The 115343-nt window shown below is 67.8% G+C and carries 93 protein-coding genes and 1 tRNA gene (2 of these 94 only partly in view); 48 read left to right on the top strand and 46 right to left on the bottom strand.

Going from position 1 to position 115343, the window contains the following annotated elements; genetic code table 11:
• The 6 genes from V2S85_RS07295 to V2S85_RS07270 all read right to left on the bottom strand — a co-directional run.
• Positions 1-1196, bottom strand: the beginning of a protein-coding gene (locus tag V2S85_RS07295) for a M16 family metallopeptidase (RefSeq protein ID WP_330702194.1). The gene continues 1645 nt to the left of window position 1, outside the view; only the first 1196 of its 2841 coding nucleotides appear in the window; its start codon is at positions 1194-1196; the stop codon falls past the left edge of the window.
• Positions 1197-1277: 81 nt separating this feature from the next.
• The gene (locus V2S85_RS07290; RefSeq protein WP_330702274.1) at positions 1278-2039 is read right to left on the bottom strand and encodes an energy transducer TonB; all 762 of its coding nucleotides are present in this window, start codon (positions 2037-2039) and stop codon (positions 1278-1280) included.
• Positions 2040-2047: 8 nt separating this feature from the next.
• Positions 2048-3163, bottom strand: coding sequence for a cytochrome-c peroxidase (locus V2S85_RS07285; RefSeq protein ID WP_330702193.1), 1116 nt, complete (start codon positions 3161-3163; stop codon positions 2048-2050).
• Positions 3163-5997 (bottom strand): TonB-dependent receptor, encoded by a 2835-nt coding sequence (locus V2S85_RS07280; protein WP_330702192.1) that lies wholly within the window; start codon positions 5995-5997, stop codon positions 3163-3165. The genes V2S85_RS07285 and V2S85_RS07280 overlap by 1 nt, the downstream gene beginning before the upstream one ends.
• Positions 5998-6151: 154 nt before the next feature.
• Positions 6152-7129, bottom strand: coding sequence for a FecR family protein (locus V2S85_RS07275; protein ID WP_330702191.1), 978 nt, complete (start codon positions 7127-7129; stop codon positions 6152-6154).
• 139 nt (positions 7130-7268) lie between these two features.
• Entirely contained in the window at positions 7269-7838 is a 570-nt protein-coding gene (locus V2S85_RS07270) for an RNA polymerase sigma factor (RefSeq protein ID WP_330702190.1), read from the bottom strand.
• Positions 7839-8320: 482 nt separating this feature from the next.
• Between V2S85_RS07270 and V2S85_RS07265 the strand changes: the two genes are divergently transcribed.
• Positions 8321-9268, top strand: coding sequence for a hypothetical protein (locus V2S85_RS07265; RefSeq protein ID WP_330702189.1), 948 nt, complete (start codon positions 8321-8323; stop codon positions 9266-9268).
• Positions 9269-9295: 27 nt separating this feature from the next.
• On the opposite strand, the gene V2S85_RS07260 is transcribed toward V2S85_RS07265, so the two are convergent.
• The gene (locus V2S85_RS07260) at positions 9296-10282 is read right to left on the bottom strand and encodes an MDR family oxidoreductase (protein ID WP_330702188.1); all 987 of its coding nucleotides are present in this window, start codon (positions 10280-10282) and stop codon (positions 9296-9298) included.
• Between the two features lie 161 nt (positions 10283-10443).
• Here V2S85_RS07260 and V2S85_RS07255 point away from each other — a divergent pair, with 161 nt between their 5' ends.
• The 12 genes from V2S85_RS07255 to V2S85_RS07200 all read left to right on the top strand — a co-directional run bounded on the left by V2S85_RS07255 (position 10444) and on the right by V2S85_RS07200 (position 24178).
• Positions 10444-11328, top strand: a complete 885-nt coding sequence (locus tag V2S85_RS07255) for a LysR substrate-binding domain-containing protein (RefSeq protein WP_330702187.1) — start codon at positions 10444-10446, stop codon at positions 11326-11328.
• 250 nt (positions 11329-11578) lie between these two features.
• The gene (locus tag V2S85_RS07250) at positions 11579-12697 is read left to right on the top strand and encodes an amidohydrolase family protein (RefSeq protein ID WP_330702186.1); all 1119 of its coding nucleotides are present in this window, start codon (positions 11579-11581) and stop codon (positions 12695-12697) included.
• 8 nt (positions 12698-12705) lie between these two features.
• Entirely contained in the window at positions 12706-14403 is a 1698-nt protein-coding gene (locus tag V2S85_RS07245; RefSeq protein WP_330702185.1) for a class I adenylate-forming enzyme family protein, read from the top strand.
• 39 nt (positions 14404-14442) lie between these two features.
• Positions 14443-16806, top strand: a complete 2364-nt coding sequence (locus V2S85_RS07240; protein ID WP_330702184.1) for a TonB-dependent receptor — start codon at positions 14443-14445, stop codon at positions 16804-16806.
• Between the two features lie 2 nt (positions 16807-16808).
• Positions 16809-18074: an MFS transporter gene (locus V2S85_RS07235; protein ID WP_330702183.1), complete on the top strand. Its 1266-nt coding sequence runs from the start codon at positions 16809-16811 to the stop codon at positions 18072-18074.
• Between the two features lies 1 nt (position 18075).
• Complete coding sequence (locus V2S85_RS07230; RefSeq protein WP_330702182.1) at positions 18076-19242, top strand: thiolase C-terminal domain-containing protein; 1167 nt, start codon at positions 18076-18078, stop codon at positions 19240-19242.
• Positions 19239-19673: a Zn-ribbon domain-containing OB-fold protein gene (locus V2S85_RS07225; protein ID WP_330702181.1), complete on the top strand. Its 435-nt coding sequence runs from the start codon at positions 19239-19241 to the stop codon at positions 19671-19673. The genes V2S85_RS07230 and V2S85_RS07225 overlap by 4 nt, the downstream gene beginning before the upstream one ends.
• Positions 19670-20113 carry a Zn-ribbon domain-containing OB-fold protein gene (locus tag V2S85_RS07220; protein ID WP_330702180.1) on the top strand — a complete coding sequence of 148 codons (444 nt, stop codon included), beginning with the start codon at positions 19670-19672 and terminating at the stop codon, positions 20111-20113. Before V2S85_RS07225 ends, V2S85_RS07220 begins: the two co-directional genes overlap by 4 nt.
• A 4-nt stretch (positions 20114-20117) precedes the next feature.
• A complete protein-coding gene (locus V2S85_RS07215) occupies positions 20118-21317 on the top strand; it encodes a thiolase family protein (protein WP_330702179.1) in 1200 nt (399 codons plus the stop codon).
• Between the two features lie 26 nt (positions 21318-21343).
• A complete protein-coding gene (locus V2S85_RS07210; protein WP_330702178.1) occupies positions 21344-22678 on the top strand; it encodes an LLM class flavin-dependent oxidoreductase in 1335 nt (444 codons plus the stop codon).
• Positions 22650-23651, top strand: a complete 1002-nt coding sequence (locus V2S85_RS07205; RefSeq protein ID WP_330702177.1) for a fumarylacetoacetate hydrolase family protein — start codon at positions 22650-22652, stop codon at positions 23649-23651. The genes V2S85_RS07210 and V2S85_RS07205 overlap by 29 nt, the downstream gene beginning before the upstream one ends.
• Before the next feature lie 74 nt (positions 23652-23725).
• Positions 23726-24178: a tRNA (cytidine(34)-2'-O)-methyltransferase gene (locus V2S85_RS07200; RefSeq protein WP_330702176.1), complete on the top strand. Its 453-nt coding sequence runs from the start codon at positions 23726-23728 to the stop codon at positions 24176-24178.
• A gap of 7 nt (positions 24179-24185) precedes the next feature.
• On the opposite strand, the gene V2S85_RS07195 is transcribed toward V2S85_RS07200, so the two are convergent.
• Both V2S85_RS07195 and V2S85_RS07190 read right to left on the bottom strand, forming a co-directional pair.
• On the bottom strand, positions 24186-25505 hold the full coding sequence (locus tag V2S85_RS07195) for a M20/M25/M40 family metallo-hydrolase (RefSeq protein ID WP_330702175.1): 1320 nt from the start codon (positions 25503-25505) through the stop codon (positions 24186-24188).
• Between the two features lie 266 nt (positions 25506-25771).
• Entirely contained in the window at positions 25772-28114 is a 2343-nt protein-coding gene (locus tag V2S85_RS07190; protein WP_330702174.1) for a TonB-dependent receptor, read from the bottom strand.
• A 219-nt stretch (positions 28115-28333) separates the two neighbouring features.
• On the opposite strand from V2S85_RS07190, the gene V2S85_RS07185 reads away from it, so the two are divergent.
• From V2S85_RS07185 to V2S85_RS07170, 4 genes are read left to right on the top strand one after another with little or no spacing between them, the layout of a single operon-like run.
• Positions 28334-29512 (top strand): glycosyltransferase, encoded by a 1179-nt coding sequence (locus tag V2S85_RS07185; protein WP_330702173.1) that lies wholly within the window; start codon positions 28334-28336, stop codon positions 29510-29512.
• Between the two features lie 22 nt (positions 29513-29534).
• Complete coding sequence (locus V2S85_RS07180; protein WP_330702172.1) at positions 29535-30473, top strand: hypothetical protein; 939 nt, start codon at positions 29535-29537, stop codon at positions 30471-30473.
• Positions 30470-31009 (top strand): DUF2141 domain-containing protein, encoded by a 540-nt coding sequence (locus tag V2S85_RS07175; protein ID WP_419198168.1) that lies wholly within the window; start codon positions 30470-30472, stop codon positions 31007-31009. Before V2S85_RS07180 ends, V2S85_RS07175 begins: the two co-directional genes overlap by 4 nt.
• Positions 31010-31019: 10 nt before the next feature.
• Positions 31020-32171, top strand: a complete 1152-nt coding sequence (locus tag V2S85_RS07170; protein WP_330702171.1) for a glycosyltransferase — start codon at positions 31020-31022, stop codon at positions 32169-32171.
• A 27-nt stretch (positions 32172-32198) separates the two neighbouring features.
• Here V2S85_RS07170 and V2S85_RS07165 read toward each other — a convergent pair whose 3' ends face one another.
• A complete protein-coding gene (locus V2S85_RS07165; RefSeq protein WP_330702170.1) occupies positions 32199-34691 on the bottom strand; it encodes a glycoside hydrolase family 3 protein in 2493 nt (830 codons plus the stop codon).
• Between the two features lie 297 nt (positions 34692-34988).
• Positions 34989-37457, bottom strand: a complete 2469-nt coding sequence (locus V2S85_RS07160) for a TonB-dependent receptor (protein ID WP_330702169.1) — start codon at positions 37455-37457, stop codon at positions 34989-34991.
• A 159-nt stretch (positions 37458-37616) separates the two neighbouring features.
• On the opposite strand from V2S85_RS07160, the gene V2S85_RS07155 reads away from it, so the two are divergent.
• Both V2S85_RS07155 and V2S85_RS07150 read left to right on the top strand, forming a co-directional pair.
• Entirely contained in the window at positions 37617-38855 is a 1239-nt protein-coding gene (locus V2S85_RS07155) for an MFS transporter (RefSeq protein WP_330702168.1), read from the top strand.
• Entirely contained in the window at positions 38852-39892 is a 1041-nt protein-coding gene (locus V2S85_RS07150; protein ID WP_330702167.1) for a LacI family DNA-binding transcriptional regulator, read from the top strand. The genes V2S85_RS07155 and V2S85_RS07150 overlap by 4 nt, the downstream gene beginning before the upstream one ends.
• A gap of 45 nt (positions 39893-39937) precedes the next feature.
• Here the strand turns inward: V2S85_RS07150 and V2S85_RS07145 are convergent, their stop codons facing one another.
• Positions 39938-40201, bottom strand: a complete 264-nt coding sequence (locus V2S85_RS07145) for a hypothetical protein (RefSeq protein WP_330702166.1) — start codon at positions 40199-40201, stop codon at positions 39938-39940.
• Positions 40202-40353: 152 nt separating this feature from the next.
• Complete coding sequence (locus tag V2S85_RS07140; RefSeq protein ID WP_330702272.1) at positions 40354-40965, bottom strand: helix-turn-helix domain-containing protein; 612 nt, start codon at positions 40963-40965, stop codon at positions 40354-40356.
• A gap of 101 nt (positions 40966-41066) precedes the next feature.
• Here V2S85_RS07140 and V2S85_RS07135 point away from each other — a divergent pair, with 101 nt between their 5' ends.
• The 4 genes from V2S85_RS07135 to V2S85_RS07120 all read left to right on the top strand — a co-directional run bounded on the left by V2S85_RS07135 (position 41067) and on the right by V2S85_RS07120 (position 49344).
• Complete coding sequence (locus V2S85_RS07135) at positions 41067-42257, top strand: efflux RND transporter periplasmic adaptor subunit (RefSeq protein ID WP_330702165.1); 1191 nt, start codon at positions 41067-41069, stop codon at positions 42255-42257.
• Positions 42258-42263: 6 nt separating this feature from the next.
• Positions 42264-45440: an efflux RND transporter permease subunit gene (locus V2S85_RS07130; RefSeq protein ID WP_330702164.1), complete on the top strand. Its 3177-nt coding sequence runs from the start codon at positions 42264-42266 to the stop codon at positions 45438-45440.
• Positions 45441-45442: 2 nt separating this feature from the next.
• Entirely contained in the window at positions 45443-46873 is a 1431-nt protein-coding gene (locus tag V2S85_RS07125) for an efflux transporter outer membrane subunit (RefSeq protein ID WP_330702163.1), read from the top strand.
• A 206-nt stretch (positions 46874-47079) separates the two neighbouring features.
• Entirely contained in the window at positions 47080-49344 is a 2265-nt protein-coding gene (locus tag V2S85_RS07120; protein WP_330702162.1) for an NADP-dependent malic enzyme, read from the top strand.
• A 319-nt stretch (positions 49345-49663) separates the two neighbouring features.
• On the opposite strand, the gene V2S85_RS07115 is transcribed toward V2S85_RS07120, so the two are convergent.
• From V2S85_RS07115 to V2S85_RS07100, 4 genes are all read right to left on the bottom strand, one after another.
• Positions 49664-50740, bottom strand: a complete 1077-nt coding sequence (locus V2S85_RS07115) for an LLM class flavin-dependent oxidoreductase (RefSeq protein ID WP_330702161.1) — start codon at positions 50738-50740, stop codon at positions 49664-49666.
• Entirely contained in the window at positions 50737-51642 is a 906-nt protein-coding gene (locus V2S85_RS07110; RefSeq protein ID WP_330702160.1) for an aldo/keto reductase, read from the bottom strand. Before V2S85_RS07110 ends, V2S85_RS07115 begins: the two co-directional genes overlap by 4 nt.
• 11 nt (positions 51643-51653) lie before the next feature.
• Positions 51654-52670, bottom strand: a complete 1017-nt coding sequence (locus V2S85_RS07105) for a LacI family DNA-binding transcriptional regulator (RefSeq protein WP_069708994.1) — start codon at positions 52668-52670, stop codon at positions 51654-51656.
• A gap of 277 nt (positions 52671-52947) precedes the next feature.
• A complete protein-coding gene (locus tag V2S85_RS07100; RefSeq protein WP_330702271.1) occupies positions 52948-54960 on the bottom strand; it encodes an alpha-glucosidase in 2013 nt (670 codons plus the stop codon).
• Positions 54961-55113: 153 nt separating this feature from the next.
• Here V2S85_RS07100 and V2S85_RS07095 point away from each other — a divergent pair, with 153 nt between their 5' ends.
• A complete protein-coding gene (locus tag V2S85_RS07095) occupies positions 55114-57429 on the top strand; it encodes a TonB-dependent receptor (RefSeq protein ID WP_330702159.1) in 2316 nt (771 codons plus the stop codon).
• A gap of 732 nt (positions 57430-58161) precedes the next feature.
• Here the strand turns inward: V2S85_RS07095 and V2S85_RS07090 are convergent.
• Positions 58162-59421 carry an MFS transporter gene (locus V2S85_RS07090; protein WP_330702158.1) on the bottom strand — a complete coding sequence of 420 codons (1260 nt, stop codon included), beginning with the start codon at positions 59419-59421 and terminating at the stop codon, positions 58162-58164.
• Between the two features lie 163 nt (positions 59422-59584).
• On the opposite strand from V2S85_RS07090, the gene V2S85_RS07085 reads away from it, so the two are divergent.
• Genes V2S85_RS07085 through V2S85_RS07075 form a run of 3 tightly spaced genes read left to right on the top strand, consistent with a single transcriptional unit; the run spans position 59585 to position 63604 of the window.
• The gene (locus V2S85_RS07085; protein WP_330702157.1) at positions 59585-60652 is read left to right on the top strand and encodes a YeiH family protein; all 1068 of its coding nucleotides are present in this window, start codon (positions 59585-59587) and stop codon (positions 60650-60652) included.
• Between the two features lie 8 nt (positions 60653-60660).
• Entirely contained in the window at positions 60661-62121 is a 1461-nt protein-coding gene (locus V2S85_RS07080) for a glycerol-3-phosphate dehydrogenase (RefSeq protein ID WP_330702156.1), read from the top strand.
• 4 nt (positions 62122-62125) lie between these two features.
• Entirely contained in the window at positions 62126-63604 is a 1479-nt protein-coding gene (locus V2S85_RS07075) for a glycerol kinase (protein WP_330702155.1), read from the top strand.
• A gap of 166 nt (positions 63605-63770) precedes the next feature.
• Here the strand turns inward: V2S85_RS07075 and ahpF are convergent, their stop codons facing one another.
• The 4 genes from ahpF to aroC all read right to left on the bottom strand — a co-directional run bounded on the left by ahpF (position 63771) and on the right by aroC (position 68058).
• Entirely contained in the window at positions 63771-65372 is a 1602-nt protein-coding gene (ahpF, locus tag V2S85_RS07070; RefSeq protein WP_330702154.1) for an alkyl hydroperoxide reductase subunit F, read from the bottom strand.
• 194 nt (positions 65373-65566) lie between these two features.
• Positions 65567-66133 (bottom strand): alkyl hydroperoxide reductase subunit C, encoded by a 567-nt coding sequence (ahpC, locus tag V2S85_RS07065; RefSeq protein WP_008831739.1) that lies wholly within the window; start codon positions 66131-66133, stop codon positions 65567-65569.
• Between the two features lie 256 nt (positions 66134-66389).
• Positions 66390-66845 carry a YaiI/YqxD family protein gene (locus V2S85_RS07060; RefSeq protein WP_330702153.1) on the bottom strand — a complete coding sequence of 152 codons (456 nt, stop codon included), beginning with the start codon at positions 66843-66845 and terminating at the stop codon, positions 66390-66392.
• Positions 66846-66978: 133 nt separating this feature from the next.
• Entirely contained in the window at positions 66979-68058 is a 1080-nt protein-coding gene (gene aroC, locus V2S85_RS07055; RefSeq protein WP_330702152.1) for a chorismate synthase, read from the bottom strand.
• Between the two features lie 188 nt (positions 68059-68246).
• Here aroC and V2S85_RS07050 point away from each other — a divergent pair, with 188 nt between their 5' ends.
• The 4 genes from V2S85_RS07050 to V2S85_RS07035 all read left to right on the top strand — a co-directional run bounded on the left by V2S85_RS07050 (position 68247) and on the right by V2S85_RS07035 (position 70345).
• On the top strand, positions 68247-68570 hold the full coding sequence (locus V2S85_RS07050; RefSeq protein ID WP_330702151.1) for an antibiotic biosynthesis monooxygenase: 324 nt from the start codon (positions 68247-68249) through the stop codon (positions 68568-68570).
• A gap of 314 nt (positions 68571-68884) precedes the next feature.
• Positions 68885-69229, top strand: coding sequence for an arsenate reductase (locus tag V2S85_RS07045; RefSeq protein WP_330702150.1), 345 nt, complete (start codon positions 68885-68887; stop codon positions 69227-69229).
• Positions 69230-69233: 4 nt separating this feature from the next.
• Positions 69234-69821, top strand: coding sequence for a nicotinamide riboside transporter PnuC (gene pnuC, locus V2S85_RS07040; protein ID WP_330702149.1), 588 nt, complete (start codon positions 69234-69236; stop codon positions 69819-69821).
• The gene (locus V2S85_RS07035) at positions 69818-70345 is read left to right on the top strand and encodes an ATP-binding protein (RefSeq protein WP_330702148.1); all 528 of its coding nucleotides are present in this window, start codon (positions 69818-69820) and stop codon (positions 70343-70345) included. The genes pnuC and V2S85_RS07035 overlap by 4 nt, the downstream gene beginning before the upstream one ends.
• A gap of 6 nt (positions 70346-70351) precedes the next feature.
• Here V2S85_RS07035 and V2S85_RS07030 read toward each other — a convergent pair whose 3' ends face one another.
• Complete coding sequence (locus V2S85_RS07030) at positions 70352-71032, bottom strand: response regulator transcription factor (protein ID WP_330702147.1); 681 nt, start codon at positions 71030-71032, stop codon at positions 70352-70354.
• A 59-nt stretch (positions 71033-71091) separates the two neighbouring features.
• Positions 71092-72837 (bottom strand): methanol/ethanol family PQQ-dependent dehydrogenase, encoded by a 1746-nt coding sequence (locus tag V2S85_RS07025; RefSeq protein WP_330702146.1) that lies wholly within the window; start codon positions 72835-72837, stop codon positions 71092-71094.
• A gap of 325 nt (positions 72838-73162) precedes the next feature.
• Between V2S85_RS07025 and V2S85_RS07020 the strand changes: the two genes are divergently transcribed.
• Positions 73163-73462 (top strand): GIY-YIG nuclease family protein, encoded by a 300-nt coding sequence (locus V2S85_RS07020; protein WP_285019509.1) that lies wholly within the window; start codon positions 73163-73165, stop codon positions 73460-73462.
• A gap of 205 nt (positions 73463-73667) precedes the next feature.
• Here the strand turns inward: V2S85_RS07020 and V2S85_RS07015 are convergent, their stop codons facing one another.
• A complete protein-coding gene (locus tag V2S85_RS07015) occupies positions 73668-74543 on the bottom strand; it encodes a substrate-binding periplasmic protein (protein ID WP_330702145.1) in 876 nt (291 codons plus the stop codon).
• 3 nt (positions 74544-74546) lie between these two features.
• Complete coding sequence (gene pedF, locus V2S85_RS07010; RefSeq protein WP_069708898.1) at positions 74547-74990, bottom strand: cytochrome c-550 PedF; 444 nt, start codon at positions 74988-74990, stop codon at positions 74547-74549.
• Between the two features lie 155 nt (positions 74991-75145).
• Here pedF and V2S85_RS07005 point away from each other — a divergent pair, with 155 nt between their 5' ends.
• The 4 genes from V2S85_RS07005 (at position 75146) to V2S85_RS06990 (ending at position 80912) form a co-directional block, all read left to right on the top strand.
• Complete coding sequence (locus tag V2S85_RS07005) at positions 75146-76135, top strand: PQQ-dependent catabolism-associated beta-propeller protein (RefSeq protein ID WP_330702144.1); 990 nt, start codon at positions 75146-75148, stop codon at positions 76133-76135.
• A gap of 254 nt (positions 76136-76389) precedes the next feature.
• Positions 76390-77790 (top strand): porin, encoded by a 1401-nt coding sequence (locus tag V2S85_RS07000; protein ID WP_330702143.1) that lies wholly within the window; start codon positions 76390-76392, stop codon positions 77788-77790.
• A 217-nt stretch (positions 77791-78007) separates the two neighbouring features.
• Entirely contained in the window at positions 78008-78505 is a 498-nt protein-coding gene (locus tag V2S85_RS06995) for a cytochrome b (RefSeq protein WP_330702142.1), read from the top strand.
• 142 nt (positions 78506-78647) lie between these two features.
• A complete protein-coding gene (locus tag V2S85_RS06990) occupies positions 78648-80912 on the top strand; it encodes a TonB-dependent receptor (RefSeq protein ID WP_330702141.1) in 2265 nt (754 codons plus the stop codon).
• Between the two features lie 130 nt (positions 80913-81042).
• Here the strand turns inward: V2S85_RS06990 and V2S85_RS06985 are convergent, their stop codons facing one another.
• Positions 81043-81981: a quinoprotein relay system zinc metallohydrolase 1 gene (locus tag V2S85_RS06985; RefSeq protein WP_330702140.1), complete on the bottom strand. Its 939-nt coding sequence runs from the start codon at positions 81979-81981 to the stop codon at positions 81043-81045.
• On the bottom strand, positions 81978-82766 hold the full coding sequence (locus V2S85_RS06980) for a quinoprotein dehydrogenase-associated SoxYZ-like carrier (RefSeq protein ID WP_330702139.1): 789 nt from the start codon (positions 82764-82766) through the stop codon (positions 81978-81980). Before V2S85_RS06980 ends, V2S85_RS06985 begins: the two co-directional genes overlap by 4 nt.
• Before the next feature lie 58 nt (positions 82767-82824).
• On the opposite strand from V2S85_RS06980, the gene V2S85_RS06975 reads away from it, so the two are divergent.
• On the top strand, positions 82825-83379 hold the full coding sequence (locus V2S85_RS06975) for a rhodanese (RefSeq protein ID WP_330702138.1): 555 nt from the start codon (positions 82825-82827) through the stop codon (positions 83377-83379).
• Between the two features lie 163 nt (positions 83380-83542).
• Here the strand turns inward: V2S85_RS06975 and V2S85_RS06970 are convergent, their stop codons facing one another.
• On the bottom strand, positions 83543-83953 hold the full coding sequence (locus tag V2S85_RS06970) for a cytochrome c, class I (protein WP_330702137.1): 411 nt from the start codon (positions 83951-83953) through the stop codon (positions 83543-83545).
• A 191-nt stretch (positions 83954-84144) separates the two neighbouring features.
• Here V2S85_RS06970 and V2S85_RS06965 point away from each other — a divergent pair, with 191 nt between their 5' ends.
• Positions 84145-85437: a DUF3422 domain-containing protein gene (locus tag V2S85_RS06965; protein ID WP_330702136.1), complete on the top strand. Its 1293-nt coding sequence runs from the start codon at positions 84145-84147 to the stop codon at positions 85435-85437.
• A 104-nt stretch (positions 85438-85541) separates the two neighbouring features.
• Positions 85542-85628, top strand: a tRNA-Leu gene (locus tag V2S85_RS06960).
• Positions 85629-85729: 101 nt separating this feature from the next.
• Here the strand turns inward: V2S85_RS06960 and V2S85_RS06955 are convergent.
• Both V2S85_RS06955 and V2S85_RS06950 read right to left on the bottom strand, forming a co-directional pair.
• Complete coding sequence (locus tag V2S85_RS06955) at positions 85730-87106, bottom strand: HAMP domain-containing sensor histidine kinase (RefSeq protein ID WP_330702135.1); 1377 nt, start codon at positions 87104-87106, stop codon at positions 85730-85732.
• A 10-nt stretch (positions 87107-87116) separates the two neighbouring features.
• The gene (locus V2S85_RS06950) at positions 87117-87794 is read right to left on the bottom strand and encodes a response regulator transcription factor (RefSeq protein ID WP_330702134.1); all 678 of its coding nucleotides are present in this window, start codon (positions 87792-87794) and stop codon (positions 87117-87119) included.
• A 186-nt stretch (positions 87795-87980) separates the two neighbouring features.
• On the opposite strand from V2S85_RS06950, the gene V2S85_RS06945 reads away from it, so the two are divergent.
• The 4 genes from V2S85_RS06945 to V2S85_RS06930 all read left to right on the top strand — a co-directional run bounded on the left by V2S85_RS06945 (position 87981) and on the right by V2S85_RS06930 (position 94701).
• Positions 87981-89192 (top strand): glycosyl transferase, encoded by a 1212-nt coding sequence (locus V2S85_RS06945; protein WP_330702133.1) that lies wholly within the window; start codon positions 87981-87983, stop codon positions 89190-89192.
• A gap of 112 nt (positions 89193-89304) precedes the next feature.
• Entirely contained in the window at positions 89305-90045 is a 741-nt protein-coding gene (locus tag V2S85_RS06940; protein WP_330702132.1) for a hypothetical protein, read from the top strand.
• Positions 89963-91483 (top strand): DNA polymerase Y family protein, encoded by a 1521-nt coding sequence (locus V2S85_RS06935; protein ID WP_330702131.1) that lies wholly within the window; start codon positions 89963-89965, stop codon positions 91481-91483. Before V2S85_RS06940 ends, V2S85_RS06935 begins: the two co-directional genes overlap by 83 nt.
• Positions 91480-94701 carry an error-prone DNA polymerase gene (locus V2S85_RS06930; RefSeq protein WP_330702130.1) on the top strand — a complete coding sequence of 1074 codons (3222 nt, stop codon included), beginning with the start codon at positions 91480-91482 and terminating at the stop codon, positions 94699-94701. Before V2S85_RS06935 ends, V2S85_RS06930 begins: the two co-directional genes overlap by 4 nt.
• Before the next feature lie 34 nt (positions 94702-94735).
• On the opposite strand, the gene V2S85_RS06925 is transcribed toward V2S85_RS06930, so the two are convergent.
• From V2S85_RS06925 to V2S85_RS06875, 11 genes are all read right to left on the bottom strand, one after another.
• Positions 94736-95362: a hypothetical protein gene (locus V2S85_RS06925; RefSeq protein ID WP_330702129.1), complete on the bottom strand. Its 627-nt coding sequence runs from the start codon at positions 95360-95362 to the stop codon at positions 94736-94738.
• 134 nt (positions 95363-95496) lie between these two features.
• Positions 95497-98061, bottom strand: a complete 2565-nt coding sequence (locus V2S85_RS06920) for a sulfite reductase flavoprotein subunit alpha (protein ID WP_330702128.1) — start codon at positions 98059-98061, stop codon at positions 95497-95499.
• Between the two features lie 127 nt (positions 98062-98188).
• Positions 98189-98674, bottom strand: a complete 486-nt coding sequence (locus V2S85_RS06915; protein ID WP_330702127.1) for a hypothetical protein — start codon at positions 98672-98674, stop codon at positions 98189-98191.
• 37 nt (positions 98675-98711) lie between these two features.
• A complete protein-coding gene (locus tag V2S85_RS06910) occupies positions 98712-99881 on the bottom strand; it encodes a nucleotidyltransferase family protein (protein WP_330702126.1) in 1170 nt (389 codons plus the stop codon).
• Complete coding sequence (locus V2S85_RS06905; RefSeq protein ID WP_330702125.1) at positions 99878-100372, bottom strand: lasso peptide biosynthesis B2 protein; 495 nt, start codon at positions 100370-100372, stop codon at positions 99878-99880. The genes V2S85_RS06910 and V2S85_RS06905 overlap by 4 nt, the downstream gene beginning before the upstream one ends.
• Entirely contained in the window at positions 100369-101436 is a 1068-nt protein-coding gene (locus tag V2S85_RS06900) for a 50S ribosomal protein L11 methyltransferase (RefSeq protein WP_330702124.1), read from the bottom strand. The genes V2S85_RS06905 and V2S85_RS06900 overlap by 4 nt, the downstream gene beginning before the upstream one ends.
• Positions 101433-103394, bottom strand: a complete 1962-nt coding sequence (locus V2S85_RS06895) for an asparagine synthetase B family protein (RefSeq protein WP_330702123.1) — start codon at positions 103392-103394, stop codon at positions 101433-101435. The genes V2S85_RS06900 and V2S85_RS06895 overlap by 4 nt, the downstream gene beginning before the upstream one ends.
• Before the next feature lie 31 nt (positions 103395-103425).
• Positions 103426-103704: a PqqD family protein gene (locus V2S85_RS06890; RefSeq protein WP_330702122.1), complete on the bottom strand. Its 279-nt coding sequence runs from the start codon at positions 103702-103704 to the stop codon at positions 103426-103428.
• Positions 103705-103797: 93 nt separating this feature from the next.
• On the bottom strand, positions 103798-103941 hold the full coding sequence (locus tag V2S85_RS06885) for a hypothetical protein (RefSeq protein WP_330702121.1): 144 nt from the start codon (positions 103939-103941) through the stop codon (positions 103798-103800).
• 157 nt (positions 103942-104098) lie between these two features.
• Positions 104099-105028 (bottom strand): hypothetical protein, encoded by a 930-nt coding sequence (locus tag V2S85_RS06880; RefSeq protein WP_330702120.1) that lies wholly within the window; start codon positions 105026-105028, stop codon positions 104099-104101.
• Entirely contained in the window at positions 105025-105864 is an 840-nt protein-coding gene (locus tag V2S85_RS06875; protein WP_330702119.1) for a hypothetical protein, read from the bottom strand. Before V2S85_RS06875 ends, V2S85_RS06880 begins: the two co-directional genes overlap by 4 nt.
• A gap of 109 nt (positions 105865-105973) precedes the next feature.
• On the opposite strand from V2S85_RS06875, the gene V2S85_RS06870 reads away from it, so the two are divergent.
• Positions 105974-106138, top strand: coding sequence for a hypothetical protein (locus V2S85_RS06870; RefSeq protein WP_330702118.1), 165 nt, complete (start codon positions 105974-105976; stop codon positions 106136-106138).
• Positions 106139-106153: 15 nt separating this feature from the next.
• On the opposite strand, the gene V2S85_RS06865 is transcribed toward V2S85_RS06870, so the two are convergent.
• Positions 106154-107389, bottom strand: coding sequence for a glycosyltransferase family 4 protein (locus tag V2S85_RS06865; RefSeq protein WP_330702117.1), 1236 nt, complete (start codon positions 107387-107389; stop codon positions 106154-106156).
• On the bottom strand, positions 107386-108726 hold the full coding sequence (locus tag V2S85_RS06860) for a polysaccharide pyruvyl transferase family protein (RefSeq protein ID WP_330702116.1): 1341 nt from the start codon (positions 108724-108726) through the stop codon (positions 107386-107388). The genes V2S85_RS06865 and V2S85_RS06860 overlap by 4 nt, the downstream gene beginning before the upstream one ends.
• Before the next feature lie 152 nt (positions 108727-108878).
• Between V2S85_RS06860 and V2S85_RS06855 the strand changes: the two genes are divergently transcribed.
• From V2S85_RS06855 to V2S85_RS06840, 4 genes are all read left to right on the top strand, one after another.
• Positions 108879-109745 (top strand): glycosyltransferase family 2 protein, encoded by an 867-nt coding sequence (locus V2S85_RS06855; RefSeq protein WP_330702115.1) that lies wholly within the window; start codon positions 108879-108881, stop codon positions 109743-109745.
• A gap of 8 nt (positions 109746-109753) precedes the next feature.
• Entirely contained in the window at positions 109754-110824 is a 1071-nt protein-coding gene (locus tag V2S85_RS06850; RefSeq protein WP_330702114.1) for a polysaccharide pyruvyl transferase family protein, read from the top strand.
• Between the two features lie 113 nt (positions 110825-110937).
• Entirely contained in the window at positions 110938-111204 is a 267-nt protein-coding gene (locus tag V2S85_RS06845) for a spike base protein, RCAP_Rcc01079 family (protein ID WP_330702113.1), read from the top strand.
• A 2-nt stretch (positions 111205-111206) separates the two neighbouring features.
• Positions 111207-113828, top strand: coding sequence for a putative Ig domain-containing protein (locus tag V2S85_RS06840; protein ID WP_330702112.1), 2622 nt, complete (start codon positions 111207-111209; stop codon positions 113826-113828).
• Here the strand turns inward: V2S85_RS06840 and V2S85_RS06835 are convergent.
• Together V2S85_RS06835 and V2S85_RS06830 are read right to left on the bottom strand one after the other, a co-directional pair.
• Positions 113768-114769 (bottom strand): glycosyltransferase family 2 protein, encoded by a 1002-nt coding sequence (locus V2S85_RS06835; protein WP_330702111.1) that lies wholly within the window; start codon positions 114767-114769, stop codon positions 113768-113770. The two genes, V2S85_RS06840 and V2S85_RS06835, sit on opposite strands and share 61 nt — an antisense overlap.
• Positions 114766-115343, bottom strand: the 3' end of a protein-coding gene (locus V2S85_RS06830) for a glycosyltransferase family 1 protein (RefSeq protein WP_330702110.1). Its footprint extends 631 nt past the window's final position; 578 of the gene's 1209 nt are visible here — the last part of the coding sequence; its start codon lies beyond the right edge, outside the window — the gene reads right to left on this strand; the stop codon is at positions 114766-114768. The genes V2S85_RS06835 and V2S85_RS06830 overlap by 4 nt, the downstream gene beginning before the upstream one ends.

Genomic DNA, 115343 nt, shown 5'->3' with positions numbered 1-115343 from the left:
GCGGTGCGCAGCTTCGCGACCTGCTCCGCCACTTCATCGGCGGTGAAGCCGTGCTGCAGGGCGCGCTGGTACTCGGCCCCGGCCGCGAGCACGCCATCACGCCATCCGCCATCGACGGTGCTGACCGACAGTGCCGTCGAGCGGGCCGTCTCGAACATGTCGCCGGTGCCGAAGCCGGCGCTGCGGAACGGCGGACTGGCGCTGCGGGCAAGACGGCCGAGGCGGCGGTTGACGATGGCGTAGCCTACCGCGCGCAGCATCGCCTGCTCACGGTTCGCCAGCGTATCGGGCTCGTCCAGGTAGGCGGCGTTGCGGCGGATGGTCACGCGCTCCGACAAGGCAGGGTCGGTGTGGATCCGGATACGGTCCGCGTCGAGCGGGTCGATGGGGCCGGCACCGGGCTGGGCTTCGGAAGGGTGCGCCCGCCAGTCTCCGAAGCGGCGGCGGATATCGGCCTCGACTGCGTCGACGTCGATGTCGCCCATCACCACCAGCGTCACATGGGCGGGCACGTATTCACGCTCGTAGAAGGCGCGCAGCGAGGCGGCAGTGGCCCCGTTCAGCGTCTCGGTCGTGCCGATCGGCAGGCGCTGCGTATAGAGCGATCCGGGATAGAAGAAGTCCATCCCGTCGGTCGTGTTGCGCAGTCCGAAGGAGTTGCGGTCACGCATCTCGGCCAGCACCACGCCGCGTTCGCGCGCCACGGCATCGGGGGCGATGGTGAGGTTGCTGGCGGTCTCGCGCATCAGCATCAGGGCGGTGTCCACCAGCCCGGCGTCGGCGCGCGGCAGGTCCAGCTTGTAGAGCGTGCGCGTGAACGTGGTGGAGGCATTGGTATCGGCCCCGAACGCGAGCCCTTCGCGTTCGAGCAGCGGCACCATCTCGCCCTCCGGCACATTGCGCGATCCGTTGAAGGCCATGTGCTCGAGGAAATGCGCGAAGCCGCGTTCGGCGGGGCTTTCGTCGAGCGAGCCGGCCTTGACGTCCATGCGCACGATCGCGGTGCCGGCCGGGGTGGCATTATGGCGGATCACATAGCGCATGCCGTTGGGCAGGCGCCCGAAGCGGAAATCCTCGTCCAGCGGGACGTCGCTGCTTTCGAATGCCCAGGAGAGGTCTTCAGGGCGAGGCTGGTCCCCGGCCGACAGCGGGCCGGCGGCGAGGATGAGGGCGAGTGCGGTTACGGCGGTCTTCATGGCGTGGCGCGGTGCTCCGGCTCTGTGGGTGGCGGCGACGGGCAGCATCGTGCGCATCGCTGGGGTGTGCTGTCGCTCCGCTCAGGAGGTGGGGCGATAGGTCATGGGCACGATGAAATGGAGATGCGCGGCCTGTAGCTGGCGCGGCGGGCGGGGGTAGGGCACGGCGGCGCGGATCTGTTCGAGCGCCAGCGCATCGAGCACCGCGACGCCGCTGCTGCGGGCAATGGCGACGCCCGTGGCCTCGCCGCCGGGGGTTATGTCGAAGCGTACCAGCACGCGGCCCTGCATGCCGGTTCGCGCCAGATGGGCGGGAAACTCCTTGGCGGCGCGGATGTGGCGGAACACGCGCAGGGCATATGTGTCCGCGCCCTTTCCGGCTCTTGCCGGTGCCGCCTCGGCGGAGGTCGAGGACGTGGAGGGCTGGGCGTCGCTGCGGGTCGCGCTGGCGGATTGACTGCCTGCGGCGTCGTCCGCGTGAGCGGACTTGGCGGGCACCTGGCCGGGAGCGGGGGGAACGATGGTCGCTGCCGCCGCCGCCGATTGCTGTTCCGACAGGACCAGGCGGACCGGTTGCGAGGAAGCCGGCGTTAGCGCGGCGCGGCTCTGCGGCGTCACCTCGGCGATACGAGGCCGTTCGGATGGGGCGGTCTCGGCCTTCGACTGGGCCTTCGACTGGGGCCGGGGCGTATCGGGTGCCGACGATGTGAGGGCGATCGTCGTGAGATGCTGTCCCCGCTCCGCCTCGACGAGACCGGCGGAGGTATCCTGCCATCCTGCCCAGGCGAGCAGCAGCGCGAGCCCATGGACGCCTGCTGCAAGGGCGGCGGATTTTACTTGCATCGTCACGGTCACAGCACCTTCAGGAAAGCGACGAGCGCGGCGTGCTCCTGCGGCGTCAGGCCGAGAGGGGCCAGCAAGGGATCGTGCGTGGGCGGGGGCGCGTCTCCGCTCCGCGCGGTGCGATCCTTGCCGCCGCCTGCATTGTATAGCGCGACCACTTCCTCTAGCGTCGGGAACAGCCCGTTATGCATGTACGGCGCGGTGCGGCCGATCCCGAGCAGCGGGGCGGTGCGGAAGCGGCCGACATCGGCGGCATCGCCGGTCACCTCGTAGCGGCCGAGGTCTTGCAGGTTGCGTCCGTAGTAGCTGATGCCGAGGTTGTGAAAGCGCCCGTCGGACAGCAGCGGGCCATTGTGGCACGACACGCAGCCGGCCTTGGTGCGGAACAGGTGCAGGCCCATGCGCTCCTCGTCGTCCAGAGCCCCGCCGCCCTTGACGAGCACCGTGTTCCAGCGCGAACGGGGCGGGGCCAGCGTCTGCTCGTACGCCGCAAGAGCCCGCGCGATGTCGGCGATGGCAAGGGCGCGGGGGCCGTCGATCGCCGCGAAGGCGGCACGATACCCGGCATCCTCGCCGATCCGCGCGACCACGGTGCGTGCATCGCCGGCCATTTCCTTGCGATCCATGATCGGATGCAGCGCCTGCTCCTGGAGGCTGTCACTGCGCCCGTCCCAGAACAACGGCGTCATCCACGCAGCCGTATAGAGCGAGATGGCGTTGCGGCGCCCGCGCTGGCGCTTGTCGCCATAGGCGGTGCGCAGGCCGTCGCCGAGCCCGAGTTCGGCGCTGTGGCACGACGAGCAGGCGATCTGGCCGCTGCCCGACAGCGCCGGATCATCGAACAGTCGCTTGCCGATCGCCGCCAGCGCGCGATCCTTCGCGTCGCTTGCCGGCAATGCCGGAAGCGGTGCGAATTCCGCGAAATGGGCGCCCTGCTTGAGCTGCGGGCGCGGCCAGCTTGCCGGCAGCCCGGCGTAGAGCCGGCGCAGCTCCGCCGCCGGTGGCATCGCCTTTTCGGCCGACGCCACCGGCTTCGCCATCTGGCCCGATGCCTGCGCCGCGATCACGCAGAGCGCCGCGCAGGCCAGCAGACGGCACCACACTTTTCCGACAGGCAAGCGCATCAGTAGCGGTACGTCATCCCGAACCAGATCGAGCGCCCATACTGATAGGGCTGCGAGGTCGCGGTGCTGTTCGGCGAGGGAATCCGGTCAAGCAGGTTGGCGACGCGCGCTTCCAGCGTAAGGCCGCCCAGCGCGCTGCGGATCACCTCGAACCGGGCGTTGAGATTGACGTCGATCGACTTGGGATAGACCACGTAGTCATAGAGGTCGTAAGTCGTGCCGTCGATCGTGGTGCTGGTGTCGGTGTCCTCGATGCGCTTGTAGCCGTTGCGGTAGCGCAGGTTGACGTTGGTGGTCAGGCGATCGTCCAGCCAGCGCCCGGTCCAGCTCGCGTTGATGATGAGCGGGGAGGCCATGCTGGCGCGCTGGTTCATCTGCTCGACGGCGGCGTAGGACAGCACCTGATCGCCCAGCGCCACCATGGTGCCCTCGGTGATATCGTCGATGTTGTCGAAGTAGTCCCAGTTTGTAGACTCGGTCTTCGAGTAGTTGGCGTTGAGCGCGACCGAGTGCTTGCCGAAGGTCCGGGTCCACTCGATCGAGCCGCCCTTGTACTTGCTGTAGCCGTCATTGGTCATGACGTAGTTGGTGTAGGTGGAAGTGTTGCCGTTATCGAGGGTCGTCGTGAGCTTCTCTCCCGACGACATCGTGAATTCATTGCTGCCCTCGCGGTAGATGCCCTTCACGCGCAGGGCACCGCCCAGGATGCGGCCGGACACGGCGGCGGAAAGTTCGTCGGAGTAGGGCGTCTTCAGGTTGCTACCGGAATAGCTGGTGGAGTGGCTGGTCGCGGACATGTACCAGTCGTCGTCCGAATAGACGTTGCTCCCGCCGCTCGCGGTGGCGGTCCGCTTGTAGGTGTAGTTGTCCGGATACTGCTCGCGCAGAGCGTAGGACAGCATCGAACGACCGTAATAGCGGTTGGCGCCCAGCGACACGCTCCAGTCATTCCACGGAAGGTCGTAGGTCGCGGAGAAACGCGGCGCGAACGTATGATTGCCGAGGAAGCTCTCGTAGTCGTAGCGGAGCCCGGCGCGGATCGAGAAGCGCCCGAACTTCACCGCGTATTCGGCCCAGCTGGCCACGCTGTCGAGATGGACCCGCGCGGTATAGGCGGCGTAGAGCTGCGCCGCCGTCAGCGCATAGTCCCCGGTCACGCAGGTCAGGCTGTCGCCATCGGCGCAGACGATCGTGCTGGCCAGCGATTGCGAGGTGCTGGTGTTGTAGAACCAGTTGTCCTCGGGCCGGCGCCGCATCGCATCGATGTGCTGGTAGTCGATGCCCGCCGCGAGCGTTCCCGGCCCCACGTCGCGCGACCACTTGCCTGACAGGCCATAAGTGTCCTGCGTCTGGTCGAGATCGCCATAGCCGCCGATGGTGCAGTTGGTGGAGGTGCAGATGCTGCCGGTGGTCGTCCACGAGGGCACCCGGTAGCGCGTCGATGCCGCCTCGCGCCCGGTATCGCTGTGTGCGAAGGTACCGGTGACGGTCCAGTCGCTTTCCCCGGAATGGGCGAGTTCCAGCTTGCCGGTCACGCCGCCGCCCTTCGAGGTGATGGTGTTCTCGACCGCTCCGTCGTCGGTATATTCGCTGCTGTAGGGCGAATAAGCGAACTGCCCGGTCAGCTTGAGATCGTCCGCCAGATCGGCATCGAACTTGGCGAGGAGATTGTCGCTCTTGCTGGTCTGGCCGAACTTGGCGTTGTCGTAGGCTTCGGAGCGCTGATAGGTCACGTTGGCGCGCGATCGGTTGTAGGCGATCAGCAGGCCGACGTCGGAAGAGACCGGGACATCGACGGTCACGCCGTAGCGCCATTTCTCGAACGCGGGCTTTTCTGGCATATCCTCGTCCGCAAGGGCCGCGCGCGACTTGTCGGAAATACGGTAATGCGTGAGGGCGTCGGAGCTGTAGGACACCGAACTCGTCAGCCCCCAGGCCCGCTTCGGGGCGCGGGTCTTGACGTCGAGCACACCGCCGGTGAAGCGGCCATACTCCGCCGAGACGTTGGAATCGCGCACCGTAATCTCGCCGATCAGGTTGGTATCCACCCAGATCGACTGCGGGCTGGCGCTCATCAGTTCGTAGACGTTTTCCGTGACGGACTGCGTGGTGTCCATGCGCGAATTGACGTCGATGCCGTCGAGCGTGACGAGGTTGTCGTAGTAGCGTCCGCCCGAGATCGAGATGTCGGCCGGGCGCAGGTCCATGATATCCTCGCGCGTGGCCAGCCCCTCGTCGTTGGAGAACTGGACCGTCGGCAGGATCTTGAGCAACTGGTTGGCATCGCCCGATCCGGCCGAACGAGCCTGGATGTCGGCCTCGCCGATCGTGCTCTCGCCGAACGCGGCGCCCGTGCCCATCACGTAGATGTCGCCCTGCTCGCCATCGGCGACCACTTCCGGCAGCACCTGGGCGGAACCACCGCCGGTGCTCGTGCTGTCCTGGGCCACGTAAGTGAGAAGGGGGGCAGCCCGCATCGCCTCCTCGGTCACATTCTCGAGCACGACGGTCCTGCCGTCGATCCAGCGCCAGCGCAGGCCGGTTCCGCTCAGCATGATGCCAAGCGCCTGCGCCGGAGTGAGGTCACCCTTGATCGCGGCCGTGCGCCGTCCCGATGCCAGGCCGCCCTCGGCGGTGATCTGGATGCCCGACTGGCGGTTGAACAGCACGATGGCATCGAGCAGCGGCTGCGCGGGGATGTCGAAGCTCGCCGCCGGTCTGCCTTGCGCGGCGGCCGGGGCGGCCAGCGTGGTAACGGCCATGGCCGTCGTTCCCAGGAGCACGGCGGCGATCATCACCTGCCTGTTGCTCCCATGGTTCATTGCCCCGCGCATCGATCATATCTCCTGTAAGGCAGATGGGATGCTATTGCGCATCACATGCATCTGGCGACTGTGCGGAGTGAGACGAGCGCGGCGGCCGGTTTTCCAAGGAAAATTTCCGGCCGTGTCGATCTTTCATATCAACATACTGATAATGCTTGAGATTCTACGATATCACGATCAGCCACGGAGTGATCCGGCGCATTTTGCCGCCCGCGTGCGAGACCAGCGCCGCCAGCGCTTCCTGCGGGTCGCGGGCGTTGTAGACGCCGTCCACCCGCTTGCGGCCGAGGTCGGCATCCAGCAGTACGATCCGTCCCGCGTACCAGGGACGCAGTTCCTCGATCATCTCGGCGATCGGCCTGTCCCGTGCGACGAGCGTGCCGGTCTGCCAGGCGCCCAGCAGTGCCGGATTGTCCCTGCCGCTCTCGATCGCATGATCCGCATCGACCCGGACCCACTGCCCGGGCGTGAGTTCGCGCGAGGTCGTGGACGCCGCGCCATGATCGACGACACGCACGCGCCCGCGCTTCAGCGATATGGCGGTGTCGCCCCCGATCCGCCGCACGTCGAAGCTGGTGCCAAGGACCGTCGTGCGCACCGTACCGGCATCGACGCTGAACGGAGCAGCCGGATCATGCACGACCTCGAACCAGGCCTGCCCCTCGATCAGGCGGACCACCCTTTCGCGCTTGCCGTAGTCGACCGCCATGGCGCTCGACGGTCCCATCCGAACGGTGCTGCCATCGGGCAGGCGCAGGGCCCGGACTTCGCCCGGCCCCGTCACGTAGTCGGACTGGACATGCAGAATGGCGACAGGTGCGAACCACAAGGCAAGGCAGGCTGCGACGGCCCAGGCCAGCAGAGGCACGCGGCGGCTCCCCCCGGCACGCGGGCTCCACCGGCTCGATCGCCGGTACTGCGGCACGCTCACCGGCTCCGTGCCCGCATGGCGCCAATGCGCTTCCAATTCCGGCCCGATCTCGCCGATCGCCTCGAAGGTATCGGTCGCGGCGACCCAGGCGATGGCATTTTCCGGCTCGGCGTCCAGCCATGCCTCGAAACGGTCGCGCGCGGACGGATCGTCCGGGATCTCTCGCAGAAGGACGAGCCAGTCGGACGCCTGCTCCGCAGTGCTGCGCATGCTATCGCTCACGACCGGGCCTCGCATGGGTTGCGGCGCAGGATCGCCATGCATCTGGCCGGGGTGCAAAGGAAGGGTGTCGAGACCTCATCCAAGCGGGACGTTCGAGCACGGCACTTTTCCAGAAAAAATTTCCGCCTCACCGCCCGATCCTCTCGATGCCGCAGCGAACGGTGCAGGCCGTGATGCCGTCCGATATGAGCAGATGGGCGAGAGACACCGATATGCCCAGTCGATCGGCTATTTCGCGCAGCTTGTAATCGCCGAACCGATGCATCTCGATGGCGAGGCGCTGACGTTCCGGCAGGCTGCGCAGTACCCTCAGGACGCAGGAGAGATCGCGTTTCGCGAACGTCTCGCGTTCCGGGGTGGCGCTGGCGTCGGCGACCGTGCGCGTGGCGCTCTGCATGTCGGCGCCCAGTAGGCGGCTTTCGCGCATCCGCTGGCGCAGCCTGTCGATGGCGAGATTGCGGACGATCGTGCGCAAGTATCCGACCGAGTCGCGCACATCGCCGCTACCACGCTGCGCGGACAGTGCCAGCCATGCTTCCTGGACGATGTCTTCGGCCTGTTCACGGCTGCCGGTTATCTTGGCGGCGTAGTCTGCAAGCGCTCGGCGTTGCGCCATGTACGTGCGCATCGTCGGCGTTTCGTCCTGGCTGGACGCCTGCGTTTTCCTGTCGATCAATGGGCAGCCTTTCGTGCCCACGGATTCCGGAAGGATCGAAATTCGGCACTCTTGCGATTCGTTCGCAAATGGCGATAGGCATTCCGTGCTGGCAGGGCAAGACCATATGGGTCGCTCCTGCCGGTGGCGCTCGGCGCGGATTTCGGCACCCGGTTCGCAGCAACCCGGGAGGATGTCCGCCGGTTGAAGGGCCGGTGGCCATGCCGCAACCCCATCGACCCGACCGATACCTCATATCGAGATTTCGCCTGCGGTCAGGTTTCGTGAGAACGACTAGGCTGCCTGCAACCAGGTTAGGGAGAGTTAGGCCGGTGCGAAGATCTTCCATCATTTTTTGCGGCGTGTTCGTCTTCTCGGGACCATCGGCATGGGCCGGTGAAGCCGCCCAGGAAACTTCCGCCGCCCCGGCGCAGCGAGAGGAATGCCGCGCACAAGGTGCTCTCGTGCCTATTTGCGGCGTACCTTTTCCCGAGGATATCGAGGCCGTTCCAGGTACGACGGGCGTGATCGCCAGCGACATGCATCTGAAGATGGGGGCCGCCGGTCTCGAACCGCAACCGGGGGTGCTCAAGTGGGTGGACCGCAGGACCGGCGTCGTCTCGCCGCTCTATCCATCGCGCGATGCGGCGGCAGGACGGCCCGACTGGGGCGACCCGTCGTGTCCGGGAGAGATCGGGGCCGTACTGCTGCCCCACGGTATCCACTTGTCGAAGCGCGGTGACGGCATCTGGCAACTTCTCGTCGTCAATCACGGCGGCCGGGAATCGGTGGAGTTCTTCGAACTGGGCGCCCGCAAGGGCAAATGGTCGGCACGCTGGCGCGGCTGCGTGGTGGCGCCTGCCTCCAGCCATCTCAACGACGTGGCTGCTTTGCCCGGCGGCGGGTTCCTGGTTTCCACCATGCACATGGGCGCGAACGAAGAGACGCGCAGCGCTGCGGTGAAAGCGGCCAAGGGCGAGAATACCGGCTTCCTGTGGCGCTGGACGCCGGGCAGCGGGATCAGCCGCCAGGCCGGAAGCGACGCGCCCATGCCCAACGGCGTGCAGGTCGATGCTGCGGGCCGCTACGCCTACGTCAACACCGCCAGCAAGGGCGGCGACGTGCGCAAGCTCGACCTGGCGAGCGGGCAGGTCGTGGGAACCGTAGCGGTACCGAACCCGGACAATGGATCGTGGACGGCAGATGGCCGTCTGCTCGTGGCGGGGGTGGCCGCCGGCCCGAAGCCCATGCATTGCTTCAAGGATCCGGGCGCGCCCTGCCCGGCGCCTTCCGAAGTCTATGCGATCGATGTCGAGACGATGCAGGCAGAGCGTATCTTCGCCCACTCGGGCGCGCCGATCAACGCCGCGACGGTGGCGGTGCAGGCCGGCGACGATCTGCTGGTCGGCAGCTGCTTCGGCGACACTATCGTCACCGTCCGCAATGCCTTCAAACGGCCAAAACCGTCGTGAGCGCAGGCTCGTCGTCCGCTGCGCCGGTCAATCGCCGCAGTTGACGACGAGCCGCCCCCTGACTTCGCCGTCGAGCAGCCTGCCGGCGTAGTGCGGTACATCGTCCAGCCCGATCGTGTCGATCATCGATGCCAGAACCTGCCGGTCGGTCAGGTCCGCCAGACGCTCCCAGATCGTCTGGCGCAAGGGCATCGAGCGGTTCACGCTGTTGACCCCCGCGATCGTTATGCCGCGCAGCACGAAAGGCGCGATGCTGCCGGGAAAATCGAGCCCCTGCGCCATGCCGCATGACATGACGATGCCGTCGTCGAGAAGCCCGGCGCACAGGTTGGCCAGGGTGTGGCTTCCGACATTGTCGATGCCGGCCGCCCACCTGGCCTTGGCCAGCGGACGGCCGGGCGTGGACAGGTCCGCGCGCTCGACGATCCCGGCCGCGCCCAGTCGCGTGAGGTAGGCCGCCTCGCTCGCCCGCCCGGTCGCCGCCAGGACGGTGTAGCCCAGCCTGGCGAGGAGATGGACCGACAGCCCGCCCACGCCGCCACCCGCGCCGGTCACGATCACCGGGCCGGACGCCGGCACGATACCGTGGTTCTCGATGCCGATGATGCTCAGCATGGCGGTCAGCCCCGCGGTGCCGAAGGACATGGCATCGAACGTCGAGAGGGCCGCGGGCAGCTTCACCAGCCACTCCGCCGGCACGCGCACCAACTGTGACAGACCGCCGTTATGATCGACGCCGAGGCCGAACCCGGTCGCGACGACGCGGTCGCCCACGGCAAAGCGGGCATCCGCGCTGTCCACCACGACGCCGGAGAAATCGATCCCGGGGATGAGCGGGAATGTCCGGATGATGGGGCCCCGGCCACTGACGGCAAGGGCATCCTTGTAGTTCAGGGTCGAGTATTCGATCCGCACGGTGACCCCGGAAGGGTGGTCGTCCAGTTCGGTCAGCGTGCCGAATGCGCTCGAATGGCTGTTATCGTCGTTGCGCACGACGATCGCGTTGTAGGTCATGATCTGCGAACCTCTCCATGCCGGACGCATCGCCCCGGCGCCGACGGAACGATGGTATCGGCAGGATGCTAGCTTGCCCGCTCCCATCAGGATATCGAGGAAAGCCATATGGGAGGTATCGATCGAATCGATCGGTTCGCGGCAGTTGAAGGCAGGCCGGGATGAAAGTGACAATTCGCCAGCTTCAGGTCTTCGACGCCGTGGCGGCGACGGGAAGCGTCACCGCCGCCGGCAATCGCCTGAACATGAGCCAGAGCGCGGCAAGCGCGGCGCTGACCGACCTGCAGGTCATCCTGGGCCGGCAGCTTTTCGCGCATGCCCGGGGCCGCCCCCTGCAGATCACCGACGAAGGCAAGCGCCTGCGCCCGATCATCCGCTCGGTGCTGGGAGAGATCGAGGACATCGAGGGCAGCCAGGACGGCCGGCCCCTCAACGGCCAGCTCGTGCTGGGAGCGACGCCGATGGTCGCCGAGACGATCCTGCCCCAGCTCTGCGTCAAGTTCATGCAGGAGCACCCCGAAGTCCAGATCCGGGTGGAGACGGAATCCACCATGGATCTGTTCGGGCGGCTCGGGCGCTTCGAACTGGAAACGGCGGTGATCGAGAACTTTCCCGACGTGCCCGGCATCGACCTCACCCCCTGGCGCACGGACGAGATGATCCTGATCGTGGCCCCGGATCACGACCTGGCGCAGCGTCGCCGCCTGACGGTGCGCGACCTTGCCGGAGAGCAATGGTGCCTGCGCGAAGCGGCGTCGTCGGAATCCGCCCGCCTGCGCTACATCCTGCACGAACAGATCGGGCAGATCCGTGTCGCGTTCGAGACGACGAGCAACTGGGGCATCCGCCAGGCGGTGATGGCCGGAGGCGGAATCGGCTGCCTGTCGCGCGAAATCGTGAAGGACGACCTGCAGTCGGGCGGTCTGATCCAGCTGGCGGTCTCCGGCTTCTCCTACACCCGCGCGCTCAGCCTTGCCCGCCCCAAGAGCATCACGCGCGGCCGCCTGGTGACGACTTTCGACCGGTTCCTGATCGAGAACGCCTAGTTTTCGACGCATTTCGCGCGGCACTCCGCGCACCCCGACCTATCGATAATTTCGATACGGGTGATCCGAAATTCGTGGGTATTCCGGTTACTCAACCTCGCATACCAATAACGCCATAGAGAGAAGCGTGACCGCGAACTCGCAGGTCGCACGGGGAGAGAAATTTCGTCCGAACAGGCGGACTGTTCCCGTGTCACCATGAAGAACCTGACGACAGAGATGGTTCGAGGTTTCATGTCGGAGAGGGATGATGACTTTCGTATTCAGTGCGGACGGCCATTTCGTCGAGCCCGCAGACTTGTTCAGTGAAGGTTTGCCGCCTTCGCTGCGCACTTTCGGTCTTCATGCCGTCAAGCAGGATGACTTCATACTGTCGATGGCCGGCGACAAGGTGCTCCAGAAGACCCCGATCGAGCGTGGCCCCCCGCGCCTCGGGCCCGACGGCGAACCCTTTGGCCGGCCGGACCGGCGCGGCAACCGCGAAGTGGAATTTCGTCTCCAGGACATGGCGCTCGACGGCGTGGACGCGGAGATCGTGTTCCCCAGCCTGGGCCTGACGGCCTACATGATCGAGAACGCCGAGGCGGAACTGGCCACCGCGCAAGTCTACAACGACTGGCTGCAGAGCCTGCTCAAGGACCACAGCGACACGTTCGTGCGCTGCGGCATCCTGCCGGTGCGCGATTTCGCGAATACCATCGCCGAGATGGAGCGCCTGGCCGCGCTGGGCTTCACATCGGCCATGCTGCCGAGCCTGATCGAGCGCGATTCAGGCATTCCGCAGTACACCAGCGATGCGTGGGATCCGGTGTTCGACGCGGCCCAGCGGCTCGGCATCGTCTTTTCGCTCCACACCGGGACCGGGCGTAGCGACGTGCGCAGCTTTCGCGGCGCGGGCGGCGCGGTGATGAACTACATGATCCAGGCCACCGACGGCATGGTGACGATCGGCGCGATGGTCGCGGGCGGTCTGCTCGACCGCTTCCCCGGCGCCAAGGTCTGCGTGATCGAGGGCGGCGCGAGCTGGCTGGCGGCGCTGGCCGAACGCATGGACGAGGTCTATGACGCGCACGAATCCTTCGTACGTCCCAAGCTCTCGCTGCTGCCGCGCGAGATCATCGCCCGGCAGGTCGCCTGTTCCTTCCAGACCGACCGCGCCTGCATCATGTCGCGATCGGTCACCGGCACGGCGGCGCTGATCTGGGGCGCGGACTATCCGCATCACGAGGGCACCTTCCCCCGCTCGCGCGAGGTCATCGCGCAGCTGTTCGAAGGCATCGACATTTCCGAACAGGACAAGGCCGATATCGTCGGCGGCAATGCCGCGCGGCTGTTCCGCCTGAACCGCCCCGAGTTCGCGGCCGGCTGATGGCGAGCATGTCGGTTCAGGAGCCCGGCCGCCTGGCGTGGCGGGCGGCAAGCGAGGAGGACCGTGCGGCGCTCGAAGCCGCCCGCTCGCGCACGATGTGGCAGGTGCTGGTCGATGCCGCCGCGCTCGATCCGGACCGCAAGGCGCTGGTCGCCGCCGACGATGACGGCGCGGTGACGCATCTGACCTACGCCCAGCTGCTGGAGCGTGTGCGCAACCTGTCGGCCGGTCTCGCCAGCATCGGCGTGGCGCGGGGCGACCGGATCGCGCTGTGGATGACCAACCGGCTGGAATGGGCGGTCTCGTTCTTCGCGGCGGGGCGGATCGGCGCTGCGGTGGTGCCGATCAACACGTTCCTGAAAGCCCCCGAGATCGCCTATTGCATCCAGCAGTCGGGCGCGCGGCACCTGATCATGCTCGACCGCTTCCGCAAGCTCGACATGCCGGAAATGCTGGCCGGGATATGCCCCGAGTGGGGTGACGCCCGGGGCCCCGGCGAACTGTGCTCGCGTGCGCTGCCGGACTTGCGCAATGTCGTGCTGTTCGCCCGCGAGGGGACGTCGCACCGGGCCGCGTTCGACTGGGCGGCGCTGGAAGCAGTCGGGGCTGCCGCGCAGGACGACTGGCTGGCGGCGGCCGACCGGATGGCCGCGGCAGTGACGCCGCAGGACGTGTTCGTGGTCAAGTACACCTCGGGCAGCACCGGCTTTCCCAAGGGCGTGATGCTGCAGCAGGGCGGGTTCGCCGCCAACGGCATCCTGCATGCCGCGCGCACCGGCATGGGGCGGGAGGACGTCTACTTCTCGATGATGCCGATGTTCCATGCCGGCGGCAGCATCTACGGATTGATGAGCATGCTGCCGCAGGGCGGAACGCTGGTCTTCACCGAAGCCTTCAGCGTCGAGCTTGCCATCCGGATGATCGGGGAGGAAGGCGCGACGATCTTCGTCGGCGTGCTCGGCAAGGAAGTGGTGATGGAAGCGCATCAGCGCGGCATCGCGTTCCCCCGCCTGCGCATGGCGCCCTTGCACAACGACGTCGCGCGGCAGGTGATGCCGAACGTCACCTTCGCGTTCTCGCCCTATGGACTGACCGAGACTTACGGCCCTTGTGCGATCACCGGGCCGGCGGACGACCCCGCGCGGATGCTGTCCACGGGCGGACGGCCGCTGCCGGGCAACGAAATCCGGGTGATCGACCCGCAGACCGGGAACGATCTCGGCCCCGGCGAAGTGGGCGAGGCGTGGGTCCGGGGCAACACCATGATCGGCTACTGGAACAAGCCGGAGGAGACGGCGCGGGCGATCGACGCCGAGGGCTGGGTGCATAGCGAAGACCTCGTGAGCATCGATGAGGACGGCTACGTCACTTATCGCGGCCGCCTCAAGTTGATGGCCAAGGTTGGCGGCGAGAACGTCAGCCTCGAGGAAGTGGAACGCTGCCTCGCCGGGCATGAGGGCGTCACGCATTGCGCGGCGGTGGGCGTATCCGATCCGCGCAAGGTCGAGGTCGTGCGCGTCTACGTGGTTCGCCGGCCGGATATCGCGATCAGCGCCGACGACCTGCATCTCTGGCTCAAGCCGCGCCTCGCCCATTTCAAGCTGCCGCGCGACATCGTCTTCGTGGACGACTTGCCGAGGCTGGGCAGCGGCAAGCTCGATCGTATCGCGCTGGCGGCATGGGCGACGGCGGCGGTGGCGATCTAGGCACCGAAAGAACGACAAAACGATAAACGGAGGGATGGGATGAAGCGGTTCAAGGAAATGGTGGCAACGGGGGCAAGCCTGTTCGTGTTGGGAATGCCGGCGTGCGCGGACAAGGCCATGGCGCAGGAGACCGGCCTGAACGCGGACTCCGCCGCCGACATCATCGTCACCGCGCGGCGCCGGGACGAATCGCTGCAGGACGTGCCGCTGACCATGCAGGCGGTCACCAGCCAGGAAATCGAGAAGCTCAACTTGCGCGAATTCCGCGAGATCCAGGCCCTCGTTCCGGGCCTGTCGCTGGGGCAGGAGCCCAACGGCGTCGCCACCCGCGCCACGCTGCGCGGCGTTGCCTTCGACGCGAACGCCAGCGGCAACAACGGCACCATCGAGTTCTACATGAACGAGGCGCCGATCACGGCCGCCATCCTGTTCCAGTCGATGTTCGACGTCGGCCAGATCGAAGTGCTGCGCGGACCGCAGGGGACGCTGCGCGGCCGGGCATCGCCATCGGGCTCGATCACCGTCACCACGCATAAGCCCGATCTTTCGGAAGTCGGCGCGACGATGATCGGCACCGTCAACAGTTGGGGCGATGCCAACGGGCAGGCCGCGCTCAACATTCCGCTGGTGCAGGATCGTCTCGGCATCCGGCTGGCAGGCGTCATCGACGAGACCGACGACAATCGCATCCGCAGCCTGAACGACGATGCCAGGCCCAGCCGTCGCACCCAGGGAGGCCGACTGTCGGTCCGTGCCGAGCCGATCGACGGCCTGACGCTCGACGCGAGCTATACCCAGACCATCCGCCATGCCGCCACGTTCCTCCAGTCGGAATCGCTGGACTATGCGGACCCGACTGCGGCACCTTCGCCGATCGCGCTGACTCCGAAGGACCGCGTGTCGGTGATGTATACGCCTTTCACCTTCCGCCAGAGCTTCACCGTTTGGAACTGGGCGGCGCAGTGGCAGGTGCTCGGCCAGTCGCTGAACTATGTCGGTTCGCACAACAAGCAGCGCTACACCTCGCTCCAGCCCAATGACCTCGGCGCGGCGCTGCCCTCCACCGCGCCGGAGGAATTTCTCGACGCGGGACAGGTTTCCGCCACCTCGCCCACGCAGACCAATCACGAAGTGCGCCTGTCCTCGGACCAGCGGATCGCCGGCATCTTCGACTATGTCGTCGGCGCCATGTGGAACAAGCTGAACAACCCGACGGTGCTGGATATCCAGACCCCGGTGTTCGTCGGCAGCACCGCCAACCCCCTGCTGGTCAACCACACCGAGGTCGAACGCTTCGGCGGTTCGCACGAGCGCTCCTTCTTCGGCAACGTCACCGCGCACCTCGGCGACGCGACGGAGATTTCGGGCGGTGTCCGCCGCATCCGCTACCATACGACGGGCGGGCTCATCAGCGGGGGCGTGTCCATCCCGGCAGCGGATGAGGACCGCACCTTGCGCGCGACGATCTATTCGGCGTCGATCAAGCACAATTTCACGCGCGACCTGATGGCCTATGCCAGCTTCGGCACGTCGTGGCGCCCCGGATCGGGCTCCAATCCGGTGCAGCTGCGCAACCAGTCCCAGCCTTACGGCCTGCTCGCCAGCCTCTATTATCCGGCGCCGGAGAAGTCGAAGTCCTACGAGCTGGGCGTGAAGTCGCAGTGGCTGGGCGGCCGCCTGCGGGTCAACGCCACGGTGTTCCACCAGACCTTCGACAACTTCGCCTATGCCGCGCCGAACATCTTCTACATCGCCGACGTCGGCGGCTCCGTCGGGGTGCGTTCGATCACGACGCTGACGGTGGGCGTCCCCGCCAAGGTGAACGGCGCCGAGCTGGAGATTTCCGGCACGCCCACACCCGGCTGGAACATCGGCGCGACGATGAGCTACGCCAAGGGCACCATCAACAACGCGACGATCCCCTGCAACCCCTACTCGGGCATTCCCACCGCCGGGCAGATCTTCGAGGCATCGGGCGGCGAGCAAGTCTCGGTCTGCGAAGTCGATAGCGTGCGCGCCGGCCCGAGCGCGCCGTTCACCGCAACCGTGCAATCCGAATACACCGCCCCGATCGGCGCGGGGATCGACGGCTACCTGCGCGGCCTGACCAGCATCTACGGCAAGTCGCAGAACGACCCGGTGAACCCGATCGACGACATATCGGCCTATGCGCTCGTCAACCTCTACGCGGGTGTCCGTGCGGACGATGGCGCCTGGGACATCGGTTTCTACGCCAAGAACCTGTTCGACACGGACAAGGTGCTCTCACGCGGGTCGACCGCTCCGGTGAGCGGGGCATCGGTGGCCGGCGGCGTGCCTCCTGTCAGCCGCTACCGGGTGATATCGATGACGCCCCAGCGCGAGATCGGCCTGACCGCCCGCTTCGCCATCGGCAGTCGCTGACCGTGACGGCAGGCACCAGCTACTTCGGCGAGATCAGGCGCAACGGCGGGTCGCTCGCGGCCGCCAGCCTGGGCTCGGGCGCGGGGCTCATGCTGATGAGCTACACCACCACGATCTTCGGACCCTATCTGGTCCGCACGTTCGGGTGGTCCCGCTCGCAGTTCGCGCTGATCGGACTGTCGATGTTCTCGACGTTGCTGGCGCTGCCGTTCATCGGCCGGCTGTCCGACCGCCTCGGCGTGCGGCGCACGGCCCTGGTCGGGGTGCTGGGCATCCCGGCGTGCCTGACCGCCTACAGCTTCATGGACGGCAGCTTCGCGGTCTACTTCCTGATCTCGTGCACGATCCTGGCGCTGGGCAGCTTCACCAGCCCGGTGGTCTATACCCGGCTGGTGGCGGCCGACTTCGACAAGGCGCGCGGCCTTGCACTGACCATCGTGACGATCGCCCCGGCCGTGCTGGGGGCGATCGCCGCCCCGCTGCTGACTGCGGTGATCGACGCATGGGGGTGGCGCGCGGGGTATCGCGCGCTGGCGCTGCTCGTGCTCCTTTGCGGGCTGGCGGCGATCGCGCTGGTGCCGCAGGGCAAGCGCGAGGACGCGGCCCATCCGCTCGCGCACGTCCCCACCGCGCGCGCCGACTACCGGGCGATCCTGCACAGCCCGCCGTTCTGGATGATCCTGGCGGCGATGGTGCTCTGCACGCTGCAGACCCCGCTGCACAGTTCGCAGATGGCGCTCATGCTGACCGACAACCATCTCGCCAGCGGCGCGGTGGCGGGGATGATCTCGATCTACGGCGTGGGCACGGTGATCGGCCGGATCGGCTGCGGGCTGGCGCTGGACAGGTTCTCGCCGCCGGTGGTCGCTGCGATCTCGATGATACCGCCCGCGCTGGGCTATGCCTGGCTGGCCGGCCCCCTGGACGGCGTCGCCGGGATCGGCGTCGCCATGTTCTTCGTGGGCTTTGCGGTCGGCGCGGAGGGCGATCTGCAGTCCTTCCTCGTCGCGCGCTACTTCCCGCTGCGGATATTCTCCACGACGCTGAGCCTCGTCTACTGCGGCGTCTTCGCGGCCTCGGCGCTGGGGGCCTTGCTGCTCAGCGTGTTGCTGCGCCACAACGACAGCTTCGCGCCGTTCCTCACCGTGGTCGCCTGCGCGATCGCGCTGGGCAGCCTGGTATTCCTGCTGCTTCCACGCGGGAAGACGCACGAGATCGAGGAACGCAGTGCTGTTCCGCCGAAGCTGCCCGCCCTGGAATTGCAATGACATGACCGGAAAATCCCGCTCAGCGATCGTCGGCAGCGGCGCGACGCCTTACTACTTCCGGGGCGAAAGCGCGCCGCAGACCGTGCTGGAGCTGATCGACAAGGCCGTGCTGGCCGCGGTCGCCGATGCCGGTCTGACCATCGACGAGGTCGACGGCCTCGCCTTCTTCGCCTTCGGCTTCGACACCGGCATGATCATCGAGCAGTTGGGGCTGAGGAACGTCACGTTCGCGCACTGCGTCTCGGCGTTCGGGGGCGGCATGGCCGGGATGCTCGATCTGGCCGACATGGCGGTCTCAACCGGGCGGGCGCGCAACGTGGTGTGCATCGGCGCGACGCAGCAGGTGGGCCGCCGGGTCGGCCAGGCGCTCGGCAACTTCGCGGCGAGCCCGGACAACATCTTCCACCGCATCGCCGGCCTCAATGGTCCCGGCCAGGCGCTGGCGCTGTCGGCCCGGCGCCACATGCATGAATTCGGCACCCGCCGCGAAGCCTTCGCCGAAGTCGTCATGGCCTCACGCGCGGCGGCGGCCACCCGCGAGACGGCGTTCCGGCGCAAGCCCCTGTCCATGGACGAGTACTTCGCGGCGCCGATGCTGGCCGATCCGATGTGCAAGTTCGACTTCTGCCTGGAGACCGACGGCGCCCTGGCCTTCGTCGTCACCGATGCCGAGCGCGCGCGCGACAGGCCCCACCCTCCGGTCTACATCGCCGGCGCCGCCCAGCACGGCAATGCCGACTGGGGCCGCGCCTTCTTCTGGCTGGGGCAGACGCCAGAGGCCTTCGTCTCGGCGGGCGGGGTGAAAGTAGCCCAGCGGCTCTATGCGCTGACCGGCATGACGGCGGCGGACATCGACGTCGCCTGCCTCTACGACCATTTCTCGCCGCTGGTCATCATGCAGCTCGAGGACTTCGGCTTCTGCGCGCGCGGCGAGGGCGGACCGTTCGTGGAAAGCGGCGCGATCCGCATGGGCGGGACGATCCCGGTCAATCCCCACGGCGGCCACCTGTCCGAAGCCTACGTCGTGGGCATGACGCATATCCGCGAGGCGGTGGAGCAGTTGCGCGGCGTCGCCGTCAACCAGGTGCCGGGTGCGCGCACCGCGCTGGTGACCGGCGGCCCGGCCCCTACCCCGATGACCGCCGCCATCCTGAGCAACGAACCATGACCCCGAACATCACCGGCAGCATCACCCCCGACTTCACCGCCCTGCAGATCGCCCGCGACGTATGGAGCGAGCCGTTCTGGGCGGGAGCGGAAGACAACGCCGTGCGCATGCCCGCATGCAGCAACTGCGGCACCTTCCGCTGGCCCGCCGGACCGTTCTGCCCAAGTTGCCATACGCAGGGCGTCGAATGGCGCCCGGCGGGCCAGGCGCGCATCTACAGCTTCACCGTGCTCCCAGTGCCGGGCGAAGGCCCGCCCCGCGTCCGCATTCCCGCGCTGGTGGAATTCGCGGACGCGCCCGGCGTGCGCCTCGTCTCGGTGCTGGTCGATGCCGATCCGGCGGCAGTCGCCATCGGCCTGCCGGTCTCTATCGACTGGATCGCCGCGAGCGACGGCAAAGTCCCGGTATTCCGCATGGAGCCGGCCGCATGACCCTCGCCGACGATGACGACGCGGTCTTCGCGCATTTCCACGACGTCCATATCGATCGCGACAACATCGCCCACTATCGCGGGCTGATGCGCAGCCGCCTGCTGATCAACCGCTGCAGCGACTGCGGGCACTGGATCTATCCCCACCGCCCGCTGTGCCCGGAATGCCTGAGCATGAACGCGGTGCCCACCGAAGTCAGCGGGCTCGGCCGGCTCTACATGTGGACCCTCATCCACCAGTCCCGCGACCCGGACAAGCCGCTCGCCGAGCCGATCCTGGCCGCCGCGATCGAACTCGTCGAGCAACCGGGGCTGCGCTATCTCTCGCGCGTCGTCGGATGCCCGCCCGAGGCGCTGCGGCACGACATGCCGGTCTCGCTCACCTGGATCGAGGAAGCGGGACGACGCTGGCCGGTCTTCGTGCCGCTGAAGGCGGAATAGCACGGTGGCGCGCAACCCGCTCAAGGACCAGGTGGCGATCGTCGGCATCGGCTCCACCCCGTACAGTCGCGATCTCGGCCGCAGCGAACTTTCGCTGGCGCTTGAGGCCGCGGTCGCGGCGATCCGCGACGCAGGGATAACCCCGCGCGAGATCGACGGCATCTGCGGCACCGGCATGACCCCGCTGGCGATGGGCGGCGCCGGCTTCCTGAGCCTGCAGGGCGCGCTCGGGATCGAGGCATGCACATGGGGCAAGAACGGCTGGCTGGGATCGGCGCTGGTGTTCACCGTGGAGGCGGTGTTCTCCGGCCTGTGCGACATGGCGCTGCTGGTACAGGCCAACGTGCGCGGAGCCAGCATGTCACGCGCCGCCGCGCGCGATCCGTTCCGCGCCAGAGCGGCCCGCTACGCCGACGTCGGCGGCGACGTGGGCCTTGGCGATTTCGCCAAGCGCTGGATTCACTCGGGCGAGCCCTATGCCGCGATCATGCGGCGCTACATGCACGATTTCGGCGTCGGCAAGGAGGCTTTCGCGATGATGGCGGTGAACTGCCGCAACCAGGGCGCCGCGAACCCCGACGCGGTCCTGCGCCACCCGCTGACGCTGGACGACTATCACGCCAGCCGGATGATCTGGGATCCGATGCAGATCGCCGACATGGACGTGCCCTGCGACTGCGCCGAGGCGCTCGTCATCACCACCGCAGAGCGCGCCCGCGACATGGACGTGAAGCCGGTCTACGTCCACGCCATGTCGCTGGGCGGCACCAGGATCGGCGAATACTACGAGAACTTCGGCGGCTGGCGGGACAATTCCTTCCAGGTCGCCCATCGCGGGCTGTGGGAGCGCAGCGAACTGGCGCTGCCCGACATCGACCTGTTTTACCCCTACGACGGCTACACCATGGACGCGGTCGCGGTCACCGAAGCGGCGGGATACTGCGGGATCGGCGAGGCGACGGACCTTTACCGCTCCTCGTGGGACGCCGGCAGGGGCCTGCTGATGCTGGACGGGCGCGTGCCCGTCATGACCGGCGGCGGCGGCCTTTCCCATGGCCGGGCGGGGGGAGCGAACCTCTATGCGGAAGCCGCCCGGCAATTGCGCGGGGACATGGGCGAACGGCAGGTCGCGGGCGCCGGGGCGGCGCTGGTCTCGATCGGCAGCTTCTTCCACGACCCTTCGGCGGTGGTGCTGCGGGCCTGACATTACAGAAAAGGGAGTATCTCGGCATGAACGGCGCAACGAGAAAGATGAAGCTGGGTGCCTTCTGCGGAGGCAGCTACCATCAGGCCGGCTGGCGGCATCCCGATGCCGACAACGCATTCGGGCAGGACTTCGCGCCCTGGGTGGAACTGGCGCATCGGCTGGAGGCGGCCAAGTTCGACATGATGTTCATCGCGGACACCGCATCGCCCGGCGATGCGGAGAATCCGGACGTCTTCCGCTACTCCGCCGGCGGCGACAACTTCGAGCCGATGACGCTGCTGGCGGCGCTATCCGCGCATACCACTCACCTCGGCCTCGCCGCCACGATCGCCACGTCGTACCGCCCGCCTTATGACGCCGCGCGCGAAATCCTGTCGCTCGACCGGATCAGCGGCGGGCGCGTGGGCTGGAACATCGTCACCGGCATTTCGCCCGACGACGCCGCGCAATATGCTGACCAGAACTTCGTGCCGCAGGAACAGCGCTATGCCCGCGGCGAGGAATTCGTCGATGTCGTGCTGAAGCTGTGGGACAGCGTCCAGCCCGGCGCCTTCCCCCGCGACAAGGAAGGCGGCGCCTACAAGGATCTCGACCGCATCCATCTCATCCGTCACGCGGGCGAGCATTACCGCGTGCGCGGCCCGCTCAAGGGCGCGCCATCGCCGCAGGGCCGCCCGGTGCTGATCCAGGCGGGCCAGTCCGAGGAAGGCCGCGCCATGGCCTCACGCGTGGCGGAGGCGATCTTCACCGCGCAGTCCACGTTCGAACAGGCCAGGGCCTTCCGCGACGACATCCGCGCCCGCGCCGTGGCCTGGGGCAGGAACCCGGATCACGTCAAGGTGATGCCCGGCGCCCTGGTCGTGCTGGGCGAAACGCGCGAGGAAGCGCAGGCCCGCTGGGCCGAACTCGATACCCGGATAGACCTGCGCGCGGCGCAGGCCCGGCTGCAACTGGCGCTCAAGGCCTACGACCTGAGCGGGCACGACCTCGATGCGCCGTTCCCCGACGTGCCTCCCGAATCCGTCGTCAGCCGGGGCAGGCATCACGTCGAGGCGGCCAAACGCGAAGGCCTGACCTTGCGTCAGGTGCTCATCCGCTCGTCCGCGTCCAACGCGCATTTCGCGGTGATCGGCACCGTCAAGGACGTAGCTGACGAACTCGCGCACTGGTTCGAGAACGGCGCGTGCGACGGTTTCAATATCATGCCGGCGGTGAACCCCACTTCGTTCGAGGAATTCATCGAAAAGGTGGTTCCGGAGCTGCAAAATCGCGGGCTGTTCAGGACAGAGTACGAAGGAACGACCCTGCGGGACAACCTTGAGGCACCCAATGCCCCCATCCCGCTGTCGAAAGCCTGAAATTCAGAACAGAAAATGCCATTCGAACTTCATGAGAATTCCTGGGGAGGAATCGAGCCCGCCGCGTCCGGTACGCGGCGGGCCTTTTGTTCCTGCCTGCCCTGAACCCAGCCCCACATCGCTTTTCGAGGATGGACGCACCATGCATATCTGCCGCTACACCCTGCCGGATCGCTCGGAACCCCGCGTCGGCCTGCTGGGCCCGGACGGGGTTCGTGATGTCACTGCCGCGACCCGGGATATTCCCGCGATGCACTGGCCGGTGCCGCCGGGCGACGCCTTCATCGCTCATCTGCCGATGCTGCGCGCGAAAATCGAACGGCTGGCAAGCGACGCCACCCCGATACCGCGCGATGCGGTACGCCTGCTTTCCCCGGTCGCCAATCCGGGCAAGATCATCTGCGGCGTCGGCAACTGGAAGCACATGGGGGCGCCGCTGGGGATGCTCGGCTTCCTGTTCAAGGCATCGAGCGCGGTTGCCGGTCCCGACGAAGGCGTACAGATTCGCTGGCCGCACCGCACGACGCTCCACGAGCCAGAACTGGCGATAGTGATCGGCAAGACCTGCACCAACGTCAGTGCTGCCGAGGCACTCGATCATGTCGCCGGCTATACCGCTGCACTGGACATGACGATGAAGGGCGAAAAGGAATTTCATTGCTTCTGCAAGTCGTTCGATACGTACGGTATTCTGGGGCCCGCGCTGGTGACTGCCGATGCCGTCGCCGACCCCTCGATATTGTCGTACCGCTTCAAGGTGAACGGCGAGATCCGGGGGGAACGCAGCTTTCGCGACTTGACTGGCAGCCCTGCGGAACTGGTCGCCTTCGCGTCCAGCGCGATGACATTGTATCCCGGCGATGTGATATTATCCGGCGCGGCCGATGTGGACGAGGTCGTTCCCGGCGATGTCATGACCTTGGAGATCGACGGCCTTGGCCATATGAACGTGCCGGTGCGGATTTCCCATTGATCGAGGAAATCCGGAAGATACGCCCCGCGCTCTTGAACCTTGCGCCTCTCGCGCGGCGGCGCCAATGAGCGATGATGCGGATTGCCTTGTTCGAACCTGAAATCGCCGGAAACGTCGGCGCCGTCCTGCGGCTGGGAGCCTGCATGGGCGCCGGTGTGGATCTCATCGAGCCGATGGGCTTTGCGTGGGACGATCGCCGCGTGCGCCGCACCGCGATGGACTATATCGATCACGTCGAGGTGACCCGCCACGCCGGTTTCGATGCGTTCCGCGAGACCATCGGCGGGGCGCGACTGGTGCTGTTCACCACCAAGAGCAGCGCATCGGCCTACGAATTCGCCTTCAGGGCCGACGACATTCTCCTGTTCGGCAAGGAAAGCGCAGGCGTGCCCGCCGCCGTGTCCGAAGCCTGCGATGCGCGGGTGCGGATACCCATGCGCCCGCAGGTACGCTCGATGAACCTAGCCACCTCGGCGGCGCTGGCGCTGGGGGAGGGCCTGCGGCAGACCGGCAGCCTGCCGGGCTGACTGCAGGTCAGCGCGCCACCGACTTGGCCGGTTCGCGGCTGAGGCGGGTCATCAGCAATGCCGCGCGCTTGATCTGGCGGGGGAAGCTGGAAAGATCCACGCGCTCCTCCGGGGTGTGATCGCCGGTGCTGCTGGGCCCCAGCCCGACGAGCCCATCGATTTCGCCCGCGACGAAGCTGATGTCGCCGGCGCCGCGCTTGAGCGGATCGAGCGCGGGCATCGCCGGCAGCCCGAGGTCGGCGTTGATCGCGTTGAGGCGGCCGAGCAGCGCGCGGTTGCCCGCCGTCGGCGCCATCGGCGGATACCCGTCCTTGAAGGTGATCCGGGCATCGGTGCGCGGCAGGTGGCGGGCGACGATCGCCTGCATCTTCGCCCTGACCCGCTCGACCTGTTCGGGGCTGAGGGCGCGATAGTCCCCCTTCGCGATGGCGACGGGAGGGATGATGTTGGTCTTGCCGGTCGCCGCGATCGATGCCTCGTCCGCGCTCAGCCGGGCGGTGGCGCCGCCGGCGACGAGGCCGATGTTGAAGGTCAGGTTCGGTTCGGGCAGTTCCTCGCGGAAACTGTCGATGATCCGCGCCAGTTCGTAGACCGCGCCGCTGCCGACTTCGGGGGAGAAGATGCCGCTCGAATGGGCGGTGCTGCCGCTGGCGGTGATCGTGAAGTCGCCGGCCGAGCGCCGGGCGATCGAGCCGTAGTCCTGCCCGTCGATGACCACCAGCCCCTCGAAGTCGAGCGCCACGTCGGCCCGCTTGCCGGCAGCGACGAGATCGGCGCGGGCGAGGCTGACCGGCTCGCCGGCGGCTTCCTCGTCGCCGGTCAGGACCACCTCGATATTGGCGTGTGCCAGCGTGCCCGCCGCCTTCATGGCGCGCAGCGCGGCGAGCATCACCACGACGCCGCCCTTGTCGTCGGCCGCGCCGGGGCCGTGGAGCCTGTCGCCTTCGCGGCTGGCGGTCTGAAACGGAGAGCCGGGTTCGAACACGGTGTCGAGATGGCCGATCAGCAGCATGCGCGTGGTGCCGGGCTTGCCCGGGTGTGTAGCGATCAGGTGGCCGGCGCGCCCGACCGCATCCATCGGCACCCAGCGGGTCGAGAAGCCGAGCGCTTCCAGTTCGGGGGCGACCATCCGGCCGACCTTGCGCACGCCTTCGAGATTGCGGGTGCCGCTGTTCTGGGCGACCAGCCTGTCCAGCAATGCGAAGTCGCGCTCCGGATCGCTGTCCGCGGCGGCGATGGTCCTGCGTTCGGCGGGGGAGACCTTCGCCAGCGCGGGAGCGGCCATGGTCGCGGTGAATGCCAGAACGGCGAGGGAGGTGCGCAGCATGCCCGGACGATACCGCGCAATCCGGGCGGAGCAAGGGGCGACCGGGCGTGCGGCGCCGAGAGACTGTTTGGAAATTCGCGAAAGCGAATTTCGCGGCACCGGCCCACTCCCCCACCCGACCACCCAACGATAGTACCCTATGGGAGGTCGACCGGGGGAGTGGGCCGGTGCCGTAACGAAAATGCCCTGACGGGCATTTTCCAAACAGGCTGGTTTTTCCGATCAGGCGGCATCACCTGATCGGAAAACGTGACAGATCGACAGCTTCAGAAGTCGGCGGTGACGCTGAAGATCATCGTGCGCGGCGTCCCGATCCAGGCATAGTTGCCCGAGATGCCGCCGAGGTAGTCCTCGTCGGTGAGGTTGGTCACGTTGAGCGCGAAAGTCAGATCCTTCAGCGTGTCGGTCAGCGCCTGCCCCTTCACCGCGACCGAAAGGTCGGTGAGGAAGTAGTTCTTCGCCGTCCAGTCGTTGGCGGCATCGACGAAGCGGTTGCCGGTGTACTTGCCGGTCAGGCCCAGCGTGACCGGGCCATACGTGTACGTGCCCGAGAGCACCCACATGTCCCTGGGGATGCCCGCGACGCGGTTGCCCGCCGTCACGCCCTGCTCCGCGTCGAGTTCGGCATTGCCGGTGCCGCGGTACTTGGCGTCGATGTGGGTATAGGAGCCGTAGAGGCTGAGCCCCGCGACCGGGCGCACGTTGGCGAGCAGTTCGAAGCCTTCGGAGTCGATGCCGCCGGCGTTGAAGAAGCTGCCGTCGCCCTCGCTCAGGTAGTCCGGGCCGGCCGCAGTCGAGCTGGGCACGAAGATCACCTGGTTGGAGAACTTGCTCTTGAACCAGGTGGCCGAGGCGTTGAACATCCCATTGGAGTAGCGCGCGCCCGCTTCCCAGTTCTTCGCGGTCTCGGGCTTGATGCTCTCGAAGGCGTCCTCGCTGTATTCGAGCAGGGTGTCCGAGAGCGCCTTGAAGTTCTCGGAGTAGCCGCCGAACAGGTCGAGGCCGGTCATCGGCTCCACCTGGATACCGCCAGAGAGCAGCACCTTCGACTTCGACTTGATGCTGGTATCGGCGCTCTCGCCGAACAGGTCGGTGCGGTCGAGGTGGTTGATGAACTGCTTGACGCCCAGGTTCGCGTTGACCGGGCCGAACACGACCTGGTCCTCGGCATACCACTTGAAGGTGGTCTGCGGATACTTGCGGTCGTACTGGGTCCAGTAGGGCGTCGCGTCGTAGGCCGGGCCGGTGGCGGTGTCGGTGACGTGGTGCCAGTCGCGCCATTCGCGGCGATGGGTGTCCTCGTACCAGACGCCGCCGCGCAGGGTGTTCTCGATCTGGCCGAACTGCATGGTCCAGGCGCCGTCGAGGGTGCCGCCGAGCCGGTCCTTGCGGTAGTGCGTGTGGCGGTAGGACTGCTGCTGGATGGCGCCAGCTGCGGTCGGGGCGACGATCTGGCCGGCGGCGTTGGTTGCGAAGTAGGTCGGCGTGCCGGAGCCTTCGGGCAGGCTGGCCCACCATGAGGGCGTGCCCTTTACGGTGCTGGTGCCGTCGATCTCGCTCTGGGCGCCGGTGTCCTGCGTCACGTCGACGATGTAGGGCGGGGCCCAGTCACCGCGCCCGGCCATGTCGTGGTAATAGACCGAGGCCTTGAGATCGAGCGCATCGGCGATCTTCGTCTCGGCCTTGAGATAGGCGAAGAAGTTCTTGCGCAAGGTGCCCCAGACGCCGCGATAGTTCTGGTCGGCGGCCGGAACGCCGGTCCAGGTGCCGTTGAGGCCGTCCTCGTGCGGGCTGGCGGCGTACTGCGCGGGCGAGTACATCTGGTCGTAGTTGTTCTCGTAGGCGTCGTCGTAGCTGGCGTAGCCGGTCAGCTTGACGGGGGTGTCGACGATGAACTTCATCGCGAAGTTGTCGCGGTGATTGTTCGCCGAGCCTTCCATCCAGTCGGTCGCCTGCTGGTGGCCGTAGGAGAACCACGCCTTGGTGGTGCCGCCCAGGATCAGGCCGGTGTCGAAGCGGCCGTAGTAGCGGCTGGCGTCGAAATCGCCGACCGAGCCCGACAGGCGCACGCGCATGTCGTCGATCGGGTCGGCGGTAACGAAGTTGATGGTGCCGCCCAGCGCCTCGTTGGAGCGCGAGGCGATGTCGGCGGTGCCCTGGAACACCTCGACGGTGCCGATGTTGGCGGTGTCGATGAAGCGGTTGGCCTTGGAACCGCCGCCGTAGCCCGAGCCGCCGTTGGGCAGTCCGTCGATGGTCAGGCCGACCTGCTGGGTGTCGAGGTTGGTCTGGTAGCCGCGGATCGAGTAGGTAGTGGACCAGTCGTCGAAGCCGAAGGCGTCGCCTTCGTTGACCTGCACGCCGGGCAGGGTGCCGATCAGGTCGATGGCCGAGGCGATCGGCGACTTGTCGTCGATCAGCGTCTCGTCGAGCGCGGCGTTGTTGTAGGTGGTGCGCTGGCCGGTGACGACGATGGCTTGCGCATCGCCTTCTGCGGCATCGGCGGCGGCGTCGGCCGCCGCTTCGTCGGCAAGGGCTGGCGTGCCCGCGACGATTGCCGCGAGGCTGGCGCCGAGTACGGCGAAATGGCGAATGGAACGGATGCGCATGGTCTGATTGCCCCCTGAGCCGCAAAGTGTGTCGCAAGCTTTGTGCGGCGCAGCATCTGGGCGCTTATTCTGACATGCTGCAGTCAGTTCGAAGACGGTTCGCGGACGTTTCGGCGACCATCCTATGACCACGCCGCCGACCGTCACAAACCCGAAACGCTAGGCCCATAGAGGCCGCCCGCGTAACGACTGGCGGGCGTTGGAAAGATGCAGAAACCCTTGCGTATTGCGATACCCATCCACGGGCTCGAGCCCGGCGGCGTCGAGCGCGTCGCCCTCGGCCTCGCGACGCAGTGGCGGGCGGCGGGGCATGAGGTCACCGTGGTGCTCGGCCGTTCGGCCGGCTCGGGGCTCTGCAGCGCACCCGCGCTCGATTACTGGACGGTGCCGACCCGGCTTTCCACGGCCGGCTGGCAGACGCCGTGGATGATCCATTGCCTCTACAGCTTCCTGGTGGAGCGCCGCGTCGACGTGCTGTTCTGCCCGGGCAATACGTATGCGGTGGTCGGCGCGGCGATGAAGCTGCTGCTGGGCAGCCACGCGCCGGCGCTGATGCTCAAGGTCAGCAATGCGCTGGAGCGGCCGGACATGCCCGCGGCGATGCGCCGGGGCTACGGCACCTGGCTGCGCGCGCAGGGACACGTCTTCGATTCGCTGGTCGCGCTGTCCGAACCGATGCGCCGCGAAGTGCGCGAGCGGATGCTGGCTCACGCGGGGCAGGTCGAAGTCATCGCCAATCCGATCATGGCGCGCGGACGGTTGCGGCAGCTTGCCCGGATCGAGCGGACCCCGGCTTCGGCCTGGGGCACGCGCTATCTGGCGGCGGGACGGCTGGCACCGCAGAAGAACTTCGCGATGCTGCTGCGCGCCTTCGCGCTTGCCGCGCGCGCCGGGGACAGCCTGACGATCGCCGGCGAAGGCCCTGAGCGCGGCGCGCTGGAGGCGCTGGTGGCGGAGTTGGGGCTGGCGGGAAGAGTCACTTTCGCGGGTCATGTCGCGACCATCGACCCGCTGCTGGAAACCGCCGACGCGCTGCTGCTGAGTTCGCACTACGAGGGCCTGCCCGGCGTGGTGGTGGAGGCGCTGGCGGCGGGCGTGCCGGTGCTCGCCACCGACTGCTGCGTCAGCATGGCGGGGCTGATCGACCATGGCCGCACCGGCCTGCTCGTTACGCCGGGCTGCATCGCAGGCTTCGCGCGCGGCATCGCGCAACTGCGCGAGATGTCCGGCGATCCGCCGCGCGCCCGTGCGGTGGCGGCGCGCTACGAACTTGAGGGCGCCGCCGGGCGCTATCTCGATCTCATGCACCAGGTGACGTCGCAGCGCGAAAGCGAGCGCCGGCGCGCCCTGGCGATCAGCACGCTGACGCCGTGCCGGTCGCTGCGCCGCTCGCAGTAGCGTCCTTTCCGGAGACCGCCTTTTGTTCGAACCCGCCCCCCAGCCTGTCGTTGCCGATGGCCCCCATCCGCCGGTCATCGAATTCATCCCTCAGGACCGCGCGGCCGGAGGCGGGCGCCGGGCGGTGTTCTCGATCCTGCTGTCGCTGGCGGTGATCCTGGCGGTCATTTTCGAAACGGGCAGCATGGAACTGCGCCGCCTGCCGGCGATGATCCCGACCTCGCCGCTGTTCTGGGCGATCTTCGCCGCCGCCTACCTCGCGGCGCCGGCGGGTGACTGGGTGATCTTCCGCAGGCTCTGGAACATTCCCGCCAGCGGCATGCTCGCGCTGGTGCGCAAGAAGATCTACAACGAACTGCTGCTGGGCTACCTGGGCGAGGCCTATTTCTACACCTGGGCCCGCCGCCGCGTGGCGCTGGATGCGGCGCCGTTCGGGGCGGTGAAGGACGTCGCGATCCTCTCCGCGATCACCGGCAACGCGGTGACGCTGGTGCTGCTGGTGGTGGCGGTGCCGTTCCTCGGCTTCGACAAGCTGGGTATCGACGGGCGGGTGCTGACCGCCTCGCTGGCGGTGCTGCTGGCGATCTCCCTGGGGGCGATGGTGCTGCGCCGCCGCGTGTTCAGCCTGCCGCCGCAGGACTTGTGGATGATCGGCCGGGTCCACCTGGCGCGCATCGTCGTCTCGACCGTGCTGCTGGCGCTGCTCTGGCACCTCGTGCTGCCCGAAGTCGCGCTCAGCTGGTGGCTCTATCTCTCGACCCTGCGCCTGCTCGTCTCGCGCCTGCCGCTGGTGCCGAACAAGGATCTGCTGTTCGCCGGGATCACCGTGGTGGTGCTCGGCGAGGAGCGGGACATCGGCGCGCTGATGGCGCTGATGGCCGGGCTGATCCTGGCGACGCACCTGGTGCTGGGCGCCGCGATCGCCCTCAACGACCTCGCCAATCCGGAGCGCCGCGCGTGATTGCCTCGCTGTTCCTGCTGGCCGCCGCGATCCCTGCCGCGATCCCTGCCTCGACCCCTGCCGCGATCCCCTCCACCCCGGACCTCGGCAAGGCGCAGGCGCGCTGCCGTCCCGACGAGCGCGGCCCCGCCTTCGAAGTCGAGGTGGCGGGCCTGAAGGACCGTGTCGGCAAGCTCAAGCTGGAGGTCTATCCGGCCAATGACCGCGACTTCCTGGCGGACGACAACCTGCTGGTCGGCGCGGGCAAGACCTTCCGCCGGATCGAGGTGCCGGTGCCCGCCAGCGGCCCGGTGCGCCTGTGCGTGCGGGTGCCGGCGGCGGGCGCCTACGCCGTCAGCCTGCTCCACGACCGCGACGGCAACCGCAAGTTCGGCTGGAAGGTCGACGGCATCGGCTTCGCGGGAAATCCCCGGCTGGGCTGGAGCAAGCCGAAGGCCGAGCGCGCCACCGCCGTCGCAGGAGGCACGCCGACGCCGATCGTGATCGTGCTCAATTACCGCCGGGGCCTCGGCGTCGCGCCGCTGGCGTCGAAATAGGGAGCACCGCATGAGGATCGTCGATGTCTGCGCCTTCTATTCCCCGCGCGGCGGGGGCGTACGCACGTATGTCGAGGAGAAGATGCGCACCGGCCCGCAGATGGGTCACGAGATCGTCATCCTCGCCCCCGGCGACGAGGACGCGGTGATCGAGCGGGGCCCCCGCGCGCGTATCGTCACGCTGAAGAGCCCGCGCTTTCCGCTCGACCGCAAGTACTGGTACTTTGCCTCGGGGCCGCAACTGCACGATGCGCTGGACGAACTGCGGCCGGACTTCGTGGAAGTCGGCTCGCCCTGGCGCAGCGCCGGGCAGGTCGCCGAGTGGAAGGGCGATGCGCCGCGCAGCCTGGTGATGCATGCCGATCCGCTCTCGGCCTTCGCCTATCGCTGGCTCGGCCCGGTCTTCGCGCGGCCGACGATCGACCGACAGTTCTCCGTCTACTGGGAGCATCTGCGTCGCCACAGCCGCCACTTCGACCATGTCGTCTGCGCCAATTCGGGCCTGACGCGGCGGCTGGCGCAAGGCGGCGTCAGCGCCACCGTGACGGTGCCGATGGGGGTGGAGCCGGGGCGCTTCTCGCCGCTCAAGCGCGATGCCGCCCTGCGCGGGCAATTGCTCGCCGCCTGCGACCTGCCCGAAAGCGCCGCGCTGCTGCTGGGGGTGGGGCGGCTGGCCCCGGAAAAGCGCTGGCCGACGGTGATCGACGCCGTCGCCGCCGCCTCGCGCGAGAGGCCGATCGGTCTCGTGCTGTTCGGCGAGGGGCGTGAGCGGCGGGCGATCCTCGGCCACATCGGCGGCAATCCGCACGTCCGCCTGTTCACCCCCGAGCGCGAGCGCGAGACGTTCGCGCGGATCCTCGCCAGCGGCGACGCGCTGGTCCACGGCGGCGATGCCGAGACTTTCTGCATGGTCGCCGCCGAGGCGCGCGCCAGCGGCATCCCGCTGATCGTGCCGGACGAAGGCGCGGTGGTCGACCACGCGGCGGGCGGGGGCGGGCTGGCCTACACCGCCTGCGATCCGGAAGCGGCGGCGCGGGCGATCCTGGCGGTGCTGTCGGCGGGCGGGCACCGGCCATGCGCCACGCGGACGATGACCGATCACTTCGCCGACCTCTTCGCGCTCTACGAGGCCAGCGTCATGGGAACCCGCCGCGCGGCGTGATCTTCGCTCGCAATGACGATGGGGCGCTTACTTCTCGTCCCCGCACTGGGTCATCGGCACCGAGACGTAGTCCAGCTTGACGTCCGACACGCTGAGGTCCGCCGCAGCGGTGGCTTTCAGCACCAGCGGCGCGGTGACGCTCGCCATGTCCGCGCCGCGCGCGGCGAAGCACTTGAGCGGGATGGCGAGGCGGCCCCACTGGCCCGGCGCGGTGGCCGAGAGGGCGCCGGTGACCGGCACGCTCGCCAGCTTGCCGCCGCTGAGGAACCCGGCCGTCAGCGCGCCCGAGGGCTTGCCCTCCAGCCGGTACTCGAAGACGAGGCTGATCTCGCCGTTGCTCTCGCGCGAGAGGTCGAAGGGGCGCGGGGCGGTGAAGGCTACGCTGCCGGGGCCGTTGAAGGTCAGGCGCCTGGCGTCCTCCTGCGCGCGGTGGTCGACGCCCGACTGGCGCACGCCCTCGGCGGCGATCTCCCAGCCCGGCGGGGTCTGGCCGCGTTCGAAGAAGACGGTGGGGGCGGCCTGCTCCAGCCCGGCGGGGCGCGTTTCGTCGAGCTGGCCCAGCTTTCCGGGCGCGGCATACGTCAGGCCGTAGCCGAAGGGGAACAGCGGATCGTAGTTCGGATCGCGGCGGTTGAGGACGTACTGGTCGGGGCGCTTGGGCCAGGAGAAGCTGAGCTTGCCATGGAAATCGTATTTCGGCTTGCCGTCCTTGCCCGCGAACAGCACGTCGGCGACGCCGCCGCCCTCGCTGCCGGGCAGGAACGCCGCGACGAAGGCGTCGGAGGCGTTCAATTCGGCATTCACCCATAGCGGGCGGCCCGAGAGGAACACCGCCACCACCGGAATGCCCGCCGCCTTGAACCCCCGCAGCATTTCGAGGTCGTGCTTGTCGCCGGGGCTGTATTCGAGGTTGGGGATGTCGCCCTTGAACTCGGCATAGGGCTTCTCGCCGAAGACCATGATGGCGACGTCGGGCTTCTTCGCGAACTGGCCGTCCGGCGCATATGTCGCGGTGCCGCCGCCTGCCTTCACGGTTTCCTCGATGCCCTTCCAGATCGACTGGGCATTGGGGAAGGCGGAGTTCGGCACGTCGATGCCCTGCCAGGTGATCGACCAGCCGCCCGCCTGCTGGCTGATGCTGTCCGCCGCCGCGCCCGCGACGAGGACATTGGCGGTGGGCTTGAGCGGCAGCACACCCTCGTTCTTGAGCAGCACCATGGACTCGCGCACGGCGCGGCGCGCCACGGCCCGGTTCTCGGGGGAGGCGATGTTGGCGAACTTCGCGGCATAGGCGCGGCTGGAGGGACGGCCCCGGTCGAAGGTGCCCGCGCGCAGCTTCACGCGCAGGATGCGGCGCACCGCATCGTCGAGGCGGGCGGCGGAGATGGTGCCGTCCTTCGCTTCGCGCAGGGTGTTGGCGTAGAGCGTCTTCCACGCCGGGCCGGAATACATGAACATGTCGAGGCCCGCATTGATCGCCTGCGGACAGTCCTCGTTCGAACAGCCCCGGACCTGCCCGTGGCTGTTCCAGTCGCCCACCACGAAGCCGTCGAAGCCCATGCGGTCCTTCAGCACGTCGGTCAGCAGCGACTTGTTGCCGCTCATCTTCTCGCCGTTCCAGCTGGAGAAGCTGGCCATGACCGACTGCGTGCCCGCCTCGATCGCGGCGGGGTAGCCGCCCAGATGCACGTCGCGCAGCACCTGTTCGGAGACGCGCGTGTCGCCCTGATCGCGCCCGCCGGTGCCGCCGTCGCCGAGGAAGTGCTTGGTCGTGGCGATCAGGTGCTCGGGGGCGAGGAAGCCCCTGGTGCCGACCTTGCCCTGCACGCCCTCGATCATCGCGCCGGCATAGTCGGCGGCGACTTCGGGCTCCTCGGAATAGCTTTCGTAGGTGCGGCCCCAGCGGTCGTCCTGCACCACCGCGAGGGTGGGGGCGAACGTCCAGTCGAGGCCCGCCGCCGCCGTCTCCAGCGCGGTGACCTTGCCGATCTCGCGGATCAGGTCGCGGTCGCGCGCGGCGCCGAGGCCGATGTTGTGGGGGAAGAGGGTGGCGCCGACGATGTTGTTGTTGCCGTGGACGGAATCGGTGCCCCAGATGATCGGGATCTTGGGTCCGGGTGCCGCCATCGAGGCGTCGTAGTATTCGTCCGCCAGCTTCAGCCACTTGGCGGGCGGGGCATATTCGTCGTCGTAAGGGCCGGAGTTGCCGCCGTTCAGCACGGAGCCGATCCGCGTCTCGCGCACTTGCGCGGGCGTGATCGAGCCGATGTCCACCTGGATCAGCTGGCCGACCTTGTCCTCGACCGACATGGTCCCCAGCAGTGCCTCGACGCGCTTCTCCACCGCCGGATCGCGCTGCGGCTGGGCCTTGACCTGCGGCCAGAGGTCCGGGTGCGCGATCGAGGCGGGGGGCTGCTGGTTCTGCTGCTGGCTTTGGGCCGCCAGCGGCGCGGCGAGCAGGCCCACGGCAAGGGCGGCGAGGGAGATACGTGCCAGAGAGACATGGGATACGGCGGTCATAGGGCGTCCTTACCTGATGATTGGGTCGCGATCATGGCCGAACGTGGCCGGGGAGGGGGCGGCGACGGGCATATTTGCCGCGCCGCCGCCCGGGGTGACCTGCGCACTCGCGGAGGAGGTGCGGCGCGCGCGGGTCACCGGGGGGGCTGGTGTCTTCCTTCCCACCTCTCCCCATTCCCCACCGCTCATCCTGAGCCTGTCGAAGGATGGGAGCACAGCGCCCAGCCTCGGGGGCTTCGACAAGCTCAGCCTGAGCGGTTGGAGAGGGGGGGGAGGGATGGGAGAGGGTAACAAGGATCAGAAGCTGGCCTTCGCCCGCACGCCCCATGTGCGCGGCGCCTGCAGGTTGGACAGGAACACCGGGTCATAGCGCGGCGTGCCGAAGGCGCTGGCGTTGGTGCGGATCTTCTTGTCCTCGATGTTCATGACGAAGGCCTCGACCGAATACTTCTGGTCCGCCGAGGTGAAGCGCAGCGAGGCGTCCGAGCGGAAGTACGCCTTCTGGCGATCCCAGTCGGTGCCGTTGGTGCCCCGGCTGGGCATGTTGTCGGCCGGATCGTTGGCGTTGACGAAGGGGTTGGCGTCGCCGTTGAAGTAGCTCAGCCAGCTGGCGGTTTCGTAATGCGTGGTCAGGCGCGGGGTGATCGTCGCGCCGCTGGCCATCACGAAGTCGTGCTCGTAGCTGGCAGTCGCCGAGAAGCGCGGCGCGTGGGCCAGTTCGTTGCCCTTGAGCTGCACGATCGAGGAGGCCTTGCCGCCATCGTAGAGCCGCCCGTCGACGCTTTCCAGATCGTCCATCTTGGTCTTCTGCAGGGTGCCGGAGAACTGCAGGCGATCATTGGGCGTGAAGTTGGCGGTCAGTTCCGCTTCCAGACCATACGCCTTCGCGCCCTTGGCGTTCTGGGTGATCATCTGGCTGCTGGTGACGTTGCCCTCGTCGTCGCGGAAGGTGACGGCCTGGTTGACCTGATAGCCCTTGAAGTCGCTGTAGTAGGCGGCAAGGTTCAGGGTGATCATGCGGTCGAGGAAGCGGCTCTTGAGGCCGACTTCGTAGTTGGTCAGCGTCTCGGGATCGGTCAGCCCCGCGTTGTCCTGGATGTTGCCCGACTTGAAGCCGGTGCTCACGCTGGCATAGCCCAGGACGTCCTCGGCCAGATCGGCGTCGACGCGGGCGAGGTAGGTCAGCTTGTCCCACTTGCCCTTGACGTCGTTGCTGGAGATCGAGAAGCCCGGCAGCAGGTTCACCAGTTCCTCGGCGGTGGCGCCCGGATAGGCGCCGAAGATGCCCGCCTGGCAGGCGCCGCCGGGTGCGAGGTCGGCCGGGGTGCAGCCGTCGCCCGAATAGGTCACGTTGCGGCCGCCGATGTCCTCCTTCTTGTCGGAGGTGTAGCGCAGGCCGCCGGTGACGCGGATCGCGTCGGTGGCGTGCCAGACGACTTGTCCGAACACCGCGCGCGAATCGATCTGGCGGTTGGCCTGGATGAAGCTGCCCGCCCAGCTGAACGTACCGTCGCGGTAGCCGTTGCGCTGGTCGATGTCGAAGCGGATGCGGTTCTTCTCGTGGCTGTAGTAGGCGCCGAGAATCCAGTCGAAGGTCTGCTCGCCCGAGGATTTCAGCTGCACTTCGTGGCTCTGGAAATCATAGCGCGAGGACAATGTGCGGTTCTCGCCGAAGGCGCCGAGCGGCAGGTCGTTGCCGCTGGCGTCGATTTCGCCGGTCGGGGGCAGGGCGCCCGCATCGGCGTCGGTCTGGGTCGAGCCGCCGATGCGCGACCAGCCGGCGATGTAGCTCAGCTGGATGCCGTCGGTGATGTCGTAGTTCATCGTGCTGCGCACCGCGGCCGAATAGCGGTCGGTGTCGGGCGCGGTGTCGGACAGGGTGGACCAGCGCTTGGTGCCCGCGCGCGGGGTTTGCAGCAGGCCGATGACCGGGGCGCCGGTGTCCCAGAAGCCCTCGGCCGACAGGTTCCAGCTGAACCTGTCGCTCGGCTGCCACAGCAGCGAGCCGCGCAGGGATTTCTGGTCGGCGGCGTAATACTTCTTGCCGCTGGTGACGAAGGCCGACTTGTTGATGCCCGCGATATCGGGCGCGGGCTGGTAGTCGGCGTAACCGTCGTGGCGGTCGGAGACGAAGGCGACGCGGGCGGCCAGCGTGTCGGTGATGGGGATGTTGATGGCGCCGCGAATGCCGAGGCGGTCGTAGTTGCCGCCGGTCACTTCCACGTTGCCTTCGAACACGCCCAGCTTCGGCTTGGCCGAGATCAGGCTGAGCGCGCCGACGGTGGCGTTGCGGCCGAACAGCGTGCCCTGCGGCCCGCGCAGCACTTCGACGCGCTCCATGTCGTACATCAGCACCGATGCGCCCTGCGAGCGCGGCGAATAGATGCCGTCGACGTAGATCGCCACTTCGGGGTCGGCGACTTCGGTATAGGCGCTGTCGTTGCCGATGCCGCGCAGGGTAAGGAGCACCGCCGACTGGTCGCCCTGCTGGTTGAACTGCAGCGAGGGGACGAAGCGGGCGAGGTCGGTCACGTCCTTGACCTGCTGCTTGTCGAGCTGCGCCTGGCCGAAGGCGGAAACCGCGATCGGGGTGGACTGCAGCGTCGTCTCGCGGCGGGTGGCGGTGACGATGATGTCACCGTCGGACGCCTGCGGAGCGGCTGACTGCGGGGCGCCTTGAGGCGCGGCGTCCTGGGCTTCGGCGGTGGTGGTCATGCAGAGTGCGGCCGCGAGCGCAGTGCTCGCGATAAGCGCGTTGCGTGTCATCTCTCTCTCCCTGAAGCAGACCTTCGCTGCTTTCCGGCGCCTCGTAGACCAAAGCTTGACAACGTTGTCAACATTGTTTCTGACATCGATGTCAAATCGTGATATGGACGGCTGCAGCTTTCCCGGCAGAGGCAAGCGCGTTAAGGATGCCCCGCATATATGACAGCCCTGATGGCGAAGGCCCCGACTTCCTTGGAAAAAACCGATGCGCCTACGCTGCTGTTCCGGCTGTCGGTGGGGGTGTTCTTCATCGGCGGGTTCCTGACCTCGTCGGTGAGCCTGCTGGTGCCGCAACTGAAGCTGATGCTGGCGCTCGACTACACGCAGGCGTTTCTCGTCCAGCTGGCCTTCCATGCTAGCTACCTGCTGTTCGCGCTGCCGATCACGGCCTTCATCGTCGCGGCAGGCTACATCCGCGCGATCGCGGCGGGGCTGGCGGTGATGGCGGCGGGCTGCGCCGCGCTGGCGGTTGCGCAGGGGAGCTTGTCCTTTGTGCTGGTGCTCGGCGCGCTGCTGCTGCTCTCGGGCGGGCAGACTTTCCTGCAGATCGCGTCGAACACCGTGGTCACCGTCATCGGTCCTTCGCGCGGCGCGGCGCGGCGGCTGACCTTGCTGCAGGGGTTCAACTCGCTCGGTACTGTCGCCGGACCGCTGGTGAGCGCCCCGTTGCTGCTGGCGCAAGTCGAGCGCGGGCACGAATGGCGACCGGCGGCGACGCTGCCGTTCGTCCTGACCGCACTGGTCACCGCCGTGCTGGCGCTCGCCTATGCCCGCCACCGCAAGGCGCTGGAGACGAAGCACACCGGCGAGGGCTTCGTGCCGACGCACCGGCTGTTCAGCGTGCTCTCCGAATCGCGGCGGCTGCGCTGGGGAACGGCGGCGATCTTCGTCTACGTCGGTGCCGAAGTGACCATCGGCGGGCTGCTTCCCAGCGTCCTGATGCGGCCTGACCGGCTCGGCGTGAGTGCGGTGACGGCGGGGCAGCTCGTGGCGCTCTACTGGGGCGGGGCGATGGTCGGCCGGTTCGCCGGTGCATGGGGCATGCGGCGCGTTTCGGAGGCGCGGATGCTGCTTTGTGTGTCGCTTGGTGCCGTTGTGTGCACGTTGGGTGCCGTTGGGTGCCCGGGCATCGCGGGGGCGGCGATGCTGGTTTCGGTGGGGCTGTGCAACGCGATCATGTACCCGACGATCTACACCATGGCGCTGCCGGAGGACGCCCGCGCGGCTCCCGTCGCCTCGATGTGGCTGTGCATGGCGGTGGTCGGCGGGGCGCTGGTGCCGGTGCTGACGGGGATCGTCGCTGACGGGGCGGGGCTGCTCGCATCGCTGGTCGTTCCCGCCGCCTGCTACCTTCTGATCGCCGGATTCGCGGCAGTTTTCCGGGAGAAACGGGCATGAAGACGGTCACCATCAAGGACGTCGCCGCCCGCGCCGGAGTCTCCCCCAAGACCGTTTCGCGCGTCATCAACGGCGAGGACCACGTCCGCCCCGAAATTCGCGAGGCGGTGCAGCGCGTCGTCGCCGAACTGAACTACCGCCCCAACGCCTTCGCCCGCAGCCTGTCGAGTTCGCGCTCCTACCTGCTCGGCCTGTTCATCGACGACCCGGTCTCCGGCTACGCGGCCGAAGTCCAGCACGGCGCGCTGCTGCAGTGCCGGGAACGCAGCTACCACCTCGTCGTAGAGCCGGTCGATCTCGGCCGCCCTGGCTGGCAGGAGCAGGTGCGGAGCAGCCTGTCCAGCCTGCGACTCGACGGCGCCATCGTCGCTCCGCCGATCTGCGATGATGCTGAATTGCTGGCGATCTTCACCGAGGCGGAGGTGCCGCACGTCCTGATCGGACCGTCGCAGCCGCCGGCCGATTCGGGCGCGGTGTGGATGGACGACCGCGCCGCCGCGCGCGAGATCGCGGCCTATCTCGTTACCCTCGGGCACCGGCGCATCGCCTTCATCCAGGGCCCGCAGAGCCACAGCGCCTCGGCCCGGCGCGAGGAGGGTTTCCGCGCTGCGCTGGCCGAGGCCGGCATCGCCGTCGACGAAGGCGCGGTGCGGCGCGGGGACTTCAGTTTCCGTTCGGGGCTGGAACTGGGCGAAGTGCTGCTGGACCTGCCCGACCCGCCCAGCGCGATCTTCGCCTGCAACGACGACATGGCCCTCGGCGCGCTCATCACCGCCATGAAGCGGGGCATCGCCGTGCCCGAGCAGTTGTCGATATGCGGATTCGACGATGTCGCCTCGTCGCGCGCGGCCTGGCCGCAGATCACCACGATTCGCCAGCCCAATGCGGAAATGGCGGCGGCGGCGGTCGATATCCTGGTCGATCCGGCTTTCCGCAGAAATGGCGGCGGCAGGAACGGAGATGCTCCCGCATTCCGCCTCATGCTGCCGCACGCGATGATCGTCAGGGGCAGTACCGGCCCACTGGGGACAGCCTGAGTGCCGCGCCGCCGCCTGCACTGGCAGCGGCGGCCGTCCTCGCGGTCAGTTCACCCGGCGACGGTGCTTGCCGCCGTAAGTCTTGCCGCAATAGTCGTCGAGTTCGCGCATCTCGGTCGCGGCGGCGGCGGCCATCGCGGCGGTGCAGGGCAGGTTCTTTTCGGCGGTGGCGATTCGGGCCTCCACGCGGTCGCGCAGTTCCTCGATATCGGCGCGCGACAGCACGTTCTTTTCACGCAGATAGCAGATCAGGCTCTGCAGCAGGATCATCGCCTTTTCACCGGAGTCGACTTCACTGTTCTCGATCATCATCCCGTCCTCTCGAGCGACCTTGGGACCGCCATTGGGGACAGGATGATACAACAAGGAAACAATGTCCAGCGGCAGTGCAGAACGCCGTTCCCGGCCCGGCCAGGGTTGTGCGGCGCAACATTCGCAAAGGCCGGGAGCGGGGTCTGGAATCACTCCTCCAGAGCGGCCACCTCCTGGCGCAGCAGGGCGGCAAGGCGCGTATGGAGCGTTTCGTGATCGCTGTCCGGCGAGAGCTGGCGCAGCGCCACCATGCCCCACGACATGGTGACGATGAAATCCATGACCGTGGCTCGCCGCTGCGACGACGCATGGGGTGCCAGCGAACCCAGCGCTGCGCCCAGGCTGGTGCGCAGCCGCTCGTCGACCCGGGCGTTCATCTGTCCGATCGCGGGATTCCGGCCGACTTCCGCCAGCAACTCGCACATCAGCCGCCGGTCCTCGCAATCCGGTTCGTCGAAGCCGATGCGCTCGACCCACTCGAGAATCGCGGTGCGGTCCTGCGCGGCGACGGCGGCGCTCAGTGCCTTCTCGTCGAGCCAGGCCGCGCACTCGGTTTCGCAGATGGCGGCGATGATCGCTTCCTTGTTGGCGAAGTCCCGGTAGATCTGCCCCACCGCAATGCCGGAAGCCGCCGCGATCTGCGCCATTCCCGTCTGATGGAACCCGCGTTCGACGAAAAGGTTACGGGCGGTATCGAGCAGGTGTTGGCGCCGTGCAGCCGACTTTGCCGCGCGGGGGCGATCCAGTGTACTATCTGTCATTCCCAGTCCCAGCTTGCATTCCTTGCTGCGACGCAATACCAGTCGCGCGAATCATGAGTGAACGATCACTCACGCTTTAACCCTCTTGGCGGAAATGCTCCATGAAAAAGATCGCCCCCCCGGCCTTCGCTGCTCCATCCATCGCACTGGCGGCGGCATTGTTCCTGTCGGCCTGCGGTGGCGGCGCGGAGCAGCCGCCCGCCGGACCACCCGAGGTCGGCGTCGTCACGGTGCGCGAGCAGTCGGTCTCGCTGGCCAACGAACTGCCCGGGCGCACCACCGCCTACGAGAGTTCCGACGTGCGGCCGCAGGTCAACGGGCTGATCGTGGCGCGGTTGTTCACCGAGGGTGACCAGGTGCGCGCCGGCCAGCCGCTCTATCGCATCGATCCCGCACCTTACGAGGCTGCGGCGGCGAACGCGCGTGCGGCGCTGACACGCTCGAACGCGGCGATCGCCTCGAGCGACGCGCTGGCGCGGCGCTATGGCGAACTCGTCAAGATCAATGCGATCTCGAAGCAGGACTACGAGAATGCCGTCACCAGCGCGCAGCAGGCCCGCGCCGACGTCGCCGCGCAGCAGGCGCTGCTGCGCTCGGCCCAGATCGACCTGGCGCGCACGACCATCCGCGCGCCGATCTCCGGCCGCATCGGCCGCTCGACCTTCACCACCGGCGCGCTGGTTTCCGCTTCGCAGGCCGATGCGCTGACGACGATCCAGCGGCTCGACCCTATCTACGTCGATATCCAGCAGTCGAGCGCCGACGTGCTGCGCCTGCGCCAGCAACTGCTCGCGGGCGACCTGACGAGCGCTGGCGGCAATGTCGCGGTCAAGCTCAAGCTGGAGGATGGCACGACCTATCCGCAGGAAGGCGTGCTCAAGTTCACCGACGTCACCGTCGATCCGACCACCGGCAGCCAGATCATCCGCGCGCAGTTTCCCAACCCGCGCGGTCTCCTGCTTCCCGGCATGTACGTGCGCGCCGAATTCGCGCAGGCGACCAAGGCCAATGGCCTGCTGGTGCCGCAAGTCGCCGTCTCGCGCGACGAGAAGGGCCAGCCCACGGTCCTCGTCGTCGGCGCGCAGAACAAGCTGGAGATGCGCAAGGTCACCGCGCCGCGCACGGTCGGCCAGGATTGGCTGGTGACCGGCGGCCTCAAGGCGGGCGACAAGGTCGTCGTCGACGGCGCGCAGATGCTGCGTCCCGGCGTGCCGGTGAAGCCGGTGGCACCGCAGGGCCAGAAGGCCGCCGGTGCTCCGGCCGGCGCTGCCGCAGCGAACAAGGGGCAGTAAGCCGCCATGTCACGCTATTTCATCGACAGGCCCATCTTCGCATGGGTCATCGCCATCGTCCTGATGATGGCCGGCATCATCGCCATCCGCAGCCTTCCGGTCGCCCAGTTCCCCGAAATCGCGCCGCCCACGGTGTCGATCGCGGCGACGTATCCGGGCGCCGACGCGGAAACGCTTGAGCGCACGACGACGCAGATCATCGAGCAGCAGCTCAAGGGCATCGACAACTTGCGCTACTTCTCGGCGCAGTCCTCCTCGGCGGGTACGGTGACGATCACCCTGACCTTCGAGCAGGGCACCGATCCCGACATCGCGCAAGTGCAGGTCCAGAACAAGCTGCAGGCCGCCACCCCGCTGCTGCCGCAGGAAGTGCAGCGCCAGGGCGTGCAGGTGCAGAAGTCGGCGGCGAGCTTCCTGCTCGTCACCGCGATCTATTCGGAGGATGGCAGCCACTCCGCCACCGACCTTGCCGACTATCTCGTCAGTCAGGTGCAGGACCCGGTGAGCCGCATCAACGGCGTGGGCGAACTGCAGATCTTCGGCACCCAGTACGCCATGCGCATCTGGGTCGATCCGCTCAAGCTGCGCAGCTACAACCTGACGATCGCCGACGTATCGACGGCGGTATCGGCACAGAACGCGCAGGTCTCGGCCGGCCAGATCGGTGCGCTGCCGGCCTCCAAGGAGCAGATGCTCAACGCCACCGTCTCGGTGCAATCGCGCCTGCAGACGCCCGAGGAGTTCGGCAACATCCGCCTGCGCTCCACCGAGGGCGGTGCCACCGTGCGCCTGCGCGACGTGGCGCGGGTGGAACTGGGCGCGGAGAACTACGGCTTCGACACCCAGTTCAACGGCAAGCCCGCCTCCGGCTTCGGCGTGCGCCTCGCCTCGGGCGCCAACGCGCTCGACACCGTGGATGCGGTGAAGGCCGAGGTCCAGAAGATCTCCAAGAACTTCCCGTCCGACGTCAAGGTGGCGTTCCCCTACGATTCGACGCCGTTCGTGCGCCTGTCGATCGAGCAGGTGGTGCACACCCTGGTCGAGGCGGTCGTGCTCGTCTTCCTCGTCATGTTCCTGTTCCTGCAGAACTGGCGCGCGACGCTGATCCCGACCATCGCCGTCCCGGTCGTGCTGCTGGGTACGTTCGGCGTGATGTCGGTGCTCGGCTACTCGATCAACACATTGACCCTGTTCGGCATGGTGCTGGCGATCGGCCTGCTGGTCGACGACGCGATCGTCGTCGTCGAGAACGTCGAGCGCCTGATCCAGGACGAACATCTTTCGCCCAAGCAGGCGGCGCGCAAGTCGATGGACGAGATCAGCGGCGCGCTGGTCGGCATCGGCATGGTGCTGTCCGCCGTGTTCCTGCCGATGGCGTTCTTCGGCGGCTCGACCGGCGTGATCTATCGCCAGTTCTCGATCACCATCGTCTCGTCGATGGCGCTCTCGGTGATGGTCGCGTTGATCCTGACCCCGGCGCTGTGCGCCACTATCCTCAAGCCGCACGATCCGAAGCAGGGCCAGGGCAACGGCCTGCTGGCGCGCTTCTTCCGCTGGTTCAATGACAAGTTCGACCGCGGCACCGAGAAGTACCGCGGCGGCGTGCGCCGTACCGCGACGGGCTGGAAGCGGGCGGGCCTGGTCTACCTGCTGATCGTGGGCTGCATGGTCTTCCTGTTCACGCGCCTGCCCGGCGGCTTCCTGCCGGACGAGGATCAGGGCGTGGTCATCGCGCTGGTGCAGGGGCCGTCCGGCGCCACCCTGCCGCGCACCCAGAAGGGTCTCGACCTAGTGCGCAAGCACTTCCTCGAGGACGAGAAGGCCAATGCCGTCTCGATCTTCACCATCAATGGCTTCTCGTTCTCCGGACAGGGCCAGAACGCGGGCATGGCCTTCGTCATGCTGCGGGACTGGAAGGATCGCAGCGGGGCGGAGAATCGCGCTCCGGCCATCGTCGGCCGCGCGATGGGGGCCTTCTCCCAGTACCGTGACGCGATGATCTTCGCGCTGACCCCGCCTGCGGTGCAGGAACTGGGCAATGCCACCGGTTTCGACATGTGGCTGGTGGACGAGACCGGCATGGGCCACGAAAAGCTGATGGCCGCGCGCAACCAGCTGCTCGGCATGGCCGCGCAGGACAAGCGGGTGGCGCAAGTCCGCCCGGTCAGCCTCGACGACGCGCCGCAGCTCGACGTGAAGATCGATCAGGACAAGGCCGGCGCGCTCGGCCTCGACCTCAGCTCGATCAACTCGGAGATCTCGACCGCGTGGGGCGGCTCCTACGTCAACGACTTCCTCGATCGCGGGCGTACCAAGCGGGTCTATATCCAGGCCGACCAGCAGTACCGCTCCTCGCCCGAGGCGCTGCAGAACCTCTACGTGCGCGGCACTGGCGGCGAGATGGCGCCGTTCGGTTCGTTCTCCAGCCTCGACTGGAAGCAGGCGCCGGTGATCCTCACCCGCTACAACGGCCGTCCCGCCATGCAGCTGCAGGGCGCTCCGGGCCAGGGCCTGAGCACCGGCGGCGCGATGCAGGCGATCGAGGAGATGCAGCAGAAACTGCCCCCGGGCACGGCCATCGAATGGACCGGCCTGTCCTATGAGGAACGCCTTTCGGGCGGCCAGGCGCCGATGCTCTACGCGCTGTCGCTGGCGGTGGTGTTCCTGTGCCTCGCGGCGCTGTACGAAAGCTGGTCGGTGCCGATCGCGGTCATGCTGGTGGTGCCGCTGGGCGTCGTCGGTGCACTGCTCGCGGGGTGGCTCACGGGCCTGGGCAACGACATCTACCTGCAAGTCGGCCTTATCACGACGATCGGCGTATCGGCCAAGAACGCGATCCTGATCGTCGAGTTCGCCGAAGAACGCGTGCTCGCGGGCATGAATGCCTTCGATGCGGCGATGGAGGCGGCCAGACTGCGTCTTCGCCCGATCCTGATGACCTCGCTGGCCTTCGTCTTCGGCGTGCTGCCGCTGGCGGTCTCGACCGGCGCGGGTGCGGGCGGCCAGAACGCCATCGGCCGCGCGGTGGTGGGCGGCATGCTCTCGGCGACCATCTTCGCGATCTTCTTCGTGCCGATGTTCTTCGTGGTCGTCGCCCGCCTGTTCAACCACGGGCAGACCGATCGCAAGAAGCCGAACACCGACGAGCCTCACGCCGACGGCCACGCGCCGCAGGAAAGCTGAACATGAAAAAGTCTATCCTCGTCCTGCTCGCCGGCACTTCGCTGCTGGCCGGCTGCAACCTCGCGCCGAAGTACGAGCGGCCCGCCGGCGCGGTGCCGGTGGCGCTGCCCGAGGGCGGCGTCTATCCCGCCGCCCCGACCGACGCGGTCGACGTATCGCGCATCGGCTGGCGCGATTTCTTCCTCGATGACCGGCTGCGGCAGGTCATCGAGACGGGCCTTGCCAACAACCGCGACTTGCGGATCGCGGCGGGCAACGTGCAGCAGGCGCGGGCGCAGTACCGCGTCCAGCGTGCCGACCGCCTGCCCACGGTCAATGCCGGCGGCACCGCGACGTACACCAACAACCTCGCCAGCATGGGCGGCGGCTCGACCAGCACCGACATCGAGATATACCAGGCCACCGTTGGCCTCTCGGCGTTCGAGCTGGACCTGTTCGGCCGCGTGCGCAATCTCAGCCGCGCGGCGCAGGAGCAGTACTTCGCCAGCGAGGAGGCCCAGCGTACCGCGCGCATCAGCCTCATCGCCGAGATCGCCAGCGCCTGGCTGACGATGGCCTCGGACAGCGAGCAGCTGCGCCTCTCGCGTGAAACGGCGAAGGCCTTCGAGCAGACGCTGGACCTCACCCGGGCGCAGTTCCGCATCGGCACCGGCTCCGAGCTGGAAGTGCGCCAGGCCGAGACCAGCTACCAGAGTGCGGTCAACGACATCGCCGCGCTGGAAACCAGCGTGGCGCGCGACCAGAACGCGCTCAACCTGCTGGCCGGCACCACCGTCCCGGCGGAGCAGCTGCCCACCGGGCTTGGCGACGCGCCGCTGACCCGCGATGCGTTGCCGGGCGGCATTTCCTCCGACGTGCTGCTGCGCCGTCCGGACGTGCTGCAGGCCGAACACCAGCTGATCGCCGAGAACGCCAACATCGGCGCCGCGCGCGCGGCGTTCTTCCCGACGATCTCGCTGACCGGCACGCTCGGCACGCTGAGCACCGCGCTCGGCGGCCTGTTCAAGGACGGCAGCTACACTTACACCGGCTCGCCCAGCGCCTCGCTGCCGCTGTTCGACTTCGGCCGCCGCAAGGGCAACCTCGACTACGCCAAGGCCTCGCGCGATGTCGCCGTGGCGACGTACGAGAAGGCGATCCAGACGGCCTTCCGCGAAGTCTCCGACGCGCTCGCCCAGCGCGGCCGCATCGGCGACCAGATCCGCGCGCAGTCCACCCGCGCCGAAGCGGCGGGTGTTGCCGCGAAGCTGTCCGACGCGCGGTTCCGCTCGGGCGTGGACTCGTTCCTCGTGACCCTCGACGCGCAGCGCACGGCCTATGGTGCGCAGCAGGCGCTGGTCACCACGCGGCTGACGCAGGCGAGCAACCTGGTGGAACTCTACCGCTCGCTGGGCGGCGGACTTGAGGAAACCACGCAGGTCGGCACCAACTGACCGGCTGCCTCCTCCCGGAAACGGGGGGAGGCAGGTGCGTTTTGTGCACCCGGCATTGCGGCACGCGGCACGGGAAAGGTATTTGCGCCTTTCGCCGATGACGAAGTGTATCTCCGCCCCTCAATTTACACGCATGCCACTCGACATCGCTGCGCGAACCGTGTTGGGGGATCGGCGAATCCAAGAGACAAGCACGGGACGAAACCATGGACGAGACGCTGCGCCGCGCCGCACTTGATTACCACCGCCTGCCTCGGCCCGGCAAGCTGACCATCGAACCGACCAAGCGCATGGTGAACCAGCGCGACCTCGCGCTCGCCTATTCGCCCGGCGTCGCCGTGCCTTGCATGGAAATCGCTGAAGATCCGGCCAAGGCGCTGGATTACACCGCGCGCGGCAACCTCGTCGCGGTGATCTCGAACGGCACCGCCGTGCTCGGCCTCGGCGCGATCGGCGCGCTGGCCTCGAAGCCGGTGATGGAAGGCAAGGCCGTCCTGTTCAAGAAGTTCGCCGACATCGACGTGTTCGACATCGAGGTCGACACCGTCGATCCCGACAAGTTCATCGAGGCGGTGGCGCTGCTGGAGCCGACGTTCGGCGGCATCAACCTCGAAGACATCAAGGCGCCCGAGTGCTTCTACATCGAGGCCGAGCTGAAGAAGCGCATGAACATCCCGGTGTTCCATGACGACCAGCACGGCACCGCGATCGTCGTCGCCGCCGCCGTGCGCAACGCGCTGGTGCTGCAGGGCCGCACGCTGGCCGACGCCAAGCTGGTCACTTCGGGCGCGGGCGCGGCGGCGCTGGCCTGCGTCGATCTGCTCGTCTCGATGGGCCTGCCGATCGAGAACGTGACGCTGACCGACAAGGACGGCGTGATCCATTCCGGCCGCGAGGGCATGCTGCCCAACATGGCGCGCTATGCCCGCGATACCAACGCGCGTTCGCTGCCCGACGTGCTGCCGGGCGCCACCGTGTTCCTCGGCCTTTCGGCGCCGGGCGTGCTCAAGCCGGAATGGCTGCCGCTGCTGGGCGACAAGCCGCTGATCTTCGCGCTCGCCAACCCCGAGCCGGAAATCCGCCCCGAGGCCGCCCGCGAAGTGCGCCCCGATGCGATCATCGCCACGGGCCGTTCGGACTACCCGAACCAGGTCAACAACGTCCTGTGCTTCCCCTACATCTTCCGCGGCGCACTGGATGCGGGCGCGACGCAGATCAACGAGGCGATGAAGGCGGCCGCCGCCGAAGCCATCGCCGGTCTGGCGCGCATGCCCGCGCATGACAGCGTCGCGCAGGCATACGGCGGCCGCAAGCTGGTGTTCGGCCCCGAGTACATCATCCCCACCCCGTTCGACCCGCGCCTGATCGTCGAGATCGCCGGCGCCGTCGCCAAGGCGGCGATGGATTCGGGCGTCGCGACCAAGACGCTCGACATCGCCGAGTACAAGCGTTCGCTGGCGAACATGAACACCCGCTCGGGCCAGCTCATGCTGCCGGTCTACCAGGCCGCGCGCGGGGCGATGAAGCGCGTCGCTTACGGCGAGGGCGAGGACGAACGCGTGCTGCGCGCGGTGCAGGATGCGCTCGACGAAGGCATGGTGCGCCCGACGCTGGTGGGGCGCCGCCGGATTCTGGAGCAGAAGCTGCCCGAACTCGGCCTGTCGTTCAAGCTGGGCGAGGACGTCGACATCGTCGATCCCGAGACCGACCATGAGCTGTTCGGCGAACTCGTTGCGGCTTACGGCGCGATCGCCAGCCGCAAGGGCGTGCCGACCGCCGAAGTGCTGCGCCACACCTATCGCCGCCCGACCGTCACCGCCGCGATGCTGCTGCGCACCGGCAAGGTCGATGCGGCGCTGGTCGGCGGCAACTCGGAATACTGGGGCCAGATCGAGCACGTCCTGCGCATCATCGATCGCGCACCCGACGTGAAGCGCGTCTATGCGCTGTCGGGCCTGATCCTCGATGCGGGCGTGCTGTTCCTGACCGACACCCACATGGTGCCCGATCCGACGCCTGAACAGATCGCCGAGATGACGGTGCTGGCGGCGGACGCGGTGCGCCGCTTCGGCCTCGACCCGAAGGTGGCGCTGCTGTCGCACTCGAACTTCGGTTCGTCGAACAGCCCCAGCGCGCGCAAGATGCGCTCGGCGGCGCAGCTGGTGCGCAAGGTCGCGCCGGAACTGCGCGTGGACGGCGAAATGCACGCCGACGCCGCGCTCAGCCAGGCGCTGCGCGAAAAGCTGGTGCCGGATTCGGGCTTCGAGGGCGCTGCGAACTTGCTGGTCATGCCGAACCTCGATGCGGCGAACATTACGCTGACGGCGCTCTCGGCCTCGTCCAGCTCGCCGACGGTCGGCCCGATGCTGCTTGGCCTGTCGCAGCCGATCCACGTGCTGACGCCGGGGGTCACCGCACGCGGTATCCTGAACCTGACCAGCATCGCGGTCTGCGCTGCCGACGGGCATTGAGTTGCGGGGAGGGTGCCCGGGCGCTCTCTCCCTCACCGCCATCCGCTTCGTCACCCTGAACTTGTTTCAGGGTCCATCGTGCAGCGTGGGCCGAAGGGTCGAGCCACGCTGCACTCGCGGTTTGCGGATCAAGCGACCGCGGCATCGTCCTGATGGACCCTGAAACAAGTTCAGGGTGACCCGGTGTTTGGCGCGATTACCTGTCTGCCCGAGGGGGCTTCGACAAGCTCAGCCTGAGCGGATTTGCCAAGTTTAGAAGGGGTTGAGGTTTACCCCAACCCCGCTCACCCTGAGCTTGTCGAAGGGTCTGCGCGGATCGTCAGAGCACCAGCGGCGCGTGGTTGATCTGCGGCAGCACATGCCGCGAGAACAGATCCGCCTCCGCCGCGTGCGGATAGCCCGACAGGATGAAGGCATCGATGCCCTCCGCCTGATAGGCCTTCAGCTTCGCCAGCACCTGATCCGGATCGCCGACGATCGCCGCGCCGCAGCCCGACCGGGCGCGCCCGATGCCCGTCCAAAGGTTGTCCTCGACGAAGCCGTCGCCGCCCGCAGCACCGCGCAGTTCGGCCTGACGGGTCACTCCGACGCTGGCGCTGTCGAGCGACTTCTGCCGGATCGCCTCGCCCGCCGCATCGTCCAGCTTGGACAGCAGGCGATCGGCATAGACGCGCGCCTCGTCCTCGGTCTCGCGCACGATGACGTGAGCGCGGTAGCCGAACTTGAGCGTGCGGCCGTACTTCGCCGCGCGTGCGGTCATGTCCGCGATCGTCTCGCGCACCTTGTCCATCGTGTCGGGCCACATCAGGTAGACGTCGCAGCCCTTGGCCGCAGCTTCGCGCGCGTCTTCTGACAGGCCGCCGAAGTAGAGCGGCGGGCACTGGCCCGAGACGGTGGTGATGCGCGCGGGCGGCAGGTCGAGGTTGTAGAACTCGCCCTCGTACTTCAGGTGCTCGCCGTTCAGCATGATCTTGAGGATCTGCATCACCTCGAGCGTGCGCTGGTAGCGGGCGCGGCTGTCCAGCTTCTCGCCTGGCAGGTCGGACGAGATGATGTTCACCGTCAGCCGCCCACCCAGGATGCGGTCGAGCGTGGCGATGCGGCGCGCCAGCTGCGGCGGCCAGTCCTCGCCCATGCGCACGGCCCAGAGCAGGCGGATCTTCTCCACCAGCGGGGCGATGGCGCCCGCGAACATGGTGGTGTCGATGCCCAGCGCATAGCCGGAGGGGAGCAGGATGTTGTCGAACCCGCCCTTTTCGGCCTGCAGCACGATGTTGCGGCAATGCTCCCAGCTGGAGGCCAGCGCCGGATCGGGCTGGCCAAGGAACTCGTAGTCATCGTCGCACAGCGCCGAAAACCAGCTTACCTCACAGGTCTTGTCAGTGGTGGTGCTCACGGCAGGGGCTCTCCTTTCGATGCGACCAGTACCGCGTACCAGCTGGCGCGGGTCCAGCGGACCTTGAGTGCGTCAGTGGCTTCCGCGATCCGGTCGGCCTTTTGTGATCCGACGATGGGGATGATGCGCGCCGGGTGCGCCATGATCCAGCTGTAGGCGGCCGCCGTGCGCGACACGCCGAACTCTTCCGCCGCCTGATCGAGCAGCGCGGCGACTTCCTTGCTGCGGGCGTCTTCCGGCGCGGCGAGACGACCACCGCCCAGCGGCGACCATGCCAGCACGGCCATGTCCATGGCGATGGCCTGGTCCAGCTCGCCGTTCTCGATCGTGTCGAGGCGCAGGGCCGAGATTTCCGGCTGGGTGGAGACGATCGGCAGGCTCACGAACTGCTGCAGCGTGGCGATCTGGCAGGTAGTGAAGTTGGAAACGCCGAAGCTGCGGATCTTGCCCGCCTTATGTGCCGCTTCGACGGCCTTTGCGATTTCCGAAGGGTGCGTGAGGATGTCGGGACGATGGATCTGCCACAGCTCGACGCTGTCGGTGCCGAGGCGGGTGAGCGAGGCGTCGATGGCGCTGGTGAGGTATTCGGCGCTCGAATCGTAAGGCAGGGGGGGCATGATGCCGCCCTTGGTGGCGATCACCAGCTTCTCGCGCAGGCCCGGTTCGCTGGCGAGCGCCTTGCCCAGCAGCGCTTCCGCATCGCCGAAGCCGCCCTTGCCGTCGAAGCCGTAGATGTCGGCGGTGTCGATGAAGTCGATCCCTGCATCCAGCGCGGCATGGAGCAGGCGCACGGCATCGGAGGCCTCGCCTTCCATGCGCCAGTTGCCCCAGGCGAGGGCGGAGACTTCGATGCCGCTCTTGCCGAGCTGGCGGCGGGCGGCCGGGGAGGGGAGGTAGGTCATGGGTGTTCCTGTCAGGAGAGAAGGTCGGGATTGATGCGGGCGACCGAGGCACGCTCGATCAGGTCGTGGGGAAGGCGCCGGTGCGTGGCCTGCGCGCCTTCGAGAAGAAGCTGCGTGGCGGCATGCGCCAGTTCGCGGGTGGGCTGGCGGATCGTGGTCAGCTGCGGCCAGACCATCCGCGCGACCATGGTGTCGTCGAAGCCGACCACCGAGAGGTCGTCGGGCACGCCCAGCCCCATGTCGTGCGCGACGGAGAGCACGCCCGCCGCCATGTCGTCGTTGCTGGCGAAGATCGCGGTGGGGCGGCGCTTGCCCTTGAGGAACCGCTGCGCCGCGGCGACGCCGCTGTCGAAATCGAACTCGCCCGGAGCGATCAGCGCGGGCTCGAACGGCAGCCCCGCGCGGTCTAGCGCGCGGCGGTAGCCGAACAGGCGCTCCTCCGAGGCCATGTGGTTGGAGTGCCCCTTCACGAAGCCGATGTGGCGATGGCCGCGCGCGATGAGGTAGCTGGTCATGTCGTCCGCCGCCTGGGCATCGTCCATGAAGACCGAGGAGGTCATCGCATGGTTGGTGCCCGGCGAGATGCGCACGAAGGGGATGTCCATGCCCTCCAGCGCCTTCAGCACCGGCACGCAGTCGGTAACGGGAGAGGAGAGGACGATGCCGTCCACATGCGTTTCCGTCACCAGCCCGCGCACCTGTTCGCCGACCAGCGGGTCCGCCACGTCCACCGGCTGCGCGAGGAGGCGCGAGCCGTTCTGCTGGCAGGCTTCCCAGCAGCCCATCTGGATCTGGTTCATGTAGTAGGGGCTGTGGTTGTCGTAGATCAGCGCGATCTGGCCCGACTTGGTGCCCGCCAGAATGCGCGCGGCGACGCTCGGCCGGAAGCCGAGTTCCTGCATCGCCTTCTCGACGCGCTCCTTGGTGTCGGTGCTGACGTAGCGATGCCCGTTCAGCACGCGGCTGACCGTCTTGATCGATACGCCCGCCAGCGCCGAGACGTCCTTGATGTTGGACCGTTCGCTCATGTGCTCTCCCCCGTGCACGACGCAGCCGTCCCGCCCCACCGTCCGTCATTGCGAGCGAAGCGAAGCAACCCGGGGCAGCTTGCGCAAGCGCTGGATTGCCGCGCCCCTGCGGGGCTCGCAATGACGAGGGAGGGACAAGTGCCCGAGCCGTTCATCGATATCGCTCGCCCCCACCGCTCGTCATTGCGAGGCCGCAGGGCGAAACAATCCAGGCCGGTTTGCGCGGCCCTGGGTTGCTTCGCTGCGCTCGCAATGACGAGAAGGGGGAGCATTTCCGTCATGCCTTCAACGATGCGAAGAGAGGCGCGAACTGGCTGCCGGGCAAGTAGAAAACGGGCGGCTGGCCATAGGGCGCGGCCACGGTATGCGTGCCGGGGGCGAAGTCCTCGCCGGTCCAGAGGTGACGCCACGGGGTGTCGCCGGGCAGGATGACTTCGCGCTGCGTCGCCTCGGCCTCGACGATCGGCGCCACCAGCATGTCGGCGCCGTAGAGGTACTGGTCCTGCACGCTGAACAGCACCTCCTCGAAGTAGTGCAGGAACAGCGGGCGCTGCACCGGCAGGCCGGTCGCCACGGCCTCGTCGCTGAGGTGGCGCACGTAAGGCGCCAGTGCCTTGTGGACGCGCGACATCGCGGCGAACTGGCCGAGCAGTTCGGGGCTGGAATCGATCTGCAGGTTGTCGTCCGGGCGGTTGCCTTCGTGGCTGCGCATCACCGGCGAGAACGCGCCCAGCTCGCACCAGCGCATCATCAGGTCCGCGTCACGCACGTTGCCATGCAGGCTGGTGTAGCCGCCCACGTCGCTGTGCGAATAGGCATTGCCGACCAGCCCCGCCGACAGCGCGGCGGTGAGCACGGTGTTGATGCCGTCGTGCCTTGTGAAGTCCACCGACTGGTCGCCTGCCCACAGCAGCGGGCAATGCGCCTGCACACCAGAGAATCCGGCGCGCATGAAGAACACCGCCTCGCCGGTCTTGCCGCGAGAAGCCACGGCGCGCGCGTTCGCTTCGGCCCAGAGGACGGGCCAGCGGTTGTGCATCAGCATCGGATCGCTGCCGTCGTGGAGGCGCAGATCGACCGGCAGGTACTCGCCGAAGTCCGCCATCCAGCCCGAAAGGCCGAAGTCCAGCATCTCGCGCCCGATCACGCGGTCGGCGAACCAGTCCATCGCGGCGGGGTTGGTGAAGTCCACCACGCCGCAGTCGAACTCGCCGAAATCGACGAGATAGACCGCGTCCGAATCCTGCCGCAGCGCGAGATAGCCCAGCGCCTCGGCCTCGGCATACTGCCTGCCGTCATTGGCGAGGTAGGGGTTCACGTAGCCGAGGAAGCGCACGCCTTTCTCCGCCAGCGCGGCGATACGGGCGGGCAGTTCGGGATAGCGCGCCTCGTTCCACGACCAGTCCCAGAACAGGCGTCGGCCGAAGCTGGTCTGGCGGATGCCGATCCAGTCCTCGCACCACAGGCCGGAGACTTCGGCGCCCGCGTCCATGATCTTCTCAAGGCGCGCGAAGCTGACGTCGCCTTCCTTGAGGCCGACGATGGCTCCGCCGATGGCCCAGTCGGGCAGGGCGGGCTGGCGGCCGAAGCGGCTGGAAAGCGCGCCGACCAGCGCAGGCAAGTCGTTGGCGGCGAAGAATTCGAGAGTGAACGCGCCTTCCCACACTTCGATCCGGTGGCGGGCGGCGTCGGTGAAGTCGAGCACGGAATAGGCGCTGCTGCCCAGATGGCAGGCCCAAAGGCTGGAAGTCAGGAGGGTGGGCTGCGGATAGTTGGTCCACCAGTAATCGCCGCCGGCCATGCCGTTCTGGTCCATCAGGCGGGTCAGTTCGGTGGACTTGTCGCGTCCGACGCCGGGTTCGCTGGTCCAGATCGGGAAGCGGCGGCCCGAGAGGTCGAGGTAGCTCATCTGCTCCCCACCGCCCCAGACATGCTCGCCCGGCTGCGCCGCCAGATCGACCCAGACCCGGTCGTAGGCGGGATCGAGCACCGCGATGTCCAGCGAATCGCCGCTCACCGAAACCCGCAGCATCGGCGCGGCCCCGGCACTGGCCGAAAGGACCAGATCGCCACCGTCGATCGCAGCGAAGCCCAGCTCCACGCGGCCCTTAGGCGCATCGCTAATGGCGAAGTTGCCGCGCACCATTTCCACTTCAGGAGCACCACGCGCGACCGCGAATGCAGGGCTCGCGGGCGATCCGCGCAGCACCTTGCGGCCAGCCAGCAGGCAGGCGAATCCGTCTTCCCGAACGTCGAAAGTCAGCGACACGTTTCCAGTCCCATGAGTCATGTTGTTGTTATTCTGCAGCACGCTCGTCGCCGTCGCGCTGTCCCGATATGACAACGCTTGACAGAAATGTTCGGCCCAATCAAGAGGGGTGCAACCGACAGGACGACCTGAGGCTCAAACACTCAGGCTCCGCATAAGCAGGAGGGGAAACATATGATTTCGCACGCCACCACCACGCCCGGAGCGATTCTGGCGCGCACCGCGCTGGCGCTTTCGGCGTCGGCCGTCGCGCTTGTCGCCGCGACCCCGGCCAACGCGCAGGTCGACGAGATTATCGTTACCGCGCAGAAGGTTCAGCAGAACGTCCAGGACGTGCCGATCGCCATCAGCGCGGTCACCGGCGAGGCCATGGCCCGCGCCGGCGCCAAGAGTCTGGAAGACATCACCTCGATCGTTCCCTCGGTCACCTTCCGCAAGGGCACGACCAACGCCAACAGCGCGATCGTCATGCGCGGCGTCGGCACGATCAGCTTCTCGGTCGCGGCCGAACCCAGTGTGTCCACCGTTGTCGACGGCATCGTGCTGAGCCGTTCGGGCCAGTCGTTCCTCGACCTCGTCGATTTCGACCGCCTCGAAGTGCTGCGCGGGCCCCAGGGCACGCTATTCGGCAAGAACGCCTCGGCGGGCCTCGTCAACATCGTGTCGAAGGGCGGCACCGACCACTTCGAGGCCGAGGCCAACGTCTCTGGCACCACCGACGACGAGTACCGCGCCAAGATGACCGTCTCCGGCCCGATCTCGGAGAACCTGAAGGGCCGCCTGACCGGATTTTACGGCACTTACGACGGCAACATCAAGAACACCTACTACGACAAGACCGTCAACGGCTACGAGCACTACGGCGCGCGCGGAGTGCTGGATTATGACGCGGGCGGCAGCCGCCTGCGCCTGATCGCGGATTACTTCAAGGCCGACGACGACTGCTGCGCCGAAGTGACCGGCGTGTCGCGCGGCACCGCGATCGACGGCGAACTGGGCATCGTCCCGCAGGGCGAGGATACCCGCGAGGTCAACCAGAACCTCATCACCCGCTCGCTCGACCGTCAGTACAGCTTCACCATGAGCGCCGACATCGACACCTTCGCGGACCACACGTTCTCGATCGTCACCGGCTACCGCAACTGGAAGAACACCGAGATCCGCGACGGCGACTTCCTGCCCCGCGCGATCGTCGGCACCCCGCAGCTGCACGACCACGGCACCGTCGAGACCGACCAGGTCTCCGCCGAAGTCCGCCTCGCCTCGCCGCAGAACCAGGCGCTGACGTATCAGGTCGGCGGTTTCCTGTGGTATTCGAAGAACACGCAGGATTTTACCCGCAGCGACGTGACATGCTCGGCGTCCACCTCGCCGGTCGATCCGGTGACGGGCGCGCAGCCGTGCAACCTGGCGGATACCGTCAACACGCAGTTCGTCTCGGCGACCTCGCGCTCGGACGTCTCGTTCCGCAACTGGGCGGTCTTCGGCCAGGCGACCTATGCGTTCACCGATGCCCTGCGCCTGACGCTGGGCGGCCGCTTCACGCATGACAGCGTCAGCTTCACCCACGTTCGCGGCGCCGCGATCAACAGCGCCACCGGTCTGCCCACGGCCGCCTCGGGCCTGCTGGCCTACGGCGCCGGCGGCACCATCGCCACCGGCGGCAACGGCACCGACACCTCGCGCGGCAGCACCAGCGCCGACAACTTCTCGGGCAAGGCGGTGCTGCAGTACGACGTCATGGACGACGTGATGGTCTACGGCAGCTACACGCGCGGCTACAAGGGTCCGGCGTTCAACGTCTTCTTCAACCACACCGCGCCGAGCAACGCCGAACCGATCGATCCCGAGAAGTCGAACAGCTTCGAAGTGGGCTTCAAGAGCCAGTGGTTCGACCGCGTGGTGCAGCTGAACGCGGCGGCGTTCCTTGTCGACTACAAGGGCTTCCAGGCGAACAACTTCGTGCTCATCAACGGTGCGACGACCACCAGTCTGACCAACGCGGGCGACGTGCGCTCGAAGGGCTTCGAGGCCGACCTGACCGTCGCCCCGACCGAGGGCCTGACCTTCCGCGCCAGCGCCGCCTATGCCGATGCCAAGGTGCGCAAGTTCAACCCGAACCCGCTGACCAACGCGCCCGACGCGCGTGACGGCACCCGCCTGCCGCTGGCGCCCAAGTTCAGCTACACCATCGGCGCGGACTACGACGTCCCCGTCGGCCCGGTGAAGCTGTACCTGTCGAGCGACTGGCACCATGTCTCGAAGCAGTTCTCCGACCTTGGCGAGAGCGGGCCGATCGATCCCTACGGCATCTGGAACGCCAGCATCGGCGTGTCGGACGCGGAGGATACCTATCGCCTGACCTTCATGGTCCGCAACATCCTCGACGACAGCTACGTGCTGCTCAACACCGCCAACCGCACCCGCCTGATGATCCCGCGCGACGCGGATCGCTATGCGGGCCTGAACTTGCGGGCGAAGTTCAACTGAGGACGGGCGCAAACGTCCTTCGCTGAATGCTCGCACAAAGAACCCCCGGCGGATCTCCTCCCCGCCGGGGGTTTTTTATTCCTCCCCGAGCTTGTCTCGGGGAGGGGGACCGCCCGCGCAGCGGGTGGTGGAGGGGGATGGGCCAGGCGGATTCCCCCTCCGTCACCGCCTTCGGCGGCGCCACCTCCCCGAGACAAGCTCGGGGAGGAACTGAACTCTGCACATATGGCAATGCCCGCTGGCGAGTGCGGGCCTAACGCCGGGGGAAGTCAACGCAACCGAGAGTGAACATCGGGTCGGCGTCGGGAGCGTCCAAGCAGGGACGCGGGGTTTTGTTTTCCACCTGCTCTGACGAGCGGCCGGGTAGCGGTGGTCAGCCCGGCTCGACCTTGGCATTCCATCGGAGCCGTCCCGTATGACCGACGTTAGGGTTCGCGTCGTTGGCGGTCATGGGTCATCCGGGATAGCCTTCGCGGTGTCTGTCCAGAAGGACAAAGCGGTTCGAAGGACGTTTCCAGAGCCGAGAGGACGGTCCGGGTCTTCGTTGGGCGCGTGGTTTGCGCGATCGCGGCTGAAACCGCATCCCGGCCCACGACGCCGACCCGATACACCGGGGCGACTTGTACATCACCGCTCCGGATGCTGGGGTATATAACCTATGTGGTTATAAATGTCAACGGAGTGCGTGCACAACCCCGTCATCCCGGATCAAGTCCGGGATGACGCCAAGGCCTACTCGGCCGCCGCCAGCTTCGGCTGCATGAGGTGGATGTAGGCCGTCGCCACCAGATAGGCCCCGCCGCACACCACGAATAGCGGCGCGTAGCCGAGGCCCGTCTTGAGCGACCAGCCCGCGAACTCGATGATCCCGGTCCCGGTGAGGTTCCCAGCCACCGCGCCCAGCGCGATCACGGTGGCCATGCGGCGGGCGGGGATGATCTCGGTCGCCATGCCGAAGATGTTGGTCGAAAAGCCCTGATGCGCGAACAGGCCAAGGCCGATGCACACCGCTGCGATCCACGGATTGCTCACCAGCATCGCCAGCGGCATCGCCAGCACCACCAGCGCATAAGCCAGCATCGAGCCCTTGCGCGCCAGGTTCATCGACACCCCGCGCAGCAGCAGCGCCGGATAGAGCGCGCCCGAGGACACCGCGCCGAGTGCCGCCAGCGTGAAGATCACCGCGATCGGCCAGCCGAGTTCGCCCTGGCTCAGGTTGAACTGGCGGGCGAAGAAGTCCGGCATCCAGAACAGCACGAACCACCAGACGAGGTCGGTCAGCGCCTTGGCCCCGATCACCGTCCAGCTGCGCCGGTCGGAGAGGATCGCGCCCCACTCGACCTTTCCGCGCGTGGTGGCGGCCTGTCCGGCCACCGGCGTCAGCTTCGCGGTGTTGAGCTTCCACGCCAGCAGCCATACGAGGCCGAGCGCGCCGGTGACGACGAACGCCGCCTTCCAGCCGAAGGCCAGCGCGAAAGGGGGGATGATGATGGGGGTGAGGATCGCGCCGATGTTGGGCGCGGTGTTGATGATGCCGATGCCGACCGAGCGGCGCGCGGCGGGCAGGTAGATCGCGGCGGTCTTCATCGCGGCGGGGGTGTTGACCGATTCGGCGGTCGCCAGCACGGCACGGGCGATCACGAATTGCTGCACGCTGGCGGCCAGCGCATGGGCCATCCCCGCAAGGCTCCACAAGGCCACGGCGAAACCGTAGGCGAAGCGCACGCCGAAACGATCGACGAACCAGCCCACGCCGAGCAGCGAAGCCGCCGCCGCCAGCTGGAAGATCGAGCCGAGATGCGCGAACTGCTGGTCGTCCCAGTGGAACTCCGCTTCCAGCATCGGCTTGAGCAGCGCCAGCACCTGCCGGTCGACGTAGTTCAGCGCCGTCGCGAAAAAGATCAGCGCGATCAACACGTTCTGTGCGCGGATGGCGGCGCGGTCAGGGGGAGGGGCCGCTACGGGCGCAGCCGTCTGTTGATGGATGGTCATTCTTGCTCTCCCCTATCCCGCCGTTTCGTCGGCGGCAATTCTTCCTGCCCCTCGCGCAAAGCTCTTGCTCCGCTGCGTGGGTGGTCATAAAGATGGATATGACAACGTAGGACATACGGCAAGCGTCTTCGATAAGAGAGATGCGGCGAAAGGACGGGGACCAGTGAGCGCAGAACACGCAGGCGACCTTTACGGCGAGATGTTCCTCGCCCAGTCGGGCGGCCCCGCCGCGAAGCCGAGCCGTATCGAGATATGGAAAAAGCTCTGGCCGGGCCTCGCCATCTGCGGCATCGCCAGCATCGCCGCCGCCTGGCTTTCCGAGCACTACGGCGCGCCGATCATCCTGATGGGCCTGCTGATCGGCCTCGCCCTGAACTTCGTGACCAGCGAGAAGCGCACGCATCCGGGGCTCGATTTCGCCTCCAAGGCCTGTCTGCGCTGGGGCATCGTCGTGCTCGGCACGCAAGTGACGCTGGCGCAGATCGTGGCGCTCGGCCCGGTGCCGTTCCTGGCGCTGCTGATGGTGATGGCCGCCGCGATGGGCGCGGCGCTGCTGGTGGCGCGGGCGACCGGCGCCTCGACCGCGATCGGCATCCTTGCGGGCGGCGCGACGGCGATCTGCGGGGCCTCCGCCGCGTTGGCGTTGTTCGGCGTGCTGGGGGCGAAGCGGATCAGTCAGGCGCAATTCGCGCTGACCCTCGTGGTGATCTCGATGGCGAGCGCGATCGCGATGTCGTTCTATCCGCCGCTCGCAGGGCTGATGCACCTCGACGACCGGCAGGCGGGGTTCCTGATCGGCGCCTCGATTCACGACGTCGCGCAGGCGATCGGCGGCGGCTATGCCTATTCGGATATTGCCGGAAGCTACGCCACCATCGTCAAGCTGAGCCGCGTGGCGCTGTTGGCGCCGATCGTGGCGGTCGTCTCGCTGATGTACACCGACGAGGATGCCGGGGAGCGCCACTGGATCCGGAAACTTGCGATGCCCTGGTTCATTACCCTGTTTCTGGCGGTGGTGGTGCTCAATTCGCTGGTGACGATCCCGGCTTTCGTGGTCCACCTGAACCTGACGCTGTCGAAGACGCTGCTGCTGCTGGCGGTGACGGCCACCGCGATGCGCTCGCGCCTCGATCTGGTGATGCAGATGGGCTGGCGCGCGGCGATGCCGGTGGTGGCGGCGACGCTGGCCTCGCTGGTGGTCGCCACGGCCTTCAGCATGATGATCTTGTGAGTGTGTGAATGACTGAAATCTACGACATCGCGATCATCGGCGGCGGCGTGAACGGCTGCGGCATCGCGCGCGATGCCGCCGGGCGCGGCGCCAAGGTGCTGGTGCTGGAGCAGGGCGATCTGGCGGGCGGCACTTCGTCCGCCTCGACCAAGCTGATCCACGGCGGCTTGCGCTACCTTGAGCACTACGAGTTCGCCCTCGTGCGCGAGGCGCTGACCGAGCGCGAGCGGCTGTGGAAGATCGCCCCGCACATCATCCACCCGATGCGCTTCGTGCTGCCGCATGTGAAGGGCCTGCGCCCACGCTGGCTGCTGCGGCTCGGCCTGTTCCTCTACGACCACATCGGCGGCCGCAAGGCGCTGCCCGCGACGGAGTCCATCGACCTGCACCGGCACCCGGCGGGCAAGCCCCTGAAGCCGGGGTTCGGCAAGGCCTTCGTCTATTCCGACGGCTGGGTGGACGATGCGCGGCTGGTGGTCCTGAACGCCCGCGACGCGGCGGACCGGGGCGCGACGATCCTGACCCGGACCGGTGTCGAGAAGCTGGAGCGCGAGGGCGGGGTGTGGACCATCCATACCACTGGCGGCACGTTCCGCGCGAAGGCGGTGGTGAACGCGGCCGGGCCATCGGTGCTCGACCTCGTCGGCCGCGCCGGTGAGCGCACCAAGCGCGCGATGAGGCTGGTGCGCGGCTCGCACATCGTCGTGCCGCGCCTGTTCGAGCATCCTTACGCCTACTTCTTCCAGATCCCCGACGGGCGCATCTTCTTCGCGATCCCCTACCAGCACGACTTCACCCTGATCGGCACCACCGACCGCGACCACACCGGCCCGCTGAGCGAGGTGAAGGCCAGCGAGGAGGAGATCGCTTACTTGTGCGAGGCGGTCAACGCCTACTTCGCGAAGTCGATCACCCCTGCCGACGTGGTGTGGACCTACTCCGGCGTGCGCCCGCTGGTGGACGACGGTTCCGGCAAGCCCGAGGCGGCGACGCGCGGCTACGACTTCGACCTCGATCTGGACGGGGAGGGCGGCGCGCCGTTCCTCTCGGTGTTCGGCGGCAAGATCACGACCTATCGTCATCTCGCCAAGGATGCGGTGGAGAAGCTGCAGCCGCTGGTCCCGGCGCTCTCCGGCAAGGACTGGACCGCCACCGCGCCGCTGCCCGGCGGCGACTTCGCGATGGGCGCGATCGATGCGCTGAAGGCTGACCTCGCGCGCGAATACCCCCGCCTCGATGCGGCGACGGTGGACCGCGTGGCGCGGGCCTATGGCACGAAGGCGCGCGACTGGCTGGCGATGGACCCCGGCGAGGACTTCGGCCACGGCCTGACCGGGGCGGAGGTCGATTACCTCAAGGCCAACGAGTGGGCGCGCACGGCCGAGGATGTGCTGTGGCGCCGCACGAAACTGGGCCTCCGGCTCGACGCGGCACAAGCCGCGCGACTGCAAACATACATGGGTGAGTGAGCACGTGAACGGCGAACACATTCTGGTCCTCGACGAAGGGACCACCTCGACGCGGGCGATCGTCTACGGCGCGGACGGTAGGGTCCTGCACGTCGCGCAGAAGGAACTGACGCAGCATTATCCCGCCCCCGGCCGCGTCGAGCACGATGCCGCCGAGATCTGGGACAAGACCCTCGCCTGCGCGCGCGAGGTCATCGGCAAGGTGGGCGGCGCCGAGCGTATTGCCGCGCTCGGCATCACCAACCAGCGCGAGACGGTGGTGGCCTGGGACCGCCAGACCGGCGAGCCGATCACCCGCGCCATCGTCTGGCAGGACCGCCGCACCGCCGAGATGTGCGCCACGCTGCGCGATGGCGGGCATGAGGCCATGCTGCAGGAGCGGACCGGCCTTGTCGTCGATCCCTATTTCTCCGGCACCAAGATGCGCTGGGTGCTCGACAATGTGCCGGATGCGCGCGCCTTGGGCGAGCGGCTGGCGCTGGGCACGGTGGAGAGCTGGCTGGTCTGGAAGCTGACCGGGGGGTTGCATGTCACCGATGCCAGCAACGCCAGCCGTACGCAGCTGATGGCGCTGGACGGCGCGGACTGGGACGACGACCTGCTCGGCCTGTTCGGGGTGCCGCGTTCGGCATTGGGGAGGATCGTCGATACGGCGGGGACGGTGGGCACTTGCGATCCCGAACTGCTCGGCGCGCCGATCCCGATCAGCGGGCTTGCGGGTGACCAGCAGGCGGCGACGATCGGGCAGCACTGCCTCAAGGCGGGCGAAACCAAGGCCACCTTCGGCACTGGTGCCTTCATCCTCACCAACATGGGCGAGACCCTGCCGCGTTCCTCGCACCGGCTGCTCGGCACCGTGCTGTGCCAGCAGGACGGGCGGCGGACGTATGCGCTGGAAGGATCGATCTTCGTGGCGGGCAGCCTCATCAAGTGGTTGCGCGACGAACTCGGCGTGATCCGAACGGCGGCGGAGAGCGAGACGCTGGCGCGCGCGGTGGCGGACAATGGCGGTGTGCTGTTCCTGCCTGCGCTGGCGGGACTGGGCGCGCCGCACTGGCAGCCGGATGCCAAGGGCGTCGTCACCGGGCTCACGCAAGGGACCAGCCGGGCGCATATCGTGCGCGCGGCGATGGAATCGATGGCGCACCAGTGCCACGATCTGCAGGCCGCCTTCGCCGCCGACGGCGCGGCGTGGACATCGCTGCGCATCGACGGCGGGATGAGCGCCAACGACTGGATGGCGCAGGATCTGGCCGACGTGCTCGCGCTGCCCGTGGAGCGGCCGGCGGATATCGAGACGACCGCTCTGGGCGCGGCGATGCTGGCGGGGGTCGGGGTTGGCCTCCATGCCTCGCTGGAGGATGCGGTGGCGATGGGCAGCGCGTCGAAGCGGTTCGCGCCGGATATGGACGGGGCGGTGCGCGGCGGTCGCATCGCGATGTGGGAGGCTGGATTGAAGCGGCATATCGACGGGTTGGGGTGATTTCCAACTCGTCGTCATTGCGAGCGTAGCGAAGCAATCCAGGGCGGCCTCATACTGCCCTGGATTGCTTCGCTACGCTCGCAATGACGAACCGGGAGGAGGGCGCCCACGAAAAACGGGCGGGAATCCTACGATCCCCGCCCGCCTCTCGTTGGAACGTTTAAGCTCAGGCCGCCTGCTGAGCCGCCTGCGCGATCTCCTCGGGAGCCTCGTTGCGGATCAGGTAGTCGAATGCGGAAAGCGCCGCCTTCGACCCCTCGCCCATGGCGATGATGATCTGCTTGTAAGGCACCGTGGTCACGTCACCCGCCGCGAACACGCCGGGCAGGTTGGTGGCGGCCTTCTCGTCGATCACGATCTCGCCGCGCGCCGTCAGTTCGACGCCGGAGTCCTTCAGCCATTCGGTGTTGGGCACCAGCCCGATCTGGACGAACACGCCTTCCAGCTCGACCTTGTGCTCCTGGCCCGAATTGCGGTCCTTGTAGACCAGCGCGTTCACCTTCTCGCCGTCGCCTTCGACCTCGGTGGTCTGGGCGCTGGTGAAGATATCGACGTTCTTCATCGACTTCAGCTTGTCGACCAGAACCTGGTCGGCGCGCAGCTTGGCGTCGAATTCGATCAGGGTGACGTGGCCGACGATGTTGGCAAGGTCGATCGCCGCTTCGACGCCCGAGTTGCCGCCGCCGATCACCGCCACGCGCTTGCCTTTGAACAGCGGGCCGTCGCAGTGCGGGCAATAGGCCACGCCCTTGTTCTTGTACTCGGCCTCGCCGGGCACGCCGAGGTTCCGCCAGCGCGCGCCGGTGGTCAGCACCACCGAGCGGGCTTTCAGCGAAGCGCCGTTGGCGAACACGACTTCGTGATAGCCGCCGAGTTCCGTCGCCGGGATCAGCTTTTCGGCGCGCTGCAGGTTCATCACGTCGATGTCGTATTCAGCGACGTGCGATTCCAGCGCGGCGGCAAGCTTGGGGCCTTCGGTGTAGGGGACCGAGATGAAGTTCTCGATGCCCATGGTGTCCTGCACCTGGCCGCCGAAACGCTCGGCCGCGATGCCGGTGCTGAAGCCCTTGCGCGCGGTGTAGACCGACGCGGCGGCACCAGCGGGACCACCGCCGACGACGAGCACCTCGAAAGGCTTCTTCTCGGCCAGCTTGGCGGCGGCCTTGGCGTCGGCGCCGGTGTCGAGCTTGCCGAGGATTTCCTCGATGCTCATCTTGCCCGAACCCCACATCGCGCCGTTCAGGAAGACGGCGGGCACGGCCATGACTCCGCGTTCCTCGACCTCGGCCTGGAACGTGCCGCCTTCGATCAGCGTCACGTCGGCGTGCGGGTTGTTGAGTGCGATCAGCGTTAGCGCCTGCACCACGTCGGGGCAATTGTGGCACGAGAGCGAGAAGTACATCTCGAACGTCAGCGAGCCTTCGAGCGCCTTGGCCTGCTCAAGCACCTCGTCCGAGACCTTGGGCGGGTGACCGCCGGTCCACAGCAGGGCGAGGACGAGCGAGGTGAATTCATGGCCGAGCGGCAGTCCGGCGAAGCGCACCCAGGCGCTTGCGTCGCTCGCGCGGCGGATGATGAAGCTGGGGCGGCGCGCGTCATCGCCGTCGAAAGTGGCGGTGACCTTGTCCGAGAGCGAGGCGATGGTGGTCAGCAGCTCGCGGGTCTCGGTGGACTTTGCGTCATCGCCAAGGGAGGCGACGAGCTCGATCGGCTCGCGCAGCATGCCGAGGTATTGCGAGAGCTGTTGCTTCAGGTTGGCGTCGAGCATGAGTCAGGTTTCCTTTGTTGGGAATCCTCCCTGCGAAGCGGGGAGGGGGACCATCCGAAGGATGGTGGAGGGGGGCGGGGCGGTCCCGTCTGCAATGCGACGTCTGCGGCCCTGCGGCCCGCCCCCTCCGTCAGCCCCTTGCGGGGCTGCCACCTCCCCATGGCCTGCGGCCACGGGGAGGATTTGCAGGGGTCTTAGATCTTGCCGACGAGGTCGAGCGAGGGAGCCAGCGTGGCTTCGCCTTCTTCCCACTTGGCCGGGCAGACCTGGCCGGGGTGCTCGCGCCAGTACTTGGCGGCCTTGATCTTGCGGACCAGTTCCTTGGCGTTGCGGCCCACGCCCTCGGGGGTGATTTCGACCAGCTGGATCACGCCGTCCGGATCGACGACGAAGGTCGCGCGGTCAGCAAGGCCAACGCCTTCGCGCAGCACGCCGAAGTTGTTGGCAAGGTTGTGGTTCTGGTCGCCCAGGAAGGCGTAGGTGCACTTGCCGATGGCGTCCGAGGTGTCGTGCCATGCCTTGTGGCTGAAGTGCGTGTCGGTCGAAACGCCGAACACTTCGACGCCGAGGCCCTGAAGCGTGGCGTATTCACCAGCGAGGTCTTCCAGCTCGGTCGGGCACACGAAGGTGAAGTCCGCCGGGTAGAAGAAGAACACGGCCCACTTGCCCGCGATGTCGCCTTCGGTGACGTCGAAGAAGTCCTTACCGGCCTGGAAGGCGGTGTTCTTGAACGGCTTGATGGTGCTGCCGACGATACCCATGGATGTAGTTCCCTCAGTTGGGTGGTTGAAACTGGTGAAGCTCAGATAGGCCGGGGGTGTGACGATTGTAAGCACGATGATCCGATTGGGCTCATCGGTTCAGGCGATCAATCGGCGATGGATTGTGCAGCTCTGTCGATGAGATGTGGTTTGTGCCGATGGGGCTTCGACAAGCTCAGCCTGAGCGGGTTTCAAAGACTTGCTTTCAACTCCGCTCAGGCTGAGCTTGTCGAAGCCCCCTCCGCTAGACGCGACCTCAGGTTCGGGGTGCCCTCAGCAACCGCACCAGCACTTCGTCCAGCGCCGAGAGGAACCGCGAGCGGTCCTGCTTCGCGAACGGCGGCGGCCCGCCGATGATGTCTCCGCCCGCGCGCAAGTCCGCCATGATCGCGCGGGTGGCGATGGCGCTGCCGATCGAACTGGTGGTGAAAGGCTTGCCGTTGGGCGCAACCACGCTCGCACCCAGCTTCAGGCAGCGGTCCGCTAGGAGGATGTCGGCGGTTATCACCACCGTGGCGGCGTCCGTATTCTCCACGATCCAGTCGTCGGCCGCGTCGAAGGCGTCGCTGACCACCTTGCGGGAGATCAGCGTACTTTGCGGGACGCGGATCGCGCTGTTGCTGACGACGACGACGGGCACCTTGTGGCGAGCGGCGACCTTGTAGGTCTCCTCCTTCACCGGGCAGGCGTCGGCGTCGATCAGGATGCGCATGCAAATCCTCCCTGAGCTTGCTCGGGGAGGGGGACCGCCCGCGCAGCGGGTGGTGGAGGGGGGGACGACCCCTCCGTCAGCCCTGCGGGCTGCCACCTCCCCATTGCTTCGCAACAGGGAGGATTCGGCCCACTCAACCGCACTGCCCGCGGTGAAGCAGCTTGTGATCGGCCAGCACCAGCGCCATCATCGCCTCGACCACCGGCACGCCGCGAATGCCGACGCAGGGGTCGTGGCGGCCCTTGGTGAACATCTCGGTCGCCTCGCCGGAGCGGTTGATGGTCGCTTGCGGGGTGAGGATCGAACTGGTCGGCTTGAACGCCACGCGGCAGGTCACCGGCTGGCCGGTGGAGATGCCGCCGGCGATGCCGCCCGCGTGGTTCGCCAGGAACTCCGGCGCGCCGTCCGGCCCTTCAGCATTCGGGCGCATCGGGTCGGCGTTCTGCTCGCCGGAGAGGCGCGCGGCGGCGAAGCCGTCGCCGATCTCGACGCCCTTGACCGCGTTGATCCCCATCATCGCTGCCGCGAGGTCGGCGTCGAGCTTGGCGTAGAGCGGGGCGCCCCAGCCTGCGGGCACGCCGCTGGCATAGCATTCCACCACCGCGCCGACCGACGAACCGCTCTTGCGCGCGTCATCGACGATCTTCTCCCAGCGCGCCGCAGCGGCCGCGTCGGGGCAGAAGAACGGGTTGTTGGCGATCTCGGCCTCGTCGAACTTGCCCGGATCGATCATGTCGCCGCCGATCTCGGAGACGTAGGCGAGGATCTTGACCTCGGGGATCACCAGCCGCGCCACCGCGCCCGCCGCCACGCGGCTGGCGGTCTCGCGCGCCGAGGAGCGCCCGCCGCCGCGATAGTCGCGGAAACCGTACTTGGCGTCGTAGGCGTAGTCGGCATGGCCGGGGCGATAGGCGACGGCGACCTCGGAATAGTCCTTGGAACGCTGGTCGACGTTCTCGATCATCAGGCTGATCGGGGTGCCCGTCGTTCTGCCTTCGAAAACGCCGGAGAGGATGCGGACCTGGTCCGGCTCCTGCCGCTGGGTGGTGAACTTCGACTGGCCGGGACGGCGCGCGTCGAGGAAGGGCTGGATCACGCCCTCGTCGATGGCGAGGCCCGGAGGGCTCCCGTCGACGACCGCGCCGATGGCGGGTCCGTGGCTTTCACCCCAGGTGGTGAAGCGGAAAAGGCGGCCGAAGCTGTTCATGCTCATGGTGCCTCGCGCCTTGTCGCGAATCGCGCGATTTGTCCAGTGGAGCACGCAAGCGGGCAGCGGGCAGGGGCTTGCCGGCACTTCACCCCCGCTTCGGATGTAATCGTTCCCGTGATGGGACGGTTTGGGCCCGGAATGAGCACAAATGGCCGCTTGTGGGAATCGCCGTTCCACGGCAAGGGAGAACGATGTTTCTGGTCGTATTCCGCAACCGCAAGCGCGCCGATCTCGACGTCGACGCCTATATCCACGACGCCATGAAGATGGAGGCGCTGGCAGAGGCGCAGCCGGGTTTCCTGCTGTTCCGCAGCTATACCGCCGATGATGGCGAAGTGCTGTCGATGTCCGAATGGCAGGACGAGGCGACCGCCATGGCCTGGGCACGCCATGCCGAGCATGTCGTCGTGCAGCGTCGCGGGCGCAAGGAATACTACGAGAGCTATACGCTCTACGCCTGCGATTCGCCGAAGGTGCAGCGCTTCTCGATGGACACGGTCGTACCGCAGGTCTGAGAGACCGTTTGAGAAATCGCGGAAGAGCGATTTCCAATGCGGCACCGGCCCGCTCCCCCACCCGGCCACCCATAGAATACTGCCGTTGGGTGGCCGGGTGGGGGAGCGGGCCGGTGCCGCAATGCGCCGAAAGGCGCATTCTCAAACGGTCTCTGAGCGTCTGTCGCAGCGCCAGCCCACCGCGAACGGCGTGGGGAGGGTGCAAAGCAGGCTGAAAAAATCGTCCTTCGCCATCCTGCCCCGTCATATCCCCTTGTGCGGCGGGCCGGTCCGGTTGCAAAGGCAGGTCCGACGGTTTCTGGCGGACGGACTCGATGATCGAACTCTACGGCATTCCCAATTGCGACACGGTGAAGAAGGCGCGCAGCTGGCTTGATGCGAAGGGGATCGCCTATGCCTTCCACGACTACAAGAAGGAAGGCGCGGACCCGGCGAAGCTGGCGACGTGGATCGATGCCGCCGGGCTCGACAAAGTGCTGAACCGTGCCGGCACCACCTTCCGCAAGCTGCCCGATGCCGAGAAGGCGGACCTCGACGCCGCCAGGGCGATCGCGCTGATGGTCGCCAACCCGAGCACCATCAAGCGCCCCGTGGTCGAGCATGCGGGCGGCGTGCTGGTCGGTTTCAAGGAGCCCGAGTGGGCGGCCGCGCTCGGCTGAGGCGATGAACCTCGTCGAGTGGATCGCGGCCGGGCTCGGTCTCGCGAACATCGCGCTGCTGGTGCGCCGCAGCGTGTGGAACTATCCGTTCGGAATGGCGATGGTGGCGCTCTATGCCGTCGTCTTCTTCGAGGCGAAGCTCTATGGCGAGGCGGGGCTGCAGCTGTTCTTCTTCGCCGCGCAGGCCTGGGGCTGGGTTCTGTGGGCCCGTGCCGCCGGAACCGAAGCGGGCGGCGGGGATTCGCAAGTACCGGTGCGCTGGATGGGCAACCTCGCGCGCCTCGTCTGGGCGACCGCCACGGCGGCGCTGGCGCTGAACCTGGGCTGGGTGATGCATCGCTTCACCGACGCCTCGCTGCCTTATGCCGATGCCGCCATCGCCGGGGCCAGCATCGCCGCGCAGATCCTGCTGGGCTTGCGCCGGATCGAGAACTGGCTGCTGTGGATCGCGATCGACGTGGCCTCGGTGGCGGTCTACGTGGCCAAGGGACTGTGGCCGACCGCGGCGCTCTACGTGGTGTTCCTCGGCATGTCGGCGCTGGGCCTGCGTGAATGGATCGCCGCCTGGAAGGCGGAGGAAGAGAAGGCGTGAAGACGGCCCCGATGAAGACGGTCTGCCTCCATGGCGCCGAAAGTACCGGAAAGTCGGTGCTGTGCGAGCGTTTCCTGGTCACGCGCGGCTGGCCCTTCGTGCCCGAATACGGCCGGACATATTGTGAGCAGCACGGTATCGACCTGTCGATGACCGACTTGCTCGTCATCGCCGAAGGGCAGGCCCGCGCGAACCGGCGGGCGGTGGAGGACGATGACACGCCTCCGGTGCTGGTGCTCGATACCGACCAGTTGATGACTGCCGCCTGGGCGCAGATGCTGTTCGGCGAAGTGCCCGAGCAGTTGCTCGCCTATCCCAAGGCCGACCTCTACCTGCTGTTCGAGCCCGACGTGCCCTGGCGCGAGGACGGCACCCGCTTCTTCGGCGCCGACGACACCCGCGCCCGCTTCGCGGCGCTGGCGGAGGAGATGCTGGTGCGCAGCGGCGTGCCCTTCGTGCGCATCACCGGATCGTGGCAGGAGCGCGAGGCGGCGGCCGTCGCGGCGATCGAACGGCTGCTCTGAGCCGCCCTACCCCCGAAAACCGATCTTGCCCGCCATGATGACCGCCTGCGTGCGCGAGAACACGCTCATCTTCTGCAGGATGGCGGAGACATGCGCCTTCACCGTCGTCATCGAGACGTCGAGTTCATAGGCGATCTGCTTGTTCAGCCGTCCGGCCACCAGATGCCCCAGCACCACGCGCTGCTGCGGGGTGAGGGTGTCGATGCGGGCGCGGATCAGGTCTTCCTCGGCCGCCGCGCTTTCGTCTCCGGGCAGGTCGGGCATGTAGATCTCGCCCGAGAGCACCTGTTGCAGCGCATCGACGATCGCCGCGCGCTTGAGCGACTTGGGCACGAAGCCCGCCGCGCCCGCCGCCAGCGCATCGCGCACCACGTTGCGGTCGGTCACGCCCGAGACCATCACCACCGGCGTGGCGGGGAACTTGTCCCGCACCGCCTGCAGGCCCGAAAGGTGCGAGACGTCGGGAATGTTGAGGTCGAGCAGCACGAGGTCCACATCGCCTGCTTCGTCCAGCACCCGCAGCGCCGCTTCGAGGCTGTCCGCCTCGAGGATCGTGCAATCGGGAAAGGCATCGTCGAAGATCGAGCGTAGCCCGTCGCGGACCAGCGAGTGGTCGTCGACGATCAGAACGCGGTCGGGTGCCCCATATTCGCCCATGTTGTTTTCCGTGACGGCGAGTGTTTCCATGTCTTTATCCCGGGGAGGGATGGCGCGCCAGCCGTAAACCAACGCGCCATTCTGTTGCGTTACTTGGGAATCTTGAACACCCAGAGCATACCGCCCTGGCTGATCTCCTTGAAGGTCTTGGCCACTTCACCGCCCCACAAAGGCACCGCGCCGCCCCAGCCGGACATGACGCCGACGTACTGCTCGCCGTCCTGCTCCCAGGTGATGGGCGAGCCGACCACGCCCGAGCCGGTCTGGAACTTCCACAGCTCTTGGCCCGTCTTGGCGTCGAAGGCCTTGAGATAGCCTTCGGGCGTGCCTGTAAAGACGAGGTTGCCGTGGGTGGTCAGCACGCCGCCCCACAGCGGAGCCTTGTTCTTGTACTCCCACACGATCTTGCCGGTCTTGGGGTCCATCGCGCGCAGCACGCCGATGTGGTCCTCGGCGATCGGCTTGATGGTGAAGCCCGCGCCCAGGTACGCCGCGCCCTTCTTGTAGGCGATCGGTTCGTTCCAGATGTCCATGCCCCAGTCGTTGGAGGGCACGTAGAACAGTTCGGTGTCCTTGGAATAGGCCATCGGCATCCAGTTCTTGCCGCCGAGGAACGACGGGCTGGAGAACACCGGCTTGCCCTTTTCGGTGCCGCTCGGCGCCCCGGGACGGCCCGCGTCGATCACGTTGGGGCGGCCGGTCTTGGGGTTGATGCCGTCGGCCCAGGTGGTCTGCATCACGAAGCGATTGGCGGAGATGAACTTGCCGGTCGTCCGGTCGAGCACGTAGAAATAGCCGTTGCGGTCCGCCTTCGCGCCCAGCTTCATCGCCTTGCCCTTGATGGTGGCGTCGAAGGGGATGAACTCGTTCACGCCGTCGAAGTCCCAGCCGTCGTGCGGGGTGGTCTGGTAGTGCCACTTGATGACGCCGGTGTCGGCATCGATGGCGAGCGTGGAGGAGGTGTAGAGGTTGTCGCCGGGGCGCAGGTGGCTGTTCCACGGCGCCGGGTTGCCGGTGCCGAAGTAGACGAGGTTGGTGCCCGGATCATACGTGCCGCCGAGCCAGGTCGCGCCGCCGCCGGTCTTCCACAAGTCACCCTGCCAGGTGGCATTGAGCTTGCCGGTCATGCCGTTGGGCTGGCCGTTGAGGGTGCCGATGTGGCCCTCGATCACCGGGCGCTCCCAGATCAGCTCGCCGGTATCGACGTTGCGCGCCTGAACCGCGCCGACGACGCCGAATTCACCGCCGGAGTTACCGGTGATGACCTTGTCGCCGACGATCAGCGGCGCGGCGGTGGCCGAGTAGCCCGCCTGATAGTCGCCGGTCTTCTTGTTCCACACGACCTTGCCGGTGTTGCGGTTGAGCGCCACCAGATGCGCGTCGAGGGTGGCGAAGATGATCTTGTCGCCGTGGATCGCGGCGCCGCGGTTGACGACGTCGCAGCACGGCATGATCGCGTCGGGCAGGCGGGCGTTGTACTCCCACTTCTTCTCGCCGGTGCGCGCGTCGAAGGCGAACAGGCGCGAGTACGATCCGGTGACGTAGATGGTGCTGTCATAGACCAGCGGCTGCGCCTCCTGCCCGCGCTGCTTCTCACCGCCGAGCGAGGAGGCGTAGACCGGGAGCAGCTTGGCGACGTTGCCGGTGTTGATCTGGTCGAGCGAGCTGAAGCGCTGCTGCCAGGGCCCCATGCCATACGTCAGCACGTCGCCGGGGGTGTCGGCGTCCTTGAGCAGATCGGCGCCGGTCGGGCCATCGGCGGCCGAGAGCGGTACTGCCGCGAGGCTGCTGGCTGCCGTCAGGGCTGCGAGTATAGTTGTGAAACGCCGCTTCATCCTGTCCCTCCGTTTTTGGGTATTCGGCCGGGGGTGCGTGTCTCGGGAAACTGCCCCCGAACCCCGATCGTCGCCGTGCAGCCTAGGACTGTAAGCGGGGCGGCAAAATTGCACCTTGGGAGGATGGGATTTGCTGCGTCCTAGCGCGCATCCTCGCGGCCCCCTCCGCACATCCCTACACACCTCGTCATTGCGAGCGCAGCGAAGCAATCCAGGGCCGGGTAAACCGCCCTGGATTGCTTCGCTGCGCTCGCAATGACGAAAGGGGGGAGTAGTGACGAGGTGTTAATTGGCGGGCGGAACGTGATGACCACATGTTCCGGTCATGAAGCGCGATTTCCAGCCTGCGGTCTACATCATGGCAAGCGGGCCGAACGGAACGATCTACGTCGGCGTCACCTCCAACTTGCGCGTGCGGGCATGGCAGCATCGCGAGGGCGTCGCCGATGGTTTCACCAGCAGGTATGGCTGCAAGGCGCTGGTATGGTTCGAACTGCATGCGACGATGGAGCATGCCATTCTGCGCGAGAAGCAGCTGAAAGCGGGGTCTCGTACCAAGAAGCTGGCACTGATCGAAACGCTGAACCCGACATGGCGGGACATGTTCGAGGAACTGGTGCTGTAGTGTCCTGGCTCCATCCGTTTGCCTCACACCCCTTCGTCATTGCGAGCGTAGCGAAGCAATCCAGGGCGGTTTACGTGGCCCCTGGATTGCTTCGCTACGCTCGCAATGACGAAGGTCATGGGGATGACGATGGGGTAGCAGGTATGCATGAATCCGGTTCGGGGGGCGCCGGTCGCAGTCGGCACCCCCGTCCCCCTCCGGAGCTTTACGCGGTCTGCGAGGCCAGCGCGGGTTTCCACTCGACGCCGTACCGCGCGAAGATCGCCTTCATGCGGCCGTCCTTCGCCATGGCGGCGAACTGTTCCTCGATGGCGAAGCCGAGGTTGCGGCTGTTTTCCTTCACCGCGATGCCGATGTCCCAGCCGGGCGAGAGCATCGCGGGCAGGAAGCCCTTGCGGCGCACGATGCCCGCGTCGGGTGCGTCGTGCAGGGCGGCCTCGATCTGCGCGGTGCTGGCGACGGCGGCGTCGGCCTCGCCCTTGCCGACGGCCATGACCGCCTCGTAGCCGGTGGGGACGTGGACGACGTCCTTCGACAAGGCCCCGCCCGCATGGCCGAGCAGGTAGAAGTCGGGGATCGAATCGAGTTCCGCCGCGATGCGTTTGCCCTTCCAGCGCACCGGCATCGCCTCGCAGTCCGCTGCCTCCCCCAATTCTGCGCCGCAGGCGGCGCCGAAGCTCTCGCGGTAATAGGGGGCGAGGAAGGTGACGTTGTCCTCGCGCGCCATCAGCTGGCGGTCGAAGGGGACGTGCAGCATCACGTCGCAGGGCTGGAAGCCGAGCAGCCCGCCGCGCCAGATGATATTGCGCAAGTCGTCGGACAGATCCTCGTCCGCCGTGAACAGCGCGATGTCGGCGCGCACGCCCAGCTTCTCGGCAAGAGCATGGGCGAGATCGACGTCGATGCCGAGGGGCTTGCCCTTCTCCTCCCACGACCATGGGCGGTTGTCGGTGTAGAGGCCGACGCGCAGCACGCCCAGCGCCTTCACCTTCTCCAGCGACGCGGCGAGAAGCGACGCGGGCCGCAGGGACGCAAGCGCCCCTACAGCCCCGAGCCCTTTGAGGAGGGACCGGCGGTCCACCGCTTATTCGTCCGTGTGCTTGGATTCCAGCCAGGCGCGGATCGCCCAGCCGGCCTTTTGGCCCAGCACGTCGCCGAAGGGCGGCATATAGACCTTGCCGTCGTGCGCCGAGCCGTGGCGGAAGCGCTCGACGAACCACTCGTCGCCCGACGCGCCCAGTTCGAGGTAGCGCAAGTCAGGCGCGATGCCGCCGGAAATGGCTTCGAGGCCATGGCAGCGCGCGCAGTTCTGGCCGTAGGCGGACTGGCCGATGGCGATCGCCTTCGCGTTGCCGGTGTAGGGGTTCTCGGTCTTCCAAACGTCGTTGCCGCCCTCGATATCGGGCAGGGCAGAGGTGTCCACCGGCTGCGGCACGACGTCGCCGTGGGCGTAGAGGTTGGTGCCGATCGAAAGCGAAGTGATGGCGGCGGCAACGGTCAGGACCGCGCGGCCGATGCGAATGGTCATGGATCAGGTGTCCTCTGCGACTTCGGGTTGCGCTTGGCTTCTCTTCCCGAATGTTGCTTTCGGATAACCTTGGGTCCGGGCGGGTGACCAGTTGGCCAATGGTACAAGACCAAGGTGCCATTGCTGCGGACGCTGGAAGGCGTAGGTTTTGCAGCATGGAGAGAAGCCTGAAGATTGTCGCGCTGGCGCTTTGTGCCCTTTATGCCGCCCCGTCCCATGCGCAGGATGCCGATGGCACCGTCACGCGCGCCTATGTCAGCAACGAGCGGTCCTCGACCGTCACCGTCGTCGATCTGGCGAGCGGAAAGGCCGTGGCGCAGTGGCCGGTGGGCAAGCGCCCGCGCGGCATTACGATGACGCGCGACGGCCGGTATGTGCTCGTCTGTGCCAGCGCCGACAATGCGGTGGAGGTGCGCGACCCGGCCACCGGCGCGCTGGTGGCGACCTTGCCATCGGGCGCGGACCCGGAACAGTTCTTCGCCTCGCACGACGGAAAATTGCTCTACGCCGCCAACGAGGACGACGGGGCGGTGACCGCGATCGACCTCTCCGCGCGCAAGGTCGCCTGGCAGGTGACGGTGGGCAAGGAGCCCGAAGGCGTCGCGGAAAGCCCGGACGGCAAGTGGCTGCTGGTCACCAGCGAGGAGGACAACTCGGTCGCCTGGATCGACCTCGCCACCCACACCGTCGCCGGGGAGACCGAGACCGAGGCGCGGCCCCGCCATGTCGAGTTCACGCCCGATGGCAAACAGGTCTGGATCGCGGCGGAAGTGGGCGGGGTGGTGCAGGTCGCCGATGTTGCTTCGAAGGAGGTCGTGAAGACCATCCGCTTCGCCCCGCCGGGTGCTCCGGACTACAAGGTCATGCCTTGCGGCATCCGCTTCACGGCGGATGGCAAGACGGCGGTGGTGGCGCTCGGCCGGGCTGACAGCGTGGCGCTGGTGGACGTGGCGAGCGGGGAGGTGCGCGGCTACGTCAAGGTCGGCGCACGGCCGTGGCATCTCGCGATCCTGCCCGGCGGGGGTAGCGCGCTGGTCGCCAACGGGGCGAGTGACGACCTCTCGCTGGTGGACCTCGCGGCGATGAAGGTCACCGCGACGATCCCGGCGGGCGAGGGGCCCTGGGGCGTGGCGCTGGGGCGGTAATCCCCTCTCGTTCGTCAATTAATCCCCCCGTTTCGTCATTGCGAGCGGAGCGAAGCAATCCAGGGCGGTTTGCGCGGCCCTGGATTGCTTCGCTCCGCTCGCAATGACGAGGTGGTGGGAATGACGAGGTGGTGGGCGGGTGCCATCCTCCCAAAGTACCACTGCCCAAAGTCCAATTTCGCGCCGCCCGCCCCGGTCGCATGGTCCGCCTCAGTCGCAGGAATAGACGACAACTTCCAACGGGGGACGGATCCATGATTTCGCGGATCATTTTACGCGGCGGTGCCGCGCTGGGCGTACTCGCCGTGACTATAGCACCCGCCTACGCCGGCAGCAGCGAAGCGCTTCTGAAGCGCCTGCACGAAAAGGGCATTCTCAGCGACGAGGAATACACCGAGCTGCTCGCGCAGGAGCAGGCCGAAGCCTCCGCACCCGCTCCGGCCTCGGCACCCGCCGCAGCCGCGCCCGCCGGTGACCCCGGCCTCTACGTCAAGCGTACCGAGAGCGGCATCGGCCTCGAAGTCGGCCCGGCGACGATCAAGTTCTCGGGCTCGGTCAACGGCTTCTACGTCCATGACAACCCAGCGAGTGCATCGGCCACCACCGCCGTCACCGGCGGCGTCGCCAGCGTCGGCACGCGCAATTCCAGCGCGGTGCGCAACGGTCTGCTGCCGGGCTTCCTGAAGGTCGAGGTGAGCACGAAGCAGGAAGGCTGGGACATCGGCGCCTTCTTCGGCATGTACCCGGGCATCAACTCGGCCGCATGGGGGGCGCTGGGCGCCAACAACGGCGGCCAGCCGACCGCGCTGGCGACCGCCGGCATCGACTTTCGCCAGACGTACCTGACCTTCGGCAAGCCCACCGTCGGCACCTTCAAGATCGGCCGCGACATCGGCCTGTTCGGGTCGGAGGCGATCCTCAACGACATCACGGTGCTCTCGTCCGGCACGCCGGGCGGCAACGTGGCGCCGGGCAACACGACGCTCGGCCGCATCGGCGTGGGCTATATCTACACCGACTTCCAGCCGCAGATCACCTATACCTCGCCCAGTTTCGGCGGCGTGCAGGCATCGGTGGGCGTGTTCCAGCCGCTGTCCTCGCTGACCGGCCCGGCGCAGGAGAACTCGCAGCCCGGTTTCCAGGGCAAGATCACCTATGACGCGACGCTCGGCGGCGTGGCTTTGCGCGCCTGGGCGGGCGGCGTGACGCAGCGCCACAACGAGATCACCGGCCAGAGCTACACCGGACAGGGCCTCGACTTCGGCGGCAAGGTCACGGCGGGTCCGATCACGGCGGTCGGTTACTACTACACCGCCAAGGGCCTCGGCACGACGGTGCTGGGCCTGCACGACACCGACGGCTTCGGCAACGCCCGCAAGAGCGACGGCTTCTACCTTCAGGCGCTCGCCAGCTTCGGCAAGTTCGCGGTGGGCGGCAGCTATGGCGAAAGCTCGTTGCATTATGCCAACGCCGCCGACGCGCTGGCCAGTCCGAACCTCGTCGACACCAATTCGAGCTGGGTCGGGCAAGTCCGCTACAGCCTGACCAGCTGGGTCACGCTGATCGGCGAATACACCCATTCGAAGGCCAAGGCGCATTCCGGCAACGCGGCGTCGAGCGACGCCCTCGCGCTGGGCGGCATCCTGTTCTTCTGATGCACCGCCTTCGTCATTGCGAGCGACCGCAGGTCGCGCGGCAATCCAGCGGCGGATCAATGCCGCCCTGGATTGCTTCGCTTCGCTCGCAATGACGAACGGAGGGGTAAGCTCGCTGATTTGTTTTCCCATCACCGGAAGTCGCAGCCATGATGGAATATCGTAAGTTACCTCCGGAACGCCCGGCCGAAGCGGGGCCGCACGGGAGGTCAGACCCATGAACACCATGAAGTACAACGCCGGCGCGCGCACGCTGCACTGGATCATCGCATTGCTCATCATCGGCAACCTCGCCAGCGGGCTGCTGCACTTCGCGATACCCGTCCACAAGGCGATCGGGCTGACGGTGCTGGTACTCTCGCTGGTGCGGCTCGGCTGGCGCATGGCGTGGAAGGCGCCGCCTTATCCCGCATCGATGAGCCGCGCCGAAGTCGGCCTCGCTCATGCGGTGCATGGGGTGCTCTACCTGTTCATGATCGCGATGCCGCTGTCGGGCTGGATCATCGCGTCGGCGGGCAAGTACCCGCTGTCGTGGTTCGGGGTGTTCGAGTGGCCCAAGCTCGCGGTCGTCAAGGGCAGCGCGATCTACGGCGCGGGGCACGAGTTCCACGAGATCGGCGGCTGGGTGCTGCTGGTGCTGGTGCTCGGCCACGCCGCGGCGGCGCTGCGCCATCATTTCATGCTGAAGGACGGCGTGCTGCGCCGGATGTTGTAACGGTGCAGACCCTCCCTTCGTCATTGCGAGCATAGCGAAGCAATCCAGGGCGGCGTTGAACGGCCCTGGATTGCTTCGCTGCGCTCGCAATGACGAGGTGGGGGTGCCAAACGGGGAGGGCGCCGCAAAGGCGCCGCAAGGGATGCGAAAGACAAGTCTTATCATCGCCGGGCTGATGGCCTCGGCCTCGCCGGTTCTGGCCGAGGAAGCGCCCATCGTCGTCACCGCGCCGGGCGGTGCGATTGACCTCGACGAAGCGCGCGAGATCGACCCGCAAGCGCTCGACATCGCGGGCAAGCGCGATCTCGGCCGGGCGCTGGAGCGCACCGTGCCGGGCCTGACGCTGGCCGAATCGACCGGCAACCCGTGGCAGGCGGCGATCACCTGGCGCGGGTTCTCCGCCTCGGCGCTGCAGGGCGCGGAGCAGGGCATGGCGGTCTACCTCGACGGGGTGCGCTTCAACCAGCCGTTCGGCGACGTCGTGCTGCTCGACGTGGTGCCCGAAATGGCACTGGCGAACGCGCAGCTCAACGATGCCAACCCGGTGCTGGGCCGCAATGCGCTGGCGGGCTCGCTGCTGCTGACCACGCATGATGGTGTGAGCCTGTCGGGTCTGCGCCTGCAGGCGGACGTGGACACGCTCGGCAGTGTGGGCGGCAGCGCCTCGCTGGGGCTGGGCGACAAGGCCGACAACCTCCTCGTCGTCGCCGAGGCGCGGCATGACGATGGCTGGCGCGTCGCCTCGCCCTCGACGCTGAAGCGCGTGTTCGCCAAGGGAGTCCATGACGCCGGGGCATGGGGGATCGAGGTGCAGGGTCTCGCCGCCGACACCGATCTCACCGGCAACGGCGTCGCCCCGGTTGAACTGCTGGATGCCAAGTGGAACGCGGTATTCACCACGCCCGACGTCACCCACACCCGCTTCGCGCGGCTGGTCGCCGCACCGTGGATCGCGGCAGGCGAGACCGGGCGCATCGAACTGCGCGCCCACTGGCAGACCCTTACCCGCAAGAGCGCCAACGGCGACCTCGCCGACTTCGGGCCTTGCGAGGACGATGCGGGTTACCTCTGTCTAGGTGACGACGACGAGTTCGAGGAACCCTTGCTGGCGAACGGCGCCCGCGTGGTGAACGACCCGGCGGTGGACGACTACGCGGTGTTCAACCGCGGCCGCGAGCGGACCCGCAGCGGTGGTGCCATGCTGCAATGGCTCGACGAACGCGAGACCGAGAACGGCACCCGCCGCTTCGCCGTGGGCGCTTCGTGGGAACGCGCGCGCACTCGCTTCACCGCCACCACCGAACTGGGCGAACTGGAGGAGGACCGCTCGGTCGAGGGCCTCGGCCTGCTGCTGACCTCGGAAGAGGGCGGCATCACCCCGGTCGACGTCGTCACCCGCATGAGCGATCTGGCGCTTTTCGCCAGCGCCGAAGTTCCGCTGACCCCTGCGCTGACGGTCGAGGCGGGGGCGCGCTGGTCGCGCAACACGGTGAAACTGGACGACCGGCTGGGCGACGCGCTCGACGGCAGCCACCGGTTCAGCCGCCTCAATCCCTCGATCGAGTTCGACTATGCGCTGGGGGCGGATGTGCATGCGACGGCGGGCTTCGCGCTCACCAGCCGCAACCCGACGCCGGCGGAACTGTCCTGCGCCGATCCGGAATCGCCCTGCACGCTGGCGAACTTCTTCATCGCCGATCCGCCGCTCAAGGCGATGACCGCGCGCAACTGGCATGCCGGGCTGTCGGGCGGCGCCAATGCTTTTGGGGCAGCGCTGTCGTGGCGGGTGAACGGCTGGCGGTCGGACACGAAGAACGACATTCGCATGATCGCCTCGGAAGTGCGCGGCCGGGCCTATTTCGCCAACCTCGGCGAATCGCGGCGGCAGGGGATCGAAGCCTCTGCCGACTGGCGGCAGGGCGGCTGGCGGTTGTCGGGCAGCTATGCCTTCACCGATGCGAAGTTCCGGCAGGACTTCGCGGTGTCGAGCCCGTCCAACCCCGAGGCGGACGAAGATGGTCTGGTCGAAGTCCAGCGCGGCGATCGCCTGCCCGGTGTGCCGCGCCATTCGGTGAACCTCTATGCAGGCCGGGCAGGCAAAGGCTGGGAACTGGGCTTCGCGATGCGGGCGCGCTCCGGGCAGGTGCTGGTGGGCGACGAGGGCAACGACAATGCGAAGACCCCGGCCTACGCGGTGTTCGACATGATGGGCCGGGTGGAAGTCGCGCCCGGGATCGAACTGGCGGCGGAACTGCGCAACATGTTCGACCGGCACTACGTGACGATGGGCACGTTCTCCGAGATCGACGAGATCGACCTGGCCGAGGCGCCCGGTGCGGATAACCCGCGCGCTTATGCTCCGGGTGCGCCGCGCAGGCTGACGGTGTCGGTGCGGGTGCGGTTCTGAGGGCGGCTCGGCCCACCCCGTCCTCACCCCCACCTCGTCATTGCGAGCGTAGCGAAGCAATCCAGGGCGGCGCTGAACTGCCCTGGATTGCTTCGCTACGCTCGCAATGACGAGGGGTAAAAGCGCTCCCTCACAACCTCGGCAGCAACCGCGCCTCAAGCCCCGGATAGAGATGCGAAACGCTGCGCTGCAATTCGTAGCGCGCCGCCTTCAGCCCGGCGAACCGCGCGGGGATCGGCAGTTCCCCCGCCTCGGTCATGTCGAGCCCGTCGGCCACCGCCTGCGTCAGCGTAGCCTCCAGCCAGTCGAGCCAGTCGCGGGTCTGCGCAATCGCACCACCATCGCGATCGAGCGGCCCGTGCCCCGGCAACAGCAGCCCATGCTGCACCGCCGTCAGCCGATCGAGCGCCGCCCGCCACTTCACCAGATCCGCATGCGGGGTCGAGGGCGCCCGGTCGTGGAACACGAGGTCACCCGCCAGCAGCGTCCCCGTCGCCTCGTCGAGCAGCACCAGATCGCCCGCCGAATGCCCCTGCATCGCGAAGAGCCGGAACTTGCGCCCGCCGAACGCGGCCTCCCCTTCCGCCACGTCGCCGAGCGGCAGGACGACATGGGTGCCCTTCATCCAGTCCGACAGCAGCCGGTACATGGCATCGGAGAACCCCTCGCCGTCGCGCTCGAGATCGGCGCGGGTGGCAGGCAGGGCGTGGACGATGGCGGGATCGAAGGCCGCCCCCCCCAGCGCATGATCGGGATGCAGGTGGCTGACGTAGACCCGCCCCACCGCCTTCCCCGTCACCGCCTGCGCCAGCGCGCCGAGCGCCTTGCCATGCTCCAGCGAGACGCCCGGATCGAACAGCACCGCGCCTTCGTCGGTGGCGATGATGGCGCTGTTGGCGATCATCCCGCCGTTGTCGAACAGGATCGGCGCATCGGCGCCGCGCACCATCCATACGCCCTCGGCGACGGGCTCGGCCTTGGGGGCATAGGCTCCGGCGAAAGTCTCGGCGCGGGCGGCGACGGGCAGCGCCAGCGCAGCGCCGATCAGGCTGCGGCGGGTGAGGTTCACCTGGCGGCCAGCGCCGCGCTGCGCGGGGTGACCGTGCCGTCGAACTCCAGTCCCGAACTGTCGCGCGCGGCGATCGAGAGCGGCCCCTTCGCATCGTCGACGATGAAGGTGAAGGCGGGATCCTCGGCCACGGCTCCGAAGACCTGGAGGTCGGCGAGCGAGGTTCCGGCCGAGGAGGTCACCATAACCCGCTCGATGTTGTAGGCGGGGATGTTCTCGACGAGGCCGGTGTCCATCGGGTGCCGCAATGTCACCCTGAGGCGCGTTTGAGTGCCGCTGAGTACCCATGCCGCGCCGTGCATTTCGCCGAGGTGATCGGCCCAGTCGCCCTTGACCCGGCTGACCGGCGGGGCCGAGCAGCCGCCGCCCGCCGCATCGATCCAGTTCCCCGAGACGTGCCACACCCCGTCCGCCGTCAGCACCGCCGCACGGACCGGGGTGCGCTGGTCGAGCTTGATGCGCGTCGCCAGAAACGGCGCGGCGGCGCGGGGGGCATAGTCCACCGCGACCGGGATCGGGTTGAGGTCGGCGAAGATCAGGATGCGCTTCACGTCGGGAAGGGCGCGCGCATCGACGGTGACGGGGAAGACGCGCTGATTCTCTGCGATTTCAGGTATTTCGACTTTCACGGCAGGGTCGAAGCGTACTGTGGCGCCGCCGAACAGACGCTCGGCGTGATACTCCCACATCGGCGATTTCAACGGGTCGGCGGGCAGCGCGAAAGCGGCCGGGACCGGCGCGGCGAGGGTGGCGATGAGGGCCAGCAGGATCTTCTTGCGGATCATACCAAGGGCCAATGTAGGCCGGGCCTCGCCCGCGCCATATTGGACCTTGGGAGGAGCCATGGAACGCATCGGACGAAGGCTGGCGATAGGGCTGATTCTGGCGGTCGTTTGCGCCCCGGCAGCGCACGCCGCCGACGACTTCGACATAGATGGCTACCGCACCGCCCGCTACCGCGCGCCGGTGGACCGGCTGCCCGCGCCCGCCCGCCGGATCGCGTTGGAGGATGCGCTCGGGCTGGACGAAGCGCTGTTCATCGACGTGCTGCCGGTCGAGTCCGGCCACCGTGACCCCGCGACCGGCCAGTGGCGCCTCAGCCAGCCGCACGAGACGGTGCCCGGCGCGCTCTGGCACCCGGAGACGGGGCGCAGTCCGGTCGATCCGGTGCTCTGGTGCGGGCTGGAGCAGGCGGTCGCCGAGGCGCGTCGGCGGAGGCCGCGCCTGTCGGTGGTGCTGTTCTGCCGCACCGATTGCTGGATGGGCTGGAACGCCGCGCGGCGTCTGGCGAAAGGCGGCGTGCGCCACGTTTACTGGCTCGCCGAAGGGATCGAGGGCTGGCACGCCGCAGGCCGCGCACTGGTGCGGGCGGAGCCGGTGGTGCTGGCTCCGAGCTGATCGTCACCCACCATCGTCATTGCGAGCGCAGCGAAGCAATCCACGGCGGTTTATGCGGCTCTGGATTGCTTCGCTGCGCTCGCAACGACGAACAGGGGGTAAGAAAAACCCGCCCGCCGCAGGGGTGCGGCGGACGGGCCTCCTTGAGAGTCGGTCGTGAAACTCAGCGCTGCTTCTTGAGGTAGTCGATGATTTCCTTGCGCTTGGCCGCGTCCTTGAGGCCGGGGAAGCTCATGCGGTTGCCGGGGACGAGCGTGCGCGGATTCTCCAGCCATTTGTCGAGCGTGGCGTCGTCGAGCGTCAGGCCCGACTTCTTCACCGCGTCCGAGAAGGCGAACTTGCCCTGGCCCATCTTGTGACCATAAGTGCCGAACAGGTTCGGGCCGAGCTTGTTCGGCGCGCCCTTGGCGACGTTGTGGCATACCGCGCAGCGGGCGAAGGAGGCGGGCGGCGCGGCCGGAGCGGCGGGGGCAGCCTCTGCCGTCGACGTCAGCGCGGCCTGTCCGCCCAGGCAGGCCACCAGCGCCAGCGCCGCCGCCGCAGCCAGGCCGGCGCGCTTGTGCCTGAAATTCATGTCATGTCTCCCGTAATGCCTGTCCTGTTGCCTGCCGCTTTCGCATGGGCCGCAGCGGCTCGATATTGGACTTTGGGCCGCCTCGGATGGGACCGTCGGAGCGCGGGGAAGGCATCGTACCAAGGGTCACTTGTCCGCTGAGGGTACCCGGGCGCAGTCTTCGCGCGGGGTAAGGGACAGGGGAGAGGGACTTGCTGAACGAGCACGAGCTTCGCGCCATGGTGGTGAGCGAGATGCACTTGCGCCGCTGGCCGCAGGTCCGGCCGCCGGCCTCGATCGTCCAGTTCGTCCGGGTTCTCGATCCGGCCGACCGCGAGGAGGAACTTGCGGCGATGCGGACGCTGCCCTCGGCCGGGCCATCGGGTGCGCGCACCGCCCGGCCGCGCCACCTCGACGGCGTTCTGGCGCCCGGCATCGCCTTCACCTGGGAGCGCCACAGCGAGGCGAGCACGATCACCCTGTTCGTGACCGGCGGCGCGGCGGCACAGCCCGGGCTCGGCGATGCGCTCGCCTGGGCGGGCAGCCTGCCGGGCAAGGTCATCCGCGCCTCGCGCGTGCAGTTGGTGGCGGACGAGGCGCAGGCGCTGGTACTGCTCCCGGACCTAGGGTTCGCGAGCGGCGATCTCGTCACCTGCCATATAGGCGACGGCCCGCCGGGCATGGCCGGGGCGGCACGGGCGCGGATATGGTCGGACTTCCGGCTGCGCGAGGACGGCTTCGGGCTGGTGCTGGTCGCCGCCGGCGGCATGGCGCCGGGGGCACTGTCGCGCACGCTGCAGCGGTTGCAGGAACTGGGCAATTACCGCAATCTCGCCCTGCTGGGCCTGCCGGTCGCGCGCGAGGGATGGCGGGCGCTCGACCGGATCGAGGCGATGCTGGCCGAAACCAACCGCGCCGTCGCCCGCCCCGAGATCACCGACGACGACCTGCTGGAGGACGTCACGCGCCTGTCGATGGAACTGGTGGCGCAGGCCAGCGCCAGCGATTTCCGGATGAGCGCCACCGCCGCTTATGCCACCATCGTCGAGGAGCGGCTGGCCGAACTCAACATCGCCGCGATTCCGGGCGAGGTGTCGCTGGCGGATTTCACGCAGCGGCGCTTCCTGCCCGCCGTGCGCACTTGCGCCGCGCATCGTCGCCGCGCCGAGCAACTGTCGCAGCGCACCGCACAGGCGCTCGCCTTGCTCAGGGTGCGGATCGAGACACGGATCGAGAATCAGAACGGTCTGCTGCTCGCCTCGATGGAGCGCAGCGCCACGCGCCAGTTGCGCCTGCAACAGCTGGTGGAAGGGCTGTCGGTGGTGGCGGTCAGCTATTACGCGCTCGGCCTGATCGCCAAGATACTGGAAGGCGTGGAGGAACTGGCGCCCCGGATTCACGCCCATGTGGCTACGGCGGTGCTGGCCCCGGCGGTGCTCGCGGGGGTGTGGCTGGCCATCCACCGGATGAAGCGGCGAATACTGGGGCCGGAGGAAGGAAAATGACGCTGGATGAAAATAATCTGCAAGACCCGCTTGCCGGGTCCGGATTCGTGCGCTAATGGCGCGCTCCTGCCCCGGAGCGGATGCAAATCCAGCTCCAAGATTTAGCGGTCGTGGCGGAATTGGTAGACGCGCAACGTTGAGGTCGTTGTGGGCGAAAGCCCGTGGAAGTTCGAGTCTTCTCGACCGCACCAGGCAGTTTTTGAAATGAAATGATCCTTGCCTTCGGGCTCCCCCGGTTACGCTGGGGCGGCGATCATCGGCATTCCACCATCGTCAACGAATCCGGCGCGCTTCACCCTCGGGCCAAGCGCTGATCGGGGATCGTCAGCGCCACCCGCAGGCCCGGACTGGCGGGCGCCAGTTCGAGCGTGGCGCCGTGGGCATGGGCGATCGCGGCCACCATGCTGAGGCCAAGGCCGTCTCCCGGCACGGCGCCCGAATCGCGTCCCCGGTAGAACTGCTCGGTTACGCGCCCGGCGTCCTCGAGGTCGATGCCGGGGCCGTCGTCCCGCACCGCCAGTTCCAGCCATTCACGCTGTCGCCGCGCGGAAAGCTCCACCCGCCGTCCGCCGCTCGCATGCTTCAGCGCGTTGTCCAGCAGGTTGGAGAGCGCCTGGAACACGAGGTCGAGATCGAGATCGGCGACCAGCGGACGCCGCGCCGATAGGATCAGTTCGATCCCCAGCCGCTCGGCCTCGGGCTGGTAGAACTCGACGAGATCCTCCAGCAACTGGACGACGTCGGTGCGCTGGAGTTCCAGCGGATGACGGCCGTTCTCCAGCCGCGATATCCGCATCAGCGCCGAGAGGATCTGCCGCAGCCGGTTGGCCTCGACGATCGCCTCGCCCGCCGCCGTCTGCAGCGCCGGATTGTCGCCGGCCATGCGCTCCAGCGCTTCCAGCCGGCCGATCAGCCGGGCGAGCGGGGTGCGCAGTTCATGGGCGGCGTTGTCCGACACGCGCTGCACCGCCTGGAACAGCGACTGGATGCGCGAGAGCATCAGGTTGAGCGTCTCGCCCAGCCGGTCGAAGTCGTCGTTGGCGCCGCGGACCTGGACCCGCCCGGTCAGGTCGCCGTCCATCACCTGCCGCGCGGCGAGCGTCACCGCCTCTATGCGCCGGCCGATCGCGAGGCTCATCAGCCAGCCGCTGCTGAAGCCCAGCAGCACGGTCACGCCGAGGATCCAGATCGCGGCGGTGCGCAGGATCTCCGCCTCGGACGTCACGTCCTCGACGTCGCGGCCGATCAGCAGCCGCGCGCCGTCGGGCAGGTAGTGGTCGCTGACCAGCGCGTTGTGGTCGATCTCGGCACCATCGGCGAAGGAGTCGGCCTCGATCAGGGTCAGGCCGTCGGTCGGGCGGTTGGACCATCCGGGCAGGTTGGTGGTCACGACGCGGCCGTCCGGAGCGATCAGGGCGTGGAAGGTCTTGGGCCCGTCCGAACGCTGCGCGCGCCGGTCGAGCGCGGCTGCCGTCGCGGCGGGACCGTTCGCGAGATAGGCGGCCCGTAAGGCCCTGGCCTCGCTTTTCACCAGCCGCTGGGCGCGGTCCATCGGCACCGTCACCCGCAGCCAGTACCCGGTCCCCATCAGCAGCGCGACCGAGAGGCAGAACAGCCCTGCGTAGATCAGCGTCAGCCGGAACGAGAGACTGCGCAGCAGGCGCCTCATGCCGCCATTCTCATTCGGCCCGCATCGTATAGCCGACGCCGCGCACGGTCTGGATCAGGTTGGTCTCGTCATCGAGCGCGATCTTGTGGCGCAGCTTGCTGATGTGCTGGTCGATGATGTTGGTCTGGGGGTCGAAGTTGTAGTCCCACACGTTCTCCAGCAGCATCGTGCGGGTCACCACGCGCCCGGCATTGCGCGCGAGGTAGGCGACGATGCGCAGTTCGCGCAAGGTGAGCGGGATGCGCCGCCCGGCCCGTGTCACGACGTGCCCGGCAAGGTCGATCTCGAGGTCCGCCACCCGCAGCACGCTGGCGGCCTCGGTGACGGGAGCATTGCGCCGCGCCAGAGTCTCCAGCCGGGCGAGCAGCTCGGACATCGCGAAAGGCTTGGCCATGTAGTCGTCGCCGCCGGCGCGCAGGCCGCGCACGCGTTCGTCGACGTCGCCCAGCGCGCTCAGGATCAGCACCGGGGTGGCGTCGTCGGTGGCGCGCAGGGCGGCCAGTACCTTGAGCCCGTCGAGCGTGGGCAGCATGCGGTCGAGGATGATCGCGTCATAGCTCTCGCAGGTCGCGCGCACCAGCGCGTCGCGCCCGTCGGCGCAATGCTCGACGACGTGCCCGGCCTCGCGGACGCCGGCCATGATGTGCGCCGCCAGCGCGGCATCGTCTTCGACCAGGAGTATCTGCATCCGGCGAGGAGCCTTATCCCGTCACCCGCCCGGCGTCGAGGTCGTCCTGCATGAGCGAGCCGGTGCCGCAATGCGCCCAAAAGCGCATTCTCAAACGATCCCTGACAAACACGGGCCTCACCAAAGATGGGCAAATTCACATGAAGGCGCCATGGACACGCCATCTGCTTGCGGCAAGGGGACGCCATGGCATCCCCCCAGACGATTTCCGGCCCGCTTGCAGCGGCCCCTGCCTCGCATATCCACGTCCTCGCCATCGGGGGCGCGCATCAGTTCGGGCACATCCTGCCGGTCGCCTGCGAGCTGGAGCGGCGCCATCCGGGCAAGGTCCGCTTCTTCGTCTCGAGCGAGGCGGAAGCGCGCGCCGCGGCGGCGCTGGCGGATGACGCCGGGCTGCCGCTGCCGGAGACGGTGGTGATGCATCTGCCGCTGGCGGCATCCGTGCTGCCGGACCGGCTGCACAAGTTCGCGCGCCTCGTCCGGTGGGCCCCCCCCCTGCGCGATGCGGCGCTGATCCTGTGCGCGGAGCGGACGTCGACGGTGCTCAAGCGATTGCCCGGAGACTGCCCGCCGATGCTCCACATACCGCACGGGGCAGGCGACCGCGCGGTTGGTTTCGAGGCGCGCTTCCGGCTGTTCGACCATGTGATGCTGGCCGGACGCAAGGATCGCGACCGCCTGGTCGAGAGCGGCTTCGTGCGGCCGCAGGACTGCACCGTGACCGGCCCGGTCAAGCTGGCGACGACCCTCGCCTGCGCGTCGCGGCGTCCGCCGTTGTTCGACAACGGACGCCCGACGATCCTCTACAACCCGCATTTCTCCAGGAAGCTCTCCTCGATCGAGGCGTTCGGGCGCAGGCTGGTGGAGGCGGTGGTCGCCGACGGGCGCTACAATCTCGTCGTCGCGCCGCATGTCCGGCTGGCGCGGCGCTGGTCGGCGGCGAAGCGGCGGCGCTGGGAAGCCCTGGCGGTTCCGGGGCAGGTGATCGTCGACCTCGGCTCGGCGCGCTGCAACGACATGACCTACACGCTGGGCGCGGACCTCTACGTCGGCGACGTCAGCAGCCAGGTCTACGAATTTCTCGTCAGGCCGCGCCCGTGCCTGTTCGTCGATGCCCAGGGCACCGACTGGCAGGGCAGCGAGGATTACGCGATGTGGCATTTCGGCGAAGTCATCGGCCCCGACGCAGACCCCGTCGCGGCGATCGGCCGGGCCTTCGCGACGCACGGCGCCTACGTCGGCTGGCAGCGCGAGCGGATGGCCTACACCATCGACGGGATTGCATGGGAGCCCGACGGCACGCCCACCTTCCGGGGCCGCGATCCCGTGGGCGAGGCGGCCGACCAGGTCGAGCGCTTCGCCGGCCTTGGCGCTGGGGGGCTCGCCGCCGCGGCCTGAGCGAAACCCCTTCGTCATTGCGCGCGCAAGGACGGGGAGGGCGCAGGGTAGACTCTGACCTCCGGATTGGAACATAATAGGAACATGATTTTCCGATTCGAGGCGTGATTCGATGTTCCACAGTGCGGCGGACGCCCATGCCGAAGCCCGCTCCCGCAAGGACGGGCAAGCGCTGCCACGGCTGGCGCGGGGGCAGTTGCACGAAGTCCATGCCGACGCGCGGGACTGGGCCTCGGCGCTGGCCTTCGGGCTGGCGGCGATTGAGGCGGACGATCGCCGGCCGGTCATGCTGCTGCGGACTTCCCCGCGAGGGGGCATGCTGGTGCCGTGCGGGGAAGGGATCGCCGGTCTCGGTATCGACCCCGCCCGGCTGGTGATCGTCGATGCCCGCGACGGCACGGGGCTGCTGCGGGCGGGGCTGGATGCGGCCCGCAGCAGCGGCCCGGCGGCGGTGCTGCTGGAAAGCTGGGGGGCCTTGCGCGAATACGACATGGTCGCCAGCCGGCGCTTCGTCCTCGCCGCCGAGCGCTCGCGCATTCCGGTGGTGATGCTGCGCGGGGATGCCGAGCCGCGCGCCAGTGCCGCGCATACTCGCTGGACGGTGGTTAGCGCGCCCTCGATCCCGCTCGAGGCGCGCGCGCCGGGGCCGCCGGCTTTGCTGGTCGAACTCGTGAAAAGGCGTGGCGGGCCGGCGGGGATGCGCTGGCAGCTGGAATGGAATGACGAAGATGGCGCCCTGCGCGAAATCCCTCTCGAAACCGGACAGGCCGATGACGTCGCCGCGCCGCTACCTGGCATTGTGGTTCCTCTTCCTGCCGTGCGAACGGGCGCGCCGCTGCGGCGTATTGCCTGAAGGGGGCATGCCCCGGGCGCTGGTCGCGCGGGACGGGCAGGCGCTGCGCCTTGCGGCGGTGGACCGGCATGCCGCCCGGCAGGGGCTGGCGGCGGGCATGACGCTGGCCGATGCCCGCGCCCGCTGCCCGGACCTCGCGACCGCCCCGCACGATGCCATCGCCGATACCCGCGCGCTGGAGCGGCTGGCGGCGGCGATGATCGCCTTCACCCCGCTCGTCGCGCTCGATGCGCCGCACGGGATCATGCTCGACGTGACCGGCTGCGCGCACTTGTTCGGGGGCGAGGCGGCGCTGGTGCGCGGGGTGCTGGAGGCGGCGGGCCACGTCGCCCGGCATGGGCTGGCGGCGAACGCGGCGGCGGCGCGGGCGCTGGCGCGGTTCGGTGGCGGCAGGGGAGAAGGCGATGTCACCGCACTCCCCGTTACCGCGCTGGAACTGGCCGAGGACGCGCTGGCGGGCCTGCGCCGCGCCGGTCTCGAGACGCTGGGAGATCTGGCCGCGCGGCCGATGGCCGGGCTGGCCGCGCGCTTCGGGGAGGCGGCGGTGATGCGCCTGCGCGCGATCCTGGGCGAGGCGGGAAGCCCGGTCGTCCCGCTGCGCCTGGCCGACCCGATCCGGCTGGAGACGCGCTTTGCCGAGCCCATCGCGCGGACCGACGATGCGCTGGAAGTGGTCGAGGACTTGCTCGTCCAGGCCGCGCGCATGATGGAGCAGCGCCAGCTCGGCGGGCGGCGCTTTGGCGTCACGCTCCACCGCAGCGACAATGCCCGGCGGCGGCTGGTGGTCGAGACCGGGCAGGCGGTGCGCGAGGCGGGCGCCGTCATGCGGCTGCTGCGCGAGCGGATCGATACGCTGTCCGACCCGCTCGATCCCGGCTTCGGCTTCGATGCGATCACGCTGGCGGTGCTCCACGCCGATCACCTGCCCTCGCGCCAGATCCTGCTGGAAGACGGCAAGGAGGAGAATGCCGACGACGCGGCGGCGCTGGTCGACCAGCTCAGCGTGCGGCTGGGCGAGGACAGCGTGCGCCGGCTGGTACCCCGCGACCGCCACTTGCCCGAGAAGGCGCAAGCGCTGGTTCCGGCGCTGAGGGTGAAGGCCGCCGTGTGGCCCGCGCCGGAGGATGTGCCGCCGCGCCCGCTGCTGCTGCTCGACCCGCCCCAGCCGGTCGAGGTGATCGCCGGTGTCCCCGACAGCCCGCCCCAGCGCTTCCGCTGGAAGGGCCGCCTCCACGACGTCACGCTGGCCGAGGGGCCGGAGCGGATCGGCGCCGAATGGTGGCTGAAACGCGGCGGCCACATGCCCGGTGCTGCGGGCGAGACGCGTGACTACTACCGGATCGAGGACGGCGCGGGCCGCCGCTACTGGATCTTCCGCCACGGCCTGTTCAGCGAGAAGCCCGACCCGCGCTGGTACTTGCACGGCCTGTTCCCATGAATTTCGCCGAACTCGTCACCGCCACCAACTTCAGCTTCCTGCGCGGCGCCTCGCCGGGGGAGGAGATGGTCTCGCGCGCGCTGGCGATGGGCATGACCGGCATCGGCATCGCCGACCGCAACACCGTGGCGGGCGTGGTCCGCGCCCACCGCGCATGGAAGGAGATGGGCCGGGCGAAAAGCGGGCTGCGCCTGCTCGTCGGCGCGCGGCTGGTCTTCGCGGACGGCACGCCGGACGTGGTCGCCTACCCGATGACCCGACACGGCTGGGGCCGCCTGACGCGCCTGCTCACCGTGGGCAACCGCAAGGCGAAGAAGGGCGAGTGCGAACTGCACCTGAGCGACCTTGTCGAGCACACGCAGGATCTGGCGCTGATCGTGATGCCGGGAGATGGGGACGCGGACGAAGCGCTGCTCGCTACCCTGCGCGGTTTGACGCCGAAGCTATGGCTCGCCGCCACGATGCCGCGCGCGGGCCGCGACGCGCGGGCGCTGGCGCAGCGCATGGGGCTGGCCGCCCGCGCGGGCGTGCCGCTGATCGCCACCAACGACGTGCTTTACGCTAGCCCTGAGGACCGGCCGATGCAGGACGTCCTCACCTGCATCCGCGAGGGGCTGACCGTCCAGACCGCCGGCCGCCGCCTCGCCGCCAATGCCGAGCGGCACCTCAAGCCTCCCGCCGAGATGGCCCGCCTCTTCCGCGCCTGCCCCGAGGCACTGGCGGCGACGCAGGACGTGCTGGCTTGCGTGCAATTCACCCTCGACGATCTGCGCTATGAATACCCGCACGAACCGGTGCCCGAAGGCTGGGAGCCGCAGCCGTGGCTGGAACACCTCGTCATGGAGGGTTCGCGCAAGTGGTTCCCCGACGGCCTGCCGCCCAAGTACCAGGAGACGCTGGACGAGGAATTCGGCCTGATCCGCGAACAGAAGATCGCCTACTACTTCCTCACCGTCCACGACATCGTGCATTACGCGCGCGGTCTGGAGAAACCGATCCTGTGCCAGGGGCGCGGCAGCGCAGCCAATTCGCTGGTCTGCTATTTCCTTGGCGTCACCCCGATCGACCCGGTGCAGGAGAAGCTGCTGTTCACGCGCTTCCTTTCCACCGAGCGGGATGAGCCGCCCGACATCGACGTCGATTTCGAGCACGAGCGGCGCGAGGAGGTGATGCAGTACATCTACCGCCGCTACGGCCGCGAGCGCGCCGGGATCGCCGCGACCACGATCTGCTACCGCCAGCGCAGCGCCATCCGCGAGGTCGGCAAGGTGCTGGGCATGAGCGAGGACGTCACCGCGCGGCTGTCCGGCACCGTCTGGGGCAGTTGGGGCGGTGACGAACTGCCCGAAACACGGCTGGCCGAAGCCGGCTTCGATCCCGGCAACCCGCAGGTGGAGCGTCTGCGCGACATGGTCGGGCGGTTGCTCAACTATCCGCGCCACCTGTCGCAGCACGTCGGCGGCTTCGTGCTGAGCGAAGGGCGGCTCGACGAACTGGTGCCGATCCACAATGCGGCGATGGAGGACCGCACGTTCATCGAGTGGGACAAGAACGACCTGGAATCGCTCGGCCTGATGAAAGTGGACATCCTCGCGCTCGGCATGCTGACGGCGATCCGCAAGAGCTTTGACCTGCTGCGGGATCACGGCCTGCGCGATCTGGAACTGGCCACCGTCCCGCAGGGCGACGCGCCGACGTACGACATGCTGTGCAAGGGCGACAGCATCGGCACCTTCCAGGTCGAGAGCCGCGCCCAGATCGCGATGCTGCCGCGCATGAAGCCGCGCATCCTCTACGATCTCGTCATTCAGGTCGCCATCGTCCGGCCGGGGCCGATTCAGGGCGGCATGGTCCATCCCTACCTGCGGCGGCGCACGGGGGAGGAGGAGGTCGTATTCCCGGGGCCGAAGGGCGAGATGTACGATCTGCTGCACAAGACGTTGGGGGTGCCGCTGTTTCAGGAACAGGCGATGAAGCTGGCGATCAATGCTGCCGGATTTACCCCCGCCGAGGCCGACCGCCTGCGCCGCTCGATGGCCACGTTCCGACGCAACGGCACCATCCACGAGCATCAGGAGAAGTTCGTCAACGGTATGGTGAAACGCGGCTACCCGCAGGACTTCGCCGAGGGCTGCTTCAAGCAGATCGAGGGCTTCGGCGAATACGGCTTCCCCGAAAGCCATGCGCAGGCGTTCGGATTGCTGGCCTATGTCTCGTCATGGCTCAAGTGCCACTACCCGGCGGTGTTCACCTGCGCGCTGCTCAACAGCCAGCCGATGGGCTTCTACGCGCCCGCGCAGTTGGTGGGCGACGCGCGCGACCACGGGGTCGAGGTGCGTCCGATCGACGTCAACGCCAGCGTCTGGGACAACACCCTGGAAGGAGAGCGCATCCTGCGCCTCGGCCTGCGGCAGATTGGCGGCTTCAAGAAGGAGTGGGCGCTGGCGCTGGAGCACGCCCGCAAGGCCACGCCGATCGCCGGGCTGGAGGACGCCGCGCGCCGCGCCGACTTGCCCGCCCGCGCCTTGCGGCTGCTGGCCGATGCCGACGCGCTCGGCTCGCTGGGGGTGGGGCGGCGTGATGCGGGGTGGGAGGCACGCCGGGTGCCGCCCGCGCAGCTGCCGCTGTTCGCCGCCCTCGAAGCCCCCGAACTGGCTGCGGAGCCGGACGCCGCGCTGCCCGCGATGGCGCCCGCCGAGGAAGTCGTGGCCGATTACCAGACCCAGCGCCTGTCGCTCAAGGGCCACCCGATGCAGTTCCTGCGCGGGCATTTCGAAGGGCAGGGCGCCCGCACTTGCGCACAGGTCGATGCCGCGCGCGACGGCTTGAAGGTGAAGGTCGCCGGCGTCGTCCTGATCCGCCAGCGGCCGGGCAAGGGCAATGCCATCTTCATCACCATCGAGGACGAGACCGGCGTGGTCAACGCGCTGCTCTGGGCGCGCGAATTCGAAAAGCAGCGGCGCGCGGTGATGGCGGCGCGGCTGATGGTGATCGACGGCACGGTCCAGCGCAGCAAGGAGAACGTCGTCCACCTCATGGTCGATCGCGTCACCGATGCCAGCGAGGCCCTGTCCCGCCTCTCGCCGCCGCCCGCGCTACGGCCCGAGCCGATGCCCGGCGATGCGGTGCGCCACCCGGCCCACGATCCCGGCCGACCGACCTCGCGCGGGCACCCCCGCAACGTGCGCATCCTGCCCCGCTCGCGCGATTTCCATTGAGGGCGGCAGTGCCGCGCCGGATCGAACGATTTTCCTAGGAGACCCAGGTGGGGGCGATGGCCACGACGGTCCATCCGGCAGTGCCGCGCCGAAGCGCGACGATTTGTCCGCCTCCGCACAATCCGCCGCAGACGAATGAAGTCTCCACCAGCGCGATATCGTCGGAGACTGCGGGTTCGGCCATGGCGAAGATAGTTGGGCAGTGCCGTCCGCTGACGGATTTCGCGCCCTCGGCCAATACCGGATTTCTCATGTAAATCAGTGGGAGCGATACTGCAGCTTTGTCGATGAGGCGCTTTGCGGCGCTGATCGTCGGCTTGGTCTTCAACGATTCTACGGTGGCCTTCGCCAATTCCGCTTTAAGCGAAGGCGCAGCTTCCGATGGCTTCTGTCCCGGCTTTTCCGGCAGTAACCAGAGCAGGTCTTCGCCCGCCGCAATCTTTGCAAGGACCGCACGATCCGCACGACCATCTGAAGAAAAGCTCTCCAGTGTTCTCCTGCGATCGTCCATCGCCGCAGAGCGGATCTCAGCATCGATACAGTTCTGGACGGGAAGTGTAGTCAGGGTACCGGCAGTATAGGCGATGACGGCTCGATCGATCTGCCGCCTGGTCTGCGCGCTGGGCTCGCTGGCGTGGCACCCGGTCAAAACAGTGGCCATTGCGTATGGGAGGATTCTGCTGCGCACGGGCAAGGTCTATCCGCTGTTGGGCAGATTGCAATTCCGGGCCGCCGGTCACTGGCGCTCACGAACAAGCTTTAACCGAAGTGGAGGCGTTGCACGCCTCCACCGCCTCAATAGATGTCGCGCAAGTACCGGCCCGCTTCGGCCATCTCCTCCAGCCGCGCATCGCCGAGCGCCTCGCGCAGCGCGGCGTCCACGGCCGGCGCCATGCCTAGCAGGCTGCCGCATACGAGGATCGTCGCCCCCGCCTCGACCTGCTCGCGCAGCAGGGGCGCGGCCGGCGTGATCGCATCCTGGATGTAGCGCCCGCAGTCGCCGTCGCGCGACCATGTCCGTTCCAGCCGCGCCAGCGTGCCGTCGGCCAGCCAGCTTTGCAGTTCGTCGTCGAGGAAGGCATCGCGGGCACGGTTGCGTTCGCCCAGCAGCAGCCAGTGACCACGGCTGCCACGGGCGGCAGCCTGCCGCAAGTGCCCGCGCAGGCCGGCGAGACCGGTGCCGTTGCCGATCAGGATCAGCTTGCCATGGCCTTCGGGCACGCGGAAGCCGGGATTGGCGTGGAGCCGCAGCGCGATCCCGGCGCCGATCGGGGCGTGTGCGGTCAGCCAGCCGGAGCCGAGGCCGAGCGTGCCGTCGTCGCGCCGGACTTGGCGGACGATCAGCTCGATCCGGCGGTCCGACGGGATCGAGGCGATCGAATATTCCCGGTGCGGCAGCGGACGCAGCGTGGCCACGACATCCTCGGCGGTTACCTCGAAACTGACGGGCAGCACGGCATCGGCGAGATGATCGGCGAGGGGGCGGCCGTGTACCGGCACCTGCCCGTCCAGCCCTGCCGTCGCGAGGAAGGCAGCGACTGCGGCGGGATCGTTGGCGGGGCGGATCTCGGCGATATCGCCGGCCTGCCAGGATTGCGGCCAGTCGTGCGGCTCGTCTTCGCCGGGTTCCAGCGCCAGCAGGAAGGCGGGGCCGCCCGCACTCTGCGGATTGAGCAGCCGCCGTTCCGCCAGCCGCCATTGCCCGTACTGCGCGGGGGCGAAATCGGCCGCCATCGGATCGGCGCCCAGCGCGGCGAGTTGCTGCTGCCACTGGCGCTCGGCGTCGGCGTCCTCTCCATCGACTTCGATGGTGTCGAACAGGCGCCGCCCGCCGCCGGCATGCAGCCAGCGGTCGACATCGTGGCCGAAGGCGCAGAACTGCGGATATTCGCGGTCGCCCAGCGCCAGCACGGCATAGTCGAGCCCGGTCGCGACCGGCGGCGAGGCCATCGTCTCGCGCGCGAAGCGGCGGACCCGGTCGGGCGGCTCGCCTTCGCCATACGTGCTCACCACGAAGAGGGCGCGCCGCGCTTCGGCAAGGACGACGTCGTCGACCGAGGAGAGCGGCAGGATCCTGGCGCCGCCGAGCACGGCGGCGGTCTGGCGGGCCAGCCGCTCCGCGCCGCCGGTCTGGCTGGCGTAGGCGACCAGCATGCCCTCGTCCGCCGGGCCGGAAACGCCCGGCGCCGTCTCGACTTGCGCCAGCGCGCGCTTGCGCTGCCGCCGGGCGAAGTAGAGCAGCAGCCCGGTGACCGTGAACAGCGGCATCGACAGGCTGGTCACGAAGATGACGATGCGACCGGCGAGCCCGAAGAACGCGCCGCGATGGATCTCGAACACGCTGGTGGTGACGATCTTGCCGCCGGCGCGCCGGTCGTAGCGATCCGCCTTGAGCAGGCGCCCGCTCGCCGTGTCGATGTCGAGATTGTCGGTCATGCGATCGTGGCGCGCGCCGGGCAGCAGCGCGCGGAACTGCGCCTTCGTGCCGTCCTTGGGCAGCGTCACCGAAACGCTGTCATAGCCGCCGGACATCTCGCGCCGGAACGTCGTCCAGGCGAGAGCGAGTTTCGGAGCCGGCGCCGGTGTGCCGGTCTCGGCAGCATCGTCCTTGCTGCCAGGTTTTTCGCCGGGCTTGCCGCGCGCCTTGCGTTCGCCGCCCTGTTCCTGCGCGGCGGAGCCGGTCAGCACGACCATCGCCCCTTCGCGATACCACTCGTAGGACCACCATAGCCCGGTCAGGGCGCTCAGCAGGTAGGCGAGGAATATCCAACTGCCGATGACGACATGCAGTTCGCGGTACAGGTTGCGCGCGCTCTTGCGCAAGTCGAGCACGAACCACGAGCGCCAGTCGAGCACCCGCTTCGGCCAGCGCAAGTACAGGCCGGACAAGGCGAAGAAGATCAGCGACAGCGTCGAGATCGCGGTGACCTGCCGGCCCCAGCCCTTCGATCCGCCGGGCAGGGCGAGCCAGCGGTGGATGTCCTCGACGGTGCGGAAGAAGCCGGTGCCGTTCGGCTGCCCGAGCAGGCGGCCGTCACGCGGATCGACATAGACGCGTTCGCCGCGCCGCTGTCCGGCGGGTGCTTCGAACTGGACCTGCCAGGCGCTCGCGGGATCGGCCTCGACGGTCAGCCGCTCGACCCTGAGGCCGCCGCGTGCCGCCGAGGCGCGGGCGACCACGGCGTCGGGCGCCAGCGGTTTCGCCGCGCCGGGATCGAGCGTGACGATGCCCGGGCTGAGCATCCGCATGATCTCGTTCTCGAAGCTGAGCGTCGCACCGGTCAGCCCCATGATCGCCAGCACGAGCCCGGCGGTGATGCCCAGGAACCAGTGGATTTGAAACAGAACTCTGCGCGTCACCTCGGTCTTGCCCCCTACGCGGGGTTCGCCGCCAGCGGTCCCCGTCTGCATAAAGCTCGTGCCGATTGGCTTTGCGGGCTTCCGATTCCTTCTCCTGAGGGCCGGCTAATGAGATCAACTCGCAATATCAAGAATTTTCGATATACGTCGTGCAGATGGGAGGTGACGCCGGGCTTGCGGAAGTCCCCGCGGCATTCGCCGCCCTCGCGCGGGAGCGGCCGAACAGCGCGCTGCGGCGTTCGAGATGGCGCAGCGGCACATAGGCATCGCGGCGCGCCAGCGCGCGCAGGTGCTGGACCTTGAGCAGCAGCATCATGCCGCCGGCGACCGCGATGCAGGCCTGCCAGCGTGCGCTGTCGAGGCTCCCCGCCGATCCGGCCCGCGCCACTTCCAGGATGGTCGCGAACAGCGCGATGCCGCCCAGCAGGTCGCTCGCCCGCAGCCGGGGCGCGGCCTGGAGCATCACGAGCGCGGCGGTGAACGTGGCGATCGCGGCCGCCATCGGTGTCCCGTGGGCTGCCAGGCTGCTCCAGCCCATCGCCGCCAGGCACGGGGCCAGCATGATCCTTGCGGCGATGACCAGGTGGTGCGGGGTCGGAAGGGGCTGGGTCATGGCAGCCATATTTGCCGCCAAAACCTGAAGATCGGGTTTAGCGGGACGCGGCGGCGGAGATGGTGGGAAGGTGCAGCAGGTTGGCCGCCCGGCGGACGATCCGCAGAGCCGCCCCGCGCCCCGGCTCCCTGTCGTGGAACAGGTCGTAGCCCAGCTCATGCCACCAGAACCGTGGATCGACCGAGAAGAGATAATGACTGAGGTTCTTGCGCGTGGCGGCGCCGGTGCGGTCCTCCATCTCGGCGCCGTCCTGCATGCCGAGCAGGCTGGCCCACGCGACGTCGACGAGTTTGCGCGTCCGCCAGCGTGCGGCAAGGCCAAGGTCGGCCGGTAGCGGCGTGCCGTAGAGGCGCTGGACGATGAGGAGCGCTGCGGTGCCGATGTGTTCCATTCGGTGCCTTTGAGTGTCGTTCAGCAGCCGCTCTGCGCACCCTGTGTCGCGCAGGGCGGTGGCCAGGTCGGCCAGCCACTTGAGGCGCGACCATGCGTGTTCCGCGCCATGCACGGTGGCATGGAGGAGGGCGAGGCGCGCGGGCAGCACCGGCAGCGTCACGCCCGGGACGATCTCGCGCAGGGCCGCGTCTGCCACCCCGATCCGGCCCAGCAGGCAGGGGTTCTGGAACAGGCGCCAGTGCAATTCGATGCCGGTATCGCTGTGGAAATGATCGAAGCCCCAGTCCTTGCCGTAGCGGCTCGCGGTCCGCACCCTGGCGGGCGAGGCATCGTGCGGCGGATCGCTGCGCCGGTAGTCGAGCGCCGCCAGCACATCGGCCGCCCTTTCGATGTCGCGGCGCGCCACCAGCAGGTCGATATCGACGCTGCGCCGGATGCCCGCCTCGCCATAGAGGGACAGCGCGGCCGGCACGCCCTTGAGCACGGCGACGGCGATGCCTTCGCGCTGCAGCGCGTCCACCGCGCGGCGGGTCTGAACCAGTTGGCGCAGGTTCTCCGCGGCGAGATCCAGCGCCTCGCGCCGCAATTGCGCGCGCAGCGGGGTGCCCGCTAAGAGGTCGCACTGCCCGATCGCGCGTGCGACCAGCCCGGTTACATGATGACGGCGCGCGAGACTGAGCAGCAATGCCGGATCGCCGACCTCCCGCGCCGCCTCACGGATATCGGCCAGCGCCGCCGCATCCTGCGGCCAGCGCGTCGCCTGCACCAGGAAGCGGAATTCCGGGAGCAGATTCCGGGCGTCTGCGGGGGTCATGCCGCGCAGTCCGCCCAGATCGCGCGGCGCCCTGCCGGCCATGTCGCGAGAAGCGCGAAAGTGCCGGGTTCGGGATCGCCGACCACCGGGAACCGCTCGGTCTCGACCCAGACGTGGGCGCGGATCGGCCGGTGCTCGTCCCCCACGGCGGTCACCCCGTAGAACAGCGTGGAATCCATGCCGCGACGTCGCAGCATGATCTGCGCGGCCAGCCCCTGCTCGAAGCACTTGGCGCGCAGCAGGTTGCGCCTGGCGGCTCGATCGACGGCCCAGCCGACCATCCAGGCGAGCACTTCGGCCCGGTCGGCGGTTGCCGGGGCCGCTCCGAAGGGGCCTGCCGAGGCGATCCGGCCGAGCCAGCCCAGCGGCAGCAATCGCACTGCAGCGGCGGCGAGAGCCAGCAGCACCACGGCTTCCGCGAGGCAGCGCCGCTCCTCCCAGTCGAACCGGCGGAACTTGGCAAGCAGCGCGGCGAAGCGGCCGGATTTCACCGTTCGAGCCAGAACCAGGTATCGAGCGTATCGTGGGCACCGTGCAGCCGCACCGCCGTTCCCGGTGCCGCTTCAAAGGTTTCGGTCACGTGGAACTGCGCACCGAAGGCGCGGACATCCTCGTCCAGCGTGTCGTAGACCAGTCCGTCGCCGAGATGGAAGCGCAGCCACTGCGCTATCCCGTCCACTCTTCCGGCGGTCAGGGTCAGAGCCTCCTGCGCCCGTGCGGGCCGGATCGGAGCGCCGCCCGATACATCGAAATCGAACAGCACGGCGGGGGCGCTGCGCAGTTCGAACTTGTCGCGTGCGATCGTGAAGTCGCTGCCGCGCAGCAGATTGAACGCCTCCATGTCGAGCCCGTCGACCAGGCCCATGCGATGTTCGTCCGCCTCGAGATCGGTGACGGCGGCAGCCAGCAGTTCGGCGCGGCCCGGCAGGACCGCTGCGCCCGGCTTGACCAGCCGCGCCGCCGCATCGGCAAGGGTTGCGGCGCACCCCGCGCCCAGGAAATTGTTGGCGAGGTTGTCCCACAGCAGCACGTCGGCGGGTTCGGCCAGGTCGCGCCCGACCTGCAGTTCGCGTGAATCGACCGGCAGCACGGTGATCCGGTCGGCGAAGCCGTTGCGCGCGATCGCCTCGCTCGCGGCGCGCGCTACGTGCGGATCGCGTTCGCAGGCGATGACGTGGCTTGCCCCGGCCCGCACCGCCAGCATGGCGAAGACACCGGTGCCCGCGCCGATATCGAGCACCACGCCCCCGTTCGACAGGAGCTTTGCGAGCGCGCGGGCGTAAAGCGCATGGCGCCGATGATCGAGGACCATCGTGAAGTACCAGCTGCCGATGCCGTCGGAAAGGATCGGCCGGGCGAGCGCCAGCGCTTCGGCATTGCCGGGGTCGAGTGCCAGCGCCTCGCGGCAGATATCCCGGGCGCGGTCGGTCTGGCCGCTCGCCAGCAGCAGCGTGCGGGCACAGTTGACCATCGCCACGGGGTTGCCGGCGACGGCGGCCAGCAGTGCTTCCGTGGCAGGGGCGGCGATGGACTGCGGGCGTGGATCGGGTGTCACAGGTTGCTCCTTGCGATATGCCGCATATGGCTGGCGGCCGAGATCGTGCGCAGGCATGCGAGGCGATAGCTGTTCTCTGCCTCATCGCTGTCCCAGGCGTCCGATCCGGCGGCGGGCAGTCCATCGATCAGCCGGCGGATTCTGTCTGTGTCGAGGAACGCGGCCGTCGGCTCGTACATCTCCAACCGCTCCATCTCCTCGATGAAGGCTTCGCGTTCGCTCCAGATCGCCTGTGCCCAGTCGGCCGCCTGATAGCCGCGCTGGCGGTTGTCCAGCACTTCGGGCGGGGCGCGATCCGCGAGGACGCGGCGCAGGATCGCGCGCGGCTCGCCGTTCCAGATCAGCCGTTCGACCGGAATGCGCAGCGCCAGTTCCACCAGCCGGCGGTCCGCCGTGGGATCGCGCAAGTCGAGGCCCCATTCGGCGAGCATCGCCTTGTACTGGTCGCCGTCTCCGTTGGTGCGCAGCGTGGACAGGCGGAAATCGACGCTGGAAATGCCCCTTTCGCGATCGAGGTCGCCGGAGTCTGGTGGGCGCTCGCCAGCCCTCGCGGCATCGCGGCAATGCGCGGCGGCGGCTTGCGCGTAGGCGCCGGGCGCCATCAGCGTCATCGCCCGCTCATCTTCGATCCCTTGTCCGGAGAGGGTCATGGCCCAGCGCCAGAGCCGGTCGGGCAGCATGTCCTCGACGGTATTGAACAGCACTCCCCGCCAGCGCATCCAGCCGCCGCGTACCAGCCCGCGGGCGATCCGCAACCATGGGCCGAAGCGACCCTGCCGGGCCATTTCGCGCAGGGCCCAGACGCCTGATTCGCTGAGCGAGGTATTGCCGGTCGATCCGTGCAGAAGCACTCGCACGCCGAGATCGCGGGCCTGCTCGTTGATCGCCTCGAACCAGGGCAGGTTGCACAGGTTCGACACCGGCGAGGCATAGAGGGAGCGCGCGCGCATCAGCGCCGCGAGCGGGCCGGCACGAGGCACCACGCGGACCAGTTCCATGTTGGCGTGCATGGCGGCCGTCTTCGCGGCCAGGAGCGATTCGTCGGCGACATGGCGCGCGGCCATCGTGCGGACCTGGCCTTCGCGCGGGGCGGCGACGAAGGCGGTCATGGGTTCTCCGTCTCGGGCCAGGATGCGCGCTGCGGTGGTAGCTACGGCGGTGCTGTCGAACCCGCTGCTCAGGTGCGCGCCGACTTGTCCGGCGTCGCGTCGCAGGCAAGCGCCGACCGCGGCATCGAGTGCCAGCGCGAGTGCGGCCTCGTACTCGATCTGCGTATCCAGCCGCAGCGGCGAAAGATCGGGCTGCCACCAGGCCATTTCCCGCACGCCATCATCGGATATCACGAGCAGATGCCCTGGGCGAACCACCCGGATGCCCCGGAATGCGCAATGCCCCGGCGCAAACGCGTTCATCCGAAGGAATTGGCGATACTGCTCCACGTCCGGGGCCGCAGGCAATGCGGGGTCGGCCAGCAGGACGTCGGGCATGGAGGCGGCGCTGCACCGCGCACCGTCGATGTGATAGAACAGCGGTCGCTCGCCCAGGGCATCGCGGACCAGTATCAGCCGCCGCCGGTGGCGATCCCAGGCTATCACGGCGAAGACGCCGTAGATGCGATCGAATGCGGTTTCGTCCCACCGCTCGATCGCAGCGGCGACGAGCGCGCTGTCGGATATCCCGCCGGCATCGAGACCCAGTTGCCGCGCCAGATCCTCCCTCTCCGTCAACCGGACATCGGCCGCGACGATCCAGCGCCGCGCTGCGCCATCATCGTCGAGCGGATCGGCCTGCCAGTCTTCCGGCAGCAGGGGGTAGGCGCGCTTGCCCAGCAGTACGGAGCCGTCCGTCCACTCACGCCACGGCGTCCGGCCGTAGCGGCGCGAGGCGGCAGCGAAGCGAGGGGCGATTGCCGAGGCATCGCCCTGCTCGCGGTCCCACAGGGTACAGATCGCGGTCATCGCGGCGTCGCGTCCTCGCGGCCGTTTTTGGTCAGGCCCGGCTCGCCAGTCCGATTTCGGCGAGTTCCTGGAGCAGTTCCCCGGTCTGTTCCGCGCAGGTCACGCGATCGACCTCGTAGAGTTCGAGCAGCACTTCGACGAGTTCTTCCACGGAGCGATGCCGGTCCAGCAGCTTCCAGATCGTCGTCGCGATCGGGTCCAGTCCGAAGCAGATGCCCGCGCGAACATCGAGCGCCACAAGTTGCCCGTCGATTTCGGCGGTGGCGGTGGTGGGGCTCTGGATGAAGGCTTCGGCGAAGGTGGTGGCCATGCGTATTCGTTCCTTCGGTATGTCGTTCCAGCCGGTTGCGGCGAGGAAGCCGGCCCCTTGCGGCGGGCCGTGCGGAGTCCGGCTTCCCGCTCGTCAGGAACCCATCATGCGGCGTGGGCGCAGCGTATCCGTCAGCATCGACATCATGACGTTTCCTTCCGCGTCGGCCGCACCCATGCGGACGATGGTGGGACGATGCCAGGCCATGCGGCCGGCTGTGTCATCGGGAGTGTTCATTTCGGAATTACCTTTCCTTTTGATGCAAAAATGCGAGAAATTATCAATTGATATGAAATAATTAAATTCTCGCAATTTGTTTTTCTAATCTAGAATCATGTATCATTATTAAAATAATAGTTCTGCATTTATTTAAGTTGTTAATGAATTTTCATAATTAGAGCGATGATTTCGATTTGAAATGATTTTCTATAAATCTCGATTGTTCTTCGAATTGATGCATTCCCCAGGTCCTGGAGACGCGGAATACCGGTGTCGTCCGGCTCAGGCGGACGGCATCCTGCAGATAGCCCCGGGTTCTGCCGACAAGATCGCCTAACCGCCGGCGATAGATGCATGAAGTGATCGCATCGATCGCGGCCAGGCCATCGATCGGCGTGATCGCAAAGGGCTGGTCGGTTTCCGTGCAGGTCAGGTGATAGATCGCGGCGATGGGCAATCCGTGGCGGGCCCTGCGCCCATCCATTTCCAGTTCGAACTTGTCGTCGGTCCAGGGCACGGCGTGGGCCGATTGGCCGCTGCGTCCCATCGCCTCGATCGCATCGCTCCAGAGGCGCAGCCGCGGCATGCCCGGATGTCCGAGCGGTGGGCCGTCGCTGGAAACGCCGATGGCGCAGACATCGTCGGTCAGCAGCGCGTATCCCCGCGCTTCGAACCAGGCGGCGAGAGTCGACTTGCCCGCACCCGAATCGCCGCAAAGCAGGATCGCCTGTCCTCCGCAGTCGAAGGCGTTGCAATGCAGCGGCAGGATGGCGCGCTGGTGGAGGATCGCGCCCATGATCGAGCCGGTAAGATAGAGATCGACCTCCGGTGGCCCGACCTGCGGATACGGCTCGACTACCAAGGTTCGGCCTGCGCTGACCAGGAAGCGGCCGACTTCCTCGACCGCGATCGTCAGGTCGCCGTCATGCCAGGCCACGTCGAGGTCGTCGTTGACCGTCTCCATCGTGCCGCGCGGGGGGACAGGTCCGAAGGTGACATCGACGTCAGGCATGCGGGAGGGCTCGATCCGGACGCCGCGCAAAGTCGGCACTTCGCGGGGAAAGCGGATGTCGAGTCCGAAGACGCGGTAGGTCCAGCCGCTCATTCGCGGCGGTCCGGATGCAGCGCGTCGAAGGTGGCGATCAGCACGTCCAGCGCGGGCAAGTCGAAATAGGCCGCCCATCGGTTCGGATCGACCAGATCGTTGCACCCTGCCGGATGGTAGTGAAGAAATGCAAGGTGGCAGAATCCGCCATCGGGGATCGCATCGCGGTAATGCCACTGCGCCGATCCTGAGAACAGAATGGCGTCGTTGGGGCGGAGAACATGGCTTTCATAAGCCGGCTTCGGCAGCCCCAGGGCGATTTCGGTGGCCCTTGGCCATGGGCCGGGGCGGCTGAAATGGATCGGCCATTCGCAACTCTGCGCCAGGCACACGTCGAGTGTCCATTTCGCTGACGGTGCGTCGAGGTGCGGCGGGCAGCGACCGTCGCCATGATAGAGGCTGAGGAAATTGTAGCACGGTTCCACCACCTCGCCCGCCAGGCGCGAGACGAGCGGGGTCAATTCCTTCTGAAGCGCGGTGAGGATCGGCAGGTCATGGCGGATGCTACGTCCGAATAGCCCTTGTTCGTGGGACTTGAGCGAGCCGGGCTCCAGCGTGGAGACATGGGCAAGCAGGTCGGTGAAGCGCTCCGGCGCGAGCACGGTGGAAACCCGGCGCACCTCGAAATCGGCCCGGGTGTGCAGCGGTGCGAAGGCATCGGTGAAGGCCTCGAGCCGTTCCGGAGCGAGAATTTCGAGCATCCGGCAGGCCGCTTCGAACTTGGCGAGAAAACAGCTATCGTACCAGGCGAAGGTCGGCAGATCGTGAAGGATCCGCATGGCGACCATGTAGTGATGCGCCGCCAGCGGGTCGGTCAGGTCGAGTGTCGGCGACATGTCTGGCTTCCGTTTGGCTCGACCGACAGGCGTCGCCATGCTAGGGAGAATGCGGATATTCGGTCGATCCGGTTGGTTTTACGGCATCGCATGGCGAAGGTTTCTGACGTTGACGGATAGGGAAGGCGGATCCGAGGCACCGACCCGGCGCGCTGCTCCTGCAGCGCGCAACCGGGCAACGCTGGGTGCCCGGCCGATCCTGTGGCGCTGGTGGCTGCTTGCCGCATTGCTGAGCCTCGGCATCTGGGCCGGGATCGTCGCACTGGCGACCTGAAGGGCGAGGGGCGCCTCACGCGACGTTGGCCAGTGAATCGGCCACCCTCTCGCGGAGGATCTGTTCCAGGCGATCGAGCCATGCACTTGGTGTCAGGGCAAGTCGATGCGTATTGGCGAAGGCCGCCTTGCTCATGCCGCCTGTCGCGGTGTCGTCTTCCAGCAGCACGCGCATGGCGGCGGCGAAATCGGCGGTGCGGCGTGGATTGCAGACCAGTCCGGCGCCGCTTGCGACGATTTCATCCGCGAGCAGGGCGGTTTCGGCGACGATAACCGGCAGGCCGCTCCAGGCTGCTTCGATGGCGACCAGTCCAAAGGGTTCGGGGTAGCGACTGGGCATGACCAGCATGCGGGCACTAGCGGCAAACCGGCCGATCTGCGCCGTGTTCTGCCGACCGACCAACCTGGCCGCGGGATGGAGATGCCGGATGCGTTCGGCGAGCGGCCCTTCGCCAACGACCGTCAGGGCGGCCCCGGCCAGCGCCGCTGCGGCTGCTGCCAGGTCTGCCCCCTTCGATTCCTCCAGGCGCCCGACGAAGAGCACTTCGCGGTTGTGTTCTGCGCGAATGCGGTCGCTGGAGAAGGGTTCGACGGGGTTGGGCAGCGCGATAATGGCATGCGCGGGTATGCCGCTACGCGTGAGGAAAGCGCGCATCCCTTCGTGAATGGCGAGCACCGGCGGGGAAGAGCGGGGGCGAAAGGCCCGTCGCTGCACGGCTTGGCGGGTACTGCGCCAGATCTTCTGCGCGGCGCCGTCGCGGTCGCATGGGGTCGTCAAGCAGGAGCGGGATAACGGTATGTGCGGGCAGGCCTCGCCTGACTTCAGCCATGCGAAGGCTCCGTTGGGGCAGGCCAGGAAGAAGTCGTGGGCAGAGATGACCAGGCGGTCGCGCACCGGGGTCAAGGCGGCGAATATCGAAGGCGAGAGGATCTGCGCCCAGCCATGGAGATGGTAGACCGTCGCCGGATCGTCGTTGGCGGCGATCCAGTCGCGCAGCATGGCGTGAGCGGCGCGGTTCCACAGGCCGGTCAACATCGCTTTTGCAAGACCAGCGGATTTCAGTCGATCCTGGCCGAGGGCGACGATCTCGATGCCCGCTTGGGAAAGGATGGCACTGCGACCGCTATCGCCGGTGATGAAGGTCACGCGGTGGCCGCGTGCCACCAGGTCGCAGGCGGCCTGGACTGCCAGCTTGCTGGCCCCGCCCTTCGGATCACTGAGATCGTTGATCTGAACGATGCGGCTGATCATGCGACCGCCTTCGCATGTCTCCGGAGCATGGCGGCCAGGGTGGCGACGTCGGCTCTGGCGCGGGCGATGAGCGGGGCAGGATCCGGACGGTCGGCGATCGCGGCAGCCGTGCGCCTGCCAAGGTGGGTGGGGGCCTCGACGGCGGGGTCGATCATGTGCGTGGTACGCCCTGAAAGCTGGAAGAAGCTGTCGAGCTTGACGTCCCAGCGCAGCCCCACCGCAGGTACGCCGAAGGAGTAGGCGGCGATGCATGCATGCATGCGATGGCCGATGATCGCGTCGCAGCCGGACACGAAGCCGGCGAGGTCCGCCGGCGTCGCGAACGAAGGGGCGAGCGCCACTGGCCCCTTGGCATAGCGGATCCAGGCGTGGAAGTGCCGATAGAGGTATTCGCGATCTTCCGGGCTGCCGTTGGTGAACAGTGCTACCTCGAACCCCTGCTGGACCAGCGAACGCAGCGCTTCGGGATACCACGCGTCCAGATTGCCGCCGGACGAACCGTCGCTGTGGTAGCGCACTGCCAGCGGATCGGTGATGCACAGGCCGATCCTGGTTCCGGTTCCCCGGGTTGCGCGCGGATAATGCAGGCTGGCGAGAACGCCCGGATCGACGGCGATATTGGCAGGGCGTACCGGGTGGTCCTGGAAATGGGCCCGCCATGAATCGCTAGAGCCCTGGTCACGTACGCAGGCCCAGACCAGTCGAGACCTGCGGAGCGCGCGGATGAAAAGTTTCGCACCGTGCGGGGACCACCTCTTCGACACGCCGATGGCGTATACAGCCACCGGCAACCGGCTGCGCCGGGCTTGCGCCAGCGCGCCCGCGATCTTCATCGGGAAATTGAGGTCGGCATCGGTGAAGAGGTTGCCGCCGCCCAAGACCACGATTTCGGCGCCGGCCAGCCCGGCGCGGAAATGCCGGTGCAGGCGGATGGCCAGCAGCAGCCGCAGTATTGCCCATGCGGCCAGTCGGCGCAGTACAGCAGGGCATCGCTCGAGCAGCGCCATCACCATGCCGCGGCCGCGACCGTGGCCGGACGGGTAAGCCTGGCGCCCGGCGAGATCCACCGACATCACCTCGCACCCCGGCAAGGCGTGGGCCAGTTCCTTCTCCAGGCATTCGCACAGTAGTCCATCGCCCAGATTCGGACTGAACTTGACGTTGAGCAGCGCGATGCGTCGCGGGATCGGGGCCGGGCATGGCGCGTCTGCTGGCACCAGCGGCCGGATGACATGCGACGGCGCGGTCATGAGGCGAGTTTGCTCCGGAGCTTCGACGATCGTCGTGACCGCCGAGTTGAACTTTCCGGGACGAAGTAACAGATTCGCGAGGTGCATCGCAGATGGTGAAAGTATTTTAACGATAATGCCGGGAGTGTTGGCCGTATCGTCGAAGCGGCGGATCGGTTCTCTTTAATAATGCGGGATTCGCTTCACCATGTTCGGAAGATTTGTTCCGGGCATATCGCAGAGCGGAAGGGGTCGATACTTTGCCCAGCATCCATGTCGTGATCGCGACTATCGGCCGTGCCGCCGTCGTGCGATGCACGGTTGATCTCCTCGCCGATCAGACGCGCCCGGCGGACGGTGTATTGGTGGTCACGGTGGCGCCCGAGGATGTCGCCGGGCTGGATGAGGCGCGCGGTGAAGCGCGGGTGCTGTTTTCGCAGAAGGGCCTATGCCGCCAGCGCAATCGCGCGCTCGATGCACTGGAGGGCGTGGCGGACATCGTGGTCTTCTTCGATGACGACTTCGTGCCTGCACCCGATTACCTTGCCAACGTGGAGGCGCTGTTCGGTGGCGATGCCGGCATCGTTGGCGTAACCGGCGAACTGCGCGCCGATGGCGTGCGGTGCGGTGGCCTCTGTGTGGAAGAAGCGCTGGCGATCATTGCCCGACCCGCAGACGAAACCGCACCGCTGCGCGATCGGCACGAACTTTACGGCTGCAACATGGCGATCCGCATGAGCGCCGTCCAGGGAATGCGCTTCGACGAAAACCTGCCGCTCTACGGCTGGCAGGAGGATATCGACTTCACCAGCCGGCTTGGCCGCAGGGGCCGACAGGTCTCGACCGGGGCTGTCACTGGCGTCCATCTCGGAGTCAGCGGTGGGCGTACTTCGGGACGGCGGCTGGGCTATTCGCAGATTGCCAACGTGGTCTACCTCAAGCGCAAGGGGACCATGCGCCGCGATTTCGGTAACCGGCTGATGCTGCAGAACCTGGCGTCGAACGCGCTGCGCAGCCTGCGGCCCGAACCGCTGATCGACCGCCGGGGGCGCCTGCTGGGCAACATGATCGCGCTGCTCGATTGCTTGCGCGGCCGCGTCGATCCTCGGCGGGTGCTGGAGATGTGAGGGCGCAGTTGATCCGGGCCGCCGAGGCGCGGAGTGCGAAAGCACGGCGGCAGGTGTTCGTCTGCGGCGACCTGCACAACCTCGGTGACCTCAAGCTGTTGCTGCAGAACCTCGCGCTGACCGGTGGACGGGGCGGGCTGGTGAGGCGCTGGGCGCCGTTGCCGGCGGCCGTGGAGCGGCAGGTTGCGGAGGCAGGCGGCGAACTGGCGGACGGCAGGGCGGTGATCGGCTTCGCACGGCGGGCGTTCGGCGCGGAAGTCGTGCTGGGCGGCGGTCAGTTGGTCCGCGACAACGTTTCGCATTTCGCGCTGCTGGGCTTGCTGCTTGCGGTCGCCAGCGCACGGCTCGGCGGTGGGCGCCTCGTCACCCGGGGACTGGGGGTGAGCGCGATCCGCTCGCCGCTGCGGCGACTGTTGTGGCGTGCGGTGCTGCGGAACTGTGGCAGGATCAACCTGCGAGACGATGCCTCGGCTCGTAACCTGGCCCGGTTGCTGCCGGGCAAGGCGCACGCCGTTCATGCCGACATGGTGTTCCTGCCTGCCGCCGGGGGACAAGCGATCTCCCCTGGGCGGGGGCCAAGGCGATGGATCGTCGTCGCGCCCTGCGTGGATGGCAGCGAAGGGCGCTCGATCGAAGGCGGCGCGCTTGATGTCGCGTTGGCGGCGGCGCAGGCGACCTTGCCGCATGCGGGTATCGTCATTGTCTGCCACGACCCGCGCGAGTATATGGACAAGGCCGTCGCCGCCCGGCTCGCGGCGCGCTGGACCGATCGCCAAGTCGCGGTGGTCGATGGCTACGACCTTGCCACACTGATTGCCATTTACCGCGAGGCGGCGCTGGTGATGACCAATCGTCTTCACGCCCTGATCTTCGCGGTGCTGGCCGATGCTCCCGCGCTGGCGATCGAGGACGGGACGGCGAAAGTGCGCGTGGTCGCCGATTGCTTCGCGGTGCCGGTGTTGCCGCGGGAGGGCGCAGGAGAGGCCCGTGCCTGCGTCGCGGCCGCGCTGGCCGGCGATCTCGCCGGGCGCGCACGGATGCGGCAGGAACTGGCGGTTCGCGCTGCCGGAAATCTCTGACGGGCAGGTTGCGAACAATCCGCTTTCCTACATCGATTCGCTTGGAACATAAAGCGAACAACGGCGCCTCGCGAGTCGCGTCGTCCTTTCGCCATCCAGCCGGAGCAGACGCCATGTCCGACCCTTTCGAGACTCATTCCGACGCCGCTTTCGCCCCCTCTCGCGCACCTTACACGATCGTGCCCAGCGATGCCGAGGCGCTGACGCTGGTGCCCAAGGGCATTTACGTCGGAACCGGCGGCGACATCGTCCTGCGCGGTGTCGATGGCACGTCCGACGTGACTTATCGCAATCTGCCCGACGCCAGCTACGTCGCCGTCCGGGCACTTTACGTGCGAGCGACCGGGACCACCGCTGCCGATCTCGTGGGGGAGGCGTGAGCATGACGCGTCTCGTCTCGGGAGGCCGCTCCGGCGGTGTGTCGAACCGGAACCGCACGGTTTCGGGCAGCGGGGTATTGCTCACGCTCTCGCATGCGCTGGGCGCCGGATCGACGTTCGCGCTGCGATCGGGAAGCCACGCCAATCTTTCGCTTGCGGGAGCGAACCTGACGGCGGCGGCAGCCCTGGCAGCAGGGGCCAGCCAGGTCGCGCTGGTGCGTGAGAGCGTGGGCGCCGGTCTGGAGGCGCGCGCGGCCGAATATGCAGTGACCCTCACCGGCGCGGTGCCAGTGCCGGGAGCGGGGAACTGGCTTCCCGGCGATGCCGCGCTGGCGGGCGTCTATGGCCTGGGCAAGCTGGTGGCCGACTACACCGGTCCGGCGCTGCGTGTGCGGCGCGCTTCGGATGGTGCCGAACTCGACATCGGGTTCGTCGATCAGGCGCTCGATACCGATGCTGCGGCTACGTTCAAGGGCGCGTCCACGCTGGGTGTCGCGGTGGTCTACGACCAGACCGGCAACGGCCGCCACCTCACGCAGCCGACTGCTTCGGCGCAGCCTTCGCTCTGGCTGGGCGAGGGCGGGCCGACGATTACCAACTACGATACCGACAGCCCGCTGCTGATCCCCGCCAGCCTGGCGATCGCGCGCGCCGACTGCGCGGTGTTCATGGTCGCGCGCACGCCGGGACAGGCGGCGACTTGCGGTTACTGGGCCTTTGGGGCGATGACCACCGACTACGGCCTGACCAGCCCGCGCAGCGCCGGCAACTTCGCCATGCAGCCGATGGTTGCGAGCGCCTCGATCGCCGCAACCGCGACCAATGCGCAGGCGCTCGGCACCGCCAACCTCGCGGTGCTGGGGCTCGTCTCGAACGCGGCGCGGCAGGTGGTCCACCGTGACGAGCAGACCGCCGAATACCCGCCCGCCGCTGCCGCCACGCTCAACGCCGGCGGCGAAGTGGGCGAGGCGATCGAATACGGCGGGCGTACCGATTGGCGCGCCTTCGTGGTCTGTTCGGCGGCGCCTTCGGACACCCAGGTGACGGCGATCAAGACGACGCTTGGCACCGTGTTCGGCACCTGCGAGCCCGCGACCCTGTCGTTCCTGGGCGGAGGAGACAGCATCGTCTTCGGCACGGGTGGAGCGAACAACCGCACGATCACGGCGGCCATGCACCATCGTTCGGCCAGGTCGGTCCTGTTGCGCAATATCGGCATCGCCGGGCATCGGCTCGACCAGCACTACAACGATTTCGACACTGTCTCCGCCGCCTACGTCACGCCGGGCGTGCCCAACGTCTATTTCGCGGACTACGGCCACAACGACATCAAGACTTACGTGACCGACAGCATTACCGCGACGTCGGCGGTAGAGGCGATGAAGGTGCAGGTGCGGCGCATGGCGGCGAAGCTGCGCGCCTATGGCTTCGCGATGGTGATCTGGCAGGAGGCCTACGCTGACACCAGCTTTACCGCCGCGCAGGAAAGCGCCCGCGATGCTTGGAATGAGTGGCTGCGCTCGAGCCCGGTCGCGGACGATGGCCTGCCGTGCTTCGACGCTGTGGACGCCGTGGCGAGCGATGCCGCTTTCGTCCTGTCCGATGCCGAGACCGACGCCGGGCGGGGCATGGCGCTGACCGCCAATTCGTCGGACGGTGTCCATCCGAACGAAGTGCATGCCGGCGCGCGCGCGGTGCATCTGTTGGCGGCTTACGCGGCGATCCCGTTCACGCTCAAATATGTGCCTGCGCCGGCCCAGCAGGGATTGCCGTATTCGGGCTATGTTCCGAAACTGGTGAAGGGCACGGCACCATACACTTTCGCTCTGGCGCCGGGCTCGGCGGCGCTGCCGGCGGGGCTTTTGCTCAATGCCGGAACCGGCGTCATCTCGGGCACGCCTACCGTTGCCGGTACGACCGGCGGGCTCGTGCTGCGCGTGACGGACAGCCAGGGCGCCGTGGCCGACACGACTTTCGCGCTGCCCGTTGCCGCAGCTGCCACGATAGCGGTGGCGGAGCAGGTCGAAAGCTGGAACGCCAGCGACGCCACCGCCGTGACCGTGGCCCTGCCGGCGGTGGTGAATGCCGGCGACGTTCTGGTCGCGGTCATGAGCGTCGATGGTACCGTCACCGTGACCTGGGACAATGCCACCGCCGGGGTGTGGACGCAGCGGGCCTCCTATGCTGCGAACTCCAACCAGCATTTCCTTGCGATTTTCACCCGCACGGCGGACGGGACGGAGGGCGGCAAGGTGCTCAACGTGGCGCTTTCCGGCTCGCAGCAGGCGGTAACGCGAGTGCTGCGGGTGACAGGTGCAAGTGGTGGAATTGAAGTCTCCACTTACGCGCGCGGCAATGTCGTGGCTGCCGACCCGCCGGCGCTGACGCCGAGTTGGACCGGCGCGAGCCTCTATGTCGCCGCGCTGGCGCTCGACGGGACGGCGACCGTCACGGCCGGGCCGAGCGGTTACTCCGGGTTCGCATCGAGGGCATCGAGCGCCAGCGGGCAATCGACCAATGCGACTGCATGGAAGCTGGGCTCAGGCACGGAGGATCCTGCGGCCTATACGATCTCGGCCACCTCCAACTGGGTCGCCGCGACGCTGGCCCTGCAAGGGGCCTGACGCGGACGAGCCGCGCTGCCGCCTCTCATCGAGCGCAGCAGCGCGGCTCCGATCGCCAGCGGCAGGCGGCGAAAGCGCGGGGCCAGAAGCGCGCGCGGCGTGACCTTCAGGAGGCTCGCCATCATTGCCGGTAGCATCGCCCGTGTGCGTTCGGCGGATATCGCGCGGTAGCGGCGGAATACACGCAGCCGCGCATAGGCCTCGACGATGCCGGGGGGCGGAGGGGCGAGTCCCGCCCTCGCCATGGCGTCCAGTTCCGCTCGCACCGCGGAGCGTTCCTGTTCCTCCACATTGCCGACCGAGATGGCGCCCTCGTGGCGCCGGTAGAACAGCACGTCCACCGGCGGATTATCGATCCGGCCGAAAGCACTCGCGCGGATGAACAGGTCGTAGTCCTCGGCATGGCGATAGCCGTTACGATAGCCGCCCATTGCCCTGAGCGCCGCCGCGCGAATCATGATGAGCGGATGCATCGATACCGCGACGCGGGGTGGATATACCGAAAGGTCGGTCTTTGCATGGCGTCCACCGGTCGTGCGCGTACTGGCGGGCGTGGGATGACGATCTTCCACTGCCTGGCCGCCGACGAGGACGGTTTGCGGATGAGCGTCGAGCCAGTCGACCTGGCAGGCCAAGCGATCGGGAAAAGAGACGTCGTCGGCATCCATGCGGGCGATGAATTCGCCGCGCGCATGGTCGATCGCGGTGTTGAGCGCGGCGACGATGCCGCCGTTCGGCTGGCGAACCACACGGATGCGCGTATCGTTCTCCCGCATCTCTTCCAGGATCGCGGGCGTGGCGTCGGTGCTGCCGTCATCAACCACGACAAGCTCGAAATCGGTGAAGCTCTGGTCGAGGATCGATTGCACCGCCTCGCGCAGATAGGCCTCGCCGTTGTAGCACGGCAGGATCACGGAGACGCGTGGGCGCAGAACCTTCATGCGGCGCGGCGCCATTCCCGGTCGCTCAGCGCCAGGATCGTGTCGAGCAGTTCCGTCCCCGCGCGCGTCCAGCTGAAATGGCGTGCTCGCTCCAGCCCTTCGGCGACCTTGCGGGCGTGAAGCGGCGCTTCCGGATCGAGTGCGGCGATCGCGCGCGACCAGGATCCCGGATCGTCGACATCGGCGTACAGCGCGGCGTCACGGCAAATTTCCGGTAAGGCCCCGGCGGGGGCGACGATGGCGGGAGTGCCGCAGAGCATCGCTTCCAGCGGCGGCAGCCCGAAGCCTTCCGTGCGAGAGGGGCACAGCAGGCAGCGCGCGCCTTCGTAGAGGGCGCGCAATTGGGCATCGTCGCACTTGCCGGCGAATACGGCATCCGGCGGCACGGCCAGCCCTGCCGCCTCGAGGCCCTCCCGCGCCGCGCCGACGATCACCAGAGGCGCTCCTTCGGGCGCCCGTCCGGCATAGGCGGCGAAGACGACTGCATTGTTCTTGTAGGCCTTGGGGCTGCCGAACATCAGTGTGTAGCCGCGCGGCGTCAGGCCCAGTTGCGGCAGGATCGCGCCGTCCGGTT

Origin of the sequence: Novosphingobium resinovorum, assembly GCF_036352595.1 — a bacterium.
Classification (GTDB): domain Bacteria; phylum Pseudomonadota; class Alphaproteobacteria; order Sphingomonadales; family Sphingomonadaceae; genus Novosphingobium; species Novosphingobium resinovorum_B.
This window is presented reverse-complemented; position numbering and strand designations above follow the sequence as displayed.

Coding starts and splice junctions, on each gene's coding strand:
- V2S85_RS07290 (WP_330702274.1), bottom strand. CDS start 2,039: ATGCAAGTAAAATCCGCCGCCCTTGCAGCAGGCGTCCATGGGCTCGCG.
- V2S85_RS07285 (WP_330702193.1), bottom strand. CDS start 3,163: ATGCGCTTGCCTGTCGGAAAAGTGTGGTGCCGTCTGCTGGCCTGCGCG.
- V2S85_RS07280 (WP_330702192.1), bottom strand. CDS start 5,997: ATGCGCGGGGCAATGAACCATGGGAGCAACAGGCAGGTGATGATCGCC.
- V2S85_RS07275 (WP_330702191.1), bottom strand. CDS start 7,129: ATGCGCAGCACTGCGGAGCAGGCGTCCGACTGGCTCGTCCTTCTGCGA.
- V2S85_RS07260 (WP_330702188.1), bottom strand. CDS start 10,282: ATGACCTACAACGCGATCGTCGTGCGCAACGACGATAACAGCCATTCG.
- V2S85_RS07255 (WP_330702187.1), top strand. CDS start 10,444: ATGAAAGTGACAATTCGCCAGCTTCAGGTCTTCGACGCCGTGGCGGCG.
- V2S85_RS07250 (WP_330702186.1), top strand. CDS start 11,579: ATGACTTTCGTATTCAGTGCGGACGGCCATTTCGTCGAGCCCGCAGAC.
- V2S85_RS07245 (WP_330702185.1), top strand. CDS start 12,706: ATGTCGGTTCAGGAGCCCGGCCGCCTGGCGTGGCGGGCGGCAAGCGAG.
- V2S85_RS07240 (WP_330702184.1), top strand. CDS start 14,443: ATGAAGCGGTTCAAGGAAATGGTGGCAACGGGGGCAAGCCTGTTCGTG.
- V2S85_RS07230 (WP_330702182.1), top strand. CDS start 18,076: ATGACCGGAAAATCCCGCTCAGCGATCGTCGGCAGCGGCGCGACGCCT.
- V2S85_RS07225 (WP_330702181.1), top strand. CDS start 19,239: ATGACCCCGAACATCACCGGCAGCATCACCCCCGACTTCACCGCCCTG.
- V2S85_RS07220 (WP_330702180.1), top strand. CDS start 19,670: ATGACCCTCGCCGACGATGACGACGCGGTCTTCGCGCATTTCCACGAC.
- V2S85_RS07210 (WP_330702178.1), top strand. CDS start 21,344: ATGAACGGCGCAACGAGAAAGATGAAGCTGGGTGCCTTCTGCGGAGGC.
- V2S85_RS07205 (WP_330702177.1), top strand. CDS start 22,650: ATGCCCCCATCCCGCTGTCGAAAGCCTGAAATTCAGAACAGAAAATGC.
- V2S85_RS07200 (WP_330702176.1), top strand. CDS start 23,726: ATGCGGATTGCCTTGTTCGAACCTGAAATCGCCGGAAACGTCGGCGCC.
- V2S85_RS07195 (WP_330702175.1), bottom strand. CDS start 25,505: ATGCTGCGCACCTCCCTCGCCGTTCTGGCATTCACCGCGACCATGGCC.
- V2S85_RS07190 (WP_330702174.1), bottom strand. CDS start 28,114: ATGCGCATCCGTTCCATTCGCCATTTCGCCGTACTCGGCGCCAGCCTC.
- V2S85_RS07170 (WP_330702171.1), top strand. CDS start 31,020: ATGAGGATCGTCGATGTCTGCGCCTTCTATTCCCCGCGCGGCGGGGGC.
- V2S85_RS07165 (WP_330702170.1), bottom strand. CDS start 34,691: ATGACCGCCGTATCCCATGTCTCTCTGGCACGTATCTCCCTCGCCGCC.
- V2S85_RS07160 (WP_330702169.1), bottom strand. CDS start 37,457: ATGACACGCAACGCGCTTATCGCGAGCACTGCGCTCGCGGCCGCACTC.
- V2S85_RS07155 (WP_330702168.1), top strand. CDS start 37,617: ATGACAGCCCTGATGGCGAAGGCCCCGACTTCCTTGGAAAAAACCGAT.
- V2S85_RS07150 (WP_330702167.1), top strand. CDS start 38,852: ATGAAGACGGTCACCATCAAGGACGTCGCCGCCCGCGCCGGAGTCTCC.
- V2S85_RS07145 (WP_330702166.1), bottom strand. CDS start 40,201: ATGATCGAGAACAGTGAAGTCGACTCCGGTGAAAAGGCGATGATCCTG.
- V2S85_RS07140 (WP_330702272.1), bottom strand. CDS start 40,965: ATGACAGATAGTACACTGGATCGCCCCCGCGCGGCAAAGTCGGCTGCA.
- V2S85_RS07135 (WP_330702165.1), top strand. CDS start 41,067: ATGAAAAAGATCGCCCCCCCGGCCTTCGCTGCTCCATCCATCGCACTG.
- V2S85_RS07130 (WP_330702164.1), top strand. CDS start 42,264: ATGTCACGCTATTTCATCGACAGGCCCATCTTCGCATGGGTCATCGCC.
- V2S85_RS07125 (WP_330702163.1), top strand. CDS start 45,443: ATGAAAAAGTCTATCCTCGTCCTGCTCGCCGGCACTTCGCTGCTGGCC.
- V2S85_RS07120 (WP_330702162.1), top strand. CDS start 47,080: ATGGACGAGACGCTGCGCCGCGCCGCACTTGATTACCACCGCCTGCCT.
- V2S85_RS07110 (WP_330702160.1), bottom strand. CDS start 51,642: ATGACCTACCTCCCCTCCCCGGCCGCCCGCCGCCAGCTCGGCAAGAGC.
- V2S85_RS07105 (WP_069708994.1), bottom strand. CDS start 52,670: ATGAGCGAACGGTCCAACATCAAGGACGTCTCGGCGCTGGCGGGCGTA.
- V2S85_RS07100 (WP_330702271.1), bottom strand. CDS start 54,960: ATGACTCATGGGACTGGAAACGTGTCGCTGACTTTCGACGTTCGGGAA.
- V2S85_RS07095 (WP_330702159.1), top strand. CDS start 55,114: ATGATTTCGCACGCCACCACCACGCCCGGAGCGATTCTGGCGCGCACC.
- V2S85_RS07090 (WP_330702158.1), bottom strand. CDS start 59,421: ATGACCATCCATCAACAGACGGCTGCGCCCGTAGCGGCCCCTCCCCCT.
- V2S85_RS07080 (WP_330702156.1), top strand. CDS start 60,661: ATGACTGAAATCTACGACATCGCGATCATCGGCGGCGGCGTGAACGGC.
- ahpF (WP_330702154.1), bottom strand. CDS start 65,372: ATGCTCGACGCCAACCTGAAGCAACAGCTCTCGCAATACCTCGGCATG.
- ahpC (WP_008831739.1), bottom strand. CDS start 66,133: ATGGGTATCGTCGGCAGCACCATCAAGCCGTTCAAGAACACCGCCTTC.
- V2S85_RS07060 (WP_330702153.1), bottom strand. CDS start 66,845: ATGCGCATCCTGATCGACGCCGACGCCTGCCCGGTGAAGGAGGAGACC.
- aroC (WP_330702152.1), bottom strand. CDS start 68,058: ATGAGCATGAACAGCTTCGGCCGCCTTTTCCGCTTCACCACCTGGGGT.
- V2S85_RS07050 (WP_330702151.1), top strand. CDS start 68,247: ATGTTTCTGGTCGTATTCCGCAACCGCAAGCGCGCCGATCTCGACGTC.
- V2S85_RS07045 (WP_330702150.1), top strand. CDS start 68,885: ATGATCGAACTCTACGGCATTCCCAATTGCGACACGGTGAAGAAGGCG.
- pnuC (WP_330702149.1), top strand. CDS start 69,234: ATGAACCTCGTCGAGTGGATCGCGGCCGGGCTCGGTCTCGCGAACATC.
- V2S85_RS07030 (WP_330702147.1), bottom strand. CDS start 71,032: ATGGAAACACTCGCCGTCACGGAAAACAACATGGGCGAATATGGGGCA.
- V2S85_RS07025 (WP_330702146.1), bottom strand. CDS start 72,837: ATGAAGCGGCGTTTCACAACTATACTCGCAGCCCTGACGGCAGCCAGC.
- V2S85_RS07020 (WP_285019509.1), top strand. CDS start 73,163: ATGAAGCGCGATTTCCAGCCTGCGGTCTACATCATGGCAAGCGGGCCG.
- pedF (WP_069708898.1), bottom strand. CDS start 74,990: ATGACCATTCGCATCGGCCGCGCGGTCCTGACCGTTGCCGCCGCCATC.
- V2S85_RS07005 (WP_330702144.1), top strand. CDS start 75,146: ATGGAGAGAAGCCTGAAGATTGTCGCGCTGGCGCTTTGTGCCCTTTAT.
- V2S85_RS07000 (WP_330702143.1), top strand. CDS start 76,390: ATGATTTCGCGGATCATTTTACGCGGCGGTGCCGCGCTGGGCGTACTC.
- V2S85_RS06995 (WP_330702142.1), top strand. CDS start 78,008: ATGAACACCATGAAGTACAACGCCGGCGCGCGCACGCTGCACTGGATC.
- V2S85_RS06990 (WP_330702141.1), top strand. CDS start 78,648: ATGCGAAAGACAAGTCTTATCATCGCCGGGCTGATGGCCTCGGCCTCG.
- V2S85_RS06980 (WP_330702139.1), bottom strand. CDS start 82,766: ATGATCCGCAAGAAGATCCTGCTGGCCCTCATCGCCACCCTCGCCGCG.
- V2S85_RS06975 (WP_330702138.1), top strand. CDS start 82,825: ATGGAACGCATCGGACGAAGGCTGGCGATAGGGCTGATTCTGGCGGTC.
- V2S85_RS06970 (WP_330702137.1), bottom strand. CDS start 83,953: ATGAATTTCAGGCACAAGCGCGCCGGCCTGGCTGCGGCGGCGGCGCTG.
- V2S85_RS06955 (WP_330702135.1), bottom strand. CDS start 87,106: ATGAGGCGCCTGCTGCGCAGTCTCTCGTTCCGGCTGACGCTGATCTAC.
- V2S85_RS06950 (WP_330702134.1), bottom strand. CDS start 87,794: ATGCAGATACTCCTGGTCGAAGACGATGCCGCGCTGGCGGCGCACATC.
- V2S85_RS06945 (WP_330702133.1), top strand. CDS start 87,981: ATGGCATCCCCCCAGACGATTTCCGGCCCGCTTGCAGCGGCCCCTGCC.
- V2S85_RS06940 (WP_330702132.1), top strand. CDS start 89,305: ATGTTCCACAGTGCGGCGGACGCCCATGCCGAAGCCCGCTCCCGCAAG.
- V2S85_RS06935 (WP_330702131.1), top strand. CDS start 89,963: ATGACGTCGCCGCGCCGCTACCTGGCATTGTGGTTCCTCTTCCTGCCG.
- V2S85_RS06930 (WP_330702130.1), top strand. CDS start 91,480: ATGAATTTCGCCGAACTCGTCACCGCCACCAACTTCAGCTTCCTGCGC.
- V2S85_RS06925 (WP_330702129.1), bottom strand. CDS start 95,362: ATGGCCACTGTTTTGACCGGGTGCCACGCCAGCGAGCCCAGCGCGCAG.
- V2S85_RS06915 (WP_330702127.1), bottom strand. CDS start 98,674: ATGACCCAGCCCCTTCCGACCCCGCACCACCTGGTCATCGCCGCAAGG.
- V2S85_RS06910 (WP_330702126.1), bottom strand. CDS start 99,881: ATGACCCCCGCAGACGCCCGGAATCTGCTCCCGGAATTCCGCTTCCTG.
- V2S85_RS06895 (WP_330702123.1), bottom strand. CDS start 103,394: ATGACCGCGATCTGTACCCTGTGGGACCGCGAGCAGGGCGATGCCTCG.
- V2S85_RS06890 (WP_330702122.1), bottom strand. CDS start 103,704: ATGGCCACCACCTTCGCCGAAGCCTTCATCCAGAGCCCCACCACCGCC.
- V2S85_RS06885 (WP_330702121.1), bottom strand. CDS start 103,941: ATGAACACTCCCGATGACACAGCCGGCCGCATGGCCTGGCATCGTCCC.
- V2S85_RS06880 (WP_330702120.1), bottom strand. CDS start 105,028: ATGAGCGGCTGGACCTACCGCGTCTTCGGACTCGACATCCGCTTTCCC.
- V2S85_RS06875 (WP_330702119.1), bottom strand. CDS start 105,864: ATGTCGCCGACACTCGACCTGACCGACCCGCTGGCGGCGCATCACTAC.
- V2S85_RS06865 (WP_330702117.1), bottom strand. CDS start 107,389: ATGATCAGCCGCATCGTTCAGATCAACGATCTCAGTGATCCGAAGGGC.
- V2S85_RS06860 (WP_330702116.1), bottom strand. CDS start 108,726: ATGCACCTCGCGAATCTGTTACTTCGTCCCGGAAAGTTCAACTCGGCG.
- V2S85_RS06845 (WP_330702113.1), top strand. CDS start 110,938: ATGTCCGACCCTTTCGAGACTCATTCCGACGCCGCTTTCGCCCCCTCT.
- V2S85_RS06840 (WP_330702112.1), top strand. CDS start 111,207: ATGACGCGTCTCGTCTCGGGAGGCCGCTCCGGCGGTGTGTCGAACCGG.
- V2S85_RS06835 (WP_330702111.1), bottom strand. CDS start 114,769: ATGAAGGTTCTGCGCCCACGCGTCTCCGTGATCCTGCCGTGCTACAAC.